This window comes from Pseudochryseolinea flava (assembly GCF_003286915.1).
Lineage (GTDB): Bacteria > Bacteroidota > Bacteroidia > Cytophagales > Cyclobacteriaceae > Ohtaekwangia > Ohtaekwangia flava.
In genome coordinates this window covers 288,358-401,167 of the sequence record NZ_QMFY01000005.1, presented here as the reverse complement: position 1 = coordinate 401,167, position 112,810 = coordinate 288,358, and the positions used below count along the sequence as shown (strand labels likewise).

At 43.3% G+C, this 112,810-nt stretch carries 101 protein-coding genes and 1 other RNA gene (1 of these 102 cut by a window edge); 39 read left to right on the top strand and 63 right to left on the bottom strand.

All coding sequences use genetic code 11. The annotated features are described in order from the left end of the window. Positions 1 to 89: 89 nt before the first annotated feature. The 12 genes from DQQ10_RS12840 to DQQ10_RS12780 all read right to left on the bottom strand — a co-directional run bounded on the left by DQQ10_RS12840 (position 90) and on the right by DQQ10_RS12780 (position 18,279). Positions 90 to 566, bottom strand: a complete 477-nt coding sequence (locus tag DQQ10_RS12840) for a hypothetical protein (RefSeq protein ID WP_112747267.1) — start codon at positions 564 to 566, stop codon at positions 90 to 92. A gap of 1,080 nt (positions 567 to 1,646) precedes the next feature. Next, positions 1,647 to 1,970 carry a hypothetical protein gene (locus tag DQQ10_RS12830; RefSeq protein WP_112747265.1) on the bottom strand — a complete coding sequence of 108 codons (324 nt, stop codon included), beginning with the start codon at positions 1,968 to 1,970 and terminating at the stop codon, positions 1,647 to 1,649. Between the two features lies 1 nt (position 1,971). Further along, on the bottom strand, positions 1,972 to 7,425 hold the full coding sequence (locus DQQ10_RS12825) for an Ig-like domain-containing protein (protein WP_112747264.1): 5,454 nt from the start codon (positions 7,423 to 7,425) through the stop codon (positions 1,972 to 1,974). A gap of 3 nt (positions 7,426 to 7,428) precedes the next feature. After that, positions 7,429 to 7,836: a hypothetical protein gene (locus DQQ10_RS12820; protein WP_133259634.1), complete on the bottom strand. Its 408-nt coding sequence runs from the start codon at positions 7,834 to 7,836 to the stop codon at positions 7,429 to 7,431. A 1-nt stretch (position 7,837) separates the two neighbouring features. Continuing rightward, entirely contained in the window at positions 7,838 to 11,842 is a 4,005-nt protein-coding gene (locus DQQ10_RS12815; RefSeq protein WP_112747262.1) for a hypothetical protein, read from the bottom strand. Between the two features lie 599 nt (positions 11,843 to 12,441). Continuing rightward, entirely contained in the window at positions 12,442 to 13,938 is a 1,497-nt protein-coding gene (locus DQQ10_RS12810) for a hypothetical protein (RefSeq protein WP_133259632.1), read from the bottom strand. Between the two features lie 377 nt (positions 13,939 to 14,315). Further along, positions 14,316 to 14,852: a DUF502 domain-containing protein gene (locus tag DQQ10_RS12805; protein WP_112747260.1), complete on the bottom strand. Its 537-nt coding sequence runs from the start codon at positions 14,850 to 14,852 to the stop codon at positions 14,316 to 14,318. Between the two features lie 12 nt (positions 14,853 to 14,864). After that, positions 14,865 to 15,605 carry a hypothetical protein gene (locus tag DQQ10_RS12800; protein WP_112747259.1) on the bottom strand — a complete coding sequence of 247 codons (741 nt, stop codon included), beginning with the start codon at positions 15,603 to 15,605 and terminating at the stop codon, positions 14,865 to 14,867. Between the two features lie 2 nt (positions 15,606 to 15,607). After that, complete coding sequence (locus tag DQQ10_RS12795) at positions 15,608 to 16,267, bottom strand: glycosyltransferase family 25 protein (protein ID WP_133259631.1); 660 nt, start codon at positions 16,265 to 16,267, stop codon at positions 15,608 to 15,610. Between the two features lie 384 nt (positions 16,268 to 16,651). Next, positions 16,652 to 16,951, bottom strand: coding sequence for a hypothetical protein (locus tag DQQ10_RS12790; RefSeq protein WP_112747257.1), 300 nt, complete (start codon positions 16,949 to 16,951; stop codon positions 16,652 to 16,654). A gap of 49 nt (positions 16,952 to 17,000) precedes the next feature. Further along, complete coding sequence (locus tag DQQ10_RS12785) at positions 17,001 to 17,771, bottom strand: DUF4145 domain-containing protein (RefSeq protein ID WP_112747256.1); 771 nt, start codon at positions 17,769 to 17,771, stop codon at positions 17,001 to 17,003. Between the two features lie 13 nt (positions 17,772 to 17,784). Next, positions 17,785 to 18,279, bottom strand: coding sequence for a hypothetical protein (locus DQQ10_RS12780; RefSeq protein ID WP_112747255.1), 495 nt, complete (start codon positions 18,277 to 18,279; stop codon positions 17,785 to 17,787). A 721-nt stretch (positions 18,280 to 19,000) separates the two neighbouring features. Here DQQ10_RS12780 and DQQ10_RS12775 point away from each other — a divergent pair. The 9 genes from DQQ10_RS12775 (at position 19,001) to DQQ10_RS12735 (ending at position 24,437) form a co-directional block, all read left to right on the top strand. Continuing rightward, positions 19,001 to 19,306 carry a helix-turn-helix domain-containing protein gene (locus DQQ10_RS12775; protein WP_112747254.1) on the top strand — a complete coding sequence of 102 codons (306 nt, stop codon included), beginning with the start codon at positions 19,001 to 19,003 and terminating at the stop codon, positions 19,304 to 19,306. Continuing rightward, positions 19,297 to 19,617, top strand: coding sequence for a hypothetical protein (locus tag DQQ10_RS12770; protein WP_112747253.1), 321 nt, complete (start codon positions 19,297 to 19,299; stop codon positions 19,615 to 19,617). The genes DQQ10_RS12775 and DQQ10_RS12770 overlap by 10 nt, the downstream gene beginning before the upstream one ends. Then, entirely contained in the window at positions 19,614 to 20,537 is a 924-nt protein-coding gene (locus DQQ10_RS12765) for a toprim domain-containing protein (RefSeq protein WP_112747252.1), read from the top strand. The genes DQQ10_RS12770 and DQQ10_RS12765 overlap by 4 nt, the downstream gene beginning before the upstream one ends. A 28-nt stretch (positions 20,538 to 20,565) precedes the next feature. Beyond that, positions 20,566 to 21,252 carry a P-loop NTPase family protein gene (locus tag DQQ10_RS12760; protein WP_112747251.1) on the top strand — a complete coding sequence of 229 codons (687 nt, stop codon included), beginning with the start codon at positions 20,566 to 20,568 and terminating at the stop codon, positions 21,250 to 21,252. Between the two features lie 2 nt (positions 21,253 to 21,254). Beyond that, the gene (locus DQQ10_RS12755) at positions 21,255 to 21,794 is read left to right on the top strand and encodes a hypothetical protein (RefSeq protein WP_112747250.1); all 540 of its coding nucleotides are present in this window, start codon (positions 21,255 to 21,257) and stop codon (positions 21,792 to 21,794) included. A gap of 4 nt (positions 21,795 to 21,798) precedes the next feature. Next, positions 21,799 to 22,098, top strand: coding sequence for a hypothetical protein (locus DQQ10_RS12750; protein WP_112747249.1), 300 nt, complete (start codon positions 21,799 to 21,801; stop codon positions 22,096 to 22,098). 224 nt (positions 22,099 to 22,322) lie between these two features. Further along, complete coding sequence (locus DQQ10_RS12745) at positions 22,323 to 22,673, top strand: plasmid mobilization protein (protein ID WP_112747248.1); 351 nt, start codon at positions 22,323 to 22,325, stop codon at positions 22,671 to 22,673. Continuing rightward, positions 22,654 to 23,655 (top strand): relaxase/mobilization nuclease domain-containing protein, encoded by a 1,002-nt coding sequence (locus DQQ10_RS12740; RefSeq protein WP_112747247.1) that lies wholly within the window; start codon positions 22,654 to 22,656, stop codon positions 23,653 to 23,655. Before DQQ10_RS12745 ends, DQQ10_RS12740 begins: the two co-directional genes overlap by 20 nt. Positions 23,656 to 23,966: 311 nt before the next feature. Continuing rightward, positions 23,967 to 24,437, top strand: a complete 471-nt coding sequence (locus tag DQQ10_RS12735) for a JAB domain-containing protein (RefSeq protein ID WP_112747246.1) — start codon at positions 23,967 to 23,969, stop codon at positions 24,435 to 24,437. 4 nt (positions 24,438 to 24,441) lie between these two features. Here DQQ10_RS12735 and DQQ10_RS12730 read toward each other — a convergent pair whose 3' ends face one another. Then, positions 24,442 to 24,792: a hypothetical protein gene (locus tag DQQ10_RS12730; protein ID WP_112747245.1), complete on the bottom strand. Its 351-nt coding sequence runs from the start codon at positions 24,790 to 24,792 to the stop codon at positions 24,442 to 24,444. 91 nt (positions 24,793 to 24,883) lie between these two features. Here DQQ10_RS12730 and DQQ10_RS12725 point away from each other — a divergent pair, with 91 nt between their 5' ends. The 4 genes from DQQ10_RS12725 (at position 24,884) to DQQ10_RS12710 (ending at position 27,719) form a co-directional block, all read left to right on the top strand. After that, the gene (locus tag DQQ10_RS12725; protein ID WP_165823915.1) at positions 24,884 to 25,120 is read left to right on the top strand and encodes a helix-turn-helix domain-containing protein; all 237 of its coding nucleotides are present in this window, start codon (positions 24,884 to 24,886) and stop codon (positions 25,118 to 25,120) included. A gap of 128 nt (positions 25,121 to 25,248) precedes the next feature. After that, positions 25,249 to 26,124, top strand: coding sequence for a DUF4747 family protein (locus DQQ10_RS12720; RefSeq protein ID WP_112747243.1), 876 nt, complete (start codon positions 25,249 to 25,251; stop codon positions 26,122 to 26,124). Further along, on the top strand, positions 26,105 to 26,770 hold the full coding sequence (locus DQQ10_RS12715) for a hypothetical protein (protein ID WP_112747242.1): 666 nt from the start codon (positions 26,105 to 26,107) through the stop codon (positions 26,768 to 26,770). Before DQQ10_RS12720 ends, DQQ10_RS12715 begins: the two co-directional genes overlap by 20 nt. Positions 26,771 to 26,864: 94 nt before the next feature. Continuing rightward, the gene (locus DQQ10_RS12710) at positions 26,865 to 27,719 is read left to right on the top strand and encodes a hypothetical protein (protein WP_112747241.1); all 855 of its coding nucleotides are present in this window, start codon (positions 26,865 to 26,867) and stop codon (positions 27,717 to 27,719) included. An 18-nt stretch (positions 27,720 to 27,737) separates the two neighbouring features. Here DQQ10_RS12710 and DQQ10_RS12705 read toward each other — a convergent pair whose 3' ends face one another. From DQQ10_RS12705 to ssrA, 7 genes are all read right to left on the bottom strand, one after another. Beyond that, positions 27,738 to 28,169 carry an ASCH domain-containing protein gene (locus tag DQQ10_RS12705; RefSeq protein WP_112747240.1) on the bottom strand — a complete coding sequence of 144 codons (432 nt, stop codon included), beginning with the start codon at positions 28,167 to 28,169 and terminating at the stop codon, positions 27,738 to 27,740. Next, complete coding sequence (locus DQQ10_RS12700) at positions 28,162 to 30,225, bottom strand: GNAT family N-acetyltransferase (RefSeq protein WP_112747239.1); 2,064 nt, start codon at positions 30,223 to 30,225, stop codon at positions 28,162 to 28,164. The genes DQQ10_RS12705 and DQQ10_RS12700 overlap by 8 nt, the downstream gene beginning before the upstream one ends. 69 nt (positions 30,226 to 30,294) lie before the next feature. Next, positions 30,295 to 30,534 carry a tyrosine-type recombinase/integrase gene (locus DQQ10_RS28415; RefSeq protein WP_221409720.1) on the bottom strand — a complete coding sequence of 80 codons (240 nt, stop codon included), beginning with the start codon at positions 30,532 to 30,534 and terminating at the stop codon, positions 30,295 to 30,297. A gap of 34 nt (positions 30,535 to 30,568) precedes the next feature. Next, complete coding sequence (locus DQQ10_RS28110; RefSeq protein WP_112747237.1) at positions 30,569 to 31,321, bottom strand: site-specific integrase; 753 nt, start codon at positions 31,319 to 31,321, stop codon at positions 30,569 to 30,571. After that, positions 31,318 to 31,515 carry an Arm DNA-binding domain-containing protein gene (locus tag DQQ10_RS28105; protein WP_112747236.1) on the bottom strand — a complete coding sequence of 66 codons (198 nt, stop codon included), beginning with the start codon at positions 31,513 to 31,515 and terminating at the stop codon, positions 31,318 to 31,320. The genes DQQ10_RS28110 and DQQ10_RS28105 overlap by 4 nt, the downstream gene beginning before the upstream one ends. A gap of 242 nt (positions 31,516 to 31,757) precedes the next feature. Then, positions 31,758 to 32,993 (bottom strand): site-specific integrase, encoded by a 1,236-nt coding sequence (locus DQQ10_RS12680; RefSeq protein ID WP_112747235.1) that lies wholly within the window; start codon positions 32,991 to 32,993, stop codon positions 31,758 to 31,760. Positions 32,994 to 33,252: 259 nt separating this feature from the next. Next, positions 33,253 to 33,645: a transfer-messenger RNA gene (gene ssrA / locus DQQ10_RS12675) on the bottom strand. A gap of 371 nt (positions 33,646 to 34,016) precedes the next feature. Here ssrA and DQQ10_RS12670 point away from each other — a divergent pair. After that, positions 34,017 to 34,886 carry a ChaN family lipoprotein gene (locus tag DQQ10_RS12670; RefSeq protein ID WP_245970394.1) on the top strand — a complete coding sequence of 290 codons (870 nt, stop codon included), beginning with the start codon at positions 34,017 to 34,019 and terminating at the stop codon, positions 34,884 to 34,886. Positions 34,887 to 35,121: 235 nt separating this feature from the next. After that, on the top strand, positions 35,122 to 36,351 hold the full coding sequence (locus tag DQQ10_RS12665) for a PQQ-dependent sugar dehydrogenase (RefSeq protein WP_112747233.1): 1,230 nt from the start codon (positions 35,122 to 35,124) through the stop codon (positions 36,349 to 36,351). A 144-nt stretch (positions 36,352 to 36,495) separates the two neighbouring features. Here DQQ10_RS12665 and DQQ10_RS12660 read toward each other — a convergent pair whose 3' ends face one another. The 3 genes from DQQ10_RS12660 to DQQ10_RS12650 form a co-directional block, all read right to left on the bottom strand. Further along, positions 36,496 to 38,109 carry a beta-N-acetylhexosaminidase gene (locus DQQ10_RS12660; RefSeq protein WP_112747232.1) on the bottom strand — a complete coding sequence of 538 codons (1,614 nt, stop codon included), beginning with the start codon at positions 38,107 to 38,109 and terminating at the stop codon, positions 36,496 to 36,498. A 218-nt stretch (positions 38,110 to 38,327) separates the two neighbouring features. Continuing rightward, positions 38,328 to 40,913 carry a TonB-dependent receptor gene (locus DQQ10_RS12655; protein WP_112747231.1) on the bottom strand — a complete coding sequence of 862 codons (2,586 nt, stop codon included), beginning with the start codon at positions 40,911 to 40,913 and terminating at the stop codon, positions 38,328 to 38,330. A 238-nt stretch (positions 40,914 to 41,151) separates the two neighbouring features. After that, on the bottom strand, positions 41,152 to 42,123 hold the full coding sequence (locus tag DQQ10_RS12650) for a substrate-binding domain-containing protein (protein WP_112747230.1): 972 nt from the start codon (positions 42,121 to 42,123) through the stop codon (positions 41,152 to 41,154). 355 nt (positions 42,124 to 42,478) lie between these two features. Here DQQ10_RS12650 and DQQ10_RS12645 point away from each other — a divergent pair, with 355 nt between their 5' ends. The 3 genes from DQQ10_RS12645 (at position 42,479) to DQQ10_RS27940 (ending at position 46,034) form a co-directional block, all read left to right on the top strand. After that, a complete protein-coding gene (locus DQQ10_RS12645) occupies positions 42,479 to 44,137 on the top strand; it encodes a carboxypeptidase-like regulatory domain-containing protein (protein ID WP_165823914.1) in 1,659 nt (552 codons plus the stop codon). A gap of 137 nt (positions 44,138 to 44,274) precedes the next feature. Continuing rightward, entirely contained in the window at positions 44,275 to 45,393 is a 1,119-nt protein-coding gene (gene dnaX / locus DQQ10_RS12640) for a DNA polymerase III subunit gamma/tau (protein ID WP_112747228.1), read from the top strand. Between the two features lie 155 nt (positions 45,394 to 45,548). Continuing rightward, positions 45,549 to 46,034 (top strand): hypothetical protein, encoded by a 486-nt coding sequence (locus DQQ10_RS27940; protein WP_112747227.1) that lies wholly within the window; start codon positions 45,549 to 45,551, stop codon positions 46,032 to 46,034. 16 nt (positions 46,035 to 46,050) lie between these two features. Here the strand turns inward: DQQ10_RS27940 and DQQ10_RS12630 are convergent, their stop codons facing one another. The 8 genes from DQQ10_RS12630 to DQQ10_RS12595 all read right to left on the bottom strand — a co-directional run bounded on the left by DQQ10_RS12630 (position 46,051) and on the right by DQQ10_RS12595 (position 55,433). Then, on the bottom strand, positions 46,051 to 47,304 hold the full coding sequence (locus DQQ10_RS12630; RefSeq protein WP_112747226.1) for a 7TM-DISM domain-containing protein: 1,254 nt from the start codon (positions 47,302 to 47,304) through the stop codon (positions 46,051 to 46,053). 283 nt (positions 47,305 to 47,587) lie between these two features. Further along, positions 47,588 to 48,046: a hypothetical protein gene (locus DQQ10_RS12625; protein ID WP_112747225.1), complete on the bottom strand. Its 459-nt coding sequence runs from the start codon at positions 48,044 to 48,046 to the stop codon at positions 47,588 to 47,590. Positions 48,047 to 48,145: 99 nt separating this feature from the next. Further along, positions 48,146 to 49,705, bottom strand: coding sequence for a helicase HerA-like domain-containing protein (locus tag DQQ10_RS12620; RefSeq protein WP_112747224.1), 1,560 nt, complete (start codon positions 49,703 to 49,705; stop codon positions 48,146 to 48,148). 110 nt (positions 49,706 to 49,815) lie between these two features. Next, positions 49,816 to 50,733 carry a DUF3078 domain-containing protein gene (locus tag DQQ10_RS12615; protein ID WP_112747223.1) on the bottom strand — a complete coding sequence of 306 codons (918 nt, stop codon included), beginning with the start codon at positions 50,731 to 50,733 and terminating at the stop codon, positions 49,816 to 49,818. 52 nt (positions 50,734 to 50,785) lie between these two features. After that, positions 50,786 to 51,199, bottom strand: coding sequence for a response regulator (locus tag DQQ10_RS12610; protein WP_245970392.1), 414 nt, complete (start codon positions 51,197 to 51,199; stop codon positions 50,786 to 50,788). A gap of 138 nt (positions 51,200 to 51,337) precedes the next feature. Beyond that, complete coding sequence (locus DQQ10_RS12605; protein ID WP_112747222.1) at positions 51,338 to 53,257, bottom strand: LysM peptidoglycan-binding domain-containing protein; 1,920 nt, start codon at positions 53,255 to 53,257, stop codon at positions 51,338 to 51,340. 231 nt (positions 53,258 to 53,488) lie between these two features. Then, positions 53,489 to 54,130, bottom strand: coding sequence for an O-methyltransferase (locus tag DQQ10_RS12600; RefSeq protein ID WP_112747221.1), 642 nt, complete (start codon positions 54,128 to 54,130; stop codon positions 53,489 to 53,491). A 40-nt stretch (positions 54,131 to 54,170) separates the two neighbouring features. Then, a complete protein-coding gene (locus DQQ10_RS12595; RefSeq protein WP_112747220.1) occupies positions 54,171 to 55,433 on the bottom strand; it encodes a M16 family metallopeptidase in 1,263 nt (420 codons plus the stop codon). A 332-nt stretch (positions 55,434 to 55,765) separates the two neighbouring features. On the opposite strand from DQQ10_RS12595, the gene DQQ10_RS12590 reads away from it, so the two are divergent. Then, positions 55,766 to 56,020, top strand: coding sequence for a hypothetical protein (locus tag DQQ10_RS12590; protein WP_112747219.1), 255 nt, complete (start codon positions 55,766 to 55,768; stop codon positions 56,018 to 56,020). Between the two features lie 39 nt (positions 56,021 to 56,059). Here DQQ10_RS12590 and DQQ10_RS12585 read toward each other — a convergent pair whose 3' ends face one another. From DQQ10_RS12585 to DQQ10_RS12555, 7 genes are all read right to left on the bottom strand, one after another. After that, on the bottom strand, positions 56,060 to 56,923 hold the full coding sequence (locus DQQ10_RS12585; protein WP_112747218.1) for a nucleoside phosphorylase: 864 nt from the start codon (positions 56,921 to 56,923) through the stop codon (positions 56,060 to 56,062). A gap of 18 nt (positions 56,924 to 56,941) precedes the next feature. Further along, a complete protein-coding gene (locus DQQ10_RS12580; RefSeq protein WP_112747217.1) occupies positions 56,942 to 57,580 on the bottom strand; it encodes an acetyltransferase in 639 nt (212 codons plus the stop codon). 29 nt (positions 57,581 to 57,609) lie between these two features. Beyond that, positions 57,610 to 58,911, bottom strand: coding sequence for a hypothetical protein (locus DQQ10_RS12575; protein WP_112747216.1), 1,302 nt, complete (start codon positions 58,909 to 58,911; stop codon positions 57,610 to 57,612). Then, positions 58,908 to 60,188, bottom strand: a complete 1,281-nt coding sequence (locus DQQ10_RS12570; RefSeq protein WP_112747215.1) for a DUF2851 family protein — start codon at positions 60,186 to 60,188, stop codon at positions 58,908 to 58,910. Before DQQ10_RS12570 ends, DQQ10_RS12575 begins: the two co-directional genes overlap by 4 nt. Before the next feature lie 67 nt (positions 60,189 to 60,255). Continuing rightward, positions 60,256 to 61,074 (bottom strand): orotidine-5'-phosphate decarboxylase, encoded by an 819-nt coding sequence (pyrF, locus tag DQQ10_RS12565; RefSeq protein ID WP_112747287.1) that lies wholly within the window; start codon positions 61,072 to 61,074, stop codon positions 60,256 to 60,258. 121 nt (positions 61,075 to 61,195) lie between these two features. Continuing rightward, positions 61,196 to 61,837, bottom strand: a complete 642-nt coding sequence (locus tag DQQ10_RS12560) for a LolA family protein (protein WP_112747214.1) — start codon at positions 61,835 to 61,837, stop codon at positions 61,196 to 61,198. Between the two features lie 29 nt (positions 61,838 to 61,866). Further along, positions 61,867 to 64,344: an FtsK/SpoIIIE family DNA translocase gene (locus DQQ10_RS12555; protein WP_112747213.1), complete on the bottom strand. Its 2,478-nt coding sequence runs from the start codon at positions 64,342 to 64,344 to the stop codon at positions 61,867 to 61,869. A 328-nt stretch (positions 64,345 to 64,672) separates the two neighbouring features. Here DQQ10_RS12555 and DQQ10_RS12550 point away from each other — a divergent pair, with 328 nt between their 5' ends. Further along, a complete protein-coding gene (locus tag DQQ10_RS12550; RefSeq protein WP_133259630.1) occupies positions 64,673 to 65,743 on the top strand; it encodes a Kelch repeat-containing protein in 1,071 nt (356 codons plus the stop codon). A gap of 81 nt (positions 65,744 to 65,824) precedes the next feature. On the opposite strand, the gene DQQ10_RS12545 is transcribed toward DQQ10_RS12550, so the two are convergent. From DQQ10_RS12545 to DQQ10_RS12535, 3 genes are all read right to left on the bottom strand, one after another. Further along, complete coding sequence (locus DQQ10_RS12545) at positions 65,825 to 66,412, bottom strand: hypothetical protein (protein ID WP_112747211.1); 588 nt, start codon at positions 66,410 to 66,412, stop codon at positions 65,825 to 65,827. Positions 66,413 to 66,525: 113 nt separating this feature from the next. Further along, the gene (locus DQQ10_RS12540; protein WP_112747210.1) at positions 66,526 to 67,374 is read right to left on the bottom strand and encodes a hypothetical protein; all 849 of its coding nucleotides are present in this window, start codon (positions 67,372 to 67,374) and stop codon (positions 66,526 to 66,528) included. A gap of 53 nt (positions 67,375 to 67,427) precedes the next feature. Further along, positions 67,428 to 67,961: a DUF4269 domain-containing protein gene (locus DQQ10_RS12535; protein ID WP_221409719.1), complete on the bottom strand. Its 534-nt coding sequence runs from the start codon at positions 67,959 to 67,961 to the stop codon at positions 67,428 to 67,430. 157 nt (positions 67,962 to 68,118) lie between these two features. Here DQQ10_RS12535 and DQQ10_RS12530 point away from each other — a divergent pair, with 157 nt between their 5' ends. The 3 genes from DQQ10_RS12530 to DQQ10_RS12520 all read left to right on the top strand — a co-directional run bounded on the left by DQQ10_RS12530 (position 68,119) and on the right by DQQ10_RS12520 (position 72,988). After that, complete coding sequence (locus DQQ10_RS12530) at positions 68,119 to 69,771, top strand: N-acyl-D-amino-acid deacylase family protein (protein WP_112747209.1); 1,653 nt, start codon at positions 68,119 to 68,121, stop codon at positions 69,769 to 69,771. A gap of 153 nt (positions 69,772 to 69,924) precedes the next feature. After that, entirely contained in the window at positions 69,925 to 72,063 is a 2,139-nt protein-coding gene (locus DQQ10_RS12525) for an OmpA family protein (RefSeq protein ID WP_112747208.1), read from the top strand. Between the two features lie 127 nt (positions 72,064 to 72,190). Further along, complete coding sequence (locus tag DQQ10_RS12520; RefSeq protein WP_112747207.1) at positions 72,191 to 72,988, top strand: glutaminyl-peptide cyclotransferase; 798 nt, start codon at positions 72,191 to 72,193, stop codon at positions 72,986 to 72,988. Between the two features lie 15 nt (positions 72,989 to 73,003). On the opposite strand, the gene DQQ10_RS28065 is transcribed toward DQQ10_RS12520, so the two are convergent. The 8 genes from DQQ10_RS28065 to DQQ10_RS12480 all read right to left on the bottom strand — a co-directional run bounded on the left by DQQ10_RS28065 (position 73,004) and on the right by DQQ10_RS12480 (position 80,265). Next, entirely contained in the window at positions 73,004 to 73,498 is a 495-nt protein-coding gene (locus DQQ10_RS28065; protein WP_185147033.1) for a hypothetical protein, read from the bottom strand. 82 nt (positions 73,499 to 73,580) lie between these two features. Continuing rightward, positions 73,581 to 74,150 carry a DedA family protein gene (locus DQQ10_RS12510; protein ID WP_112747206.1) on the bottom strand — a complete coding sequence of 190 codons (570 nt, stop codon included), beginning with the start codon at positions 74,148 to 74,150 and terminating at the stop codon, positions 73,581 to 73,583. 2 nt (positions 74,151 to 74,152) lie between these two features. Continuing rightward, positions 74,153 to 75,127, bottom strand: a complete 975-nt coding sequence (locus DQQ10_RS12505; RefSeq protein ID WP_112747205.1) for a succinylglutamate desuccinylase/aspartoacylase family protein — start codon at positions 75,125 to 75,127, stop codon at positions 74,153 to 74,155. A 360-nt stretch (positions 75,128 to 75,487) separates the two neighbouring features. Beyond that, positions 75,488 to 76,399, bottom strand: coding sequence for a 30S ribosomal protein S6--L-glutamate ligase (gene rimK / locus DQQ10_RS12500; protein ID WP_112747204.1), 912 nt, complete (start codon positions 76,397 to 76,399; stop codon positions 75,488 to 75,490). A gap of 10 nt (positions 76,400 to 76,409) precedes the next feature. Next, positions 76,410 to 76,862, bottom strand: a complete 453-nt coding sequence (locus DQQ10_RS12495; protein WP_112747203.1) for an ATP-dependent zinc protease family protein — start codon at positions 76,860 to 76,862, stop codon at positions 76,410 to 76,412. A gap of 82 nt (positions 76,863 to 76,944) precedes the next feature. Next, positions 76,945 to 77,445: a DUF2911 domain-containing protein gene (locus tag DQQ10_RS12490; protein ID WP_112747202.1), complete on the bottom strand. Its 501-nt coding sequence runs from the start codon at positions 77,443 to 77,445 to the stop codon at positions 76,945 to 76,947. A gap of 173 nt (positions 77,446 to 77,618) precedes the next feature. Beyond that, positions 77,619 to 78,950: a signal recognition particle protein gene (ffh, locus tag DQQ10_RS12485; protein ID WP_112747201.1), complete on the bottom strand. Its 1,332-nt coding sequence runs from the start codon at positions 78,948 to 78,950 to the stop codon at positions 77,619 to 77,621. A 124-nt stretch (positions 78,951 to 79,074) separates the two neighbouring features. Beyond that, positions 79,075 to 80,265 (bottom strand): molybdopterin molybdotransferase MoeA, encoded by a 1,191-nt coding sequence (locus tag DQQ10_RS12480; protein WP_112747200.1) that lies wholly within the window; start codon positions 80,263 to 80,265, stop codon positions 79,075 to 79,077. Positions 80,266 to 80,304: 39 nt separating this feature from the next. Between DQQ10_RS12480 and moaC the strand changes: the two genes are divergently transcribed. Genes moaC through mobA form a run of 3 tightly spaced genes read left to right on the top strand, consistent with a single transcriptional unit; the run spans position 80,305 to position 82,184 of the window. Continuing rightward, positions 80,305 to 80,784 carry a cyclic pyranopterin monophosphate synthase MoaC gene (gene moaC / locus DQQ10_RS12475; RefSeq protein WP_112747199.1) on the top strand — a complete coding sequence of 160 codons (480 nt, stop codon included), beginning with the start codon at positions 80,305 to 80,307 and terminating at the stop codon, positions 80,782 to 80,784. 6 nt (positions 80,785 to 80,790) lie between these two features. Beyond that, on the top strand, positions 80,791 to 81,600 hold the full coding sequence (locus DQQ10_RS12470; protein WP_112747198.1) for an ion transporter: 810 nt from the start codon (positions 80,791 to 80,793) through the stop codon (positions 81,598 to 81,600). Next, complete coding sequence (mobA, locus tag DQQ10_RS12465) at positions 81,600 to 82,184, top strand: molybdenum cofactor guanylyltransferase (protein ID WP_165823913.1); 585 nt, start codon at positions 81,600 to 81,602, stop codon at positions 82,182 to 82,184. Before DQQ10_RS12470 ends, mobA begins: the two co-directional genes overlap by 1 nt. A 696-nt stretch (positions 82,185 to 82,880) precedes the next feature. On the opposite strand, the gene DQQ10_RS12460 is transcribed toward mobA, so the two are convergent. After that, the gene (locus tag DQQ10_RS12460) at positions 82,881 to 83,306 is read right to left on the bottom strand and encodes a molybdenum cofactor biosynthesis protein MoaE (RefSeq protein ID WP_112747196.1); all 426 of its coding nucleotides are present in this window, start codon (positions 83,304 to 83,306) and stop codon (positions 82,881 to 82,883) included. A gap of 157 nt (positions 83,307 to 83,463) precedes the next feature. Next, positions 83,464 to 83,703, bottom strand: a complete 240-nt coding sequence (locus tag DQQ10_RS12455; protein WP_112747195.1) for a MoaD/ThiS family protein — start codon at positions 83,701 to 83,703, stop codon at positions 83,464 to 83,466. 66 nt (positions 83,704 to 83,769) lie between these two features. On the opposite strand from DQQ10_RS12455, the gene moaA reads away from it, so the two are divergent. Both moaA and DQQ10_RS12445 read left to right on the top strand, forming a co-directional pair. Next, complete coding sequence (gene moaA, locus DQQ10_RS12450) at positions 83,770 to 84,759, top strand: GTP 3',8-cyclase MoaA (RefSeq protein ID WP_112747284.1); 990 nt, start codon at positions 83,770 to 83,772, stop codon at positions 84,757 to 84,759. Between the two features lie 448 nt (positions 84,760 to 85,207). Beyond that, the gene (locus DQQ10_RS12445) at positions 85,208 to 87,637 is read left to right on the top strand and encodes a YfhO family protein (RefSeq protein WP_112747194.1); all 2,430 of its coding nucleotides are present in this window, start codon (positions 85,208 to 85,210) and stop codon (positions 87,635 to 87,637) included. 485 nt (positions 87,638 to 88,122) lie between these two features. On the opposite strand, the gene mdh is transcribed toward DQQ10_RS12445, so the two are convergent. Then, positions 88,123 to 89,052 carry a malate dehydrogenase gene (gene mdh / locus DQQ10_RS12440; protein ID WP_112747193.1) on the bottom strand — a complete coding sequence of 310 codons (930 nt, stop codon included), beginning with the start codon at positions 89,050 to 89,052 and terminating at the stop codon, positions 88,123 to 88,125. Positions 89,053 to 89,190: 138 nt separating this feature from the next. Further along, positions 89,191 to 90,513 (bottom strand): tRNA lysidine(34) synthetase TilS, encoded by a 1,323-nt coding sequence (gene tilS, locus DQQ10_RS12435; RefSeq protein ID WP_112747192.1) that lies wholly within the window; start codon positions 90,511 to 90,513, stop codon positions 89,191 to 89,193. 61 nt (positions 90,514 to 90,574) lie between these two features. On the opposite strand from tilS, the gene DQQ10_RS12430 reads away from it, so the two are divergent. The 9 genes from DQQ10_RS12430 (at position 90,575) to DQQ10_RS12390 (ending at position 99,093) form a co-directional block, all read left to right on the top strand. Next, on the top strand, positions 90,575 to 92,197 hold the full coding sequence (locus DQQ10_RS12430; protein WP_112747191.1) for an OstA-like protein: 1,623 nt from the start codon (positions 90,575 to 90,577) through the stop codon (positions 92,195 to 92,197). A gap of 82 nt (positions 92,198 to 92,279) precedes the next feature. After that, positions 92,280 to 92,984: a T9SS type A sorting domain-containing protein gene (locus DQQ10_RS12425; protein WP_112747190.1), complete on the top strand. Its 705-nt coding sequence runs from the start codon at positions 92,280 to 92,282 to the stop codon at positions 92,982 to 92,984. Between the two features lie 91 nt (positions 92,985 to 93,075). Further along, positions 93,076 to 93,888 carry an outer membrane protein assembly factor BamD gene (locus tag DQQ10_RS12420; protein ID WP_112747189.1) on the top strand — a complete coding sequence of 271 codons (813 nt, stop codon included), beginning with the start codon at positions 93,076 to 93,078 and terminating at the stop codon, positions 93,886 to 93,888. Positions 93,889 to 93,892: 4 nt separating this feature from the next. Continuing rightward, positions 93,893 to 94,216 carry a DNA-directed RNA polymerase subunit omega gene (locus DQQ10_RS12415; protein ID WP_112747188.1) on the top strand — a complete coding sequence of 108 codons (324 nt, stop codon included), beginning with the start codon at positions 93,893 to 93,895 and terminating at the stop codon, positions 94,214 to 94,216. 11 nt (positions 94,217 to 94,227) lie between these two features. Beyond that, positions 94,228 to 95,430: a bifunctional phosphopantothenoylcysteine decarboxylase/phosphopantothenate--cysteine ligase CoaBC gene (gene coaBC / locus DQQ10_RS12410; protein WP_112747187.1), complete on the top strand. Its 1,203-nt coding sequence runs from the start codon at positions 94,228 to 94,230 to the stop codon at positions 95,428 to 95,430. Then, the gene (gene porD / locus DQQ10_RS12405) at positions 95,423 to 96,319 is read left to right on the top strand and encodes a type IX secretion system protein PorD (protein ID WP_112747186.1); all 897 of its coding nucleotides are present in this window, start codon (positions 95,423 to 95,425) and stop codon (positions 96,317 to 96,319) included. Before coaBC ends, porD begins: the two co-directional genes overlap by 8 nt. Before the next feature lie 66 nt (positions 96,320 to 96,385). Continuing rightward, the gene (locus DQQ10_RS12400; RefSeq protein ID WP_112747185.1) at positions 96,386 to 96,610 is read left to right on the top strand and encodes a hypothetical protein; all 225 of its coding nucleotides are present in this window, start codon (positions 96,386 to 96,388) and stop codon (positions 96,608 to 96,610) included. After that, positions 96,610 to 98,262, top strand: a complete 1,653-nt coding sequence (gene recN, locus DQQ10_RS12395) for a DNA repair protein RecN (protein ID WP_112747184.1) — start codon at positions 96,610 to 96,612, stop codon at positions 98,260 to 98,262. Before DQQ10_RS12400 ends, recN begins: the two co-directional genes overlap by 1 nt. 108 nt (positions 98,263 to 98,370) lie before the next feature. Continuing rightward, positions 98,371 to 99,093, top strand: a complete 723-nt coding sequence (locus DQQ10_RS12390; RefSeq protein ID WP_112747183.1) for a DUF2490 domain-containing protein — start codon at positions 98,371 to 98,373, stop codon at positions 99,091 to 99,093. Between the two features lie 6 nt (positions 99,094 to 99,099). On the opposite strand, the gene DQQ10_RS12385 is transcribed toward DQQ10_RS12390, so the two are convergent. The 5 genes from DQQ10_RS12385 to DQQ10_RS12365 all read right to left on the bottom strand — a co-directional run bounded on the left by DQQ10_RS12385 (position 99,100) and on the right by DQQ10_RS12365 (position 105,955). Beyond that, a complete protein-coding gene (locus tag DQQ10_RS12385; protein ID WP_112747182.1) occupies positions 99,100 to 101,010 on the bottom strand; it encodes a RecQ family ATP-dependent DNA helicase in 1,911 nt (636 codons plus the stop codon). 156 nt (positions 101,011 to 101,166) lie between these two features. Next, the gene (locus DQQ10_RS12380) at positions 101,167 to 102,018 is read right to left on the bottom strand and encodes a substrate-binding periplasmic protein (protein ID WP_112747181.1); all 852 of its coding nucleotides are present in this window, start codon (positions 102,016 to 102,018) and stop codon (positions 101,167 to 101,169) included. A gap of 116 nt (positions 102,019 to 102,134) precedes the next feature. After that, positions 102,135 to 102,905, bottom strand: a complete 771-nt coding sequence (locus DQQ10_RS12375) for an enoyl-CoA hydratase/isomerase family protein (protein WP_112747180.1) — start codon at positions 102,903 to 102,905, stop codon at positions 102,135 to 102,137. Then, on the bottom strand, positions 102,902 to 104,980 hold the full coding sequence (locus DQQ10_RS12370; protein WP_112747179.1) for a ComEC/Rec2 family competence protein: 2,079 nt from the start codon (positions 104,978 to 104,980) through the stop codon (positions 102,902 to 102,904). The genes DQQ10_RS12375 and DQQ10_RS12370 overlap by 4 nt, the downstream gene beginning before the upstream one ends. Before the next feature lie 12 nt (positions 104,981 to 104,992). Then, a complete protein-coding gene (locus DQQ10_RS12365; protein ID WP_112747178.1) occupies positions 104,993 to 105,955 on the bottom strand; it encodes a PhoH family protein in 963 nt (320 codons plus the stop codon). Positions 105,956 to 106,107: 152 nt separating this feature from the next. Here DQQ10_RS12365 and DQQ10_RS12360 point away from each other — a divergent pair, with 152 nt between their 5' ends. Together DQQ10_RS12360 and DQQ10_RS12355 are read left to right on the top strand one after the other, a co-directional pair. Beyond that, positions 106,108 to 106,884: an SAM hydrolase/SAM-dependent halogenase family protein gene (locus tag DQQ10_RS12360; RefSeq protein WP_112747177.1), complete on the top strand. Its 777-nt coding sequence runs from the start codon at positions 106,108 to 106,110 to the stop codon at positions 106,882 to 106,884. Positions 106,885 to 106,927: 43 nt separating this feature from the next. Continuing rightward, the gene (locus tag DQQ10_RS12355) at positions 106,928 to 107,224 is read left to right on the top strand and encodes a putative quinol monooxygenase (protein ID WP_112747176.1); all 297 of its coding nucleotides are present in this window, start codon (positions 106,928 to 106,930) and stop codon (positions 107,222 to 107,224) included. An 11-nt stretch (positions 107,225 to 107,235) separates the two neighbouring features. On the opposite strand, the gene DQQ10_RS12350 is transcribed toward DQQ10_RS12355, so the two are convergent. The 5 genes in view from DQQ10_RS12350 to cheB are tightly spaced (at most 11 nt apart) and all read right to left on the bottom strand, a layout consistent with a single transcriptional unit that may run on beyond the window. Next, positions 107,236 to 108,060 carry a CheR family methyltransferase gene (locus DQQ10_RS12350; RefSeq protein ID WP_112747175.1) on the bottom strand — a complete coding sequence of 275 codons (825 nt, stop codon included), beginning with the start codon at positions 108,058 to 108,060 and terminating at the stop codon, positions 107,236 to 107,238. Continuing rightward, positions 108,060 to 109,832, bottom strand: coding sequence for a PAS domain S-box protein (locus DQQ10_RS12345; protein WP_112747174.1), 1,773 nt, complete (start codon positions 109,830 to 109,832; stop codon positions 108,060 to 108,062). Before DQQ10_RS12345 ends, DQQ10_RS12350 begins: the two co-directional genes overlap by 1 nt. An 11-nt stretch (positions 109,833 to 109,843) precedes the next feature. Further along, positions 109,844 to 110,446, bottom strand: coding sequence for a chemotaxis protein CheC (locus tag DQQ10_RS12340; protein WP_112747173.1), 603 nt, complete (start codon positions 110,444 to 110,446; stop codon positions 109,844 to 109,846). Positions 110,447 to 110,454: 8 nt separating this feature from the next. Continuing rightward, on the bottom strand, positions 110,455 to 112,230 hold the full coding sequence (locus DQQ10_RS12335) for a chemotaxis protein CheA (RefSeq protein WP_112747172.1): 1,776 nt from the start codon (positions 112,228 to 112,230) through the stop codon (positions 110,455 to 110,457). Beyond that, positions 112,227 to 112,810: the 3' portion of a chemotaxis-specific protein-glutamate methyltransferase CheB gene (cheB, locus tag DQQ10_RS12330; RefSeq protein ID WP_112747171.1), read on the bottom strand. 448 nt of this gene lie beyond the right edge of the window; only the last 584 of its 1,032 coding nucleotides appear in the window; the start codon falls outside the window, past its right edge; its stop codon occupies positions 112,227 to 112,229. The genes DQQ10_RS12335 and cheB overlap by 4 nt, the downstream gene beginning before the upstream one ends.

The following is a 112,810-nucleotide window of genomic DNA, read 5'->3' as shown; positions in this document are numbered from 1 at the left end:
TCGTTAAGAAAAAAATCATTAAAAAACTCTTCCGAAAAACACTAGCTTAGAACCATCAAATCCACGCAGCTAAAAGGTGGGTCAGATCATTACCGAAATAGGTGGGTCACACTTAGCGAAATAGTCAACTCAGGCGCATTGCGTTTTGACAATAGAGCTTTAAAGTTCGAAGCCGTATATCCAACGTTATTAACTAACAACTTGTCCATTGTCACCCATTCTGAAATTGCAATTAGGTCACCCGGTGCTGGATGTGTCTCATAAAGAATAGTAGCCTTGCTATTTGATCCGTAAAAATGAGAGTCTCCTTGTCTACTTGCTCGATTTATAGCTGCAAATTCAGCAGGTGGAAAAGAAACATAAGATGCGAGTTTTGGCTTGTCTTTATATATGATTCCACGAAATATTAAAGTCCCTTCTGGGATTATCGGTGTTGTTAATGTGTAGCCAGTAAACAACAAGGTTAACAAATTTTTGATGTCATCAATGCTGGCAGTATTAAGATCCAACATCTCAATTTCAGCAATGCGTTTCTCTATTTCTTCCTTGGGGGCAAGCTTAATCATAAATGCCGCGGATTATCGACCAATATACGTATTCAAAAGTACTCTTAAAGCCCAAACTGATAGTAGCAGGGCTACTTGAGAGATGTAGTGTCACTAAGATCAATGGACGTTGAAGTTTGTCTGTGACCATCAATAAACTGGATTTAAGAAGTGCATTCCAACCTTTTTGATGTTATCAATCATGTTCACAGCGCTACAAATCATGTTAACATTCATCTATCCCTTTTGAGATTTTCAGAATTTAAACACCCTTTGTACTTCTCATTGTACGTGACTTCCCATAAAGCAAAAAAACAGGCCGTAAAACCTGTTTTTTATTTGGATCGTGGAGCCGGAGAGAATCGAACTCTTCCTTGAATAAATTGATATATAAGGAATTGAATTCCATGTTATAGTACTACTCACCGAATAGCGATCTGAAGATACCAATTTTGTGAGATGTAAACTAGAGAGTTCTCCATGAACGGTGCTTTACCAACCCACCACTTGGCGAAGCTTTGATCGTAGCTGACAGTCGATAGGATTGATCGCTTGTCCGAAATTTGGAAATCGGCGAAGAGGAACTGAAAAGTGACGCTTCGCTTAACTTGAACTTCGATCCAGTATTAGAGCAAAGCAATTGGCAGTCATCAAATGGCCAGAGGAAGACTTGCATTAGCGAGGGCGCAAACACCAAAGGCATCAGAACAAAAGGAAGCCAGCTCACGGATCATTGCGATGTAAATATCAACTCACTTTGACCAGTCACCCTTAGTAACAAACAACGAATCAGCATTCCGCTCGCTTATTCTTACCGAATACCCACAGGGAATTCGTTCACTTCGTATATCGACCATCGCTTCAAAAGACGCTTTTCATTACGACAAGTTGAGTACCACCAAACTGGTGCATGAGAAAAATATAGGCTACCCTCACTAAGGTGTACGTTGTGATTCTCTAGGAATCTATCAATGTTTTTTAATCACACCAATAGAATCGGAGATAGATGAAATTTGCTCGACGCCCGAGTACAGGAACACATCAATGCTATCAGCAGCCCAGATCAGAACACCTGTGAAGTTAAGAGTTGAATGGATTACCCTACCTAACTAATTCCCATCGCGGATCGAGTATAAAGCGTACGCTGTCTCCGACGATTGACTGGACAGCAACGCCATCCTTGCGCGCAGGAAAATTTCTAAGAAGCAGTTTTCCCTCAACGCGAATTCTTCTTCCCAGTACGTTGTCCTCCCAATAATCAATTCCATCCACGTAATACAGAGAACTATCGGGAACAGTTAGTACCCCGGCGCCTGCCTTACAATCGATGGCGACGCCGGTTACCAGAATTTTTTCAGAATTTTGACAACAAAACATAGTCATCATCAAACAAATTAAATTAACAATCAACGAATTATTAATCATATCATTTCAATTTAACAGTTGTTATAGCAACTACAAACACTTGTCTGTTAAAGTCGGCTAGCTTTCTTGAAAAGTGACTTAATGTACTTTCATAGACTTTCATTCCGGGTTCGCTATGATTGGCATGCCACCATTTTCCCGTCGACGAATCGTATAACCCAAAGTCAAAGCTTACGTAACCAGGTAATCCAGCTGTCGACGCGTCAAAGCCACCCATATCTACTCTTCCATTTTTGTCAGGTTGAAATCCATCTACATATCTAGCCCAAAATCTGACGCTATATATAATTACACGAGAATTTTCATTAAACGTTCCCGGAGCACTATCGTCGATAGCTTTTTCGATTGATGCTGCCACAGCCAGCGCTTTTTCAAAAGAAGAATAAGCTAGTTCATTTCGAGGTGCACCTGATACAGGATCACGATTTCTACCAAGTTCTAGACTTGTTATCCCAATGCATCCGGAAGCTAGTATTTTTTTTTCTTCGGGGGTCATTGGCCTTCCATGCTTTATCTCCCAATGCTCGATGAATTGACCAACGGAATATGTCTTGGATTTTGGTTGGTTTTGCTGAAGACTTTCCTTCCAAAAATAACCCAAAAAATCTTCACCTAAGAACGTCCCATCAGAGGAAGTCCATCTACGCCACCTTGACCACAACTCCATCTTAGCACCAACTAAATTACCATATTCAAACTTCTGCGAGGCGCTCATGTTGCTAAGGCGGCTCTCTGCCATCATTTTCGCCGCCATCCCTGTTGGATTGCGTCCGTAGAGATCTTCATGCGAGTACCCAAAAACGTCCGTGTTCACAGCATACATCCCACCCCCGCCAGCACCACTGCCATACTCGGACGGCGTCATACTAATCGCCCAGCCATTACCTTCCAGCATACTCGACCTTGCGTCTATCATCTCCCTACCAAAATTGTTGCTCATGTACGCATAACCGCCTGAGGGATCGTTACCCATCACGGGGCTATTTAACGCATAGTTGTATGGCGTTGAAGACGCGAAACTTGTGGCATAAGGATCTACCTGTAACATTCTGCCCAACGCAGGATCGTAGCCGCGGTAGAACATCTCATACCAGCCTGAAGTTTTGTTCAACTCATTGCCGGCATTGTAAAGAAAGCTGTTGCTATTGTTCTCGCGTGTCCAACTGGTTGCGGCTTCTAGTCCAAAGGGATAATAATCGTTGTATTGGATAACATTACTCTTGGTGAGCGTGATGTTCAGGTCATCGAAGTAGACAAAGTTAGCGGACTCAATATTGTCGTAGCTCAAGAAGACGAACATGTATCCGGCTTCTTTAATCTTGATATCGGAAATATAATTTCTGTTCTTTTGCCAGGTAGTTGCGTCGACAAGCTTAAAACCGAGGTCGAGCATATTGTAGTTTTTGTCGAACAGAAAATAATTCAGATACGCTGCCGGCTGATCATCGCCTTCGTTGCCGCCAAGCGGTATGGCGTTAAGTCCGGTGTTCACGCCGTTGTAGATCATACCGCTTTCGCCGGGTGCGCCATTCACACCGCCGAATGCGGTCGCGATTGCCGTGATCAAATTTGGTGTCGATGCCGACAGTGTTCCAAAACCACTATTCCCTTCGTGATAGGAATAGACTTCGAGGTCTACCTCGTCGCCGGGGTATACCTTCAAACTTTTCGTCATCGCCAGCTGCAGGTCCTTATTCATGCGAATGGCTCTGCTCCCACCGGCGGTATGGTTTGCCGCGGCAGATGGGCTAATGGTCGGCAGATTTCCGAAGCGTGACGTGCTGTCGCTACCGGCGCCTTCGAACGTTGCCGTTAAGGTGTGCTGCGCCGGGGTTGCCGACGTGAACAATACCCTCGTATTTCCTTGGTGATCGGCAATAGCATACTGGTGCTCGTAGGTATTTCCCTTTTTCACAACGCGTCCTCCTGGGGCCGCAAAGAAGCTCAGCGTTTCATTCTCATACACAAACCCACCTACATAGTCGGTAGTACTTTTCAACGTAGTTCCCTCATACAGTTTCATCGAGAGCTTTGAACCGCCTGCATCATAAACGTATTCAAGTTTACGGCCATCGGTATACGTGATCTGTGTAGGCTTGCCGAAGAAATTGTAGGTGATGTTGCTCGTAATACCCTTATTATTGTCGGTCAGTAAATTTCCGTTTACGTCGTAAGAAAAGTCACTGTTCGCAGCACTCCCACCGTTATCAAAGCCTTCTTTCTTCGTTGTAGCGTCAGTAACTTTAAGCAATTGATCGGCGACGGTCGTGCTATACTCGTACGTGAGGTCGTCGATGCTCTCTGAGATGTACGTTCCTTTACTACCAAGGGCTAAGAAGCCTTTGCGTTGGTTGCGTTTCAGCGATTTTAGATTTCCGTTATGATCGTAGGTGGTGCTTTCGTTGAGCGCGTTACTTTCCTTTGTCCAGCCTGCTGCGTCGCTTACTTTATAGGTGGCATCCTTCAACTTACCGGATTTGTCATAGCTGTAAGAATAGCTCCGTTGTTCGTCACTTCCTTTTTTTGCCCCGATGCCTTTCCATTTGATCGCGCTCACATTGCCATTGTATCGCGCCGTATTGTTCATGCCCGAGGCAACAGTTTGGTATAGGAACTCCATCCCGAAGTAATCGTCAACATCGTCATTGTTCGAGGCGACATCCAATCCTGCATTGTTGATGGAAGCGATCGCTCCCTGAATGGTATAACGATAGTCAACCGACTGCAAGAAATTAGATCCGCCGGTGTTGTGTAATTTCTGATCAACCATCTGCCCGAGCGCGTTGTATGTGTAGGCCACGAGCAGCTTACTTCCCAAGCCATCGTTGTTATTCTGGCTTACACCGACGAGCCTTCCTTGCGGGTCGTAGCTGTAGCTATTCTCGATCGTCGCTACTCTTCCCGAGCCAGCATTGTGGTATGTTTTAGATTTGATCAGTTTGGTGTAATCATAAAGATTCGTCGTGATGTTATCGATGGTGGGCGACAAGTGATTGTTGCTGTGCACCTGGATCACGCGGCTATACTTGTCGTAGAAAACATAGTTATACAACCAATTACTCGTGCCGAGGATAATTCGCTTGCTCCCTGTTGGAAGTCCACGCGCACGGAAAGGTTGCCCCTCACCTGCCCATCCTTGTGCTTGATAGTTTCTGTCAGCTGTGCCGTTGAAATCAAAGTCGTAATGATCATAATAATTAACACTGAGAATCTCAAGTGCTGAATTGTCGCTGTTAATTTTTGGGAAGCTTACGTTGGTGTAACCATGAAGTGTTGTGCCTCGATTCTCAGCCCTTGCCGTTTCAGGATAGCTCGCATTGCCAATGATGTATAAGCCATCAACCATGGCTTGTATCGCTGTGCGTGTTGTCTGCGTAGCATTGTAATAAAGTCCTTGCATCACGGGACGTCCTGAAAAATCATATTTGATGAACATCCATTTTTTCGGCGTGCGTAGCATTCCATCCTGTGTAAGTACAAGACGATTTTGTTTGTCATACACATAGTACATCCAATCTTGTCCAGGTACTTTCTTCTCGACAATCCTGCCGCGGTTGTCGTAAACGAATTGATGCGCATATCTATTCAGTAATGTTGCATTGAGTGCAGGCCATCCGTTGGTACGCAAGTAGTCTACGCCTTTTGGTGTGATGATGTAACGGATACGATCGAAGTCGTCGTATATGTAGTAGGTTTGCAGGTAGTTCACCATGACAGAGTTGATCGTTTCGCCGAGCTCCTGCTTTTTCACCAACACGCGTCCTGCTTTATCAGTAAACACGATTTGTTTGCTGCCGTCACCGTCCGTCGATTCAGCGCGTAACAATAGATTTGCACCATAATAACCGGCGCTGCTGCCATCCGATTTCAGCAAACGCACCTCTTCCGCCTCGCTGTTGGTTGCGCCTGTGTTGAAGGTAACGTTTAGTTTCTGCGTGTGTCCTTGTCCTGGTTGAAACCCATTTCCAATACCGCCTTGTTCTTTCAATCGCCCTGAGGGTGAGCGTTCAAACTTTGCGACCGCATAGGGATAAGGGTCATCAGCAACCTCGTCGAGCGTGTCTGCATAAAAGCTGAGTTGATCGCTGACATACGTCGTTTTGAAACTCCCGTCATTGGTAGACGCTACGTAGGGAAGGTATGTTTTCGGAGTTCTGCCAAAAGCATCGAATTCTACAGGCTGTACAATGTCGTTGCCGCTTGTGCTTGCTGCCACTGCTACTTGCTGCTTCGGCCTGCTGAGACCGTCTAAGTAAGTGATGCTTGTGACCTTCTGCGTATTGTTCAACGCTGTAAGTTGGCTTTCTGTTTTAATATTTTCGACGCGTACGATCTCTTGTTTAAGACTGCTTGGAATAATAAAAGGGATAACTGTGACGACGATCGGTGTACGGACCATGCTCTCACAATTCAGCGATGAGTTATAGGACACCGCATAGTAAGTTTTAGAAGCGGTGAGCGTAGGGGTTGTAAACGTGCTCCCCTGATAAAGCATCGTTCCGCCTGTCGGTACATCATACCAGCGTACATTGTTTCCACCTGGCCCTGCGGCCAACGTTATAGTAAGTGACCCTGCGCCGTAGATGACGTCATCGGGGCCGCCTTCAACAAAGTAAGGTGTCGCCGCTACTATGTTGGCTTGTACTGCAATTCGCGCAGAAGAACATGTACCCGCTGCATTGTAAGTTGCCGCATAATACGTTGCACTCGCCATGAGTGGCGGCGTTGTAAATGTAGTTCCTGTAAACAACAGATTGCCATTGGTTGGCGCGTCGAACCATTTGATCTGCGTCCCATTGGTGCCAGGCGTTGCACTTAATGTTGCTGACGAGCCGACACATGTTGATCCCCCTGTGACCGCCGGCACACCAGGTATCGGATTGGTGGTGACTGTGATCTGAACGCGAGGACTGCTGCTGCAAGTACTCGTGGTGTTGTAGGTCGCGATGTAATATGAAGTTGTTGAACTGATTGTCGGTGTCGTATAGGCCGATGCTTGTGCGAGTTGTGTTCCGCCCGTCTGTGCTGTAAACCATCGTACTGTATTTCCTGTGCCACCACTTGCTGTCAAGGTTAATGCACCATTTCCGCAGACATAGGGTGATGCCGGTGAATATGTTGGTGTAGGCAATGTCGAACAGTTGATGGTGATGTTTTTGGTTTGAAGCACTACGCCATCGCGAAGCTGCAATGTGCCGGTGCCTTGTACATCCCAACGTACGGTTGCAAATGCCGTAGTACCATCACTCGAAAGGCTAGAGGAAAGTAATGTTCCTTTCGTTACGGTCCATTGTGCACTAGTGAATGCTCCGCTGTTGTAGCAATAAGAATAATTTTTCGTTTCTCCCGTAAGCGCTGTTGTCAATCCTTGAATGGTGCCGCACTGCGCTTTCGCCCATATCGGAAGAAGAATCGCCGCACAGAAGGTGATGATGACTGAAATAAAGAGTCTCATGCGCTATTCCGTTATTATCTGGTCAACAATAATTTTTCGCTTCACACCGGAAGGATTGCTCGTCATATCGATCACGATTTCCATGCCGTCAGCATCACGCTCAAAAGAAACTGTGCCTGATGTATCGCCAAACGTTACCTCGAATGTAATGCTGCCTACTTGTGAAATATCGTTCCATGTACTTAAGTAGCGCAAGATGGTAAACTCACCGATCCTGCCGTTTTGATCGAGGATGATCTTGTTTTCCAATGGACGCGTTTTTACCTCACAAGTGTGATTGAGCGGCATCCCCGATGTCATGATGATACTTTGTGATGAATGCCAGCGAATATTATCAGAAAGTATATCGCCCGTTTGAGCCATGGCGCAAGTGTTGATCAGTAAAAAGAGAATGATGAATATATTTTTCATATTAGTCGCAGCCCGTGATGATGATGTGCATGATCGGAGAATATGCTTTACGCCCTGTGTTACTTGTTAGCTCACACATGATCTCCTGTGTATTGTTCAGTTCAAATACTTTGCTGAACTGGAATTCTTGAGTGGTGGCAATATTGGTCCATGTTGTAGTATTGAGGTTTCTCTTTTTCCATTGATAGGTTTCCACTACCTCACCGGCAGGAAGATTAGGGGTACCGATCACTTTAAAAAGTGTGGTGGTTGTGTTCGGTAACGCAGTGGTGATGCTGCTACAAGTATAGCTTTGTAGCGTAGTACCAGAACACGTACTGTACTCTTGTACGCCCTTCGCGCAAATCACGGCATCGAAATTACCGGTTGTGATGTTTATGTTCTGTGAAAATGTCGCTGTAGGATAGTCAGGATGTGAAACGGTAAGCAACACCGACTTTGTTCCGGAAGTCGGATAGTTCCTCACGACAACTTGGCCGGCAACCGGAGCGCCGCCATCAAAACTCCAACTGAACGTTTCGCCAGTCACGCAAGCATTCGGGTCAACCGCTGTAAATGTGATATCCGTGTTGTCTTGCAGCGGCGACGACGTTGTGAATGAAGCCGTTAAGCTCATCGGAGGCAAAGCAGAATAGTTGTAAGTATTTTTTTGGATGATATTCCAATCCTGGTCAAAGATGTATGCCGCTCTTCCCAAGTTGTCGTATTGTGTGAACGCCGAAATGCCTCGTGTATCGGTTACTGCATTTGCTCCGAAAGGAATCGAATAGCTGAACATCGATACTGTTGCATTGTCGGGATAAAAAACAACATCGTCGATTAGTGGGAGAAGACCTGGCGCTGACACAGGATTGATACCGGTGAATTGTCCTTGTAGTTCGATGATGAAAGAAGCGGGAAATGAAGCTACATTGATGGAGCGTTCGTAGTATTCATACGCCGTGGTATTGTTTGTTACCGTGAATGGCACCGTAGCCAATATGGTCTGCCCCGCATTTTTAATGGTCAGCACAAAATCCACGGCAGCGCTTTGCTTCTTTAACCAGAATGAGAGGATGTAATTTAGCGCATTGCCTTTTTCAACCGTCCGGGTTAATTTAACGATAGGGTGTGACCCATTTGCGCCCGTGCGTCCAGTGCCAACAATCGTGGCGCTGGTTTGAAATTCAAAACCTGTCCCTGAGAGTGTATCGCCGTACATGGTCTCAAAATTTGAATATGCTACTTGTGACGCCGTCGCGTTTGCGATCGAGAGCACAGGCAATGTATTGCGATGGGCCCAGTGAGACCCTGATGCTTGTTTCGACTGACCCATGGCAGCAACTGGATTTTGCTTGCGATCGTATGCGAGAACCGTTTGCGTCGGTTCATATCGCCAATCTGACTTGAGTTTGTAAGTGCCCGATTCAAGCGTCATAGTCGACGGTTTAAAATTCGAAATTCCGTTGCTAACGCTAAGGGAAAGTCCTTGTTCCAAGAGTACTTTCGAAGTTCCAAAATCATTCAATTTCACTAACGACGCACCGACTGTTCGGAGGGAGTCTCCCGTTTTTTGAATAGTAGACCACTGTTCGATAACCATACCATTACGAAAATCATGCTGAAGCTTTTTGATCATCGCCAAAGGTTTATCAACGTTTGCAGGAAGCACTCCGTAGTCTAGTGGATACTTCATATTCGATTTAAATACAGTGCCGTCACTGTTTGCTGTAGTCACTGTTGTCAGTAGCTTATGGTAGGAACTCCCATACGTATAAGACACAATGGATTTTAAATGCCGTGTAGTCGTAGTCGAGTCGTAGGTTATTGTCGTATCGGCGAGAACAACGCGGTCCATGTCGGTTAGGTGATAGTACTTACCAAAAAAATATGCAGCATCCGTGCTGTTGGCATATTTGTCGTAGCCTACACCGTAAACTTTTGCCGGGGCGGTAGCCGAACCTTTATATAGATCTGCATAGCTGGTGATCGTTTCCATTACTTTATTGCCAGCTTCGTTAAACTCTGTCCTCCTCACTACCGATCCTTGCACATGATCAAGATTTGAATTGGTTGCATATGGAAAGGAGAACGCACCACCTGTATTAACGATGCCCATCGTAGGGCAGCTGCTGCTACGAACAAACTTATCTTGCGTAGCATTCCAATCGTTGGTTGCCGTTGCATCGCCATAAGCGCCGGCAACATTAAATTCATAAATCGCCTTTCCCGACAGCGGCCTTGTAACCGTTACTTTGCGATACCCAACATTGCTGCCATGGGTTGTTGTGCCTGGTGAGAGATCTCCTTCCGTTCTCACCGTTAGATGTTCCCACAGATCTTGCGCAGCACCGGCGGCTAGCGTAGCATACGACTTCACTGCACCCGAAGATGGATCGCGGTACTCAAATGAAGGAATACAGAAAGAAGGTCTCGAAAAGATCCTCCCTGACGACACGCCTGGTGATTCCTCGTAGTTGAAGAACTTGGTAATCTTAGCCGCATAGTTTACGCCATCATAGTAAACAGCGGAACTAACCCTTACTCCCCCGCCATCGAAGCTTGCATTTGCAGCCGCATCGAAGTATTGATTAGATTGATAAAATATCGTCGTACTTCCTCCAGTTGGGTAAACGATCCCTTGCAAAGTACCTACGGCAGCAGCTACACTACTGGGTACTCTGTTCGCGCCGGCTAGGGTATACATCGTACCTGCATATCCCGGAATTTGCCTGATACGATATCGCTCTGCTGGTGGTAAAGAAGGATACACATAAATGGTCGGATACAATGTTGTATTCTGCAGGCCATTGTAATACCCCCAAAAATCCTTTGACTTTGAATACGGTGATGGCAACCTGCAAAATCCCTTTTCATAATCTACGCCATAATAGGTAAATACATACGGTGGAAGTTTTTCACAACCTGCCGATTCTTGAATTTGATAAAGGAAGGATCGATCGTAATCCCCCATGGGCGTTAAGATTTTCTTATACGTCAACGTAATAGACTTAAATTGTGAAGGTCCTGATCGGCGCGCGTCGCTAACGCTGATGCTGGAGAGAAATCCATCGCTAGTATAATTAAAAGACACAGCGCTACCCGATGATCCCGTAATTGACTGAATATTTCTTGTATATGTGTTGAGATTATTCAAATAAAGGTCCTTCGAAACAATCGACGAAGTACCTGCCGCACGTATCCCAACGCGCACCGTATCGGTCGCATTCGAACTATTCGAGCCGTACGAGTACTGAATCTTTGCGCCAGAAACCGAACGCATTTCCGTGAGTTTCCATTCACTCGTATACGTTACTTTGACATTGTATCGGCTCAGATCATAGAGCTCAAAATCACGCTTTAAGAATTCTACTGCCGTAATACCTAAAGCTTTTTCTGTCCAGCGCGTAGCATCAACTTTTTGACTAAACAAGTAAACCGTTCCATCGTTTGTGGTTATCGTAAAAGAAGCAATACGCTTATCCGTTTCCGACATTGGCGTAACTACGATTTTCACATCGCGAAAAGGGATTAGCCTGATCGTTGCCGGATCACCGTTATCGTAAACAAATTTGCCAGAAATTCCGCCAACACTATAATTGAACACATCAGGCTCAGGGTCGACATTATAAAGCCAACCATGGATTCTTGTATAATCGTTTTGTTCATCTGAACAAACTGTCGTAAGATCTGACGTATTGGGTAACGAATTCACCTCCGCACCAATCGCAACGTTCGATGCAGTTCTGTACAACCATCCCCTTCTGAGATCGCTACCTATCCCGGTAAAATCATCAGGCAGACCCTTAACAATTCTTGACACGGAAGCTGATGCTGACAAACTCCAACCAAGTCCAAAATTACCACTAGGCTCATCCAATCGCACACCGCCAGCCGAGTAAATGAGTGAAACAGGTTGACCTAGATCACGATCAATCACCGCAGATATTGGAAATTGAATAGTAGGAGTTCCTGTATACATATCGACCGGAAGTTCTCCTTGACCATAGCTTTGATTACACGCCATTGTCAAGAAAAATGACAATAGAAAAAATAGAGTTGAGCGCATGGGCGATTATAGCGTAATAGTGAGTCGAGAAAATTGATCTTGGGAATAGATCTTGGAGAACAGATCTCTATTGTGGAAAACCGATGAAGGTTTTTTCATGATAAATTAGGGTTAAGAAAAGTATGTAGCTACAATGCGATGAGAGAAGGATCCTCACAAGTGGCTAAGTGCACCCGATAATTCAGGTGCGCAAAGATTAGAAAGTGATTCGTAAAATAAAAATCGGATTGTAAGATTTACTTAAACAACACAGCGAGATGACAAAGCTTCCCCAAGCAAGTAACAATTGTCGATTTTACTTGAGAGCCAGAATGTCATAAGATGGATAGAATCAACCTGACGTAGTACAATTGTACTATGACGATACACCCAGTGATGGCGCGGATTTTCGTAACCGTATGCAAGTTTTCCTGCTGCTGAATGTGAATGGATGAGCGGTTCAAGTGTACATCACTCTGAAAACTGAAAACACCTAGTTTTTCAAGAACGCTTTTTTTGACTGCAGCGGATTTCGAAACGCAGCCGATGATCAGCCATCGCGAAGTCACAGGCAGGATTCAACCTTGTATTCCGCTTCTCGCTTTCTGCTTTTTGCTTTCAGCTTTCTTCCGCATGGGAAACTCGAATCCCGTTCGCACATTCACCACATCGCTATAAGGACTTTTATGTTCGTAGTGAAATAATCGCAGCATCACCATCGACGTACCGCGAACACGTCCGAAGAATTTGTAATCTTTTTTGATCCCGACAAACGCACCTGGCACCCACTGACGATTGGAATAATCACCGCTCATTCTCTGTATCATTGGCGGTACGGGGGCATTCATCATTTCGAATTCTACACGCGGAGAAAATCCCTTGCCAATTTTGTACTCCGCAAAACTACGAATACCATACACGCGCGGCAATGCAGAAAATCCGTCGCGTTTTTTATTGTATGCAACACGATGATTCCAGCCTAGTCCTGCAGTGAGTTTTCCATTGAAGCGATAACCCGCAGCGACGTTAAAGTCCACGAGAACGTACTCACCTCTCCCATGTATTTGGAGTGTTAATGAAGGAATGATTCTTTCGATAAGTGGCTTACCGCGCATTTCATTAGGACGCCGTTTCGGAATATCACTCAAGCTATTCAAGCTCGAATATTTCTTTTTCAACTTCGCCATCTTCTCCAACGCTTCTTGTAGCACTTGCTCTTTACCAGCAAAGTGATTGACAGCTTGCTGAACCTGCTGCGTGGCTATTTCCTTTGCTTCGGTTCCATTTGTAGGCATCTGCGGCACATCACCCATCAATGATTTCACATCCGGTGTAGCTGGCAATCCTGCTGCCTCTGCCGCTTTGCCTTCAAGCGTACCTGGCAAATTGTTAACATCACCCACTGCCCCTGTAACTTCTTTTATATCGCCTACCCCTTCAGTTACTTTTCCGAGCTCTCCTACGTTACCGAGCTCACCACCTAATTCACCTGCCTTACCCAAACCATTTAAATCAGGAACGTTACCAATCTCTCTCAGCGGCGACGACGCTGTTGTATTGAATCCATCAAGATTTTTTAGTGGATTATCTGGCAACGACAATTCAGGAATATTCAAGTCCTTTACTGGCAGCTGAAACGTCTCCATCTTTTGCGTGACAACTGCCCCCTTAGACTGCAATTCATTTGGCAACCCGAGATCGGCAACACCTTTCGGGGCCTTCTCTTTTAATGCTGTCATTTTTTTGTCGAGCGCTGCTACTGCTGCTTTGCGCTTTGTATCGATACTATCGAGTTCATGCGTGACTTCGTCGGTGTTCAGATTAAGTGACCGTAAGCTATCCAGCTTGCTTGTAATTTTTGTACGGGATGCGTCGAGCGAGTCCATCTTAGTTTTGTAGCTCGCTTTTAAATGATCAGCTTGACCATAGAAAGATTCTCGTATGGAATCGAGTTGTTGAGATTTTGGATTAACGAGCGAATCCAGTGATGGTGTTGAAATCCGCAATGAATCAGGCACCTCAGCAGACACACTCAGCACGACGAATACCATGGGGATTAAAAGCCAACAACGCATGGTACAAAGGTAGACAAAGTTTTGTCACGAGTGCCATGGTTCGATTGCAGGTGAGAATCGAACTCATGTTTTAATTTGCTCACATTCAAGACCTACATTATTTAAACGAATTAGTACTCACCGAATCACGATCTCGAATAGGCGTATTCACACTGTTCAACGGTTGCACGGAATCAGTAAAATTTAATTGAGTGAAGAAGTCATAGTGTTCAATCCGCTGGGCTCAAAGGATTTTTATGACTGACTTAAAGCGCTAACGCTTAATTTTTTCGCAGGTTTTAATTACTGCCGCTCCGGAATTGCTCGCCTATTGCATTGAGTCAAATAACATCAAAGGGATGTAAAAGGTAAGGAATTGCCATAAGATAATTGGTGAATCATTTAATTGAATCAATAGGGAAAGCGCCAGAGGTAACGACAAATTTCAATAGTTGTTCAATTGTTATGTCAGTTTTCCTAACGCTGCTAGGGCTGACTATAATGTTTATACCAGATGTAAGTCGTCGGGATGTTGGAATAAAAACAATATGATTGCCATCGCTTGTAACGTTCGTAACAAAACCCAGCATGGAAATTTTCTCCGAAACGGCAATTTGCACAATTGTCTCGAAGGGCTTATTCCTGTTACCCGTCGCAAAGTATTTAGCTCCTTGTTTGAAAAATTCTTCGTAGAAAATTGAAAAGAAATTCAATGTTAGCTTTGCAACAAACTTAACCGGAGAAACATAAAACCGGCTTATTGAAATTCCGATTATCAATGCTAAAGCTAAGATAATGATAATTTCACTCCACCCTATTTGCGAGCTGATAAGCTTTTGAGCCTGTATTAATTGATAGACGACAATGGTAGTTAGTGTGATTACAACCAGCCCAATTAGTATCGAGCGAATTAGGCTATGCAATAGATTCTTCATATGAGATATCGTTTACTTTATAAATTTGAATCTCTTAACGGTCGCAATTGGCCAAACTTCAGATGCTTTCAATTCTGAGTCGAAAAAGAAAATGTAATTTTTAGAATGTCCGACGTAATAGTACGTGTCGTCTGAAGTGATAATTTCGTCTTCAAGCTCCACTTCTGTTCCATGGTAATGTTTGTAGTGTTTTACTTTGTAAGCTTCATTGAATGCAGACATAATGGAGTACAATGCGAGTGATATTGCCATAGTGATAATATAATGGTTACTCATTCCAGAATTGCTTATATCTGTTGAAATTTGAAATTCAAAAAGTATGATCGGCAATAGCCAAAATGCAATCCATGACAAAATGATATTGAGCAATGTCTCGAACCACTGAATCTTCTTTCTTAGGTAACCAAATAATAAAATAGCTGCATTTAAAGCAATTGTGATAAACAGAGCTGGAATGTTTTCACCAAAATATTCCACTAATCTGCTGATCAGGCTCAGATGCGAAATTGAGGGCAATAAAACTTCAGAATTTGCAATGAATGAAATGAGGAAAAATGCTGATGAAATTAGTATCAGCAAATAGTATAGTAGGTTGTCAGCAAATGAAATGATAATCTCATCAATCGATAGAAATGAAAAAATTCTTATTCCAAACATTTTGTAGTATAGATAATCCTTGATCATGCCGGCGGAAATAATCATGAGCGAAACAACTGAGACTAAATCGAGAGCAATTTCAATTTGTGATGACATAGCTAAAATTCGTTTTGGTGTAGATGTTTATCAGGAACTGAAGGATTATAAATATTACTCGTAAAAGTCATGTCTGTAGTGCAAAGGTCGGGATGGACGTGGTATGCGTTTAATGCATCCCGCCGCACTAGATTACCAATGACCGTATCAATTCCACCAAAAAGAATGTTTATTGGAAAAACTAATCTTATAAGTTTGCCGATACCGGTCCTGCTCAAAATATATCCGTAAAGACCACGCCTTGGAAAATGAGGAACATATATGTTATTAGATACCTTGGCTAACATGTCATTTTTAATTGACATTCCACTTCCGAGATAAATAATGTCAAAGTTAGCAGGAATGTCGGCCCATATATTCTCAAGATTTTTCTTGAAATCAGAAGTCAAAATGATGTCATCTTCAAATACGTAAAAAGAATCTTCCTGCGTGGATAACAATTCGTTCCATGCTGCATAATGACTTAAAATTGCTCCGATACTTCCGTTAGATAGACTTCTTTGTGATTGCGCTGAAACAATTTCAGTAGGTATCGAATTTACTTCAATAGATTTTCCGTGGATTGCATCCAGAAATTTCCAATCGAATTGTTGCATTTCCTTGCAGTTCAGTAATCCTGCCCTACGATCTTCACGAAATGGGAGCGAGACAACCAAAGCCATGCGGGGAGGTTTGTTAAAGTATTTTTGAGTGGCCTTGCGACTTATCTTTAAATAATAGGGAATTCCGGCCCGGACGAGTAGAAGTTGTATGATGCGTAATGGAGTATATCTAAGAGCGAATCCGTTATGGATTCTTTTCTTTAGTTTCTCTATATGAAGAAATATGTCCAAATTCTAGAAGGATAATTTTAACATCGTTTTCTTACGGCAATTAGATCTTAACTTTTATGTGTCCAAATAAGTTTTTAAGAAAATATTCGCTATCCTGAAATTTTCCTGCTGTTGATCGAGTTCCATGAAATTCTTTCCACCGTGAAAGAGGTTATTACGAAATCGATAGACAATAATACCCATTGCGAGAAGTTTTTCTTGATCGGTAGAGGGTTACTTCTTAAGACAGTATTGACCAAAGGTTCGGTCATTTGGACGAAAGTTTAAAAAGGCGTAATGCTGTGATGGAAAACCATTGACAATGTATCGTTGTTGGAAATAATCAAGAACTTCAGCAAAGTGTTGGACTTGAAAATTTCCTGCGCTAATTGCGATCTCCATTTTGGATATGGTGAAAGAGCATTGGAAACGGGTGTTTTCGAAAATATTCCATAGTAAAGTAAAATCTTTAATCGGTGCAAGATCTTCTTCCTGAAGATGTGTTCCATATTTGTTATTAATCCACTCTATCATATTTTGGAATTCACTATTCTTATGTTGTGGCGATCACCGGATTTCTTTTTTAAAATTCTTTCTTTCGTTTTCGTTTTGCTACAATTCCTCTCTTCTTATTTACGTCACTGGCTACTTTGGTAAGCCTTTTCTCCCGATCACCATAAAGGTTTTCAAGCACATACTCAAGTAAATCGAAGGCGGTCAATATATCATTTTGGGTCAATGTTTTGCCTACATGGCTACCGTCATTGCCTATCCATTTTATAGCTAACAATTTGCTCCGCGTCTTAGAAAAGCTCTTATCATCCTTTTTGAACATCTCTATTCGTGCATGAAGTTTTATTGACTCTCGTTTGCGTTTAATATTGACAACCGTCTTTTGTACTCCTTGATCGGTCAATATAAACTCAAGCGCAACACGAATCCTATTCGCGCAAGCTGAAGTGTCACCGAAATAGTAGCCAAACGCTTTTATGATTTCATTTCTGATTTCCTTCGGACATGCTTTTGGAATTTCAAATAAATGCAGCGCTGGAATGAAATGTCGCGGACTGTAAGAAATGTATTCAATGGTTTCGTATTCGTTGTCTCCAATTTTGTTTGTATAATCCCCATCACTTGCCACCCCGGTAATTGCAATTACTTCTTTGCAACTAAAGCATTGAATAATGCCAGCGTAGGCCGGAGAATATTTATGTTTAGTAGCTTTTGATTCCGTAGTCTCTTCACGTTGAAGTTTTGAAGCTTCTAGTATTAAGCCACCATTGCAGCTCGGACATCTCCAATGTTTTGGAGGTTGAGAAGTGAAATCATTAAATACCCAATCCTTGGCTTTCATATTCCTAAAAGATCTACACGAGAGTATATGGCTGACATTTATTAAGAATCTCTTCAAGTGCCTTTAACACTTCACCTAAATCCAGAGATTCGTTGCGAAAAATTAAGGTATTATCAAATGAATTATAACCTCGGTGCCCACCATTGCCCACTCCTGAAAGAGATGGATTCATTGCCAAATCAATGTATACGCCGCCATGTCGACTTTGAAACCAGTCGTCAACTTGCTCATCATAATGTTCGAAATAGTTACGAAATTTGCGACTAGAAAGAATGTTATTTTTTTCGACGCCAAGCTCTTGCCGCAATCTTTCTCCACGCCCCTTATATTTGGTAGTGGGCCAAAATATTTTGGACACATTCGCGGTGGCTACGAGAATAGATTGAATTAAACTCCAAGTCTCCACCCTATCATTGCCAGGAGATTGTAAACGTTGTGCGGCTCTCCTTGCAATTTTCGATTGTAGCACGATTTGGTCTATTAAAACCATGTCTTGAAAGAGGATCATTTTTACTGTCAGAAATGTTATTAAGCAAATAAACTAAACGCCTGCGCAACCTATCTGCGCACTACTTGACGAATTCTTGGCTAGAGACTATTTGTTTAAAATTTTGTTTTGCCCGACCCTGCACCCGTCAGAACCAATAAGCGTTTTTACTCACTGATAACGGCTTCCTTTGTCTCTTTTCATTGAGAGAGACAAAATCTGTCTTGGAGGGCTTCGGGTCAGGAATTTCCACAGGCATTAACGTATTGGAGTAAGATCGTTTTTTTTTGTGAAAATTCAAATGCTCCGCATACTCCCCTTACCCAGCTGATTCGTAGTTAACATTGTCTTGCCAATCTTAAAATCTGACCCGCTTCGTAGCTATGTCCAAAGATCCAGCGATGAAAATTTGAGAGCTCGATCACGTCACGCAATTCTGTTGCAAATGCGGTGTTGAGTTCGCTGTATCTATAACTTCCTAGCTACAGTTTAAGAATGTAAGCCAGATGATGTGTAACACTATTATCTATGTTCCGTCGCATAAAGCATCTTTTACATTTTGTGACATGTGAAAGATGTTTCTATCACATTAGCGATTATCGCACATAAACATCAAGAGCTGCACTAATTGCAGTAAATCAATCACAACATCGCCCAACGTTGTGAAAAAATTCTAAACGTCCATTATAGGTTGCCTCTTCGCGGGACAGTAATCGAAGGAATCTTTAAATGGACAACATCTATGTTGGAACAAAATAATAACGAAAAGCAACGTATACGCCGCGATGAACTCGTGACCATTGGCGACCTGGAGTTGTTCAAGCAAGAGTTGGTTTCTGCTCTTAAACAACTATTAAACAATGGTCAAGGAACGCAAATTAAACCCTGGCTTAGATCATCTGAAGTCCGGAAGATGCTAAGCATTTCTCATGGTACGTTGCAAACCTTGCGTATCAACGGCACAATACCATTTACTAAGATCGGTGGTATTGTTTTCTATCGCTATGACGACATTGTCGAATTGCTAAACAGTCAACGATGCAAATAAGTATTGTTGATCGCGACAAAAAGCTTCTCGGCTTTCTTCAAAGAATCGTTGGCGATTCGCGGCTAAGTCCGCATCACCTTGCGCTAGCTACAGCCTTATGTCAGAGATGGATCGTAAATGAATTTCATTATTCCTACAATGTATCTCGCAATATGCTCATGAAAGCATCCAGAATTAGATCTCAAGTAACCTATCACAAAGTGATGAAAGACCTCGAGCGATACGGCTATCTCAGGTACAATCCTTCGTATCATCCCAAGGCCGGAAGTGTTATCATCTTATTGTTTGACTTTGAAACAGTCACCTCATGACTCACGCTAAGTTAACTTTCAAGGAAGCGAAACAAATTCCAATAACTGATTACCTGAGTGGATGCGGACTAAACACTGTGAAAATCCATGGGCACGATCACTGGTACCACTCACCTTTTCGTGATGAGCGAACACCATCATTCAAAGTGAATACAAAATTGAACCTGTGGTATGATCATGGCTCCGGTGAAGGAGGGACAATCATTGATTTAGTAACAAAACTCAGTCGATGCTCACTTGCAGAATCTCTTGCAATACTTTCCTCTGGCAATCATGCTTTTTCTTTTCACCAGGAAAAAAAACAGCAAAGCCTTGTCACAGATTCTGATTTGAAAGTAAATGCTGTCGTGGCTATAGCAAGCGATGATCTAATCAACTATTTGAAATCACGTGAAATTTCACTTGCCATCGCAAACAAGTACTGCAAAGAGATTGTTTTCGAGATTCGGAAAAAAGCGTACCATGCCATTGGATTTCAAAATCGAAGCGGCGGATGGGAGTTAAGAAACAATTGGTTCAAAGGCTCATGTTCCCCTAAAGACATTTCAATAATAAGCGAGGGACATGGAAAGCTATCAGTTATCGAAGGGTTCATGGACTTTCTTTCACTACTCCAAATGCAACATCCGGAAATTCGCTCGGTAGCTGTAAACTCAGATTTCCTAGTTCTAAACTCCCTTAGTCAGATCAATAAAAGCATTCCATCACTTCAAGCCTATAAAGAGATCAACTTGTTTCTCGATAATGATAGTCCAGCTGAGAAGGCAAAACAAAAACTTACTGAGCTCGGAATAACTTTTATCGACAGGTCGCATCTGTACGCGCAGCATAAAGACTTGAACGACGCGCTTGTTGCTGCACTTGAGAAGGACATGAACGTGAATCAACCGCCGAGACGTTCACGATCGCGAAGACTATAATGCTACACTTTCACACAACACACTTAACATGAAAAAGAAAATTCACTTCATCACACAAGCAAAGGGCGGATCGGGAAAGTCCGTTCTTGCCTTTATGCTGGCCCAGAAATACGAGCATGCGATTATCCTTGACCTAGACGACGCAACAACGACGACGATGAAGCAACTCGCGTACCGTAATCCAGTAAAAGTTTCCTTCCTCGATCCCTTAACAAAACGTATCGACCGCGGCGCATTCAATGGCCTCTTTGAAAGTATCATCGAGACCGAGAAAGATCTATTCATTGCAGATCTCGGTGCAAGTGTTGCAGAACAATTGCCAAAATACTTTGCGATGAACGGCGTCAGCAATATCAGTGAAATACTTTCATCAAACGAAATGCAGTTACAGATCATTTGTGTCGTCGGTGGAGGGAACATCTTCAAAGCAACCATGGAGTATTTAGTCGAACTCGTCGATGCTACGTGCTGGAAGCTTGACATCATCGTTGCTCACAATGGCTTCTACCCTTGTTCTGATGAGCAAGAGCTCGCGCTCGTGGATTATGTAAATCAGAACAGTCTACGGCTGATAAACTTTGATCTGATACGCGACAAAGGCGAGACAGCGCTGAGAACGGTAGAGAGTGTATTGAAGCGAGGCAATGGAATCGCGGGTCTAAGTCCATTCAGCTCAATCTACTTTAAGAAGCCGATTGAAGACTTAAATCTTTAGCCATGTCGATGACGCCTCAAGAACAACAAGACTTGCGCAATTACTGCGCATCGCTGCTCAAAGACTATGGGTTTCATTTTTCACCGGAAGACCCTGTAATCCCGGCGCTTTATGTTATTCACAAAGAGACTGAGTCCAACTTAAAAGCTCAACGAATGCTTACTACAGAGTTCCGTGATGCACTAGATAAAGTCAAGCCGCAGTTTCATTTTCACGACGGTGAATCTGCGTGGAAGTTTCAGCTATCAGGTCTAATCAAATGGGCAATTTCGGTTGTCGCTGTTTTAGTCGCGATGGGGACTGGTGTCTGGCAATGGTCGAGAGTGCACGACGTTGATGCAGCAAGACAGATTCTAGATTACTCACCGCGTGTAAACGCGCTCCTCAAATGTGTGAAGCGCACCGACGCAGGTCTGCTATTCCTGGACTTCACCGTGCAGCAGGGAGATTCTATAGCACCGTTCCTGGAATATGAAAGAATTAATAAAAAAACAGTTCGCGTGTACCTGGGAATGGATTCGACGGAAATGATCAAAAGATAATCAGATGGAGAAGATGCATATCGTCAACTTTTTAAGAGAACGGAAGAAAGGTGCTTATGCTGTGCTTGTTGAAGCCTATGCTGACATAATCACCTCAACACCAATCACGCTAGCGCTAAAGATCGTTAGAGACGACCTGGAGCGTGAATGCCATGAAGTAATCGAACTTAAGTATTTCAGCTTTGCTAAAGCTGTTGCAAGATTTAAAAAGCGTAGTGCTCGTGTTTCGTCTACCAAACCTGCATTCAAAGATGCAATTGAAGAAAATAATAACCGATCAGTACCAGGAAGATTTAAGATATGAGAAAGATGTCCAACATAATCCAATATAATTCACGACAGCACAAGGATGTCCAAGAGCATCCAATGCTGTCCAATATTTTCCAACATGATCCAAGATCGTCAAGTGCTGGACAATGGCGACAAAATACTAAGCTTGTTGGAGCAAGCCATGTTTTCGCTACACGAAAACGGCTTGTTGCAGCGTCGCTGCCAAAACCTTATCACTTCGTTCGGTTTTGAATACCCATGGCGCGTCCTAAGATCAACGATATTGATAAGCGAACCATTCAGGTGAACATCCGCTTGACTGAAGCGGAGAACACCAAGATATCACTGTGTGCAGAGAGCAGCGGCCTCACTCCAGCAAACTGGATTCGTAAGACAGTGATTACTGGAAAGTTTCCAAGTGTAAAGCTTTCACCAATCGATGCGGAGCTTTATCGAGAACTTAGGAAGATCGGTGTGAACCTTAATCAGATCACACACAAGATTAATATCGGTGAGCTTCCCAAGGAGTTAGAAGGCTGTCTCTGTCAATTAAAGGTTTTATTGAACGACATCTTGCATGCACTAGCAAATGACCGCCAACCAGATTAAAGGCAAAGGTTTCAAGGGCGCATTGCGTTACAATCTTGAAAAGGTCGGCCGAGGCGTCGCAGAAATTCTTGATCACTCATTTTCTGCCATCAACGAAAAGACGATCCTTAAAGAAATCCAGATGGTGAAAATGCTCAAGCCCAATCTCAAAAAATTCTTCTACCATACCTCCATTAATTTTCCACCGCACGAAAATATTTCAAATGAGTTCATGAAGCAGATAGCAAACGACTACCTGAAAGGAAATGGTTTTGATCAGCATCAATACATTATGTTTCGGCATCATGACTCTAGTCATCCACATCTTCACCTCCTTGTTAATCGCATCGGCTATGATGGACGGGTGCTCAGTGACAGCAATGACTTCGCAAGAAGCGAGAAGGTACTTCGCGCCCTAGAAACGAAATACAACTTGACACCGGTGGTTTCTAGCAAGCAGGCTTTGAAACGCGCTGCAACCAAGAGTGAGATGGAAATGATGAAGCGAACTGGTACGCCTTCGCATAAGATACAAGTGCAGAAGCTAATCGAACGGGCTTTGGCGTCTAAGAAAAATATAACGTGTTCACAATTTATCCTAGCGTTGTTGCGTCTTGGGGTGATTCCAAAATTCAATATTGCCAAGACTGGCCATGTTAGCGGAATATCCTACGCATTTAACGGAATGGTCTTCACCGGTTCTAAACTTGGATCAGAATTTAAATGGACGACAATTCGTGAGCGAATTGACTACGATAAGGTCAGGGACAACCAAGTAATTAATAAAGTCAACAGTGAAAAGGCCGGTATAACAAACGTAGCTATCTCAATAAATAGTAAAGGCACGGGCACAACCAGAAATGAAGACAATTTTATTTTCCTTAAGAATCCCTTTGATGATTTGTTTTCAAGATCGCAGGGATCGTTCGTTCCACCACTTGCGGAAGGTCAAAGTGATTTGCCGATAAAACGAAAAAGAAAACGTAGGCGTCCGAAACGATGATACATTATTAAATTCGCATGTCCAATGTATCTTCAGATTGATTCCAGACAACAACTTTAACCTTGCATAAGCTCAAGCACCTATTGCATTTTGTCTCTTCCGATTGGTCTTATCAACACTATCTCCATAATCACTAGTGTTAATTCTGGTGCAAAATACTCCGGGCATCAATGCGGGTGTATTGTCAAAAGACTACGGCATAAAATTCAATGTGCCTTCGGCCTCGTGTGTCTGTTCAAATTTATTCCGTTTCCTTTTGACAATACAGATACCCTCCGTTCTCAACAGCGCCATAATTAACACTTACAATTATGGAAAACATTAAAGACCAATCCAAGAAACTCGAAGTAGCGGAAATTCAGCTTTCCTACAAATCAAATGTCAAGGCATCGGATCGTCCAAAAATTTCCGGGTCGCGAGATGCGAAGAATGTGCTTATGAACTCCTGGGACTTATCGCGAATCGAACTGTTAGAGCAATTCAAGGTTCTTTTTACTAATCGTGCCAATCAGGTTCTCGGCATACTTGAGCTTTCCACCGGAGGTATGTACGCGACTGTCGTTGATCCAAAACTGGTTTTCGTCGCGGCATTGAAAGCGGGTGCCTCAGGTATCATACTTTCTCACAACCATCCGTCGGGCAACGTTATGCCTAGTCAAGCAGACATCGATCTAACAAAGAAGATTAAAGATGGCGCGAAGCTGCTTGAGATCCAGCTACTCGATCACATCATTATTACAAATGAGAAGTACTATTCATTTGGAGATGAAGGGCTAATTTAGCTCTTCATCTTATTCTGACATTTTGAGATTTCAACTTAGACTTTAATGTCATTAACTCATGATAGGCTTTCAATGCCTGCTTCATTATGGAGTCGTTGTCCGCTTCAATCTTTCTGCTACGGCGGTCGAGGATATCCGTGTACGACTCGAACGTTTTGTCTGACCCATCATCTAAGCCAATACTTCCCATGATCAGCGAATCAAGGTGCGGCTGGAAATAGCAATCGTCTATTCCTATATCATACAAAGCATGAAAAATCTTTCGGCTCTTTAGTTCTTCCTTGATCAAAAAAAGAGTGATTTGAGTCTCATCTGGCATTCTTACCAAAGGATAACGGGTTAGTTTAAGTTTCATGACGGTATAGGGAATAACCTATACAATTATAACAATAATAACCATAGGTAATAACCTATACCACAAAAATATTTTAGCTGTTTATTTGATAGTGGCAAAACAGCAAATACGAGTACGCTATCAAAAGCATCTTATTAAACTAGGCAAGCATATTCGCACCATCAGGGAAAGTCATGGCATTAGCCAAGAACAACTCGCTGCCGATGCAGAAATACCATACAGTAGTGTGAATGAAATAGAAGCAGGGAAGACAAATCCTACTGTTGCTTCTCTAATGGCTATTGCCGAAGCTCTGGAAATAAGTCTGAGTGAACTGGTTGATCATTAGGTCACAAATCGCAAAATTCGTCAACATATATTAATTTAGCATTTGTTGCATTTTTTCATCATTACGAATATCTTAGTTTAAACCATACCGAATCCCTAGTCACAAAAGCGTAGGTTTTAAGAATAATCATGCCGGCAGATCTAGTACCGTTGTCATTCTACGTGCTCAATATTAAGCTTCAAACAAATAAATCCAAGATCGACCGCGATCGGGAGTACTATTTGCTGTTTAAGAAATTAGCGGAACAACGCATCCATGAAAGAGTAAGTGCAGATCGACATATGATGATCTTTGATGCAAATGAAGGATCAAACTCAAAGGGCTTAAACTATTTGCGGGGGACTATTGGTAAAGGCATATACTTTGACAAACCTGGGACACGTGTTCATCTTTTAAGCAACACCACGGAATCGCAGTTCAGAGATAACGAGAATATACTACAATGGACAGCAACACACTATGTATTTATACCAGACGCACATCGCCTTTGCATTCTGAAAAAGAGTAAGATTACTATAAAGGATGTCAAAGTATTTTTACAACGAGCATTGGCAAGAATCATAGATGAAGACGATAAAATTATTGTTGAGATAGAAAATAGTGAAGACATTCTCAACGAAATTTACAGCGCGGATAAAATTAAAAGGCTTTCTTACCGCGTTACGTACACTAATGAAGACTTCTTAAAAAGCATGGGAGAGGAGCTGGATGAAACACTCCGTAACGCCGGTATTGGTGAAATCGCTGTTGATGCAAAAGCCGACCACAATGGCGAACTAAAAATAGAGAATGAGAAAATCCTTCAAGGAGGAATAGAATTAGCCAAAGATAATGGCATTGTGTCCGCGCGAATCGTGAAGAATGGAAAAATTAAATGGGTAACAACAAAGAAGACACCACTATTGGTAGAATACAAAACTAATGCAGACTCAATATATTCTAGCATTGTAAATTATATTATAGAAAAGTTCAGGCCCTCCCGCGATGACGAAGCAACCATTTGATGTTAATAAATTTCGTGCTGTACATATTGGCGGCTGGTCATTGCTTTGGTCAATCTACCAAGACAACAAACCTTTTCATAAAAGCAAAATTTTCTGGTGCTCCATAGCGGGTACAACCGTGGCTTTTGTGACGATTATTATCACTGAAAAAGAAATTTTTGGAGTTATCGAATATCTGTCTGCCAAAATAGTCGAAATAATGCCAGACATTCTCGGATTCAATCTTGGGGCTTATGTTTTATTGATAGGACTTAATTCTCAGTCCATATTAGATAAGATAACAATTGCCCAAAAAAATAGCGACTTTTCTCTATTTCAAAAGATGAGTAGTGTGTTTGCCGTTAGCATCTTAATCCAAGCTATTGCATTAATATATGGATATGGTGCTCAAACAGTAATTGAAATTGGATCGGACGTTAAAGTGACATTTCTCTTTGCTAAATGGGTCAACATCGTGTCATTCATCGGTCTGGCCTTTTTTTCATTTTTTTCTGTCGTTACAATACCGCAAATCATTTTTAATATTTTTCAATTTGGACAAATGTTACATTATAATATCGCCATTGAAAGAATGGTACGAGAGAATGCAATCGTAAAATCGGAACGACCAAAAAAAAACAAATCGAGCAGAAAATTAAAGCGATAGGCGGGAAGCCAATTCATGAAGAATTCTCTTGTGACTATACTGTGCCATTTGTCAGTCCCACTTCCGAAAGGTATGCTACTGACCAGTTAACGATATGGAGTCGACCTTTAAAATCTATACCCCGGACGATATAATTGGTGATAATGCGCTGGAAGTCGGGCGACGTATCATCGCATACACACCTGTCCTTTACGCAGAAATTAAAAAAAACATGCTACGACCAGTATCGAGCGCGATGTTATTCGTATACAATGGTCATTATTTTCTCGTTACAGCTGCTCATACAATGAGATTATTTCAACAATTAAGATTGGGTGTGGTTTTCGATCAAACGTTTCTAACAGTTGGTGGGCAGTCCGCGGTGACTGGAAAAGGGAATGTCGATCAAGATAAATTTGACATCGGTTTCTACCTTCTCGATGAAGAATTCGTTGCCCGGGTTAATGGCAGATTCTCTTTTTATGACTTGGCTAGCTTTAGCATTGATCACGAAGACGCTGAGCAAGAGCAATATTTGATCGCTGGACATCCTTCGTCGAGGATCTCGTTCAACGCTGACAAGAAAAAAATACAAATGTATCCTTTTATTTTCTTGACGAATCTTAATACCAACAAGTCACTATTTGATCAATATGGCTTCAAAAGAAAAAGTCATCAAATATTAGCATATCGGCCGAGACGAATCCATAATTACTTAACGAAAACTGCCACACAAGGACCTAAGCCTAACGGATTAAGTGGGTGTGGAATTTGGAGAACAACTAATTTGATTGACCACAATATCAACAACATTTCGTATTATCCTACTGCGCTCGTGATCGAGCACATCAGAGAGCATTCTGCAATAGTTGCAACACGAATAAATATCATAATCGAATTCATCAGATATTATTTCCCTTCAATTGGACTCCCAGAGTCAAAAAGTATTAAGGTAAATTGGATTATATAACATTCTATAATTGAATTCTCAGTCTTGTTGAAGCATTAAGCCGACGCTTGCTATTTGGGACCGATCCAAATATCTAAACGTTTGAGGAGGCGAAAATTTTGGAATCGATTTACGTACGAGATCAAGCGAAACTTTTTCGTCTAATTTTTCAATTGATGTCAGAACGATTCCGACTGCAAAACTGGAGTGTTTGAAATATTCGAAATATCGTTTTCTATCTATGCCCATCTTTCTTGAGTGACTTCGCCAAAATTGCTGTGGCGACTTTTTCATTATCCCTTGGACTACACAAGTGCCTACAATAGCTTTTTCAGGCAGGGTACTATAGATAATAACTAAATCCCCAATACTAACATTAGGCGAGGATTTTCTAAGTTCGATTGTTTTCGTTCCATTCAGTATCTTCTCAGCAAACTCTGGTCGCACAGAGATCAGCAAAACCTTACTCATTTTTTCCGGTCACGTAAATTTCCTTAAATATAGCAATTGAAACTTCAACTGGTGAGGCAAACGTATTTGTTCGTCTGTTATTCTTGATCATTATTTCATTAATTTTATCCAAGGTAACGACGTTTCTAAAAACTTCAGTATCGCTAAATTTCAATGCTTTAATCTCGGACAGAACCGCTCCGTCAGCCAGTTGGTAGATGTCTTTCCATTCATAAACTCCGAATCGCTTATATTTACGAAAAATATCTTTAGCTCGGTCGACATAAACTTCGTCGAGGTAAGATGTCGCTACAATACCTCGCGATCTGCCAATCACCTTTTCTTCCGAGCTTACGTACCAAAGAATTCTCGCAGGAGCTTTCTCTGACACGGGGTTCACACTTCTATAATAAATATTTTCCCGACTCCACGCTAAACTTGGTGTAGCGCCAAAGAGGCTCACATTAGCAATATAGAAATCGAACAATTGAGCCGCCCAAAGCGGTCGAATTGGAATGATATAAACTGGTAGATCGAGATCTTCGATTTTTAGCGGCCATAGTTTCCGCTCTAAATCAGCCACTAAATTTGTTTTGACCGTACCATCACTGAGCACAAACAAACTCGCTGGGATATTCAGTCCATTTTTGACGACTATATGTGACAATACGTCGCTCAACGGCATGAATCCTGTTAAGCATATCTTTCTCCATGCGGCGGCACAAAGGTCAAAACCCAACGCCTGCAGCATCAGCTTTTCATCATCTAGTAACTGTATTTCTTTTACTACGATGGTGTTACATGCCTTCCTAATGCCCAGTAAAATAATGTCACGAATTAGCTGCTGAAATAGCACACTTGAAATGTTGGTTCTTTTTATTCTTATGAATCTCACGATCAAATTGGATTCGTGAAGTACAATTCCATAAGAGGCAATCGCTTCTGCTGTTTTATCTCGAACAACACGGACGAGCCCCTTAGTAACGTCGTTCGCGCATTCCGAAATCATTGTTCGCAACTCCTGTCGTGTTTCATTTGGGACACACCCTGAAAAACTTCGAACTAAAGGTTCAATATCCTCACCCCGAATTCTCGAAGTATCGTAGTCTGCACCAGCGAGTCGAAATGATCGATAGTCCAATGAGTTTGAGACTTCATCAACTAACAATACAAATTCTACAGGGCGCAAAATTTCGATGGAATACTTTTGATACAAACTTTCGTTGAGATCGAGGAGTTCTTGGTCCAATGTCACAAAATACATTACTCCAGCAGCCATTGCCTCAGCTATTTGTTTACGATCTGATTCCGCGTTATCCGTCTTGCCCTTAATAAGAAGCTTTAGTTCTTCTGCGAGTCGGTCACGCAAATCAGGCCTAAAATTTATAACTTCAAATTTTCGCAGAAAATCGCGTGTCTTTTGCGCCCGTAACAAATTCTCATCGCGATTTATTTCGTTGAAAACCTCCTGCGTACAAACAAACTCAACTTCATCCTCTAGCCAGTCAGCCTCTAGTGAGTGGACTTCTGCACTTTCCCTTGTGGAAGACTCCGAGAGCTTGATCAAGACGCTAGAATCTAATACCGCTCGAATTTTCTGACCTTCTGACGGCAAATCTGAGAACAAGTTCGGATTACCAAAATCATATATCCATTTCACCAGATAAAATTCTTTCTTTGCTCGGCTGCGTTTTTTTGTCCGCGCCTTGAATCCGAATTTTTCCCATAACCTGGATGCATGAGAATAGTCAGCGCGACATGACAGCATCATTCCGCTAAAGACATCTTTGTACTTACCCTTTAGTTCCATTAGTAGAGAGGTTGAAATACCCCGTCCTTGATACTCAGGAGAAACACATAGATGGGTGATGCTAACGAACCGTTTTTTCTGAGAGATTCGGTATAACAAATACCCAGCAAGTTTGCCGTCATCAATCGCAGCAAGTATGGTTTTCCTTCGTGCATGTTGGTGAAACGCTCCTTCCGGCAACATTCCTAATGTTTGTTTGTTCTTGTCACCTAATGTGATGACTTTGTGCAACATTTCATCTCTGTGGCTAACTGAAGTAATAATCATTGGGGGTCGGGTTAAACTCCGGAATCAAATCGTGTTAATGATCTTTATTAAATATACTAAAACAGTATTTCATCCTAGATTTAATCTCCTTTTTAAAGCCTTCATATCCTCACTCACCTTCTGATCCAGAATCTTTGCATACTGCTGCGTTGTCCTCAGTGTCTTATGTCCAAGCATTTTACTCACCGTTTCAATCGGTACCCCGTTCGTTAGAGTAACTGTGGTCGCAAAAGTATGCCGTGCCGTATGAAACGTCATCTTCTTATTGATTTCACATCGGTCTGCAATCTCTTTTAAGTACTCGTTCATTTTCTGATTACTGGAGACCGGCAAGAGTTTCCCTTCATTCACACACTGCGGATGCTCTTTGTAAGTATCCATGTTTCTTCAGTGCTTGCGGTAAAAGCGGAACACGTGTTGCAGTTTCTGTTTTCACGCGTTCAGTATGAATCCACTTCTCACCATCGTGGCCAATCACAATATCAACTCTTCGTAATTTTTGTACATCCGCGTAAGCGAGACCGGTGTAACAACAGAAAACGAAAATGTCACGCACGGTAGCGAGGCGTTCTGCAGAAAATTTCAAAGCGATAATCTTATCCAGTTCATCTTGAAGTAAATACGGCCTATTCGTTTCGCGGATCTTTACTTTGAAACTCATGAACGGGTCTTTGTCAATCCATTCGTTGGCAACACAAATGCGAACGATCTTCTTTAATTTTTTGATTGTACCCATCGCGGTATTGTGATCCATGTTGCGAACGGATTTTAAAAAGAATTCATAGCTGGTAATGAACTGATGATTGAGCTTATCCAAAGGGATGTCGACTACTCTCTTGTGCTTCAAGTAATCTTCCAAAGAATTAAGCGCGGACTTGTATCGTTTCAATGTTCCTTTCGCATACTCTTTGCCAACGAGTGCTTTTATTTCTTCAACGTGTTCTTTGTAAACTTCCAGGAGCGTTTTGCAATCCTTGATGTCTTTACCTTGAAGAAAATTTTTGACTTTGTTGGCGGTGATTTCAATTCCTTTCAACATCATCTCGCGTTGTGCTTCAAAAACTCTTCCCTGAAGCATGTCGAGATAGTAATTCAATTCGCGTGTAGATTCTTTTTAGAATATACCATTCTGCAAGCTTTGTTATCCCACTTCTCAGGATCAACTTCTCGCTGCGTTGCCATTTCGAAACGGTCGCCTCCAACAGTTACTCTCATGTAGATCGGTGCCGGTCCACTCACATAGCTCGTTCTAGTTCTTAAAAAGAAGAGCACTTTCAATGATTTGTTCATCAAACAGAAATTTTAATGGTTAATAAATTTCCTTTGATGTCTTTGCTGAATCAAGATGTTCATTTGCTGAACTACTTGATAATGACCCTCTTCGGTGAGTTCTGGTGAGCAAAAATTTTCTGAGAGCTGCTGCTCCCGATCTGCTCACCAGACGATTGAGAATCGGTGACTTTTTCGAACTACGTTTAAAACAAAAAAGCCCACAAAAATCAATTTTGTGAGCTTTCGAGTGTTTTGGTTTGTCAACCTGTGATCCCGCTGGCATCTGATAGTTTACGCTGTAATTCCTTCATTTCTGCACTAATTTTCTCCTGAACTACCTTCGCATATATCTGGGTCGTCTTAAAATTTTTGTGTCCGAGCATTGAGCTAACAGTCTCAAGTGAAATTCCATTTGACAGAGTAACGGTTGTAGCGAAAGTATGCCGTGCTACATGGAAAGTTAGTTTTTTATCGATTCCACAGAGCGTTGCGACTTCTTTCAAATATCCATTCATGCGCTGATTTGTAATAACAGGAAATGATTTGTTCCGACTCACAGCCATCGGATTTGCTTTATACTTCTCAATTAATTGCAAAGCTTTTGGGAGTAGTGGGATGTTTGAAGGATTTCCAGTCTTTGTACGGTCTATGTTAATCCAGCATTGTCCGTCATTAGACAGCACAATTTGCTTCGGAGAAAGTTTTGTAACGTCAACGTGTGCTAATCCTGTATAACAGCAGAATACAAACACATCTCGTACCTGAGTTAGCCGCTCATTTCCGAGTACCTTTTGTTCAATAGCTTGCAACTCTTCTTTAGTGAGAAAAGTCCTCTTGGTGTCTTTTAGTTTTACTTTGTACGCTTTAAAGGGATCAGTGTGGAGCCAATCACGACGAACTGCATCATTGATGATTTTGCGGAAATTGCGAATGTATTTCAAAGTACTGTTGTGATTGCATTTTCTTACCACTTTTAAATAATGCTCAAAATCTGTAATGAAGGAATAGCTAAGTTTATCAAATAACACGTCCTCGACTTTATAGAAATATTTTAAGAAGTTAGAAACATGATCTTTTGTGGTTTCATACCGAGTGAACGTCGACTTTGAAAAGTCAATTCCAATTCTACTTCGTATGATTTCGTTGTGCGTAACAAATGCCTGGAGTAAACTTTTCTTATTTTCATTTATACCTAGTAAAATGTTTTTTATCATTTCGCCGTTCACAATATGATCCTTTTGAATTAAATCTTTATAGGCCTTGTGGATTTTGAAAATCCAAGTGTCAATAAGCGAATTGATCTCCCGTGCGTCTTCTTTCGTTCCTTTAACCCTACCTGCATTTGAATCCCATCTCTCTCTCTCTATCTTCCTTTTAATAGATATTTCCGTGCGCTTTCCATTAATGGTGATTCGTATGTAGATGATTGCTCCTCGCTCAAACATTCGTTTCTCATGCTTGATTGTTGCGATAACTGAATATGTTTCTGTTTTCATAAATCATTTATTTGCGGACAAGAATCCGATAACTTTATTTTGAAGATTCTGAATGGATTTTTTTCACAACGTGTGATGGTGTTGTGATTAGATTTTCAGGTAGTTATGAAGAAATCGGATCGTGTTTTGCGGTTGAGCTATCACGATCCGAATCGCGATCCTGAAATATGATTTTAGATGAATGTTTTAGGGGGGTATAAAAACAAAAACCCTTGAAATCATAAAGATTACAAGGGTTTGATTAGATTTAATAAGGCAATAGTGGAGCCGGAGAGAATCGAACTCTCGTCCAGAGAAGATAAGGAGGTACTTTCTACATGCTTAGTTGGATTTTCATTGTCGGAAGAAGCAAGGACACCAACATCCTAAACTTCGACTTATCTATTGATCTTAGCCGCGCTTAATAGCATCACACGGAGCAGTTCTGCATTACGACATCGCTTAACCAGCACCGGCAGATCAGAGGCACTGAGCGACGATGGCTTTCCCGATCTTATCGGGACGAGGCTAATCTATCCTTAGGACAGATTAAGCAGCCATGGCGTAGTTAGACTCGCCAAGTATGATTCGGAACTATCTTTCAAGGCTCTCATCCCACGAGCCTGCATGCTTACATACATCATTACGCATCCTGTCAAAACCGGTCGGCCCCGGTGTGTCTTCAATGAACATCTCTAATCAATTTCCTGCCGTTTGAATTAGAAGGTTACAAATATAACGAAAGTTATCGGTATAAGTTATCGGTTATCAGTTATTCGTTGTCGGTTGTCGTTATCAGATTTCAAAGATTTTAAAATTCGTTATTCGCACGCGGCGCGCTTAGTCATCAGGACAAAAGCCTCCCCTGTTCAGGGTATGAGCCTCCACTCCATAGGGTATTTGCGCTAAATTCTTTATGCATTATTCTCTTATGTTATCCGCCTTCCACATCTTTGTCGCGTTGAGATTCTCTCAACTAGGTTTGGGTATAAGGGCTCATCTGGGGAGATGAGCCCCTTTGGGTTATAATGAACGATGATGTCGATGAATAAGATTGCTCTACTATTAATCTCACTAGTTTTTATCGGTGCAGTTCAAGCGCAAGAAGTATCGCAGCATTTCAAAATATACAATACAAAAACAAAGTCGATTGCTACGTTAGAAAATATTGTAGAACACGCAGGCGACTTCGATATTATATTCTTCGGCGAAGAACATAACGACAGCATTGGACATGTCATGCAAGACACCTTGTACAAAGCACTACTTGCCGCACACAAAGATGTTACGTTGAGCATGGAGATGTTCGAGCGCGATTGTCAGATCGTAGTCGACGAATACGTTGCCGGTATAATTACCGAGCAGCAACTCATTAAAGAAGGACGTGCATGGAAAAATTATCGCGACTATGCCGGTCCTGTAAACACGGCACGCGCACTTCATCAAAAAGTTATCGCCGCCAATGCGCCGCGGAGGTATGTTAATCTCGTGAGTCGAAAAGGTTTAGCGTCGCTCGATGCGTTAGAAAAAGATGCTAAACAATATTTCGCTTCGTTGCCTATCGACACTGTAAACGCACGCTACGCGGAACGATTTAAAACAATCATGGGTGGTCATGTTCCTAATCGCAATATGTATTACGCGCAATCTCTATGGGATGCGACCATGGCGGAGAGCATTTATGAAGCCTGGAAAGTGAATAAGAAAACAAAAGTGTTTCACCTCAATGGCAAGTTTCATACTGACGAACGCTTAGGAACAGTGACACAGCTTGAACGAATAAACAAACGCGTGAGGATAACCACGATCAGTTGTTTCCGCGCCGATGATTTCAATAGCCCGGACTGGACAAAATATCAGCACCTCGCAGATTTTATTATTCTAACCGATCCGGCAATAAAAGCAACTTTCTAAATGTTGCTGCTAACACGCTGCATCTCCTAGCACTCACCTTATTTTTACCGAGACATTTTTCCACATTCACATGGGAGAAATTTTTCTTCAACGTGGCACATGTGATGTTCATTGCTTAACGTCTGACATTAAAGGCGTTTTAGCGAACGAACTGTAAACGCTTCGTGTGACATTTGGATACAAACTGTTCAGGCTTCAAGTTTGAACATCGTTTTTATCTAAATACAATTTTTATATGCAAGCAAAAAGATATCTAATCGCGATGGTCGCATGCCTGTCACTCGTTGTAGGTTGTTCGGATGATGACGATGATGATGACAACGACAATCCTCAAACCGGCGCGCCCGTTGAGACATTACCTGCTAATACAACTTACAAACCTGCGTTTACAGGGCAGACACGTATTGGTAGTGTTCAAACCACGACGCCTATCAAGGCAACTATTATCACATCAGAACTTGAAAAACCTTGGGGTGTTACAAGTCTTCCTGATGGACGTCTTCTCATCACCGAGAAGGCCGGCAAACTTCGTATCGTAACAACCACAGGAGAAATCAGTGATGCGCTGCTTGGCGTACCTTCAGTAAACGCAGAGGGCCAAGGTGGATTACTCGGACTTTGTATCGATCCGCAGTTTAACACTAACAGAATGGTATACTGGGCATTTTCTGAGTCGAGTGAAGGCGGTACGCACACGGCGGTAGCAAAAGGTAGATTATCGAATGATGAGAAGAGCATTGAAAACGCTACGGTGATTTACCGTGCAGCACCAAGTTACAACGGCGATCTGCATTATGGCGGTCGCGTAATCTTTGACGGCAGTGGAAATCTTTTCGTGAGCACGGGTGAGCGATCAGATCTCGCAACACGACCACTGGCACAAGCTACTAACGCTGCACTTGGAAAAATTATACGCATCACAACAGACGGTGAACCCGCTGCCGGAAATCCCGACTTCCCAGGGGATGCACTTCCGGAACTATACAGTATTGGTCATCGAAATCCGCAGGGCATTGCACGTCATCCTGAGACGGGAGATCTCTGGCAAAGCGAGCATGGACCGCGCGGTGGCGATGAAATCAATCGCGTTGTTGCCGGTACGAATTACGGATGGCCAACCATCACTTATGGTATTGAGTATACTGGTGCAACCATCGGCGACGGTATCCAGCAGAAAGATGGCTTGGCGCAACCTGTTTACTATTGGGATCCTGTGATCTCACCAAGTGGAATTACTTTCTATGATGGTGATCGTGTTCCCGAGTGGGAAGATAACTTATTCATTGGCGCGCTGAGTGGAAAACATATCGCACGATTGGTGATCAACGACGACAACAAAGTAGTTGGCGAGGAAAGATTACTAGCCGATCAAAATCAACGCTTTAGAGATATTACGCAAGGTCCGGATGATGCGCTCTATGCCGTTACCGATGAAGGTCGATTGTATAAAATCGATCGCGAATAAATGCTGCTGCTGAATTATTTTTAGATCAGTCGAACAAAAAAGAAGCCTTTGAAATTGCCATGTGAATTTCAAAGGCTTTCGTTTTTACTAAATGTCCGCGCAGCGTTGATGCTATCTGTAGATATTAACATCTCTACCTTAGCGCTACTTCGTTCTCGTGCTATCGGCCCAACTTACTTTTGGTGATCTATAAAAATCGATTTCCATTTTTCTCCAAAGAACGGCGTGGTTTGCAAGTCGTACTTTATAGTCCTCCCAATTTCTCACGGCGGAGGATGTCCAACCAATCTCGGCTATTCCTGGCAAGCGTGGAAAAACGAGATATTCAATGTCGTCCATCGTGACAACGGTCTCAGTCCAAAGTGGTGCTTCAACGCCCATAATTTGCTTACGTTCAATCTCACTGACGAGCGTTGTTGGGTCCCACATGTATGAAGAATCAACTTCAATGTAGGCAGCCCAATGCAAACCGATGCGTGATGTCGAATCATACTGCATATCGAGATAAGCTTTGGTGGAAGGAGAAAAAATAATTTTCGCACCTTTCTCCGCCGCAGTATTGGCGTGATCCTGAGAATGCCAAAACTGCGCAATGGATGTCGAATCAAGATCTGCCTGTGCGATCTCTTCCCATCCAATCATGATCTTTCCATTGGCATTTACGATTTCTTTGAAGCGATTGATGAACGTGATGTAATCAGCTTTTTTAGTTACTGCAGCTTCATCTCCGCCTACGTGGAAATAAGGTCCCGGCGTGATGGAAGCAATCTCACGGATCACATCCTCTACGAATTTAAATGTCAATTCTTTCTTGATACTAAGTGTACTAAATCCCACTTCCGTTCCGATGTGTGGCCGACCCGCTACTGGGCGTGGTTTCGTAGCTTCAAGAACAATCGATGGACCCGGTAGAAGTTCACCAGGATACGAGACCAATGCGGCGTTGATGTGACCAGGAAGATCGATCTCAGGGACGATCGTGATAAATCGACTCTGTGCATAAGCCACGATCTCCTTGTATTGTTCTTGCGTATAAAATCCGCCTTTTCCTCCACCGACTTGACTTTGTCCGCCAATAGCCGTGAGGTTGGGCCATGATTTGATTTCGATTCGCCACCCTTGATCGTCACTGAGATGCAAATGAAGAATGTTGATTTTATAGAAGCTAAGTAAGTCGATGTAACGCTTAACATCTGCTACGGAAAAAAAGTGACGAGCTACATCGAGCATTGAACCACGCCAAGGATATTCCGGATGATCCGTGATGGTACCTGTCGCTACTTCCCATTCGTCGCGGCTGCTCTTATCATTTTTATCGGCAATGATCTGACGAACGGTTTGAATTCCATAAAAGATACCGGCAGGCTTGTTAGCAACGATTTTAAGTTGATCTTCGTCAATCTGCAACGTATATCCTTCACTTCCCAAATCAGCAGAACCACCTTCGAGGGATAAGACGATCGCACCTTTCGTTACGTTTGTCGTCAGCGTTGGAGAAATGCCGGTTATATGCTGAAGATTTTGTGCGAGATATTTCGCGACGTCTTGCAACTCGGACGCGGCAACAATGGTCGTACTTTCTGTGATGAGAAAAGTTTTTCCCGTGGATGTTGTTGCATTCGGTTTTGGAATCACCCGTTCGAAAGCAACTTTCGCTTCTGGTGACGTCACCCTGGGAGAGTCACAACTTGTAACCAATAAAATGGAAGCAGTAAATGTAGAGAGCGCACAAAAGTACGACAGACGTGAAAAGGACATAGATTTTTATTTTTACAAACTCGAATGTAAAAAAATTATTAGCCCTCTATCCTCCGTTCACAAAAAATAGCGCGCACACTTTTCGCACACTAAAAAAAGTGTTGCTTCCATCAAAGGCACATCACACACCGCATTACGGCTAAAAATCGTTATCGGTCGTTCATAAAAAAAGCGCACGGCAACAATACCATGCGCTTTATCTTGTAGTCAAACTAAAATTAGAACGAATGTCTCAATGTCACACCGTAGGTTCTCTGATCACCAAGAACACCAGCATAATGACCAGCATTTCCGCCCGCTACGAGTAATTGCTCGTAGTAGTTTTTGTCAGTGAGGTTGCGTGACCACACAAAGACCGAAGTACCCGCAGAGATCCGGAAACCTGCGCGTGCGTTGAGAAGTAGATAGCCATCAACGTTCAGGAATTTCGATGGGGTCGGGCTCGATGAAAATTCTGAGCGATAGTATGAATCCAATCCAATAAAGAATGTCGATTCCTGGCGCAAGAATTTCGCCGGTGTTGAAAACTCTCCTCCTACAGACGTAGACCATTTGGAAATACCTGGCAGGTCTTCACCTGAAATATCTTTCAAGTAAACGGGTTTCCCCTCACCATCCGTAAGTCCTGTTTCTTCAAGTGGCAGCGGTGCATTTGTAAACTTCTCATAAGTGCCTTCGGTATAAGCTACCGACGCATAGAAAGAGAAATGCGTGTTCGCTCTAATGTTCGCATCAAGTTCGGCACCACGAACGTTTACTTCTTCTGCGTTAGCGATGTAACCTCGGTTAACGCCCGGCTCAGGAGACTGCACATTTGCTTGATAATTTTTAATGTCCGTATTGTGAACAACAAAGTTTAATGTGAAATTATCAAACGGTGTAGTCTTCACACCGACTTCAAGATGTTTCACGTCTTCGGGTTTAATGACCGCGAGGTCCGTCGCTGCGGCTCCACTAATGGTTGGAAGACCCGCGACATTCACACCTACTGGCTTAAAGCTTGTTGAATATGTTGCGAATGCATTTACGTTTTTGTTAGCCTGATAAGCAACAGTGAGTTGATAGGTCAAATTATTTTCATCTGCATCGGCCTTATAGTTCTGGCTTGTATACACGCCGTTTTTTGAATTTTGCAAAAACGTCTTGTCTGCTTTAGAACCTGCATAGGTCGCAGTATCCAATCCACCATATGCTCTTCTGTCGTAAGACACATCTTTCTTATCGTAGTTGAAACGGATACCAGGGAGGATATGTAATTTATCAGTGACTTTCCAATCTATGTTAGCAAACGCCGCAGCACTCTGCGATTTGATAGAGGCTTCTGTGCGGATACCAAAACCTTCAAATAGCCCTGGTGTTTGCCAAAGTGGATTCGTTGAACTTTGTGCAAAGCGCCACTGATCGCGCCCCGATTCTTCTGTCCCATGAATCTGTACTTCCTGATCGATGTAGAACAGCCCTACTACACCACTAAGTTTTTCTGATATCTCACCAGCATAACGTATTTCTTGAGACCAGTTTTTATGCTCGGCAGGATTTTGTGATTTCGCAAGCGCCTGAAGTCCGGTGAAATCTCTGTCGTTAGACGGATCCCAGTTCCAGTAGCGATACGCTGTTGTAGCGGTAAGCGTACCTGGCCCAATTTTCGAATCAATATTAAGTGACACGCCACCAAGATCGTTACCCGATCTCCAAGGCGTATCATGATCTATCTTGCGATCAAATGCATTGCTGCTGGGCAACGAATAATTGAGATCGCTGATGATGGTACTAAACTGTCGAAGTGGTGCACGTTTAGTTTCTACTACGCCGGCAACAACTTGTGCATATCCATCTGGCCGTTGCTCAGTAATATCCCCCGACAGTGTGATGGTTGTTTTCTCTGACGCTTTATACAAAAGCTGTAAGCGACCACCGATGTTATTGATATCGTTCGTGTACTTTCCCGTGTTTACATTTTCAATTAAGCCGTCACGTTGTGTTCCAGAAAACGAAAGGCGCGCTGCAAACTTCTTACTTAACGGTCCTGTAACAGAAGCCTTCGCCTGAATGTATCCATAATTTCCGTAGCTTACTTCAAAGCTTGCTCCGGGTGTGAAGCTCGCTTTACGTGTTGTGATGTTGAACGCGCCTGAAGTAGTATTCTTTCCGAACAACGTTCCTTGAGGGCCGCGTAAAACTTCGATTTGCTCTACATCGATGAAGTCGAGTGTTGCCGCCGCAGGACGTGCGTAGTAAACACCATCTACATAGAAACCGACGCCTGGATCAAGACCATCGTTGGTTAATCCAAATGGAGATCCGAGCCCGCGAATGTTAATCCCTGTGTTACGTGGGTTTGAAGAATAAAGCTGAACAGAAGGAATTAGCTCTTTCACGCGGTTTACATTGAACGCACCAGTTTGTTCAATGGCCTGACCTCCAACAATAGAAATTGGAATGGGAACATCCTGCGCTGTTTCATTACGTCTTCTTGCTGTCACCACAACTTCGCTAAGAAGATTATCAGCATTGAGTGTTACTTCAAGCGCTTCATCGCTCAATTCATAAATCTGAATTTCTTTTGTTTGAAAAGAAGCAAAGCTCACACGAATTGTAAACGGAACTTCTTTTGGTGGTGTGAGTTTGAACTCCCCATTGGCGTCTGTTACAGCGTAAAGACTATTTTGTCCTTTCACCAATACAGTGGCTCCAACTACGGGAGAACCGTCGGTATCTTTCACTATTCCAACTACTGCATCTTGTGCCCATGCCGTTGTAGCAAAAAGCATCCATGCGAAAACGATTTGTAATTTTCGAATCATACTAAATAAACTTGTTAAATGAGATACTTGAGAGGTCTGGCATTTTGCGATAAACCATACCTTGGGTTGTCAAACGCTTACATGCAATGACAATGAATACAACACATCGCTATTGGTGTTGCATTGGCAGTAGACCACTACCTACAACAGCGGTTTGTATACATTTTCATGGCTGAATCGGGGTTAAAGTTTTCCATTGTATTCGAAGGTATGTCGCTCGATAAAATCTTTACATTCATTAGCGACTGCGTTTTGAAGCGAATTCAATAAATTTTTCCTTCTCAAAATGCTTTGCCTCGGGAAGCAAATAACCAAACTCATGCAGATATGATTGGCCATGTTCATTCACCCACTTCAGAAAATTTATTGCCTCTTGGTTGACGATTTGTTTGTCGACAGACAAGTGAAGATATTCAATGGGAACATTCTTGATATCGCTTAGGTCTTTCTTTTCTAACGTTTCAATCACCACGTTCAAGTCACCATAAAATTTTTCTTCGTCATTAATTTTTCCATTGCCATTCAAATCGACCGGTATGACCGTAAGACCTTCAACAGGCTTGCGTGTTTGTTGATCGTAGATGAGTGCCAGCGGTAAATACGTTACACCGTTTGGATCGCGTAGGGTCGCTTTCAGCAGATGTTCATCAGCACCGGCGATAGTTGTTCCTTGAAGATCTTTCTGCTGAAAATCGAAATACTTGGCAAAAACAAATGGCACACCGGCTTTCTGTTGTCTTGTGTAAACCGTGTACGGCACGTCAATATTTTGTCGCTGATCCTTCTCTGCAAAAATGTCGTTGAAGTAAATCTGTTTTAAAAGTTCTTTGGTTAGTCCCTTCTCTGAAAAGTGTTTCGCGAATGCGGAGCTGCTCGTGGCTACAGGAAGCACGGCATATCTACCAACATTTAAATACTCTCTGTTCTTTTTGATTTCGTCATTTGGTTGGTAAACCTCTGCAAGGACATCATACTTGGTCGGATCCGCTGAACCTCTCGATTCAATCACAATTTGCACGTCAGGAACAATCTTGTTGTAGTCGTCGATCCATTTCTGAACAAGCTTATACGAAAACCTATTTCCGGTGACGACAACAATTTTTTGAGTCGGCGATGAATTCGCGCTGTTGGAATCAACTTGTGCCCAAGTCGGCAAGGCCACAACGATGGCAAGAATAATTGCGAGCACATAAATTCTACTTAAAACCATGTTTATCTATCGATTTGGTGGATATTTTGCCAAAGGTAATTTTAAATACTACTAATCCAATAGACTATTGGGGGTTTGACGCAGGTTAGTTTGATATAAAGAATAAAAAACCGCGAAAACAGCTCAAAAACCACATTTTTACCGGTGTAAAAAAATCAAAAAAAAATACGTCAGGAAGATTCGAGTGGTTGAAATCTCACGACATGTCGCCAGCGACGGATTGTTTTCATGGAAGATTTTTGCGCATACGTGAGTAGAAACAGCACACGCGATACATTATTAACTGGCAACAAAAAGCAAAGATCTAATGCCCGTCAACTTTAACACCCGTGAACAACATCATCCCAGGCAAAAGATGAGATATTTAGTATTGATACTCGCAACGCTTTTTATTAAAGCTGCCTATGGACAATCCTTTTACGTGGTTGACGGAAAGGTAATCGACGAGACAACGAATGCTGGTATTCCTTTCGCCTCAATCGGTATCGAAAAGCAACCGTATGGTACGAGCACCAACGCAGACGGCGCATTTACACTTCGTATTCCTGAATCAATCCATGACTCCGTTATCATCACGATATCGTGCACCGGCTATGAACCAAAAAAAATTCAAAATCCATCGCAGCAAATAACGATTGCCTTGCGCCCATCGGTGATCCAACTAAAAGACGTGTTGGTGATGAGCGAAGATCTTCGTCCGGAGAAAATCGTGCAGCGCGCATTCAACGCGATGAAGAAGAATTATAACACCAAACCTTTTTTATACAAATCGTTCTATCGTCACTACTGCAAAGATGGCGGTATGTACGGGCGCATCATTGAAGCTGCGATCGATGTTTACAAAGCGAAAGGTTATAGAATTCAGCAGCACACACCGGGACAGCGAGAAGAAGTTCGCGTAACACAGCTTCGCAGAAGTTATGATAACACCAAAATCAACAGTACCCATCATCCGATCGCGCTTTATAGCGTCATGGCGGCGGATCCTGTTGGCTATCAAATCAAAACTTCACAGGGAAAATTTGATTTTGTTAATGAGTATCAAGTAAGCATGCTCCGACGAAGGTTGAAAGACTTCTCCTTCACATATGAAGGGATTACCGCGTATGATGAGCAAGACGTCTATATCATTCACTACGAACATCATCAAGATACGCTTAACAATGCGACGTTCAGCGCGCGACAGTCGGGAACACTTTACATTAACACGAAAGACTACGCAATCATCAAATCGGCGTGGACACGCTATACTTCTCACGACACAATCGAAGCCGTATCTACCTATAAAAAATTCAACGGCAAATACTATTTACAGTACGCTTCGAAAGAAGGACGTGCCTATAACAAACGCGAGCGCTATCAACATCATTACCATCTTGAGTTGATGACAAGTGAAATTGTACTTCAAAGCTTCGAAAAGTTTAAAGGTAAAGAACCCAACCGCGAGGGACTCTTGAAAGTGAATTATGATTCGACATTCTGGAATTCCTACAACATTTTAAAAGCCACGCCACTCGAAGAATCCATCGCTGCCGACCTTGAGCAGCACCAGCCATTGAAAACACAATACGGTGAATTTCTTGCTGCTGAACGCGACCGCGTTTTGGGCGGGAAGGAAGATGAAGAAAACTTCAATGCGCATTTGAAAAAGATCAGCGGAATTCGTCCGGTTTACATTGTTCTATGGGCCAGTTCGTGTGGACCATGCATTCGCGAGATGTACGCCGCAAAGTCGCTTTACGACGAATACAAGACGAGAATTTCTTTTGTCTATGTGTCGCTTGATCACGACATCGACGCGTGGCGTAAAATGATTAAAAAACTCGCGTTGGAATCATCCACCATAAAACATTATCGTGTCGGCCCACAGGGTGATGTCGTTACAACGTTTGATATTACTTCCATTCCACGGTACATTCTGGTCGATCGCCAGGGGAATTTTGTCAATATGAATGCGCCAGCGCCCAATGATCCTTCGCTCATGAAAGCTTTTGAAAGCGTGCTTGGACAGTAAAATCAAGACACGGTAATCCTTCAATTTACGAATCACATCTCATTGGCACGCGGAAAAAACGGACGCCAAAAAAACTAATTAAAAACTGCGCGGTACAGCTTTTAGCTTTCTGCTTTCTGCTTATCTTGCGCCCTCGCATGGAGAATTTTGTTGTATCAGCACGAAAGTATCGCCCCTCGGGTTTTGACGAAGTGGTTGGCCAAGAGCACATTACCACTACGCTCAAAAATGCTATCGACAACAGCAAGCTTGCACAAGCACTTCTTTTCTGCGGTCCACGTGGTGTGGGTAAAACAACTTGTGCCCGTATCGTTGCCCGTCTTATCAATGGGTTTGAAGAAAAGGCTGAAACGAATTCGCTGAACATATTTGAACTCGACGCTGCGTCTAACAATTCTGTGGAGGACATCCGAAATCTGATTGATCAGGTTCGTTACCCGCCGCAGTTTGGAAAGTTCAAAGTGTATATCATCGACGAGGTTCACATGCTTTCAAACGCTGCCTTCAACGCCTTTCTGAAGACGCTTGAAGAGCCGCCATCATATGCCATCTTCATATTGGCAACGACAGAGAAGCACAAGGTGATCCCGACGATACTTTCACGATGCCAGATCTTTGATTTTAATAGAATTCAGATCAGCGACATCGCGAATCACCTTAAGAAAATTGCACAGCACGAAGGAATCCCTGCTGAAGATGAGGCCTTGCACCTGATCTCACAAAAAGCAGATGGTGCCCTTCGCGATGCCTTGTCCATTTTCGATTTGATGGTGACATACGCCGCAGGCAAAGGTGTTACTTTCAAATCTACCCTTAGCAATCTTCATATCCTGGATTATGATTATTACTTCCAGGTAATTGATTCCCTACTTTCGCAGCAACACACGCAACCGCTGTTATTGTTCGATGAAATTCTGCGCAAGGGTTTCGACGGACACAACTTCATTGTTGGACTAAGCGAACATTTGCGTAACCTCCTTGTATCTCAAGATGCACGCACGGTGCAATTGATGGAAGTTCCTGACAGTGTGAAAAAGAAATATGTTAGTCAAGCGCAGACGGCAAATCCATCGCTCTTGCTCACATGGCTCAACATTGCTAATCAGTGCGACATCAACTACAAGAGCAGCAAGAACCAGCGTCTTTCTGTAGAACTTGCGTTGATGAAAATGGCGCACGTAGGATCTATCATCCGTCCAGATCAACTGGCAGCACTGTCTTCTCCGGAAGCAGCATTAAAAAAAAAATTAGTGTAAGCGACGAAGGGTCGGCCGTCGAAGAGACCTCAGCACCGTCAGCTGAGGACACAACGCCATCGTCTTCCGTTACAACAACGCCCACAAAACCAGTAGCCGAGAAAGAAAAAACTGCCGCAACATCAACCGAGAGTAGCGGCGTTCCAACGTTGAATATGAAACCTGATTACGCAGAGAAATCACGTTTCAAAGACGCACCTAAAACCACCGTGAAACTTTCTGGGCTTCTCAAAGTAGAGAAGAAGGATCCAAATGCTGTTGCAGAAAACAAGATTGCACCAGACGAACCCTTTACGCCAGAACAACTGCAGAAGGTGTGGAATGAGTTTGCCGAGGGACGTAAAAAATTTCAAGCAGAGCATCACTTGTTATCACAGCCCTACGAACTCGACGGCACTACCATTACGTTGCACATCCATAATCCAGTACAAGATCTCATGTTGAATAACGTGCGCTTGGAACTATCGGCTTTTCTACGCGAACGTTTAAAGAACAGCAGCATCTTACTATCGGGTAAACTGGTAGAACAGGATGCACGAAAAGTGATCTACACACCACGCGAGAAGTTCGAATACTTGCTCGAAAGAAATCCGATGCTGCGTGAGTTGAAAGATCGCTTAGGATTGGATACCGATTTCTAATTCAATTCAACACAATTTATCTTTTCATCATCTCGTCGTACGTTAGCATTTCTGCTGAACTGCTACTACTCTTCAGTACATTCATTTGAAAAAGTAATCCTAGTGCGGTCAGCGAGAACATCGCGATGTAACCACAACTTAGTACCGTAAAGTTTGGCGCGAGTGATGTTTGGTACGCGATGATGTCATACCCGAATGTGATAATACCAATGAGGATACTCGCCATTAAAAACCACGCACCTGGATAGCCGTAGAATAGTGCGCGAACTACAAGAATGGCCCCATAGATCACCGTGATCGCAGAAATCGAAACGAACAGCGAAACAGATTTTGTAAACACGGCTGGTGAAGTAACCATTGTAAAAATGGCGAACACCACATTCACACCAACAAGAACATAAGTCATCAACGGTTTCGCTCCCATTTTTTTAAATAAGTGATGGAGGAAAGCGGTTGCTGTTATCATAGCAACATAGAGCGTCATGTATTCTGTTCTAACCAGGAATGTCCACGGAAGATCTGGGAACCAATCCATAACTACATAAAGATTTGAAAAGAGAGCACGCAGCGACCAATTCACACCAAACAATCCGAAGTATAACGACACGGGTTGTCCGCGAACAAAATAAATCACAATGAAAATAATCCCGAATAGTAAAAGCAGCCCCGATTCAAAAGTGCTGATAAGTTTAGACACTGTGAAAGTGGCCTGAGTATTTTCAGGCACGCCTAAGAAAAGCTGTTCTTTAATTCCGCCCTTTGCGTGATGAAAGTTTGCGATCTGTAGCAGAATATGAAGCGTATCGTTTTTTGCTGCCTGAAATTTTAGAAGCTGATGGTTCCATGATGGAATGGTTTCCTCTTTGTTTCTTCCCACGGTGCCAACACGAGCAACTACATTGTTATTGATGATTAGCGTGTAAGCATTATATAGCTGTGGTACTTCCAATGTAAACTCTCCTATACCTTTGGGCACGATCACCGAGAGCCCGTAGGTTCCAAATCCTTTTCCGCTTCCATCCTCACGCGTGCTATTCCACAATGCCGGTACGATCAAATCGCGTTTGGATGCTGAATCAGTGTTGTGTACATCGACAAGTTGATTTGGATAAAACAACCAATACCCCGCGAGTGGAAGTCGGGCCTTTTTAAAATCCCACGTCCGCGCATCAAGAACACCAGATTCCGCTTGAAAGCGAACTTGCGATTTCACCACCAAAGCCATCGTAACTAGTCCGCAAAGGAGTAGCCACTTACAATGAATTTTCATTATAAAATATTAAACGCCCAGAAAATAACGGGTGGGAGGAAAATCTGCCTTTTTTGTCAATCGCAGCGAAGAAGGGGGTTGAGCTGCTCAAGACGCGAAAGGCGCTTTGTTGGTTTTAATCGAAATCAAAAATACTCGAAACGAGCGACACTTGGTAAGGCGGCAATGAAAAAATTGTTTGAAACCATATTAATCCGGTATAAAATAGGGTCTTCTCCATTGCGGAGCCTCGCTTTTAACTGATTCAGCGAATATTCAAAAATTAAATACGAGGATTTAAAATCTACTCTTCAACAAACAATCCCCAGCCATCTCCTTCTTTCGGTGATTGATGGAACGTTTTAATCCAAGCGAGGAATAGCGATCGAAAACTGTCGATCTCTTTTCGCAGCAAGTGCAAATATTCTGCTGGCATCACACCTTGTAGCAGCAATGACGCAGTTTTTGTTTGCAAGCTGCGTGCGTGAATTTTGATGAGCACAGCGTTCTCCATTTTGATAATGAAATCATCGACTGCTTCAGCACCAACAATTTTCACGGTTATCATCATGGCATCTTCCAGCATAAAATTTCCATGAATCAATTTCACATCATCTTTCTCTATTGAATCGACAATGCGCTGTGTTAGTTCACTGATTTCTTCAGCCTTCTGAAAAATTGGCAATGCTTCGACGCGTCTTCGCTCCTTCTCTGGATCAAAGTCGTCATCTACGCCGTCATTTTCATCTTCTTCATTCCACATAACTGTTGATTAAAGATGTTGTTTATGAAAGATAGTGACGTGGGTAACATATTTCATGTATACCCGGTTTCGATTTTCCTGTTAAGTTTTGTTCGTCCGCTAAAACAGCCCGCCGCTTTTTCGTCTCGTACTTCTGCGGCGTGGTGTCGTTGTACCGAATAACATCCCAAATACACCTCGCACAATTTCTTTGCCTACCTGTTTTGCTACAGGCGATGAGATCACCGACTCGAAAGTAGACTTTTCTTGTTTGCGTGACGTCGCTCGCGGCGCTTTCTCTTCACGTTCTTCTTCTTGCTGTTCCGCCTCGGCTTTCATGCGCTCACTGAGAATTTCAAAAGCACTTTGCGGATCCACAGCATCTTTATACTTCTTGTAACCTTCTGACTCTTCTAATGTCTCTTGATATTCCGCTGCCGTTAACGGTCCCATCAACGAGGCTGGTGGTGCTAAATGTGTTACCACCGTTTCCGTCGGAATGCCTTTCTCATTTAAAACAGTGATGAAGGCTTGTCCCGTGCCGAGCTGCGTAAACTGCTGCTCCATTTCATAGAATTCCGATTTCGGAAATGTCTTGATCGTCTCCTTCAACGCTTTCACATCGTTGGGCGTGAAAGCTCTGATCACGTGATGAACACGATTACCAAGCTGCGACAACACACTTGCTGGCACGTCTTGCGTGAGCTGAGTACAGAAAAATATACCAACACCTTTTGAACGTATCAACCGAATGATCTGCTCAATCTGATCCATAAATGCTTTCGGTGCATCTTTGAAGAGTAGATGTGCTTCATCTAAAAAGAAAATTAGCTTCGGCTTGTCGAGATCACCGGCCTCTGGAAGTCGCTGATAAATTTCGGCCAGCAACGCAAGCAAGAACGTAGAGAACAATGCAGGTTGCGTCTGAACATCCGACACATTGAGCAAGCTTATCACCCCGCGACCATCTACTTTTTGAAAGAGATCGTCTACATCGAAAGAGGTTTCGCCAAAAATTTGATCGACGCCCTGTTGCTCAAGTGATACTATTTTTCGCAGGATGGTTCCTGACGATGCGCTTGAAATTTTCCCATAGTCATTTTTTATTTCCGCAGCACCTGCCCCTTCTGTAAGGTGATTAAGTACTTTCTTTAAATCATTAAAATCGACAATCGGAAGATTTTTATCATCAGCGTATTTGAAGACTACATTCAGTACACCTGTTTGTGTATCGTTCAATTCAAGAATTTTACTCAAGAGCACAGGGCCAAATTCTGTCACCGTAGCACGCATCTGCGCACCTATCTTCCCGCTAAGCGAGTAGAGTTCGACAGGAAAAGCTGAGGGTTGATATTGCACACCGAGTGCGTTAGCGCGTTCGGTGATTTTTTCATTCGTGGCGCCTTCTTTCGCAAAGCCAGAAAGATCGCCTTTGATGTCTGGCATAAAAACAGGGACACCCGCTGCCGACAATTGTTCAGCGATCAACTGGAGTGTTCTTGTTTTGCCGGACCCCGTTGCTCCTGTTACGAGTCCGTGTCGGTTCATCATGCGCAGCGCAAGGTTCACTTTGGCTTCACCAACGATACCACCTTCAAATATGCCTGCGCCGAGGTAGATTGACGGAAGTGATGTTGTGTACGACTTATTTACAGCTTCGATAAACTTTTCCTTAGACATCTTTCAATGATATTTAATTCTGACGAATGTACTTCACGCTAATAAAATAAAAAAGCCCTGCTTTTTTTGCAAGGCTTTTCGATTGACACTTACCTGTTTCCAACGAGCCGTTACTTCGGATCTTCAAAATTCTGGAAGCTATAAGCAAAGCCAATGGTGAGCGCTTGACTTAATTGAACTTCATCATCTTGATCGAAATCGTAAACTAGAATTCCACCCAAGCCAACAGTGATGAAGCGATTGACTTTCGCCGTGAGATTTACATCAAGACGATGATCGATCTTTTTTACTGCGAAGTCTTCATAGTTTGCATACATCATATAACGCCACTTTAAATTCACGTTTTGCATGATGTCTTTGTTGAATTCAGCTAGGAGTTGAAATGCAAACCATTCAAATCGCGTCGTCTCGGCTGAATCAAGTCCATAAGGATTTGGACCGAGTGTCGGATAAAAACGTTCCGGATCATTTACGATTGTTAGACGTGGAGCGAAAGGAGATATTCTCACTTTAAAATAATCCTTCGGATGATATTCGAAACCAATGGCACCGGTTACAAATGCAGGCGCGAGAAAATCTGAAATGAGAAATTCTTGTTCTACTCCAGCGGCATCGTCTTCATACTTATAGCCAGGAGAAAACTGCGAAAGGAAGTTAATGGAGGAGAATAGATCCCATTTGTCGCTTAATTGATAACCGTATTTTGTATCGAGATAAATACGGTCGGTTGTTTTTCTGAAGCCTTGTCCAGCGTTGTTCACAAAGCCATACAGAAGGTCGATTTCATTATCCCAGCTATCGCGATTTTTTTTGTAATTGAGTTTGTAGTTAACAAGGCTTGCAAAGCCCAATGAGTTGATCCCCCCGGCACTCCAGTTCGAAGAGAACGAAGCTTGGTTGACATTGAAGTTGAAAACAAATTTCCGTTTCCAACTTGTGGTAGTATCGGGTTTAACAATCTGTGCTTGAACAGAAGCAAACGAGCCGATGCACAATAAAAAAATGATGAAATAGGAAGTCTTCTTCATGCTAAAAAGGTTTTAAAACGAAATTATAATTTTAAAACCTAAACATCTATACCTAGATGTTGTTCAGCTTGATTTCATCGAGGGCCACTTCGGTAAGTGGCTTGGTGATGAACTTAATAACGTGATTATTATTGACGATCTTATCGATATCGCGTTTGTTGTCAGAGCTCGACAGGATGATCACCTTACATTTATTGCGAACAAGTTCGTTGAATTTTTCGAACTCATAGAGGAATACAAAACCATCAACGATGGGCATGTTAATATCCAAGAAGATAAGACTTGGTAAATTTTCCTGAGTGTTTTGATTCTCGCGCAAATAATCCAACGCCGCTTTTCCAGAACCTTTTACTTCTACCCTTTTGGCAAACTTGGTGATTTCGATAATTCGCTTACTGATAAAGTTATCAGTATCGTTATCGTCCACTAACATAACCAAGTCAATAGCTTTTGTATCAGTTTGCATTAATAATCAATAAAATAAGGCTGTCTTTAAACACACGATTCACACAAAAATATCCTTTTTTGGAACATTTGGGAGCGTGTGTCGAAAAATACCCTCCGCTAGGTAATAAATCATGGAAAATGCAGAAAAAAATGAACTCTATTTAGGTTTTACGGTCAATTTCTCGCCCACGGTAAGGGTAAAGTTCTTCTTGTTATTCCATTCCATGAGCTCCTGGATCGTCACATTATATTTCCGTGCAATGCTGTAGAGTGTATCAGTTGCCTTCACCTCGTGTTCTACGGATATGGCTTTCGTAACCGGCGTCGAAACATCATTTGCAACAGGTTGAGGGTCAGAAAGCTTTAAAACCTGTCCTGGTTTAATGCCCTCTTGAAGGTTTAGGTTGTTCCACTTCACCAAGTCCATTACACCTACATTGTGCTGCTTGGCAATTCCGTAAAGTGTTTCTTTCGGTTGAACGACATGCTCCGTTTTTTTCTCCGGAACCACAACTTCAATTAACGGCGCGGCGGTGGAGTCTGGCTTAGAAATATTTTCTACTGGAGCTTGTAAGTTTTTTGTTGAATCTGCTGCCTCCGGAATAGGTGTGTTTGAAACCACCGGCGAAACGGTTTCAACTTTCGCAGAATCGCTTGGAACAGTGACGGCAGTTGGTTTCTCAACTTCTTTGGTTGACACCGTGTCTAACGCAGCTGCCTTGGCCTGTTGCTGAGTATTCACAACCGGTTCTGCTGGTGCGTCCGTCGTCCATGCAAAAGTTTCATTTTTATTTATCTCAAGGACATTTGTAGGCGCGACAGTTTTCTCCGCATTTTTGGGCTTGTTTGCATTCAACCATAACGTCATCCCTGGTTTAAGATCTGCATCGCCGCTTATCTTGTTAAACTTGCGTAAACGCTTCACTTGCACGCCATATTGTTGACTGATACTCCAAAGCGTTTCACCTGCGGATACACGGTGATAAGCCACCTCCGCGCGATTGCGTTTTTTTCCAAGGAGATAATGCTGCCCCGATGGTGTTCGGTCACTAATTGAAATGTCATTCCACTTCAAGAAGAGTGATAGATCAACGCCAGCGCGGTTAGCAATCTTCGTCGGGTTATCCCCTTCCTCCGCATGAACGATCAAAATGCCGTTAACTTTTTTCTTCTCTAATTTTTTCGCAGCGGATGCGGATGGTTTGGTATCGCCAGTCTTTGCATCCGTAGAGGGTACCCGGTTCGAAGCCAATACCTCTTGTGGAACATTCGGCGGTTGCTCACCATTCACTGGAATCAAAACAGAATATTTACGATCGTCGGGAATCAGACCGGACTTCGCCCACTTGTTATACGACTTCAGCGATGCTTCATCGACGGTAACTTCTTTCGCGAGATCCGTTAGTGTCTTTTGGTTTTTGTTTTCGTAAGTAATCACCTGAATTTGACCGACACCTTTTACAGCATCTTCAAAGGCGACTTTATGCGCGAGATATTTTTTTACGTACCAATATGTATGGCTATTGATTTCCATATGCTGTGCGCCGCTTTTGCTATCCTTTACACTGCGCATCACGCCACCTGCGCCCATCTGATAGGCTTGCAAAGCGTAAATCCAATTGTTGAAATGCGTATTATTCTTTTTGATGTACCGGGCCGCAGCGCGCGACGACGACACAATGTTCAATCGCTCGTCGATTTCTTTATCTACACGGAGGCCCATTTCCATGGCGGTAAAATCCTTGAACTGCCAAAAACCAACGGCATTGGAAACTGATACCGCATCGGCGATCAATGCGCTTTCCTGGAGTACAAGAAATTTAAAATCGTCGGGAAGGCCTTCTTCACGAAATACTTTTTCGATAAGGGGGAAATAGGTCTTCGCGCGTTCCACCTTGATGTTAAAATGTTTCGGCGAGGCGGTAAGCGCATCCACATCTTTTTGGATTTCACGGCGAGCATCATCACGGATCGTAAGTGTCAAATCCGCGAACTGCATCTTATGTGGAACTTGTGGACTCTGTGCTGCTGCCTTAAAACATACGGCAACAAAAAATAAGCAACCGAGTATTCTCATTCTTAAAAAGTTGAAAGTTCAAAGTTGAAAGTTTAAAGTTTGTCTATGCAGACAGGTTGAAAGCCTGCTTAAGCCATTAACCCTTTACTTTAAATCATTTAAGTTAAAAAAATTCCAAAGTTAAAAATTTCTACTCCCGCAGCAGTCGATAAAGTTAAAGTGAGCCTCACATCATTGTAGCTTTGAATAAGGAATTAACCTTAAACTTTTGACTTTAAACTTTTAACTTTTTCACAAAGATACTTTTCTAATCAACATAATGCCATCACGGATAGGTAGAAGTACATTTTCTACCCGTGGATCGTTCTGCACTTTGCGATTAAACGCCATAATCGCCCGTGTATCTTTATCGGGTTTTGCATCCAACACCTTGCCACTCCATAGCACATTGTCTGCCAAAATAAATCCGCCAACTTTTAGTTTGTCGAAAATCAAATCAAAATAAGTGCTGTAGTTTTCTTTATCGGCATCTATAAATACAAGATCGAATGTGTCCGTCAGACTTGGAATGAGCTTTACAGCGTTTCCAATGCGATAATCAATGGCCGACTCTTTCCCCGATTCCTTGAAATGACGTCTGACACGATCTTCCAATTCTTCATTAATATCCAACGTCACAATCTTTCCTCCCGTAGCAAGTCCTTCTGCCAAGCAAAGCGTGGCGTAGCCGGTGTACGTCCCTATCTCAAGTATTGCTTGAGGTCTGATCATATGACTGATCATCGACAGCACGCGTCCCTGAAGTTGTCCAGATAACATCCGTGGCATCAACACATGGGCGTGGGTATCGCGATTTACTTTTTGAAGCAAAGCATCTTCGGCCGTGCTGTGATCTTCTGAATATTGTTGAAGTCCTGGGTGAATAACGTCCATGCAAATCAGATGTTAGAATTAAGATCGTGGTGTAATTAAATTATACTGTACGAAGTCGTTGTTGTTTCTCCTCTGATGGAATCATCGTGAGATAGGTAAGCTGTTTTTCATCGAAGATTTCTCCGGCAATACGTTGAATCTTAGGTGATGTTGTTTGATCGATCAATTCAAAAATTTCTTCAAGCATCGGCACGCGATTATAAAGCAGCACGCTTCTTCCCATCATCAACATTAAACTCAAATTATTTTCTTCTGACATCGCCAGCTGGCCTTTAATTTGCTCCTTCGCCGCCGACAGTTGTCTCGGGGTAAGTTGTTTATCGATGAACCTATCCAATTCTTTACGAACAAGTTTCATGCATTTATCAAGCTGCTTCGGTTCTGTACCAAAGAAGACGGCAAACATTCCTGTATCGCTATAGGGAACGTAATGTGCATCTACGGAATACACAAATCCATACTTTTCTCGAAGGGAAAGATTGAGGCGAGAATTCATACCTGGCCCACCCAGTATATTCACAAGGAGGTATAGTGGAATACGATTTTCATTAAACACAGGATACGCATCACGGCCAATTGCACATTTCGCTTGTTTTACCGGACGACGAAGAACTTCTTCTCTGGGTTTGTAAGAAGCAAATTTTTTACGCTTGCCATTCGCATGTTGAGCACGAAAAGGTTCTAGATATTTCTTTGCCAAACGTTCCACGACTTCAAGCGAAATATTTCCGACACAAGAAAACACGATGCGCTTCGTATCGACATGATTCTTGAAAAATGAAGTGAAGTCCTTTTTCTTAAACGACTTTACCGTTTCTTCTTTCCCAAGGATGTTCATCCCCATCGGATGGTTTTTGTACACAACAGCTTCAAATTCGTCTTGCAATGCTTCATCTGGGCTATCGTAATACATGGCCATTTCTTCGAGGATCACGCCACGCTCTTTCTCTAACTCCTTCTCCGGAAATGTCGAATAAAATGTAATGTCACTTAGCAGGTCGATTGCACGTTCAAAGTATTCAGTCCTGGCAGACGCATAAAAAGCAATCTTTTCTTTGTCTGTGTAGGCATTGAGCTCACCCCCAACGGCATCGAGGCTGCTGATGATATCGAGTGTTTTGCGTTTTTTCGTGCCTTTAAAGGCCATGTGCTCCCAGAAATGGGCTATTCCTTGGTTGTCAAAATGCTCATCGCGACTTCCGACATCAAGCACAATTCCGCAATGCACAATGGCTGTGGTAAGCACGCGTTGGTGTACAACTCTTATCCCATTGGACAATGTGAATATGGTACAATCTCTCATAAGAGGGCTAAATTAATGGTTATCTGTTGTAGGATAATCGTACGTTATGTTTTTAAAGTATGGCAATCCCTAGTATAACCGTTGTTTGTTCATTTAAATGCTCTGATAACTGAATTCGTGGGCTAAGAATTCATTCTTCATAAAACTTAAAGCCTTTTGCCGCTCGCTAGGGCAGTTTGGGAACCCCACCGATGACACCATCCATCACCCAAATAGCGATCCCAGCCGCGGACACAATCGGTCGGTTGCGGGACGAGGATAGAAAATCAACGGGGTTTTTTGATAGATTATCGGACATTTTCATGGCATGACGATTGCCAAAATTTAATTCTATGGAAACTCAAAAAGTTAAGACTTGCTTCACGATCACGTTTACCGATGATCAATATCAACGCGCAAAGTATTATGTGGAGGACATGAAACGTCATCCAGAGCGTGTCTTCTGGCGTGGGAAAGAGGGTAAAACCGACGAAGAACTCATCATCGAACAAATCGCTCACCGAATACTTTCTGGATTTTACAATAACGACGCATTCAACGCTGGCAAGCACATCATGAGGATGGACAGTAGCGCCAATCTCACATAGCGCGCTTGCGTTTGTTTATGCTTCTACTGATGGAGGTGCTCAAATTCTTTCGAGCACTTTCTTGATGAGTGCATCAATCACTTTTTGTGGCTGTTTCGAAAACTTCCCCTTGATGCGATTAGCGATGATTGCATTTACGCTCAACACTTCGTGCCCCAGCAGTCGCGCCATCGCGTAATAGCCTGCTGTTTCCATTTCAAAATTGGTGAGCCAAAAGTCGCTGCTCTTGTTGTGATAATAGTTTAAGTCTTCAAGCAAACGCGGGAAGCGAATCGGTATGCGCATTGTGCGACCTTGCGGGGCGTAGAACCCGGGTGTTGTCACGGTATTCCCGCGTACCATGTCGGAGGCAAATTGTTCCAGCAATACATCCGAGGCCTTCACGACGTAGGGTGTAAATGGAATGTTTGTCTTTGCTTGAATGTCTAGTCCCATCTCCCGCTCGAAGTCATCTTGCGGGAGGTCGTAAAAGCTCATCAAGTTATCGAAGCCAACAGCGTACTCAGACGCCAAGTGTGAGCCAAGGGGAATATCTTCTTGAAGCGCTCCAGAAGTTCCTATGCGAACAATTTTTAATTTCTTTCTTCTCGACTTCGGCTCGCGTGATTTCAAGTCGATATTCACGAGTGCATCAAGTTCTGAAAAAAAAATTTCAATGTTGTCGGTGCCAATGCCTGTGCTAATCACCGTGATTCTTTTCCCTTTGTAAGTCCCCACGTGTGTAATAAACTCCCGTTGATTCATCTCAAACTCGATGTCATCGAAGTATTGACTGACACGGTATACGCGCGTTGGATCGCCCACCGTAATTACCGTATCGGAAATATGTTTCGGCAATAGGTTGAGATGGTATACACTACCATCGTCGTTGAGAATGAGATCTGTTTCGGAAATTTTTGGCATCGTACGTGGAACGCGGGGTTAACTATTTACCTTTTGTGCAGGGTTTCCAAAAACTGTTTCACCAGCTTTGACCGGTGTGATAACGACAGAGCCTGCTCCTACGCGTGCGCCCTTTCCGATCGTAATTCCGGACACGATCGTAACACCAGAGCCGATAAACGCATCGTCTTCAATTTCCACGCCTGGGTTGATCACACTTCCTGCGCCGATTTGGACAAAATCCCCAAGCTTTACATCGTGGCCTACGATGCATCCGGTATGAAGCATGCCGTGATTACCCAGTGTCGCGCCACTACCTACTTTTACACCCAGGTCGATAAAATTTCCATGGCCCATGGTTGCAGTCTGTGCGATGATTGCTGATTTATGGACACCGTTTGTCGGTTGCATTTTGCGAACCTCTTGAATTGTTTTCACTAAGTTCCTACGAAGCTTAACTTCATCGATGGCGATAAAGGCTTCGCATTTTTTTCCGATGAGTTTCAAAAATCCATCGTCGTCGGTACTTCCAAGTACTACGGCGTTGTCAATTTCTGTTTGGTGTAATTTCTTATTGTCGTCAAGGAAACCGTAGACAACGTTTCCATTAGCTTCGAATATTTCTTTTGCTGCGCGTCCCAAATATCCAGCGCCAAAAATGATTACAGGATTCTCCATGTATAAACTTTAAGGATGTAAAGGTAAAATTAGCGCGTCAGCCTTCCAAGGAAGGGAAATGTTCTTTCCATGAAAGCGAGCGTGCGCGATATGATCGGGTTATTGACTGAAATAATCATAACGAAAAAGGGAAGAAAGCCCACACGATATCGTATCAACGTACCAAAATTCGGAGCTGACAAAGCCAAGAATATCGCAAGGGTAACCACATAGATGATCACGGAAACCAGCAAGACACGGTGTTGACTACTAACGACCTGCTTCCAATTTGTGATCGCTCCGATCGTCAACAGCAGCAACATCACATTTTCCGCTGCAGCCAGAACCTTAAAAATACCATCGACTTCCCAAGGCCAAGGACGATACAGCGCTGCTGTCAACGCTTTCGGTGCATGGATTAATAAGCTTGTTACCGTTGGCTCCAATCCATCAAAATGTGCTACGTCTGACGGCGACGACAATTCTAAAAAATCGTAGTAATTATCAACGACAACGGTTAAAAATCTTTCCGGATAAAAATTCGGATGGATCAAACTGGCTACATAAAGTGGAACGAGAAAAATAACAATCCATAATACAATCCGTACCAATAGGCCTTTCAGTTTGAGATATGGGAACACAAATAAATTAAACATCAATGCCGTGGCTAGTACGGGTAAGAGAATGGCCATGTAGTAATATTTCAAATTCCAAAGCAGCCAACATGCAACAGGCAAGACGATCCATTGCGCAATCTTAACACGTTCGCCAAGCCATATTTTCAAAAAGATGATGCTTATAAAATATAACGAAGCCATGGCAATTGTTTCCTTCATAATCCCGGACGTCCAAAACACAATAGAAGGAAAGAGTAGTAGCGCAACAATTGCTGGTATTTTTAAGGATTCATCCAGACGAATTAAAATTTTCATTAGATACCATGCTGCGAGAAAACTGAAGAACGAGTAATACGCGCTAATCACCCAATAGTTATCGGAGGTAAGTAAACAGAATACACTCGTAATTTTGGAAAGAAAAAGTGCCCTGGGTGTTTTAAAGTTAAGTCTGTGCCAAAAGGAATATTGTTCTCCTGCTTCATTAAAAAATCTTAAGTAGCTGGCAAAGTCAGTGCGTGCAAGATTGGAAAGTTTAGTACCATCTTCATGATACGCAAGTGTATCGGCAATCGTGTAATAGTAGGTGTACACAACACCTAATGCAATACCGGCGCCTACCTTAAACAACAACGTTGGCCAATACAGATTTTTAAGCGACGACTGCTTGCGCCAAATCATCCACGCCATAAACCCCAAGAAAATCAAGTTCGCAACTGCAACGATATGTTGAATCATGGTTTCAAGATGTAAGCGCCAATGGAACAATCCAGGCACCGATGTTTGACACAAAAATGATCATGCATTTCAATGAGTCCCTGCGAATCAAATCCTGTCACCGCCGACATACCGAATTTTCGCCACTGCCTGATGATGGTATTCGACTCTACAGGCATTTCTTGCAACATCATGAATGCACGGTCTATCATTTCCTGATCATCGCGCTGTTTTCCGTAAGCAACCATTAAAGGTACAACAGTGTTGATGATAATCATATAAATACTTTCCAGTCCCATCGACGGCATCTCACCCTTTCCTTTCTTCATGAAGTGATAATGTTCTTTCCAGTAGGGTGATTGTTGTAGAGAGAATAATTCGACGAGCTGATTGGCCGACGTCGCCGTAATTAACTTACTAAACAGCTGTCGGTGGGTGTGAATCAACACACAGAATTGCGCTAACCTTATGGTAGGAAAATTTGCAGGGCGAAGTCGTAAGAATCGCCATTGCGCTTTGCTCAAACGTGCTCGGCTCACTTTGTATTTATTAAAAAGAAGCTCATACTCGCGAATGAGTCTGTTAACATAATCATCGTTTCCCTTCATATCGTCCAAGAATCCTGCATGGCCAAAAAGAAATGCTTCTATTTGCAACAATTTATCGGCATGTTTTAATAATATCTTCAATGGAACGGTTCGCGCTAGCATCAGGAAGGGTTCTGCATTCACGCGGAATCCAAAATTACGTGCAAGCAATTGATAGCAAGTTTCCTCCCAATCATGGTTATTAGATTTTAACATCTCCAAGATTGTTTGAGTCTTCCGTTCTAATCTTATCGATGTCGCTTTCTCAATCATATCAACCTTGATGATTGGTGGCACTTGTACGAATTGTTCAACGCAGGGAATGAGCCAGGGACTATTCACCAGTATTTTGTAATTGGCAATCAGCGTTTCATCTATTCGACCATAAAGTTCAAGCGTCGGCATGACGGAGCCATCGCTGCGCAGCACGGGGCGATCGTTTTTCCACACCACATGTAGCACAACATTGTCGTAAGCCGGATCAGTATCATGGCGATGATCCACCCATTGAGAAGCAAGGATATGTATCTCGACACTGCCCACCCATTCCATCGTATCAATTTGAAGACGCGCCTGCGGAAAGTCAGGACCAGCATGCGTGTTTCTTACACCAGGATGAAAGATTGTAAGCGCATCGCCGTTTGTAGTGCGTAGATCAGTTCGGGCAAAGTATTGACATTGCCAGATGTAATGCAGAAATGATTCAGACATCGGGTTAAATAAAATGACAGACAACGGTTATAAAAACAACGGCCTCACCGGAGTGAAGCAAATAAAATTACAACAATGAATTTAAGAGATTTTCCATCTCATTCCTAACCTTGGTAGCTTCTGACTTTGCCGCTGTTGCAAAATCTTTGTCGCTCGAAGCATAAATGATATTTCGCGCAGAGTTCACAAGAAGGCCGCATTGTTTATTCATGCCAAACTTCGACACCTGAGCAAGGTCTCCACCCTGTGCACCAATGCCTGGTACGAGGAAAAAATGATCGGGCGCAAGTACGCGAATGCCGCCAATTTTTTCTGCTTGTGTTGCGCCTACTACATACATTAACTTATCTGGAGTAGCCCATTGTTGTGATTTCAGAATCACTTCCTCATACAATTTTTTACCCGATCCAGTGGATTGCAGCAATTGAAAATCATCGGCACCAGGATTGGAAGTATGTGCCAGTAATATGACCCACTTATTTTTAAACTTTAAAAAAGGCTTCACTGAATCTTCGCCCATGTAAGGCGCGACCGTAATGGAGTCAAAAGACATGTGTTCAAAAAAAGCTTTCGCATACAAGGCGGAGGTATTACCAATGTCGCCGCGCTTGGCATCGGCAATGGTAAATACATCTTTGGGAATGTATTCTAAAGTTTTTTGCAGACTCTCCCACCCCTTTGGGCCAAGTGCTTCATAGAACGCAATATTCGGTTTATAAGCAACACAGAGATCGATTGTAGCATCGATGATTTGTTTATTGAATTCAAATACCGGATCCGCTGCAGAACGGAGATGCGTCGGAATTTTATCAACATCCGTATCTAATCCTACACAGAGGTAAGAACTCTTCTTCTTGATTTGCTCAAACAGTTGCGTTCGGTTCATAGTCTTTCTGAAAAACTCAGTAAAGGTAGAAAGTTTAAAATTGAAAGACATCAACTTGCCGGGATCAAAACAAAAAAAGCAACCTTGTTCAGATTGCTTTTCTAAATATGTTTCTAAACTGTTAGCGCAGATCTACCGGTTCAACGCCAGGATATTTTGATACGTCGAAATTGAAGAAACTATCTTCTACTTTAACGTTCGGGTTAAACTTGCTTATGGTGTACTTGTATTTGTTACCGCTCTTGTCGAACATGGTCCAGCTTTGAATGCTCTTGTCTTTCTTATTGATGAACATTTTAATCTTGAAAAACTGTGCATCCTTCTTCTCTGGAACCAAGTCAATCTCTTCGCACAACACACCGCCTTCGGTCTTATCTTGTAGGTAGAGATATTTAAATCCTTTCTTATAGATGTTGTAGATCTTGGTTGGATTTACATCGTCTGAGTTTGGATCATAGTTATCGATATTAACTTCTTTTGCTTCTGGAATATAAGTCCACACCGTAGAGCCGTTGTTGATGACTTCCTGTTCTGGCAGTACGAGCTTAAACTTGTCGCCTTTTACGGTAATCTTGCCTTTAAATTCTTCATTGATTTTTTCAACGTCGTTGGTCAAGGTTTGGGATATATTGGCTTCAAAAGCAGGGATCGCTTTGTATTTTTTGCTCATGGCATCCAGTATGACCAGGGCCTTCGGATCGTATTGGCCAAAAGCGGTAACTACTAAAAACAGCGTAAAAATTGATAAAATCAGCTTTTTCATTCTTTTCACTTAAAAATTAAGGTACAAATTTAAGATTGACTATGTCTTTCCTTCAAGCTGGTCAATAATTGTTCCAAACTAAGTTCATCTTTAATCAAAACTTCGCGGGCTTTACTGCCTTCGAACGCACCAACGATACCGGCCGCTTCCAATTGATCGATTAGTCGCCCCGCCCGATTATAGCCCAATTTCAGTTTCCTTTGAATGAGCGACGTACTTCCTTGCTGATGCATAACGATCAGACGTGCAGCATCTTCGAAGAGTGCGTCACGGTCAGACAAGTCAATGTCAGCAACACCACCTTCATCATCCCCCTCGTATTCTGGCAGCATATAAGCAGAGTCGTAGCCACGCTGAGAACCAATAAAATCACAAACTCTTTCAATTTCAGGTGTGTCGACGAATGGACATTGAAGACGGACGACCTCCGAGCCGGATGCCAACAGCATGTCTCCTTGACCGACCAACTGATCGGCACCACCAGCATCCAAGATGGTTCTTGAATCCACTTTCGATGTTACGCGGAACGACAGACGTGCAGGGAAGTTTGCTTTAATCACACCGGTGATAACGTTCACCGAAGGACGCTGCGTTGCAACCACCAGGTGAATGCCGATAGCACGCGCTAACTGTGCAAGACGTGCGATCGGCGTTTCTACTTCCTTACCCGCCGTCATCATCAAGTCGGCAAGCTCATCGATTACCAAAACGATGTAAGGCAAGAAGCGGTGACCTTCTTTAGGATTAAGCTTTCTGGCTATAAACTTCGCATTGTACTCTTTCAGATTTCGAACGCCGGCATCTTTCAAGATCTCATAACGATTTTCCATCTCGATACAAAGCGAGTTCAACGTGTGTACTACCTTCTTGGTATCGGTAATGATCGACTCTTCACTGTTCGGAAGTTTAGCGAGATAATGTCTTTCAATTTTGCTGAACAACGACATCTCCACTTTCTTTGGATCGACCAACACCAATTTCAATTGAGATGGGTGACGTTTATATAATAGAGACGCGAGAATAACATTCAAGCCTACCGATTTTCCTTGACCTGTTGCACCCGCTACGAGTAAGTGAGGCATCTTCGCCAAGTCAATCACCAACACTTCGTTAGAGATAGTCTTACCCAATGCAACGGGAAGTTCTTTGTCGGTTTTTGCGAAAGCTGGAATGGCAAAGACAGAGCGGATGCTAACCATCTCTCGATTTTTATTAGGCACCTCGATACCAATTGTACCTTTTCCAGGAATTGGTGCGATGATACGAATGCCGAGTGCCGACAAGCTCAACGCGATATCATCCTCGAGATTTTTGATGCGCGAAATTTTGATCCCCGCATCTGGAACGATTTCATACAGCGTAACAGTCGGTCCGATGGTGGCTTTAATACTTTGAATTCCAATCTTAAAATTGACCAACGTTGCCACGATACGGTCCTTATTTTCATTAAGCTCTTCCTGCGTTACACCCGATTTTCCACCATCATACTCATTCAAGAGCTCTAGTGTTGGAAACTTATAGTTACTCAAATCGAGGGTAGGATCGTATTCCCCTTGCTGTTCAACAAGCTGTTCTGCGAGCTGATCAGTCTCAAGCGTTTCCTCCACGATAAACACAGGTTCTTTTGAATCCTTCTTAATCGCCTCTACAGGTCGCTGAACATCCAACTTGATTTCATTCGATGGTTTGATCGGCTCAGCCACTACAGGCGGTGTTTTCACCATAACGGGTTCAGGAAGCTCATCTTTCTTCTGCTCTGGCCAATTATCTTTTTCATCCGTATAGTTCGGTGCGAGCACAGTGTTTTCTTCATCAGGGAGAATGGCATCTACACCCATCGGCTTAGGATCCTTCGGTTGGAATAAAGGAATGGCCGTGACATTAAAGTAAAAGATGATGAACACGAGAAGGGTGAACATGAGAATCAGGAACGTACCCCATCCGAACATACCTTGACTGTAGACGGCAAGCTTATAGCCTAGTCCACCCGCAAGGTAACTCCACTCACTTCCGCCATCGTTGATTTCAACCATGTAACCGAAGAACAGGCAAAGCCATATTGTGGAAAAAATCGCGAAGATGCTGTACGAAAAAATGCGCATCAACTCGCGATTGAATACGATCTTAAATCCTATTAAAAATAAAAGTGGCGGAACGAAGAACGCGGCAATACCAAACCAGCGTGTAATGAAAACGTGAGAGATAATAGCGCCAAACAATCGCAGCCAGTTTTTAGCTTCTTGGCCCGACTCAACAATACCGCTGCTGTCGTTAGGAGAAAACCAGGCTTGCACGACACTCTGATCTGCCTGCCATGTGAATAGAAAAGAGAACAACGCCAAGAACAGCGATATCGCAGTGCCCATCAGAAAAAAACCGACCGCCAGTTTGAAGCGCGGGTCTCTGATGAACTGGAGATTGAACTTGAAATTGCTTTTCGATGACTTGCCCTTCTTCTCCTTCTCGGGCTTCTTGAAAGTATTTGATTTATAAGTGTTTTGTGCCATGTTGATCCCCGCAAAACTAAGTAAAACGTTCGTACACTCCTAAGTTTAAAGCTGAAAGCGAAAAGTCTAAAACGAAATCTCTCCGCTCCGATTTTATTGACGCATGCAGTAAAAGTTAAAAAATATGGCGCTAGCTTCTCACGACGCTCACGATACCACCGTCGCTTCTTTAACCGGATTTTCCCTCATTTCGTTACGCTACTTTTCCCCATTCTTAAACCCACTCGTTGATTCACCCAAATGCAAGTCGATCTTTGAACGCACCCGCCGATGATGTGTAGCATGAAAGTGATTATTGAAGATAGCCGTTATGTAAAACCCTCTTTTTATGAATAGAATATTATTACTGATCCTCACTTCGATGATGATGTCATCATGCGTCGATAACCTTGATATCGCACTACGCGATAGTGAATCCTTGAAAACAGAAAGTGATGTTAACGCATCACCCGCGCCCGATAATTTAAACACGCCCATAATTTTACCACCGTATAGCTGGAACCGCCTTACGCCACCGGTGATAACGACATACCCATTTAATTTTGCGAGTAATAACAACTCGATATACGAAATAGGAGGAGAAATTTACTGCGCGATCGGCGGGATGCAGGAAGTATTCTACAAGCTCAATCAAACGACGATGCAATGGGAGCTATTCAACGATCAATACAATGTCGCCACTACCCTTGCGATTAACACATATCTCTTTTCGTACCAAGGGAAAGTGTATTACGCATCTTACCAAAGCGATTCAATGAATGAGTGCACGGCGATCGATCCAGTAACAGGACAAACGCGAAACGTTCAAAAATTCCCAGGCATTGTAGCAAGAGATATGATCACCTTCAACATCGGCATAAAGGGCTATGTAATGGGTGGATCTCATCAAGGAAAAGCATTGAACCAATTTTGGGAGTACGATTTCTTCTTGAATCAATGGAAGAATAAAGGCGCGTTACCCGGTGGCCCTCGTGCGGGAGCTACTGCGAAAGTGATTGGCAATACCGTCTATTATGGTTTGGGATATCACCTTGATTTCGTCAATGGACTAGTCGTAAAACGTTTTCATAACGATTGGATCTCGCTAGTTCCTTCGACAAATGTCGCTACTACCAAAGCGCCTTTCCCTGACTACGCTCGTTACTATGCCAAGGGATTTGTAATCAACAGCAAAGTTTACCTGGGATGGGGTGTAGCGTTTTATGTCAGTGGCGTCATGGATTTTTGGGAATACAATCCTGCGACGAATGTTTGGACGAAAAAAGGCAACTATGGTCCTGTGCTAAACGAGAATGATCACAACATCGGAGCATTCGCCCTTGGTAATAATGGATATATCGTGAAAGGAAACTTAAATGAGTTCTGGCGGTACAGTCGATTTTTAAAACTTCCCCAATGATTCAAATCGAAGCCGCTGTCCTACAAAATAAAAAAGGCTGTCTCGTATCTTGAGACAGCCTCCATAAAGTATTTCACTTCGTTATTTCGTTTGCGCGATAATCAACTTCCCTATTTCTTTTCCACTTTTCGCGTAAGCCTCTTGAATTCTGTAACCCGTATCAAAATCGTAACCCATGGCGTCGCGACCAGGTGCATTCGTCACTGTGATTTTCGCAATGACGTTGAGCGGGTTTGCTGTTTCGATCACCCATGCTTCACCATCGATACGCGCTGCGGCACGTGCCACACCAACGTTCCATCCTGGTTCGGTACGCGTAGTTTTAAAAATAATGGTATACTTCGATTGTCCTTTTGTTGCAACCTTAGCATGCTTTTCAAATAACTCGTTGAACTGTGGCTCAAAGCGTTCTTTTCTGTCAGCAAACCATGCTTTCTCCCACTTGTCACCGCGACCAACTTCTTTAGCATCATAATCTTTTTTCTTTCGCGCGATGTAGTCTTCTTCTGTGAGACCATCCTTTCCGATCTTCATATCGTCATACGTAAATTCGGTAGTAATCACCGTCTCACCTTTCAGTGCCTTCAGACTACCTTCTACCAATTTTACCTTCTGTGAAAACCCAGTGGTTGCAACAGCAAGGCAGAAAATCAAAAGTATTTTCCTCATAGTTGTTTAAGATGTTAATTGAGTTCTTTTTTTTCGAATATACATTTTCTTCCGCAACGTGAATATCTTGTTAATGTTTCTCCGCTACAAATTGACAACATCAACATGGGGGATTATTTCTTAGCAGATACTGCCTTGGATATGATGTCGCCCTTCATCGTCAAGTTCATGCCTTCCATTTTAAAAACCATGTCCATATCAAGCTTCACATCATAGTTTGTTAAATGGTCCATCGCAATATTGTACACCGCGACACCTTTACCATCGCCTTCCATTTTCACATCAGCCTTTTTCTCTTGAGATGTCATACTCATCTCCATTGTTTGTTTAACATCAAGCTTAACCTCTGTATCGGTCACGGCGACAACTTTAAAACGTGACACCAATACAACCGCCGCATCAAATCCTTTTACCGGAATGTTCATCGGCATTTTATCTTCAAATTTATCGCCCAGGCCAATTGGATAATCTGGAAATTTCACATAGGCTTTCATCACCATGTTCTTCATCGATTCAATAACTTCGTTTGTGAGTTTATCGCCCGCCATTGAGTCAATTTGCGCTTGCTCATCCTTATTCACCGTATAGAAAATTTTAGCTAAACCAAACGGAGGCATATCTAGCTTTTTGTCTCCAACTGAAGAGGCTACCTCATTTTTTGTAAATTGGACTTCTACCTTTCGATTTCCTTGCGCATCAGCTTCACTTACCAACGTGTTCATTTCCATCCGTTGCTCGGTTTTCATGGCCATCGGCATGGACATTCCCGCGGAGGCCAATGACTTTTTAACATCGTCCGACGCGTCAATATCCATCGTTATATTGGTTAGGTTATCGACCTGCGTTACATAATTAGTATTGGGAGCGAGTCGCGATTTAATGAGCACCTTTTTACTTTGAGCACTCGCGATAGTGGACAGGAGCATGATCAACATGATCATTAGCTGATAGTGTTTTTTCATATTTGGGGTTCTGTAAGTCGCAAAGATAAGAGAATCGCGTAACTTCATTAACCTTACAGCGCCAATAAAGCAGCATAGGGATCGCCATCCAATCCAAGTATTTTAGCAAACGCGGATTCGGTTTTCATCCCCAACCCCTTTAACTGGATGACTTCCTTTCGAAAATCGTCGCCGTATTTCTTCAACAATTTATATTCAACCATCATGTGACGATAACCGAACTGTGCGCTCACGGGAAGATCTTGCCCAAATATTTCGATTGGAAATCCGTCGACGTCAATATTCGCGATCACGGTTTGATGTTGATGCAGCACAATTTCCCGCAAAGAAAAATTCGGCATCATAGAGAACGACTTCTGTAAAACGGAAATAAACAAATTCTTATTTTCCCAATAACAGAGCACATCAAGATCACTTCCGTCAACGTCAATTTCAATTGGAATGGTGCCCGCGAGAAAGGGATCGAATTCACGAAGAAGTTCAAATACACAATACTTCTGCAATACCTTATAAGCTTGTCTTTGGCGTGGATTTCCTGCCCGGAGATAATCAAGATTATGAAAATGTAGAATTTCCGCGTCACGCATATCTTCGCCAAAAATATAAAAATCCCAAGACGCTCTCGTTTTCTGTTACATAAGCACTAACAAGCTCACCGAATATTACATTCTCCACATAAATCAATTTCTGTGCTTTTCCGTGTCAGCTTTACTCGCTATCATCGTGGACTTTTTCCAATTGCACATGCGACATTTTTTTATGATGACAGCCGGGGTCTTAATTATCCTCGCTTGTACGTCGACTTCTCCGCAAAAAAATCAATATGATCTTATTATCCGGCATGGCACCATCTATGACGGCACCGGTAGCACGCCGTTCACAGGCGATGTTGCCATAAATGCTGATACGATCGTTGCCATCGGTGATCTTTCTAACGACGCAGGCAAAAAAGAAATTGACGCAACAGGGCTGGTCGTTGCGCCGGGATTCATCAACATGCTGAGTTGGGCAGACCGAAGTTTACTCATGGATGGACGTTCTGTGAGCGACATTAAGCAAGGCGTTACACTCGAAGTTTTCGGCGAAGGCTGGAGTCCTGGTCCTGTGAAAAGAAAAGCAACAGCCAAACCTGTCGACAGTCTTTGGACAACCCTCGGCGGTTACTTCAGATGGCTTATGAAAAAAGGTTCTACACCGAACGTCGCGAGTTTTGTTGGTGCTACTTCGATACGTCTTCATGAATTGGGACATGAGAATCGCGCGCCCTCACCTCCCGAACTTGAGCGTATGAAAAATCTTGTCAAGCAAGCTATGGAAGAGGGCGCTATGGGTTTGGGATCATCACTCATCTATGCGCCTGCTGATTATGCCTCTACCGAAGAACTGATTGCACTCTCGAAAGTTGCCGCGCAGTACGGCGGCATTTACACAACGCACATGCGTAGTGAGGGCGATTTTATTTTGAAAGGACTTAACGAAACATTCCGTATCGCAAAAGAGGCGAACATCCCCGCGGAGATTTATCATTTAAAAATTAACATTGCGCGCAACTGGCCAAAAATTGATACGGTACTTTTTAAAATAGACAGCGCAAGAAAAGCTGGATTAAAAATCACTGCGAATAACTATCCCTACATTGCAAGTGCTACAGGACTCACTGCGCGTTTGCCGAATTGGGTGCAAGAAGGTGGTGCGCAAGCTATGCGTAAACGACTGCGTGATCCACAAACGCGAAAGAAAGTTTTATATGAGATGGGAAAAGGAATTCCATACAAAAACTCTGATCCGAAAGATGTGCAGATGTTAGGGTTCCGATTGGATTCACTCAACAAGTTGTATCGCGGAAAGAGACTTGATGAAGTAGCCAAAATGCATGGCAAAAATGCTGACGAAACGGTTATTGATTTGGTGATGCGAGACAAGTCGACCATTGCCGCTGTGTACTACCAACAATCGGAAGACAACATTCGAAGAATCATTCAACAACCTTACGTGAGTTTCGGGTCTGATGGAGCGTCGATGTCGGATCTAAAGATTTTCGCAGATTGGGGAACACACCCAAGGGCGTACGGCACATTCGCACGTTTTGTGGGGAAATATGTCCGCGACGAGAAACTTGTATCGCTTGAAGAAGCGATCAGAAGGTTAACATCGCTTCCTGCGTCAAATCTGTCAATCAAAAAAAGAGGTGCGCTTAAAAAAGGATTTTACGCCGATATCGCCATTTTCAACTACAATGCCGTGCAGGATAAAGCAACTTTCGACAACCCCAAGGCGTATGCAACGGGGATGGTACACGTTCTGGTGAACGGTGTCGTCGTATTGAAAAATGGGGAACACACCGGAGCCAAACCAGGACGCGTCGTGCGTGGTCCGGGATGGAACGGAAAAAATTAGTTTAGCAGCGTGAAAAGTGACGTCGTAATTCATCCAAATAACGGCTGCTTGACGCAATTGGCGAATCGTAACAATTAACCGGCCCCGCAGCTTGAATTGCAGTGAGAATAAGAGTAATTTTCGAATTGACCGAACCCCGTAATATCCATTTGTATGGATAAACGACTCCTAATAACACTCATCATCATCACCTGTAGTCTTTCGGGCTACAGCCAAGATTTGAAATCTCTGCTAGAGAAGGGCGATCGCCTTTACTCGAGAAAGGATTTTATTGACGCTTTGGACGTATTCACACAAGCTGTGAACATGAGTCCCGCCGACGCTGAAGCCAACTTCAAGCTCGGAATGACTTACTTGTATACCGAAAATAAAAGCAAAGCGCTTCCCTTTCTCCAAAAGGCATATAACACACAACCTGATATTGACCCCGACTTCGATTATCATATCGGACTGGCCTATCAGTACAGCCACCAGTACGGACAAGCAAAAAAACATTTCGAGGAATTTCAGAAGAAGAACAAGAAGCTAGCCTCCATGGCAAATCACAAAATCACCGAATGTGCAATTGGTGATTCACTTGTTCAACATCCAACGTATTTGAAAATTGAAAATGCTGGCCCGAATATCAACACACCGTTCCATGAATATTCGCCCATCATTTCTGCCGACGGATCAACGATGATCTTTACTACAAACCGCTCTACTGACGACTACAAAATAAAAAGCGGTACGAACTTCGAAGACATCTACATTTCCCGTCAATCGGGTGGGTCATGGGGTGTACCTCAAAAGATCAGCCCGAACATCAACATCAAATTCCATGATGCTGCAGCGTCAATGTCATCTGATGGGAAGACTCTTTTCTTGTACTACGAAGAAGGCTCTGGCGATATTTTCACATCGACACTCGAAGGTGATTGGACAAAACCTGTTCCTTTAAACAAGAATATCAACACACCGCTTTTCTGGGAAACGTCAGCGTCAATTTCTGCCGACGGAAAAAGATTGTTTTTCACCAGCAACAGACCAGGCGGAAAAGGTGAACTCGACATCTACGTGAGCGAGAAAGATGATAAGGGCAATTGGGGAAAAGCTTCAAACCTTGGAAGCACCATCAACACACCGGGCAACGAAGACTCTCCATTCATTCATCCCGATGGCGTGACCCTCTATTTCTCTTCTGATGGTCACCCGACAATGGGAAGTAATGACATTTTCCGCAGTGAGTTTAAAGATGGCAAATGGACCAGACCTGTAAACCTTGGGTATCCACTCAACTCTATCGAGTACGACGGATTCTTCAGCGTGTCGGCCGATAAAAAAGTTGGATACTACTCTACCATCCGCGAAGACGGAATGGGTGATGCCGACATTTATCGCGTGCAGTTTTTAGATCCGCCTGCCAAACCAAAGCAAGAGGAACCGAAACACGAAGAACCTCCTGTGCTCATTGCGAGTAACGAACCTGTTAACGAACCTGCACCAAAGCAAGAAGAACCTGCCGTTGTAGAGCAACCTGCCGTGACAGCGCCGCCAGTTGAAGTTGTTGCCGCCGTAGTGCCTCCTGTGTTGGATAAACCAAAAGAAGAACCTAAACATGAGCGTGTTGAAGAATATGTCGATCCAATCGTTCAAGTTCATAAAGACATGAAAGTTGTGACGATGTTAAAGGGAAAGGTGTTAGATGAAATGACCGGAACGCCATTGGGCGCAGTCGTAACACTGGTAGACAACAACTCACGAAAAGTGATTACAAAAATTAACACCAACGCCGAAAATGGTGACTTCGAATTGATCGTACCCCACGGTGGTAACTATGGTGTGACGACGGAGCGGATTGGCTACCTCTTTAACTCGATCAACTTCAATGTACCACAGTTTGCAGAATTCCAGGAGATCGACATGAGTATCATCATGGTGAAAGCACAAGTGGGATCGAAAGTGATTTTGAAAAATATTTTCTTCGATGTTGGTAAGGCTGATCTAAAATCTGAATCGGTAGCGGAGCTTGAAAACATCAGAGCGTTGTTAAATGCTAACACACACCTCAAAGTCCAGATCAACGGCCATACCGATAACTCGGGTAACGCCGCCACTAACAAGGTACTTTCTTTAAAACGCGCTGAGTCGGTAGTACACTATCTTACTGGACAAGGCATCGATCCTTCAAAGCTTTCTGCTAAAGGATTCGGATCAGAAAGACCACTCGTTTCGAATGACGATGAAACAGAAGGTCGCGAGATCAACCGTAGAACCGAAATTGAAATCATCGAGGTAAAAACGGAAGGCTGATGCGGCAATGATCGCTTTTTAGTGAACGACATCTTCTCATCATACATTCAAATCGGCGAATTAAAGGCTTCACGTTCTATTGGCGATTCCAAATAATTTTGATTTTCTTGTGACCACATTTTAGACTATGAGATATATACTCCCTTGCTTGGCAATTATCGCGATCGCATCAATATTAGAATCTTGTGGTGGAAAACCTTCTGAAGACAACGCGAAGGATAGCCTTCTCATAGACTACACCGTTGTGAACACGTTGCCACACAACACTGAATCCTACATTCAGGGTTTGGTCATTCATGACAACAAAATTTTAGAAAGTACAGGCCAGCCAGGACAAGAAGGTCAGTCCTGGATTGCTGAAGTGAACCCGGCAACAGGTGCTCACGATAAAAAAGTTCTGCTCGACGAAGCCTATTTCGGTGAAGGGATTACGATACTCAATAACAAAATCTACCAACTCACGTGGACAACCAAGAAAGGGTTTATCTACGACGCCAAAACTTACAAACAGCTGCGAACTTTTGAATATCCAATGGAGGGATGGGGTTTAACACACAACAATGCAGAACTCATTATGAGTGATGGAACCGAAAAAATTCACTTTAAAGATACCGCTACGCTTGCGGACATTCGCACCATCAACGTTACAGAAAACGGGAAGCCTGTAAAGCATCTTAACGAATTGGAATTTATCGATGGTTTCATTTTCGCCAACGTATGGCAGACCAACCTGATCCTGAAGATCGATCCTTCCAATGGGAATGTTGTGGGCAAGCTTGACTGCACGCAACTTACGGAACGCGCACGCGGCATGTATCCAAATGCCGAAGTTTTGAATGGCATTGCTTACGACAAAAACTCAAAGGCATTACTCATCACAGGAAAACTATGGCCACAAGCGTTCCTGATCAAATTGAAAAAGTAATCATTATTTTCAGGATCACTTTTTCTTTCCTTTCGCTGCAGGTTTAGCCTTCGATTTAGTCGCGGGCGATTTCTTCGCAGGTGAAGCTTTCTTTGCTGGAGCAGCTTTCTTAGCTGCCACTTTCTTTGACGCTTCTTTTTTTGCAGGCGCTGATGCTTTCGGTTGAGGTGCTGGCGCAGTAGCTGCCGGTCTTTGAGATTCTCCCGACACTGGTCTTGCCGTAGCGTTTCCTTCAGATTGCTCGATTACAAAAATGTGCGTCTGCGCATGACGATCAAACTTACTTTTGGCAACACCCTTCTCGCGCACAAAAAACGTAACGATATCATTCGACAACTCTCTCCGACACTTGAAGAACGTCGCTACTTTATCGATACCATGTGAAGACAGTAAACCCGACAACGTTGGTTTATCGCACGCACCAATCTCCGACGTTGGCGTTACAGCTTTGTTTATCTCTGCAATCACTGCATTGATTTCGGTGATCTGTTGTGGAGTGAGTTTTGCCATAGTTGCGTTTGTTTGGTCTGATCTAAACAAATATAATCAGATATCGTCATCAAAAACAGCGTGCCAGCAACCCCCGCATCGTCTAAGATTGCGGTACATGCATCTTTTTCACCGCCAATCTTCGCACGAAATAGCCAATGAGTAGACCCAATGAAGCAAAACCTAACACAATAAAAAGTATGTTCTCTTCAATCACCGTGGTTTGTAAATTCAGCGTTTTCCCTATGAAATAACCAATGATGCTTACCGCACTGGCCCAGGTCAATCCACTCACGATACTATAAAAGAGAAACTGCGTTGCACGAATACTACTCATCCCAATTATCACCGGAATGATGATCCGGAATCCGTACAAAAAACGGTATGATAATAGAATTTGTATCTGATGCGTTTCAAAGAATTGCTGAACTGGTCGCATCCACGCACGTAATTTAGGTCGATGCGCAATGAAGTATTTCCCATTTAATCGACCGATGAAAAAATAAATCCAGTCGCTGGTGAACGATCCCATGAAAGCGAATAAAACGGTATAAGGTCCATCGAAAATTCCTTTGTGGATCAGGGAGGACGCTAGCAATATCGACGACTCACCTTCCAGGAAAGAGCCAATCAACAACGCGATGTATCCATACTGCTCAAGAAATTTTTCCACCTTTAATCGGGCGACATATTATCCAGCTTGCAAAGATTATCCATTCCCAAATGCATCAGCGCATCTCCCGCATTGATCACCGGAATGTTATTTAAACCTACTACATATCCTGTTTCCGTTGCCACTACTTGCTCCTTGAATTCTCCAAACGGATCTGTAATAGTACCTACCCACTCTCCTTTGTGTACCAACTGTCCACACTTCACGTTCGACTGAAATAGTCCCGCATTCTTTGCGCGTATCCATGAACTACTCCAAATTACCTTATTCTCTTGTGTCGGTTCCGGAGCCCAGTCGATCATATCCAGATACTTCATGAGGCGCAACGTACCGGCTATGCCTTCTTCGATCGCATGTTGATCAAATCGAAGCGACTCACCGCCTTCATATACGATGATGTTCTTTCCCTTTCGATACGCTTCCTTTCTTAAGGAGTTCGGGCGAAAGGGTGAATCAATCGTAAAGGGTGCATTAAAAGCATTTGCCAACGCCATGTTCTTCTCGTCGCGCAGTACCGCACGCACTTGCGGATAGTTTGCCCGCATCGCGCCACCGGTATGAAAATCAATACCATAGTCAATAAAGGGTACCACTTCCTGCATGAGATTATAGGCTACGCGGCTCGCTAACGATCCATTCTTAGTTCCAGGAAAAGAACGGTTAATATCTTTCCCATCGGGTACATCGCGCGAGTAGTTCAAGAACCCGTAAACATTTACGATCGGCATACAAACGGTGACACCCCGCTTCGGCTGATGTAGCCCACTATCCAGTAAGCGTCGTACGATCTCCATCCCGTTGATCTCATCGCCGTGCATGCCCGCTGTAAGTGCGAGTACCGGCCCATCTTCGAAACCTCTTGAAACATAAATCGGTGTGTCGATTACCGTATGCGATGGAAGACGCGCAATATTGATGTCGATTTCCTTGAACTCACCGGGCTGTATAAGTTGCCCCGCGATCTTAACTTCTTTCATTAAAGCAAAATAGTGAAAAAAGTGTTGACGTGTTGATGTGTTGACGTAGTGTTAAAGTGTTGAGGTCAATGTCATTGACTTAAGTACGGAGGACATAAAAAATGCCACCCCACCCCTTTCGTTCCCTAAAGGGTCAGCCCGCGAATCGAGTTCCCCTTCAGGGGCCAGGGGTGAAGACGAATCCATACCGAAGGAAGTGCTTAAGTCAACGACATTGGTGTTCACGTGTTGACGTTGTTTCGAGTGCCTGCACTCTAGAAACGAAGTAGCGTTCAGTACCTCTGCGAAACGCTGCTCCTCAGCAACTCGGCGGTAAAAAATGGATTCACCGTTAACCGATAACAGATAACCGATAACTAACTAAGCATTAATCACATCCTTCTGAATTTTTTTCTTCATCGCATTTTTTTCCAGGTAGCGAATTACTTTTCCGGCAATGTCAACTTTCGTAGCACCTTCAATGCCCTCTAGACCTGGTGATGAATTTACTTCTACGATGAGTGGTCCTCGCTTTGATGGGAGCATATCTACCCCCGCTACGCCGAGGCCCATTTTCTTGGCTGCTGTGATCGCTGCCGACTTTTCTGCTTTCGACAATTTAACGACAGTAGCAACACCACCACGATGAAGATTCGAACGAAACTCTCCTTCCTTCATCGCTTGTCTGCGCATGGCACCAACAACTTCGCCATCAACAATAAATGCGCGGATGTCAACACCTTTTGCTTCTTTGATAAACTCTTGAACGATGATTCGCGCATGAAGATTATGGAATGCCTCGATAACAGATTGCGCTGCTTTTTTATTCTCGGCCAATACGACGCCTAAGCCTTGCGTGCCTTCTAACAATTTAATTACTACTGGTGCACCACCAACCGCTTCTACTATACCTTCCGCATCACGAGAGTAGTCCATGAAGATTGTTTTTGGTAAACCAAGACCTGCGCGTGACAAAATCTGTAAACTTCTCAGCTTGTCGCGAGAACGAATGAGCGCTTGGGATTCTACGGCGGTAAATACTTTCATCATTTCGAATTGACGAACAACAGCAGCGCCATAGAACGTTACTGATGCACCAATACGCGGAATGATTGCATCGAAGTAATCTAACTTCCTTCCTTGGTAAAGTACCACGGGGTTTTTCTTCTCGATGAACAACACACATTTCATGTGATCAATGATCTCAACCTTATGCCCACGTGCTTCACCTGCCTGCTTGAGGCGTTGTGTTGAATACAACTTTGGATTGCGTGAAAGTATTGCAATATTCATGAAAAAGTGATTATCCGTTTTGACGTTTTACTTTACGAAGGTGCTTCCGTTTTTCACGGTATGAGACGTTTTTCTTCTTGACATCGATGAGATAACGATCGCGGAGAATTTTCCGGCCAATCAATATCGGAAATTTAAGTGAACCCCGGTTACTGAGCGAGAATTCCGTTACAATTTCTTCTTCGAATATTTTTAAGGTGGTGGTGATGACAAATCGACGCTCTACTTCACCAAAAGAATTTTTGATATCGCGAACTTCGAACTGCGTGAAAACAAATTTCATCCCGGTGAATTCAGGATGTTCTTCATCTAGCAAAACAAATTCTAGTTTACCATCAACGATCTGCGCTCTTCTACAATGCAAACTACTTGTATACGCACCGGTATCAATTTTCGCGTGAATGTCAGACAAACCCAACTCGGGCAAATCGACACGATCATAACGACCCAGAATTTTTTGCATAACACCTTACTAATAACGACCTAAAAATAAGAGAAGCCATCACACTTAAGCGATGGCTTCTGATTATTATTTTCTTATCAATTTAGCCTTTCACCTTAAACGAAACGGCCGTGTTTTCCCATTCTAATTTTACGTTGCTACCGTCCAGGCTTATCGTAAATGTTTCAACAAAATTTGCAGTCTTCGTTGGCTTCACCGTAACGCGCAAAACGTCTTCTTCCTGTTTGTACTGGTAAGCGCCCCAGGCAAGCGTTTTGTTAAAAATGATTACCCACTCGTTCTCGTTCGGAATTGTAAAAAGCGCATATTTCCCTTTTGGCAAATCCTTTCCTTCAATCTTTACCGGACCACTGAATTCAACCGAAGTTGAGTTATTCGCGCCAGTTCTCCATACTTCGCCGTAAGGTACAAGTCCGCCCATAATCTGACGGCCTCTTGCGGAGGGCTGGTAGTAGTCGATCTTAATCGTCACATTGTCAACCTTGCCTTCAACTTTGGCTGGAGGGCTAAGCTTTTTCTCTTGCGCGAGAGCACCCACGACGACAAACAGTAACATCACAGGTAGAAAAAGTATTTTTTTCATTCTTTGTTGGTTTATTAGAACCCTATATAAAGAAAAATGCCCCGAGTAGTCGAGGCATTTTATACTAATTTTTAAATATAACCTGTAAAACTATTGTTACAACGCCACTTTGCGTGGTTTGGTTTTGATGAACGGTGTTTTATTTCACCATTCACAAAAAATTAATGTTGCGGTTATCGACCGAATGGATTCAACGCTGAAAGGGCACGTTTTCCGCCACCCATCTTATTCATCGTCTTCATCATTTTTCGCATCTCACCGAATTGCTTCAACAATTGATTTACCTGCGGAACAGAAGTACCACTTCCTACGGCAATTCTATTCTTCCGGCTCGCATTAATCATATCTGGATTTTCGCGCTCCTGATTCGTCATCGAGCGAATAATTGCCTCAATTGGCTTGAATGAATTATCGTCGATATCAATCTCCTTCATGGCTTTACCCATTCCCGGAATCATACCCAATAAATCTTTCATATTACCCATCTTCTTCACCTGCTCAAGCTGCGATAAGAAGTCATTGAAATCAAATTGATTTTTGCGGATTTTTTTGCTCAACCGCTTCGCTTCTTCTTCGTCGAAAGCTTGTTGTGCTTTTTCAACGAGGGTAACCACGTCACCCATGCCGAGAATACGGCTCGCCATACGATCAGGATAGAACCTGTCGATCGCCTCCATCTTCTCACCCGTACTGACGAATTTGATAGGCTTGTCGACAACACGTCTGATCGAAAGCGCTGCACCACCGCGTGTATCACCATCGAGCTTGGTCAATACAACGCCGTTGAAATTCAATCGATCATTGAAAGCCTTCGCTGTATTAACGGCATCTTGCCCCGTCATAGAGTCAACCACAAACAGCGTCTCTGCAGGCTTCAACGCGTCTTTCAAACGCGCGATCTCATTCATCATCTCCTCATCAACAGCCAAACGCCCTGCCGTATCGACAATTACGACGCGATGGTTATTCTTCTTGGCATACTCAATAGCCGCACTTGCGATTTTTACCGCATCCTTATTTTCCGGCTCCGCATAAACATCTACCCCTACTTGCTCACCGAGTACCTTTAATTGATCGATCGCCGCAGGACGATAGATATCACATGCCGTAAGCAACACTGATCGACCTTGCTTTTTCAGATAGCTTGCGAGTTTACCCGAAAACGTAGTCTTACCAGAACCCTGCAAACCGGCGATCAAAATAATAGACGGGTTACCCTCGATCACGATGTCTTCACTCTTTCCTCCCATCAGGGCTGTGAGCTCATCATTTGTGATCTTGATCAAAAGCTGACCTGGTGAAATCGCAGTCAATACATCTTCACCGAGTGCCTTCTCTTTGATCTCGTCCGTAACTTCCTTGGCTACTTTATAGTTAACGTCGGCATCGATCAACGCCTTGCGGATCTCCTTGATGGTGGTCGCAACGTTAATTTCGGTAATTCTACCCTGTCCCTTCAGGTTCTGAAAGGCCTTATCCAGCTTTAAACTTAAATTATCAAACATGGGAATGAATACTAATGGTTAACCGCATTTGCGGGGGGACAAAGTTAATCGAAACTGACGAATAATTACAGGCCAATCGACACTGCTTCCGCACATGATTTATTGTCAAATCGTTGAGATACAGCTATCGGAAGCTCCAATAAGGAAATGGCTCACCTTTATTAAATGTTTTTCTTCCTTTCGGCAATTCCAGAAACCCATCCACACGCTTGAGATTCGCAAAATCGCCAGAACCACCACCTACTTCGGGCGTCGCCACTAACAATCCATTTTCGTTGCACACGCTCACCTGCACGAAGTACGTCAAGTCTGGTTCAAACGAAAATGCATCTCCCAACACCGCCCACTGCGCTTTCTGCTGTACACCTAAACTTTTATAAAGCCAAGGCATCACATACCGGTAGAAACACATGTAGGTCGACACCGGATTACCGGGCAACGCAAACACTGTCTTACCACTTTTCGAAACACCAAACCAAAAGGGCTTACCCGGACGCTGCGAAACTTGATGCACCAACTTCTTCACACCAATTGCCTCGAGGGCTTCCGGAATGAAATCAAATCTACCTTTTGAAACACCGCCTGAAATAATCAGCACATCGTGCGCGGCTTCAATTACTTTTAGCGAGTCTATCACAAAATCCTTTTGATCGTGGAGGTGATATTGTGTTCCATTCCACCCGATATTTTTCATGGCTGCTTGAATCGCATAAGTATTCGATCGCCGTATCTGGTGCAACTCAGGAATTTCATTCACTTCTACCAGCTCGTCGCCACTGGAAATAATGGCAGCTTTTGGAAAAGAAAAAACGGGAACATCGCTGCGACCCACCGATGCTAAGAGCGCAATCTCCGCGGGCGATAAGATCATACCTGGTGTGAGCAGGATGTCGTCCTGTTTGGCATCTGATCCTTGTCTGTGAATGTGATGTCCCTCCTTCACAGCGTCGGACATGATGGTCGCTACATTTTTTTGAATGACGATATCCTCATATCGAATCACCGTATTGGTCCCCTCTGGAAGTACAGCGCCAGTCATGACCTCAATGGCATTCTTGACATCCGACAGATTTACGGGTGGCTGACCTGCACGTTGAATTCCCTCGATCGTGAATTCCTTTCTTCCATTTTTCAGTTCACTAAACCAAAGCGCAATGCCATCCATTGCTACACGATTGAAAGGCGGGAAGTCTCGGTCGGCAGAGATCGGCGCACCAAGCACGGCACCGTATGCATCATTAAGATCTACCACATGCACGGGTGGCTTAAATAGATTGGACAGCACCACACCGGTTGCTTCTTCGACACTTACCATGATTAATAAATTATTAACTTTGTTTCCGTCCGAAGATACATGAGTAAAAAGAAATTTACACACGTTTCGCCCAGTGGACTTCCACAGATGGTGAACGTCTCTACGAAAACTACAACGCTTAGAACCGCGCGTGCACAAGCGGTCATCAATCCAGGAAAGGAAATTCTGAGTTTAATCAAGGACGACGAAATCATTACCAAAAAAGGCCCCGTGTTTCAGACCGCCATTATCGCCGGCGTGATGGGCGCCAAAAATACCGCGACGTTAATTCCATTCTGCCACCCTATCGGTCTTGAAGATTGCCAGGTAGAAATAAAAGTTGTCAAACAAAAGATTGTGATCCAAACAATGGCGGTGATCACCGCTAAAACCGGCGTTGAAATGGAAGCCCTTACGGCGGCTAGTGTTGCAGCGCTCACGATTTACGATATGTGTAAAGCGCTTTCGCACGATATCATTATTGAAGAAATTAAATTGATGGAAAAGACCGGCGGCAAAAAAGATTTTAAAAGGAAGTAATCTACCATGACCCTACGCAGACGACTTTACCTTACCCTTGAACCCACAGAAAAGGGTGGTCTCCCTGAACGCATCTTTGAAGCATTCCTCATCATCATTATCATCCTCAACATTGGTGCTATTGTTTTGGATTCCGTCCAAGAAATGCACCGCGACTATCAAACATTTTTCTATATCCTGGAAACTGTTTCAATCGTTCTGTTCTCGTGCGAATATGTACTGCGTATCTACTCCATCGTAGAAAATCCAAAATATGCAGACCCCGTAAAAGGGCGACTGCGCTTTATGATTCGACCGATGGCCATCATCGACTTGTTATCATTTCTTCCCTTCTACTTAGCTTTTCTTCCGCTGGACTTACGCGTATTGCGAATCTTCAGACTGATGGTTGTATTTCGGCTTTTTAAGATTGCACGTTATTTGCATGCCTTAAAAATATTCCGACGTGTAATCGCAGATCGAAAAGAACAACTGGTCCTGAGTTTCATCTTCATCCTCTTCATACTCGTGTTGATATCATTCGCCATGTTTTATGTCGAAAAAGATAATCCTGATCCTAAAAATCCTTTCACGAGTATTCCAGCAACGATGTGGTGGGGCATCGCTACACTGACTACAGTTGGTTACGGCGATATGGTTCCTGCAACGCCGTTGGGAAAAACGTTAGGCGGACTTTTCGCTATCGCTGGCGTGGGACTTCTCGCCCTCCCTGCCGGTATTCTCTCTTCTGGATTTTATGAGCTGCTTCACAAAGAGATTAAACCAGAGCCAAAAAAATGTCCGCACTGCGGAAAAGACATTCACGACCACAACTAGTGAACACGTTACACACAGAAATTTTCGGTTTGATCCTCTCCGGTGGAAGAAGCTTGCGCATGGGTCAAGACAAAGGACTCATTCCTTACTATGGAAAGCCACAGCGCGAATATTTACATGATCTCCTCTCAACAATATGCCATACGGTTCACCTGTCTTGCAAGTCAACAAACGACATTCCGAACTGGTTAAACCCACTCACCGACGCGTATGAATTGAACAGTCCGCTCAATGGAATCTTTACTGCCCTGGCGCATAACCCATCCGTTGCATGGCTCACCGTTCCAGTAGATATGCCGCTCATTGACGAGGAGGCAATTCGATTTCTGATAGATCATCGTGATCCAAAAAAATTAGCGACATGTTATGTCGATTCAGATGGCGAAAAGCCTGAACCATTGTTCACACTATGGGAACCTGCTGCTTTGCCGCACCTTCAAAAGTTTTATCTCGCTGGCGAATTCAGTCCGCGAAAATTCTTGATCGAGCATCCTGTAAATCTCTTGATACCAACGTCGAAAAAATTTTATCGCAACGTAAATAGTCCGGAAGATCTTAGTGCATTCCTCGGAGATGATGTTTAGCACGTTCAAATTTTTGAGCGGAGAACAAAATTGATCGCTAAACATACCGCGATAGCTTAGACCTTACGTTTTGTTTTGCGTGCGTAAAAATGAGGTCAAAAACACCAACATCGATGAAATGCGTGCAAAAGCGATGGAATTGCCACGTGCGAAAAATCGACGACAACGTTATCATCATGAACAGATTAAAGTGCTCTCGATGAAGTGAAGATTTTTCAGATAAACACTTCTATACAACGGTGTCAAGACATTTTGAAAAACTTTACCGAATGAAATCAAATCGCTTAGAATTGAATGTTTTCATTTGAAGCGCGTCAAAAAATAAAAAATAAGTATCATCAATCTTACACGCAGACAAGCGTCTATACTTTCCCAATCTTTTCAACGGGCGGCCATTGTATCTTCGATCCACCTTAACACAGTCGGCGTATGAAATCTGGGAAAGTGAACATCAATCCAATTTATCGGGATCTATTGGTTATTTTGGTAATAAGCTTGGGCATTGCTGTCGCGATCGTATCTGCAGTCATTGTCATCTTTGCGTAACATCACATAAAGGTTATTACACAACAAAATAGTTTGTTGGCATTGTTGGTTAAAGGGCTTTGCTCATTGCATTTTTCCCTGTTTACGACTTAAAAATAAAAAAGCCCACAGCGGACATGCTACGGGCTCTGAGATTAAAGTCAACCAATATTAATTGACGGCCATGGCAGGACGTGCGGATACCCATTCCTCACCATCTTCGAAAACTTCTTTTTTCCAAATCGGTGCATTTGCTTTCAATGTATCGATGATATACTGACAAGCTTCAAATGATTCGCGGCGATGCGGCGATGCAACGGCTACCACAACGGATACCTCGCCCGGTTTTAATGTACCGATGCGATGGCTAACAGCCCAACCTAACAGCGGCCAACGATGAGATGCATCATCAATAATTTTTCTGATCTCATTTACCGCCATGGTTTCATAGGCTTCATACTCCAACCATACTACATTCTTTCCATTCGCATTATTGCGAACAGTACCGATAAAAACATTAACAGCTCCGGCACCCAAGCTCGAAGCTGTATCGATGACTTTCTGTACGTCAATTGGCTTTTCGGTGATTTTGATCATGATTCGAAAGGGTTGGTGAAAAAATCTTTTTTCGAAGGGGTTATGAAGTTAAAGACTTTGTGAGCGAATTGCAAGATAAAACTGAGGTTAAGCATTCGCTGTGATGCAAAGAAAATTTTATTCTGAGCAATAAGTTGAATTCAATTCAGGTTTCAATTTACCCGCCACTTACCGGTGGTATCAAAGCAATTTCGTCACTTTCGCTGATCACTTGATTGTCTTCTGCGTACGTATTATTCACCGCAATCAAAAGTGAACGAAGGCCCTGCAACGCCGGATGCTTTTGAAATAATTGATTTCGCAGCGCTGCAACCGTTTGTCCTTCGAGCTCAACGACAGCCTCCTTCCCACCAAGAATATCTTTCGTCACACCGAAGGCTTTAACCTTGTACTTCATAAGCCGTTTTTATTTGAAGCGCTAAATAAGTATTTCCTATCTTTAACCGCAAAGTATCTCAACTTGATTCTTTACGACAACCATAACCGTCCTATTACCTACGTAAGGCTTGCTGTAACCGACCGGTGTAACCTCCGCTGCTTTTATTGCATGCCAGAAGAAGGAATCAAGTATCTCCCGAAACAAGCGCTACTCACCTACGAAGAAATCGAGCGGTTAATCAAGCTGCTTGCGTCGATGGGCGTATCTAAGGTTAGGCTTACTGGCGGAGAACCTTTCGTCCGTAACGACCTCATGGAACTCATGAGCCGCATCGTTGAAACCCCAGGCATCAAAGACGTTCATCTCACCACCAATGGCGTACTCACGGCACCGCATATTCCTGCCATGAAAAAGATGGGCATCGCTTCCGTGAATTTAAGTTTGGATACACTCGACAAAGGTCGATTCCATACCATTACCCGGCGCGATGAATTTGATGCCGTAATGAACACCTATCACCAACTTATCGCCCATGGTATTCCAACGAAAATCAATACCGTGGTGATGGAAGGAAAAAATATTGAAGACATCATTCCACTGGTTGAACTCACCAAAAACCATCCGGTTGATGTTCGCTTTATCGAAGAGATGCCCTTCAATGGTGAGGGCACGCACTACCCCGTCTTAACTTGGACACACAAGAAAATTCTCGAGTACATTCAGTGGCACTATCCAACGTTAGATAAGTTGAAAGATGCTGCTCACTCAACGTCTTACAACTACGCGGTGCCTGGACATAAAGGAACTGTCGGTATAATTGCCGCCTTCAGCAGAACTTTTTGCGGAACCTGTAACCGCATTCGCGTAACAGCGCAAGGCACTTTAAAAACTTGCCTTTACGACGACGGCGTACTCGACATTCGAAAAATGATGCGCGACGGCTGTACCGACGACGAACTTCGCTCTGCACTTTCCCGAGCATTCAACCAACGTCCTGCCGATGGATTTGAAGCGGAATCAAATCGAAAAAATCACCGCCCAGCACACGAGTCGATGTCGACCATTGGAGGGTAGAGTAGCTACGCGTTACGAGCTTCGAGCTGCGAGAGATAGGTTGCTCTCGGTTAACCATAAATTCCCTATAAAGATCATCTCATGACGCTCCGAAGAAGCTACGGTCGGCTATACTACAAAGCAGATTTACAGTCCGTTACATGGATGCGGTGCTTGCAAAGGGTAGCAACCATGATTCCCGAGTCACGAGCCGGTGAGAAAAGCTGAAAATGGCGAATGGCTTCTAGCCACTGGTCTTTAGCAGGTAAATATGAGTCGCGTTATTGGTCTTTCAAATCCTGACGCTGCCATACTTCGCGCCTTTGCGGTAAAAGCTACTCGTGGCTTGCCATCATCACCGAAAGACTTTAGAGCTTATCGTTGTACAGGCCCTCCCCCGTCCACTTTCTGCTTTCCGCTTTCTGCTTTTAGCTTTTAAATTCTATTTTGCACCTCCGAAATCAGGACCATGAAAAAAATCAATTTTACCGAACAGGTTTTACCGCACATTATTGCTGTCGCTGCCTTCGTGGTGGTAACAGTCTTCTTTTTCAAACCCGTATTCTTCGACAACCAAAAACTTCAGCAAGGCGATATCCAGCAATGGGAAGGATCATCGAAAGCCTTGCGCGACTATCGCGAACAAACTGGTGAAGAAGGCCTCTGGGCAGATATGTTCAGTGGTATGCCAGCCTATCTTATTAACGTACAATGGAGCTACAAACCCGTCACATACATTAAGAAGGTTTTATCGCTCGGGTTGCCGCACCCTATCGCGAATATCTACTTTGCTTTTGTTTGTTATTATATCCTCCTACTTGCCTTTGGCGTTCGACCATACTTGTCGATTGCCGGTGCTATCGCTTTCGGACTATCCACCTACATGATCATCGGACTCAGTGCCGGTCATAGTGGAAGAATTGGCGCGATTGCCTTTATGCCACTGGTCGTTGCGGGACTTCACCTGGTGTTCACCAATAGAAGAATACTCGGTGCAGGAGTCACAGCAGCAGCCATGGCGTTGCAGTTGATTGAAAATCACTTGCAGATTACGTACTATCTACTCATCATCGTGGGTGTATACATGCTGGTACAATTCATCTATTCATTGCGTGCTAAGCAGATCTCCGAGTTTTTCAAAAATGTAGCAGTCGTTGTGCCCGCAGCCGTGTTGGGTGTTTGCACTTTTGTTGGACCACTCTGGGCGATTTCAGAATATACACCTTACTCTATCCGTGGAAAATCAGAACTCGTTGGCGCTAAAGTAGAAGTTGCGGGCAGCGGTCTTAACAAGACTTACGCTTTTGATCACAGCAATGGCATTCTTGAACCGATGTCGCTGATGATCCCCGATTTTTATGGCGGAAGTAAAATTCAGTTTCTTGTTGAAGATCAATCCTCAGATGTATTCAAAGCGCTCACGAGTGGCCAGGTAAAAGATCAGGAAACTGCAAATCAACTTGCACGAAGAAGTTTTTCTTATTGGGGACCACAAAGTCTTACGATGGATTATTACGCCGGCGCGATCATGTTCTTCTTGTTCGCGTTGGGAATATTATTCGCCGAAAGAAAATACATCTGGTGGTTAGTTCCAGTCGGATTGTTCTCGATCATGCTGAGCTGGGGAAGCAACTTCGAGTCGTTCAACTACTTTCTCTTCGAACATCTTCCGGGTTACAGCAAATTCAGAAGCCCAAGTTTTGCTATTGTAATATTTCTTTTCACACTGCCTTTATTGGGCATGATCGGATTAGAAAAATTACTGACGACAGGCATTGATAAAACGACTCGCAAAAAGATACTCATTGCCTTCGCTGCCACTGGCGGACTATGCCTCCTCATCATTCTCTGTTCTGGGTTGTTCAGCTTTATCACCGATGCTGAGACAGATCTTCCAGCGTGGTTCCAACAGGCATTGCGTTCTGACCGCCAGTCACTCATGATTGGTGATGCATTCCGATCATTGATCTTCATCACAATTGTGTTTATCGTAATTTTCATCGATCTGCGTAAGCTTGTTGCGCCGGTTGCGCTTTATGCAGTGATCATTCTCGCGATACTGATCGACCTCGCCGTCGTGAACAAACGCTCCCTCACTGAAAACAATTTTCATCCTGAAACCCAAAGTGTATTTGCGCAAACACAAGGTGATAAACTTATTCTTCAAGATACATCATACTACCGCGTATTTAATGTTGGCAATCCGATGAACGATGCGATGACATCTTACCATCATCATTCTATCGGTGGATACCATGGGGCGAAAATCCGTCGCTATCAAGATCTATTCGATTCTTGCATGGTGCGAGAAATCCAATCTTTATTCTCCGATGCTCAACGTGGCAAACTCAACTTTGCAAAATACGCGGTGATGAACATGCTCAATGTAAAGTACCTGAAAGATGGTGACCGCGCATTATTAAACAACGCGGCGAATGGTGCGGCTTGGTTTGTAATGGGCGTGATCCCAGCAAACAGTCCAACGGATGAACTTCAAAAAGTATGTCAGATAAATTCGAAGTCAACCGCGGTGATCGACGTTTCCAAGTTCACCATCCAAAACTTTACCGCCGACAGTGCCGACGTCATCAATGTGGTAACGCATAAACCAAACTACATGAAGTACGAAAGTGAGTCAAAAGGAAATGGCCTCGCTGTATTCTCTGAGATTTATTATCCCGAAGGATGGATTGCTACGATCGACGGAAAAGAAGTGCCGATCGTAAGAGCCAACTATGTACTCCGTGCACTTGAAATTCCCGCTGGCAAACACGTGATCGAATTCTCATTCAAACCAGACTCATACTACGTCGGCAACAAAATTACAATGGCTTCATCGTGGGCTGTGTTGTTGTTGCTTCTTGGCGCGATTGGGTATTCGTTTAGGAAAGAGGATTAGTTAGTTGTCGGTTATCAGTTATCTGTTATCGGGTTGTCTGTGGTCCGTTATACAGGTATTGGTTGCCAGTTGCTGGTTACCCGTTTCAGGTGACGCGAAGTTTCTAGCTGCGAGATTATAAACTCAAATATTTACTAAAGCTCTGTCGTAGGATGGAGCTTTTTTCATTGGAGGAGCTTGGTCAATGATTGTCAAAAATTTTGCTGTCTGTGAAACTTTTTTTTCGCGAGCCTCTGCCCTTCAACGGTTTCTGCGTTGCTATAAATTAAACTCACGATAGAAAAAAAAGAGGCCGCTCTCGCAAACCTCTTTTTTAATGTGCTGATATGTTGACGTGTTGACGTTTGGAGCGCTGTTGTCAAAGTGTTCGAGTGTTCAAGAAGAAGGACACGATAAAACAACCTCAACTAGCAAACCGGACACCGGAAACTGGCAACCGGAGACACCAATATACCGATAACTGATAACCGATAACCGATACCTAACTACCCCAGCTTCTCCAACACATCCATCACTTCCCGAACAGCCTTACGACTTGATTCCATGAGTGCTTTTTCTTCGGCGTTGAGATCGAGTTCGATAATTCTTTCGACACCATTTTTACCAAGGATTACCGGCACGCCTAAGTAGCAATCTTTGATGCCGTATTCTCCTTCGAGTTTAATACATACTGGGAACACGCGACGTTGATCTTTCACGATCGCTTCTACCATTTGTGCGGCAGCAGAACCCGGCGCGTACCAAGCCGATGTGCCCATGAGTTTTACGAGTTCACCACCGCCGACTTTCGTACGTTCTAGAATTGCATTGAGTTTGTCTTTGTCGATGAGTTCGGTTACCGGAATACCCGCCACCGTTGTATAACGAGGCAGTGGTACCATCGTATCGCCATGTCCGCCAAGGAGCATCGCTTGAATATCTTTCGGGGATACATTTAACGCTTCGGCAAGGAAGGCGCGATAGCGTGCGGTATCCAGAATACCAGCCATACCCATGATGCGCGTTCTTGGAAATTTAGAGGTAATGTGCGCTTGGTAAGTCATTACATCCAGGGGATTCGAAACAACGATGATAATTGCATCGGGAGAATGTTTAACAATATTCTCGGTTACTGACTTCACGATACCGGCGTTGGTTCCGATCAAATCATCGCGACTCATGCCCGGCTTGCGTGGAAGCCCCGAGGTTATCACCACCACATTCGATCCTGCTGTTTTTGCATAATCGTTTGTGGCCCCGATCGTACGTGTATCGTATAGATCGATCGGCGCTTTCTGCCAAATATCAAGTGATTTACCTTCGGCTAAACCTTCTTTGATGTCGATGAGAACAATCTCATTACCGACTTCACGATAGGCAAGTACATCAGCACAAGTAGCGCCCACATTACCGGCGCCAACAACAGTTATTTTCATAAGGATATGGATTTTAGTAAAAGCAGTTGACTCAATTCACAAAAATTACAAACTCCTAAAAAGAACGCGATCGTTCATCGTTAAAACGATTACAGAACGTTTGCCAAGTTATAACAATCCCACTAAAGAAAAAGGAGTTTAGCTAAAATGTGGATGAACGGAAAAGGAAATGACCTCGCTTGTTTCTGCTTTAACCTTGAATCGATTATCTAATCGGTAGCCAACAACCCATGCTATTTTGCCATCGCACTCCAATACGGTAACATTATCTTTATCGGCGCGCGACACTTTCATGTCTATCAAAAAATCACTGATCTTCTTTCGATGTTCCATTCCTAACGGATAGAAAAAATCTCCTGCCTTCCATTTCCGCCATGTCATCGGAAAGGTTACTTCACTGGCGTCCATCGTCACCTCATGGGGTGTTTTTGTGGTCGACGCTGATCCTGGCACGCTTACCTCCATGGATAACTTTCCAATCGTCACCTTCGATTGCCCTGCCGCTACTTCAACAGGTTCCCAATTCAATGGCCGCGGGGTCACAATCAACGCATCGCGATCGATCACCAACTGATGACTACCGGTAAAAAAAATCTTGCCCGATTGCCCTTTCATGGCTTGCATAATTTCTGTGCACATATCCAAGTTAAATCCTAAGGGGCGAATACATTTCCAAAGAATCGCATCCGGATGATGGAGTTGCTCAAATCCATGCTTATCGATCACCACGCGCTCTTCCTTGCGCACGAGGTATCGCGATTGCCATTGCGAAAGTCCCATGGACAACAATTCTGTTTCACCCGCTATTTTATGCAGCCCGCGACGAATCGTTTGCTCAAGCGATGGGTTGACCTCCTTGAGTTTGGGTAGTACCTGATGCCTGAGAAAATTTCTGGTGTAGTCATCCGAGAGATTACTTTGATCTTCACGCCACACGATCTTATGCGCTTCACTGTAAGATTCTATCTCTGCACGCGTAGCGAACAGCATGGGTCTTACGATTCGATTTTGTTTTACGGGAATACCGGCGAAAGATTCGAGAGACCCGCCATGAATCCAATTCATGATCACCGTTTCGATTGTATCGTTGAGATGATGTGCCGTCGCTACTTGATGATAATGAAAGTCGTCCATCAACTGATCGAACCACGCATAACGAAGTTCACGCGCCGCCATCTGTATAGACAGTCCATTTTCCCAGGCATAATTTTGGGTATCAAATTCGCGGATATGGAAGGGAATGTTTAGTTGCTCGCAGGTGGTTTTCACCAACATCGCGTCGGCATCCGCCTCGTGGCCACGGAGTTTAAAGTTGCAATGGGCTACACCGATAGGAAGAGAAGCGGCCGTGTACAAATGTAGCATCGTCATCGAGTCCATACCGCCACTTACCGCCAGTAAAGTCTTTCCAGACTCACTGATCTGGAAGTTGGAAAGATGGTTTAGAAATTGCTTAAGCACGGATTAAAATTAGAAATTCAATCGAGCAAGTTCGAATTTTGTAGCTTGCGGCTGCATTATCATGAAAATCACGACAATCCATATCATTCGCGTCACGCCATACAAATTAGCAAAAGTTTTCGCCTTCACCGCGTTACTAGTCGCCCTTGGTTTCTCTGCCGTTGCTCAAAAAAAGCTCGACATTAAACATGCCGACAAGCTTAAGGGTGGTAAAACCCCTGAAGGTGAGAAATTTGGTAAGCTTATCGGGAATGTTGTGCTCGTCCAAAATAAGACCACAATTTACTGCGACTCTGCATACTTCTTCAAGGCAAAAAATTACGTCGAAGCGTTTGGTAAAGTGCGCATTACAGAAGGCGACTCGGTGACGATCACCGGTGGCAAACTGGAGTACGACGGTAACAGCAAAGTAGCACAACTCCGTAACAATGTGGTGTTCACCAAACTCGGAACAGCAACCTTGTACACCGACAACCTCGATTTCGATCGCACGCGAAACATGGCTTACTACCGCAATAACGGACGGCTTGTAGACAGCGTGAACGTATTGACCAGCCGAAAAGGATATTACAACGTAAGCACCAACATGGCTTCCTTCAAACGCGATGTGAAGGTGACGAACCCAGATAACACTATGACCTCCGATAGTCTGCAATACAACTCGCGGTCGAAAATTATTTACTTCAGAACACCCACAACGGTGGTGAATAAAAAAGACAGTAGTACCGTCGTTTATGAGCAAGGCTTTTACGAAACACGATCGAAAAAATCTATTCTCGACTTGGGTACGGCCGAGACACCAGATTATAAATTAGACGCTGAGAAGTTTAATCTTGATGACATCAACAAGCGCTACCTTTTCCGTCGCAATGTGGTGATGACGAACAAGAAAGAAAAGCTCATCATTCGCGGACAATCGCTTGACTACTATCGCGCAGAAGGGATTTCAAAGGTATATGACAATGCCTACATCGCGAAGGTCACAGACAATAACGATACATTGTATATCTCTGCCGACACCCTTGTTTCAATCGAAAGCCCTGATCCAACAAAGAAGCGATTGCTGGCCTATCATAATGTGAAGATATTCCGCAAGGATTTGCAGGGTCTTGCCGATTCACTTGCTTATCAAATTTCCGACTCTACGCTGTATTTCTTCAAAGATCCCGTGCTTTGGTCGGAAGGGAATCAGATGACCGCAGACTCGATCAGTATGTTAATCCAAAACAATACGATCGACAAAATTTTCATGGTGTCAAAAGCTTTTGTGATCTCGCAAGACACGTTGATCAATTTCAATCAAATTAAAGGCAGAAAAATGACCACGCATTTCCGAAACAAGAGCATCGATCGTGTTGTGGTGGAAGGAAACGGTGAAAGTTTGTACTTCGCGTTAGATGAGAAAACCAATGTAGCCATGGGCATGAACAAGATCATTTGCAGCTACATTACAATTCGTTTTAAAGAGGGGCGACTTAACAACCTGAGCTTTTACGTGAAGCCGGAGTCTAATTTTATCCCGCCGCATGAGTTGACGCCAGACGGAATTAAGCTTGATGGTTTTTCCTGGAAAGCGAATTTAAAACCCAAACGCAGCGACGTTGTAAAGCCGCAACTTGCACCACTGAAGCCTCAGAAGGAACTCCAAAACCCACCGGCAACGATACCGCCAGGAAAAAAATAAGGTGCGTAACGAAATATGTTGCCATCTATTATGGACATTCCCCCGAAAAGTTTAAATTTTGTGAAATCTCTCTGTGGGGCGTATGAAGAAACTCTTGTTGATGGCATTCCTTATTTTTCCGGCCGGATTGATATTCGGTCAGGGATTCGAGGTTGTCAGTCTGCAAGACTCATACAAAGGCCTGATCGGCGAAACCGTACGCGTTCCTATTCGCTTCAAAAACACCACCGACAAAACAATCATTCTGATCGTTAGAAAAGTAACTGCACAGCTGGGAAGCACGCAAAAAAGCTTTTTCTGTTTGGGGAACGACTGCTTTGATTCGAAAATTGAAGATTACATCATTAAGGTTGAACCTGGTCAAGTTCAGGCAAATTTACAGGTCGCGTTAGAAGCCGGCCTCGTTCCCGGGGTGAGCACGGTGCGCTACGTTGCGTTTAGTAAATCTAGTCCCAACCAGACGTTAGAATTCGACGTGAATTTTAACGTTGAAGAAAATGCTGAAAAACAGAATATTTTTATTTCAAAAGAAATTACTGTCAAAGACATATACCCTAACCCCGTCATTGAGAACGCATACATCGACTACCATTTGACCAGCGAACGTGTAAAGGCTAAGATCGTGGTTCATAACCTGTTAGGGAATACAGTCGGTGAATACGCCCTTCCTATTGGAGAGAATGTTGTCCGAATCAAGGTCGAGGACGTCAGCGCCGGGATCTACTTCTATACCCTCTATTTGAACAATGAGAGCGTTTTCACGCGAAAAATGATGATCCGCAAATAAATCAACTTTTCAACCGTTTTCTTCATCTATCCATCGGAGCCTAAAAAGCTCTTTTTCAGATGTTATCACTTAATACTATATTTGCGGGCTTATGCGTAAAGGACTAGCATTCATTTCATTTGTACTCCTCATTCTGGTGAGTGTTTCGTGCAGCAAATTCAGGAAATTCGAAAAAAGCCCTGATTGGCGCGTGAAATACGATGCAGCGTTGATGTACTACGGTAAAAAGGATTATTACCGGGCTTCGGTACTATTCGATCAAATTATGCCGATCGTTCGCGGGCTTCCTGAGGGCGAAAAGGTGCAGTTTTACCTTGCGTATTGCCAGTTTTATGAGAAGTATTATTTGCTAGCCTCCGAGCAGTTCAAGACGTTTTATGAGACCTATGGCCGTAGCAACTTTGCAGAAGAAGCGCGCTACATGTTTGCCTATTCGCTTTACGAGGCGTCACCATCGCCACATTTGGATCAAACCAGTAGTATCGATGCAATGGCTGCCATGCAGGAGTTTCTAAATCGTTACCCTAACAGCAAGTTCCGTGAGCAAGCCGTTGAGACGATCTTTGCTTCCCAGGAAAAACTTGAGAAAAAAGGTTTTGACAATGCCTACCAATATTACAAGATGCGCAGTTATAAAGCTGCGATCGTCGCGTTGACAAACTTTAGATATAACTTCCCCGACTCTGAATACATCGAAGAAGCTTCGTATCTCATTGTTGCTGCAGAATATCAACTTGCAAAAATTAGTATTCCTTCGAAGCAGGCAGAACGTTACAAAGCGGTAGTGGAACACTACAAAGAATTTGTCGATAGCTATCCCAAAAGTAATTTCCTCAGAGATGCAGAGAAGTACTATTCAGATAGTCTTTCGAAGTTAAACAGTAAAAAAAACAATAACATCTAATCATATGGCAGTTCAATCGTCAGTTGTTACTCGCGACGTAGAAAAGATCGCATCACCAACCGGAAACGTTTATCAATCGGTAGTCGTAATCGGAAAGCGTGCACGTCAGATCGCCGTGAACATGAAAGAAGAACTCAATAACAAACTTGCCGAGTTTGCTACAACAGTAGACAACCTTGAAGAAGTTTTCGAAAACCGCGAACAGATCGAGATCTCTAAATTCTATGAGCGTATGCCGAAGCCAACAACAACGGCCACCGAAGAATTTCTCGATGGTGCACTCGGTTTCCGCATGCGTGGCGAAACGGATTCAAATCAAGAGAACTAATTCTTTTCCCGATGCTTGCGGGTAAAAAGATTGTCTTGGGTGTGACAGGAAGCATTGCAGCTTATAAGTCTGCTGTGCTTACCAGGTTACTCGTGAAGGCCGGTGCCAACGTTAAAGTTGTGATGACACCCGCTGCGCACGATTTTATCACACCCCTCACGCTTTCAACACTTTCTAAAAGTCCCGCACTCACCGAATTTGTTCGTGATAACTCAGGTCAATGGAATAATCATGTTGACCTGGGGCTTTGGGCCGATGCTATCATCATTGCTCCCGCATCGGCTAATACCATCGCCAAAGTGGCCAATGGTATCTGCGATAATCTCCTTCTCGCAGTCTATCTATCCGCACGTTGTCCTGTATACCTTGCACCTGCAATGGATTTGGACATGCTTCAGCATCCCGCTACACAACATAATCTCCAGCGGCTAACACAATTTGGCAATCGCATCATCGATCCGGGTTATGGTGAGCTCGCCAGTGGATTAATCGGCAATGGGCGTATGGCTGAACCCGAAGACATTATTTCTTTCCTGGAACAGAATCTCACTGACAAAAAAAAGCTAACGGGTAAAAAGGTATTGGTCACCGCTGGCCCGACCTACGAAGCCATCGATCCTGTTCGCTTTATTGGAAATCATTCCAGCGGAAAAATGGGATTCGCAATCGCCGAAGAACTTGCCAACCAAGGCGCCATTGTTAATCTTATTACCGGACCTACCCAACAACATACCAATCACCACGGTGTGAACGTTAAGAAGGTTGTGTCAGCACAAGAAATGTTCGACGCTTGCAACGCATTATTTCCTACATGTGATATTACTGTACTCGCCGCCGCCGTTGCAGACTATCGACCTGCCGAGGTAGCTGCACAGAAAATAAAAAAGAAGGACGAAAATTTGTCGATTGCACTGACCAAAACGCAAGACATCGCCGCTTCGCTGGGTAAACTAAAACACAACGGCCAAGTGATCGTTGGATTTGCCCTTGAAACAGAAAATGAATTGCAGAACGCTATACAAAAACTTGAAAAGAAGAATTTCGACTTGATTGTATTAAATTCATTGAACGATAAAGGCGCAGGCTTCGGACATGACACTAACAAAATCCGAATCATCGATCGATCACAAAACGTATCGATGTTTGATTTGAAGGATAAGAAAGCTGTTGCCCGCGATATTGTTCACGCCATCATCGAAAAAATTCATGACTAGAAGATTCCTCGCCATCATTTTGTTGTTGCTCCCATGCGTTACCATCGCACAAGAGTTACGTTGCACTGTAACGATTAACTCACAACAAATTGAAACTTCAGAACGCGGTGTATTTCGCGACATGAAGAATGGATTCGAGCAATTTTTAAACGGCCGCAAGTGGACTAACGATACTTATAAAAATCATGAGAAGATCGCTTGCAATATTCTGGTAACGATTACCAAAATGCCTTCGATAGGATCATGGAATGCCTCCGTGCAAGTTCAATCAGCACGTCCGGTCTACAACACAAACTATTCAAGCCTACTTTTTAATTTTGCCGATCGCGATTGGGCATTCGATTACATTGAATCAAGGCCTTTAGACTTCAACGATAATTCATTTACCGACAACCTCACGTCGATGCTTGCTTTCTATGCTTATGTAATCATTGGTATGGACTATGATTCTTTCAGTGAGCTAGGTGGAACGCCCTATTTTCAGAAAGCCTTACAGATCGTAAACAATGCACAGCAGTCGTCAGCACCGGGATGGCAAGCGCAAGGAAGTAACCGTAACCGGTATTGGTTAGCGGAGAATCTTGTAAACGGCCAAATGTCGGATTTAAGAAAGGCATTTTATACCTACCACCGCTTAGGACTGGATATATTCGACACAGAACCTGACAAGTCGCGTGAGGTCATTTTGAAAGGACTGAAAGATGTTAAGAAAGTTCGCGACATCAATCCAAACGCCATACTCGTGATCAGCTTCTTTGACGCAAAAGGAAAAGAACTTGGTAATATTTTTTCTAGTGGGAACATCCAAGTACGCCGACAAGCCTATGACATCATCACGACGATCGATCCGTCGAACCGTTCGAGTTACGACAAAATCATCGAGAACTAAATCTTCCGCTAGGTATTGGATTAGTAGGGTGATTTAACCAGATTGAATCCAAATTTCATTTCTTCTATGGGCACTAAACAACTCCGCTTGAGCGACGCTGCGCAAATTAAAACGCGTATTGGCAGCTTTGTCGGAAAACCTGTAAACCTCGTTCTTAGCGACAACACCGCGCAAACAGGATTACTGGAAGCTGTCTCCGAATCGTCGATTGTACTGCGCAACATGCGATTAAAGAAAATGAACTTTACCTTAAATCAGATCACAGAAATCTATATTGATACGAACGCCTAATGCTGAAGCATCTTACGATAAAAAACTATGCACTCATCAAGCACTTGGAGCTTGATCCATCTGCCGCACTCAATGTTGTTACAGGTGAAACAGGCGCCGGAAAATCGATCATGCTCGGCGCGATTGGATTGCTCATGGGCAATCGGGCCGACACGAAAGTGTTGTGGGACGAACAAGAAAAATGCGTGACCGAGGGTGTGTTCTTTATCAAGAATTACAAACTCAAATCTTTCTTCAAAACAGAAGACCTAGACTACGACGAGAACACGGTGATTCGTAGAGAGATTAGCCCGGGCGGAAAATCGAGAGCGTTTATTAACGACACTCCCGTTACACTAGAAGTGATGAAGAAACTCGGTGGACTGTTAATGGATATCCATTCGCAACATGAAACGCTTCAACTCGCCAACCAAACTTTTCAACTGAGGCTTATTGATGCGTATGCGGAAAATCAAACGTTGGTAGAAGCATATGATGTTGAATGGGCGTCATTCTTAAAAGCAAAGCGTGAGTATGAAACGCTCGCCTCCGAAGCAGAACATTTAAGACAAGAATCAGACTTCATTCGCTTCCAACTTGACGAACTCAAGAAAGCAGATTTGACCAATGGTGAGCAAGAGTCTTTGGAGTCGGAGCTAAAAGTTATGGAACACGCGGAAGAGATCAAGTCGCGCTTTCAAGCTATTCTCGAAACACTTACGCGTTCTGAATTTGCAGTTCAAACTGGAATAAAAGATTCGCGACAAAATCTATCAGCTATCGCAAGCTATGCGCCGCAGTATGAAGCACTTCTTCAACGTCTAGACGCGCTTTCCATAGAATTATCCGACATCATTTCAGAAATCGAGAACGAAGAAAATAAAATTGAATTTGATCCGCAGCGTTCAGAAATCGTAAACGATAGACTTAGTACACTCTATCGACTCTTAAAGAAACATAAAGCAGCGGATGTGAACGCGCTTCTTCTACTTCAACAAAGTCTGGACGAAAAGAATAGCATTACATCAAATCTCGACGAAGCATTGGCCGCGAAGAAGAACGCCTTCGATGCAGCCGATCAAAAAGTACGAGAAGCTGGAAAGAAGCTAAGTAGCAGTCGCCAAAAAGCGCTCCAGCCGTTGTGTAAACAGCTGATCAAACTTCTACAGACACTGGGAATTCCTGAAGCGAATTTGCTGATCGATCATCAAACCACGGAACCAACCAACACTGGCATTGACAAGATCGACATTCTCTTCAGCGCGAACAAAGGTATAGCACCACGTGCATTGGCTTCCGTCGCATCAGGCGGTGAGTTTTCTCGCGTGATGTTTTGTATCAAGTATGTAATGGCCGAAAAGACAGCCATGCCGACACTCATCCTCGATGAGATTGACACGGGTATCTCCGGTGAGGTTTCTATTAAGCTGGGCAACATGATGAAAGACATGTCGAAAAAACACCAGTTGATTACCATCACACACCTTCCTCAAATTGCTGCGAAGGGCGACATGCATTATTTTGTTTACAAAGATAACTCGGCATCAAAAACGATTAGTAACATTCGAACGCTAAATACAACGGACCGCGTAGAAGAAATAGCAAAGATGATTGGTGGAGAAAAACCTTCGAAGATCGCGATCCAAAATGCGGAGGAGCTTTTAAGAGCTTAAGATCACTGTCACGATTTCGGTTCAGATAAAATATAAACGTAGAACAAACCGATTTAGTCCACCACCAGCGTTTGGCTTAAATGCTTTTCGCTTCATCATTTAGAAAAATTGAAAAGGCCCACCACCCTATTTCTCTTTTTCTTGGGATGTGTTAGCGCGCATGCTCAAGAAATATTTACGCAGTACAACTATTGGATTGGCTATCGTAATCAATTAATCTTTTCACCCAATTTGTATTGGACCAACGACATCGATAACCGCCGTTTTTTTGATCCCGATGTTGCGCTACAGTTTATAGCACATTCGCGCATACACTACCGGTGGAAACAGCTAGACTTCGGCGGTGGCGTAACATACTCCGTTGCGTTCGCGGCTAAGAACAACGAAGGATACAAACACTCTACAGCGGAGATACGTCCGGTAACGGAAGTCCAACACGACTTACGCTTCGCGAAGTTTAGCATTCAAAACAGGTTCAGGGTCGATTATCGGTTTACGGAAAACAATGTCGAAGAAAATGTATTCGAATCATCAACATACGTCACGCGATACAGATATCGATTACAATTCAGGATCCCGCTTACGAATCCAGAAGATAGAAATGGACTCGCAACGACATTGCGTATTTCTGATGAGATCATGGTGAACAGCAAAAAGAACACGTTCGATCAAAACCGATTTAACGCCACTCTGGACATACCGTTGTCGCAAAGATTCACATTAGAAACTGGCTACATTTTTATTCACCAACAACGCTACGGACGTGACGAATTCTTTGATAGACACGTGGTACGGATTTCACTTGTACATCGAATCACGTTGAGTGATTGACCTTGTCTATCCTTTGACGCGTAGTTGCCAAGTATCGTCATAGACAATCTTTCCTTCATCAACCATGTCGCGAACAACATCGACGAATAATTCGTGATCAGGGGGAGCAATGAGCTCTTCTAATTCTTCTACTGTAATAGGTTGGCGCTTTAAAATTCGAAGTACTTCCGCTTGTAGCCCCGCAACCTCTTGATGACTTTCCTTTTTCTTATTGCTTACACAAACATCGCATACCCCACACGTTGCAAAGGTTTCTTCATTGAAATAATCTTGAATGAGCTGCATGCGACACCGGTGGCTCTGTGTAACATACTCTACCATCGCGTTCATCTTTCCCATGATCAACTTCTTTCGCTCTTCCAACCGTTGCAAATTAAGCGGAAGGCGCGCAGCATCTTGGCGTGGCAAAATAAAAGTTATCTGCGGTTTGTCTTTCACAGGTTCATAGTGCACAACCTTAAGCTCATGGAGATGCTTCAATACAGCAATAGCATCGGGTGTTGAGATGTTTAACGCGCGGGCAATGTAGGTCTCCGATATTTTAACAAACTCCGAAAACATCTCACCGCCATATAAACGCAATAACATCTTGATGACGGGATCAAATTTTGCACTCGCAATTTGAAATTCGTATAGCTTTCCTTTATCAACAGAAAACCGAAGGTGCGATGGATTATAAAAACTCTCGTTGAATTGGATAAGCCCTTCCTCCTCAAGTTTCTTCAACGCAACGTAAACCTCTGCAGGGTGGTCGTTGAACCTATCGGTAAATGCTACTAGATCAAAATCAAAACTTTCGCCTTCAGCACTTCCCATGGCTAACTGAAAATAATTTGCCAACGATTGATAGATGCGTTTTAAAACTTCTGGCGACGGTTGCGACTGCTCTGTTTTGAACTGCAAATTGATAACGTCTGCATCTTGGTAGAGAATCGCCGCGTATGCTTTCTCGCCATCACGACCTGCTCTACCCGCTTCCTGGTAGTAGCTCTCCATGTTTTCGGGCAGATCGAGATGAATCACCGTTCGTACATCAGGTTTGTCTATGCCCATTCCAAAAGCATTGGTCGAGACGATTACGCGTGTTTTATTTTTAATCCAATCTTCTTGTCGTTTTGAGCGCTCTTCGAATGAAAGCCCTGCATGATAATACGAAGCAGAGATACCACGCTGCTGCAATCGTTGAGCGATATCTTGTGTTCCTTTTCTTGAACGCACGTAGACGATCGCAGTCCCTTTCACTTTCTGCAAGATTTCTAACATCTTACGCTCTTTATTTTCCGTTTTCCTGACGACGAAGGAAAGATTGTCGCGCGCAAAAGACTTCTGAAAAGTTTTGAAGGGCTCTTTGAATTGCAGTCGTGCAATGATGTCTTGCTTTACTTGCTCGGTAGCAGAGGCGGTGAGCGCAATAAAGGGCACGTCAGGCTTGATATTTCTAAGCGCCGCAATTTTCATGTAGGGCGGCCGAAAATCATAACCCCATTGAGATATACAATGTGCTTCATCGATGGCGATAAGCGCTACCTTCATTCGCTTGAAACGTTCGATAAAGATCTCGGTGAGCAATCGTTCCGGCGATACATACAGAAACTTTATCTCGCCATACACGCAATTATCAAGGAGCACATCGATCTCGTGCCGGCTGAGTCCCGAGTGAATAGCAACGGCAAGAATGCCTTTACTTTTTAATTGTTCCACCTGGTCTTTCATCAGCGCGATAAGCGGAGAGATCACCACGCAAACGCCTTCACGCAGTAGTGCTGGCACCTGAAAACACACCGACTTACCACCACCGGTTGGTAGCAGCGCCAGGGTATCAATACCTTGCCATGCAGCCGTGACAATATCTTCCTGTAATGGGCGAAATTGATTATGCTTCCAATAGGCCTTGAGTATGTCGATGGGTGTACTCACAAGAAACGAAGATAAGCTTTTCCTAGCTTTTGGCTATGGTAGTAAAAATGTTTGCCTATCGGTTTCGATGGTTAAGCGGGCATGTAGGATGATCTGCCCAAGGGGTTTTGAGCAAACCTCCGTTCCAATCGACTGGACTGAAACGGAGGTTGACAATTATTTCGCGGCCTGCATCAACTTCATGCCTGTTTCACCCAGGTGCTTTCGCAGAATGGATTTATACTGCACGGAGTTTACGTAGCCACCGTCTGCGGAAAAGAACTCGTCGATCACGATGTTCCAATCAGAATTGGATGGCATGATCAGTCCAAATTGTTCTGCGGATTTATCACCCACCGGATGGCGCTTAACGTTTTTCTTTTGTTCAACAGCTTCGAGATAGAAAGCCAAGTCGAGGTAAGCGAAGCCATTAGGATCAGCGACCACTTTCTCTAAAACTTCTTGGCTTGTAGTAGTCGTTACAATCTTCATTGCAGGAAAGAACTTCTCCTTTAATTCTAAGATTCGCTTCTCGTTCGTAGTACCCTTCGCCGCGTACGCAGTAAGATTAGCAAACGTAATTTTAATATCTTCTAATTTTGTAAGCGTTGGAATTGCGCTGTTGGTAATGAGAATTGCAAAGTTGGTAATGAACGGCGGACTAAACTTTACTTCTTTTTTCCGTTCAGTCGTAATCGTAACATTTCCTAATCCGATTACGCCGCCAGAAGATGCTTTTACTTTATCAAACATGCCGCGAAAGCTGTCGCCATTACCAACGAATTTTGTGGTAACCTTTGCATGTTTATTTTGCTGAAGCCACTTTTCAAAATCGGAAATAATATCAAGGCAGATCCCGGTTAATTTCCCAGAATTGTCTTTGTAGGCGAAGGCTGGCGTTTCGACGTATGCAAGGGAAATGGTGCCGGCGCCTTTCGATTTTACCGACGCCCACATATCGCCAGAATACGTTTGCGCAGCCAGTGACCCTGCCGAAAATAGCAGCGCCACGAGTACTGAAGTTCTCATGAGGATTAGTTAGGGTTAATGAGTTATTTAGAATGTGCCCTTGATTATAATAGATTCCTCAGAGAAAAAGCAACATTTTGTAATATCGATGTCTTATTTAGATGCAGATTTCAGAATTACCACTTAAATTTTTCCTTATTGAGGAAAGACGCGATCCCCTTCTTACAATCATCACTCTCGCGTGCTAATGCATTAGATTTAGCTGCAAACGTTAGCGCTTCATCCAGTGACATCGATTGTACTTCTGCTATCATTTTCTTAGTCGTCATCATCGATTGTGCTGAATTATTTTCAATAAGTGAACTCGCCAATTGATACACCTCGTCTTCAAGTTTCTCCTTCGCCACAACCTTGTTAATCAATCCCATGTTAATTGCATCTTGCGCGGTAATGAGTTCGCCGCCTAATAAAAGTTGCTTTGCTTTTCCTTCGCCAATTTTTCGAAGGAGAAAAACCATTACGATCGCGGGTATAAATCCTATTCTCACTTCTGTATAGCCGAACTTTGCTTCGGGTACTGTAATGGCAAAATCACAGACTGTTGCCAGACCACAACCACCAGCCAGGGCATGTCCCTGTATCTGCGCGATAACAACTTTCTTAAGTGTATAAATCTGCAAGAAAAGTTCTTTCAAGTGATTGGAGTCTTCAAGATTCTCCGCATAAGAATTCTTCTGCAGTGATTGCAAATACCCAAGATCAGCACCCGCACAAAAGGCATCGCCTTCGGCACGCAGCACAACAACCTTCACCGCGTCGTCGCGCTCTGCCTCATGAAAAAGATCTTTCAACTGCTGCACTACTTCGAAGTTAAGCGCATTTCTTTTTTCTGGCCGCGTTAAAGTGATATAACCAATTCTATCCTTGATTGAATACGCTACATTCATAGGTCTATTGTTTCATGATAACTCCCCTGCTGCGAAACCGCTACAAGGTCGACACCTTGCTTCTGTGCTTCGTCGCTGAGTCTTTTTGCAAGATAAAAACTATTACTACTATCTACGATAACACGGCGCGCTGTTACGTTACGAATCGCCTCTAAAGATGACATTGCATTGTTACTCACCAACACGTAATCAACCGATAGCTTCGGAATTTCCTGCTGAGGCTTATGATCGAGCCAAAGAAAATACTTATCGCACCAAATAAACAATTTTCCACCGTCCACACGCTTTGTCACCAATGAATCAGACTTGGCTGCATACACACCAAACATCAGCCGCGACGGCGTAATATGAAAGTCTATTTTCTTTGTATCATCACGCAGTACAGAATCTGTCAAAAATAACGATTGACCACGATTGACCAATTCAACTGCAGCATGCTTCGAGACATTGTACACACTTACGCGTTGTTGCGCAATGTTCGTAAAGTGATAAACCCATCGACTCCCGCCTAGGGTGAGCGCAATACAAAACGACAACACAGCATATCCAAATTGCTTGCGTTCAAAAAGACAAAGTAGAGAAACAATAAGTAGTGCCAGCAATATGGCTTGGAAAGTGGTGAAGAAAATATCATCTGTGACACTCCCTGGAATAGACTCGATCAAAAACACAATCGCATTCATAATTTTAATCACCCACATTAACAGACACCCCAGCACCGACGCAACAAAAGAGATCCAACTCAAAGCGAGTACTAAAATTCCAGCGATCAATACAACAAACGAGGCTGGTATCACGAGTAGATTTGAAATAATGAAATAGTTGGGGAATTGATGAAAATAGTATAATCCCAGAGGCAACGTCGCCACTTGCGCAGCGATGGACACAGCCGTTACCTTCCATATCTCGTCGACTACACGGCTTGAAGGTTCAAATCGTTCATACAATTTCGGGTGGAGGTATACGATGCCTAATACTGCTAAATATGAAAGCTGAAAACCTACTGACATGATCATTTGTGGATCGAACAACAACAACAGAAAGGCAGAACATGCCAAAGTGTTGTAAATGTTTATGGTTTGCTTCCAGGGTTTTGCTAGCGCAACAAACGTAAACATGGTAACGGCACGCAATACTGATGGAGAGAGTCCGGTGATAAATGCATATGACCAGAGTATAACAATACTGATTGCGGCCACTGTCCACTTTCCGTTGGTGGATCGATTCAACGGTGTGAGTATCCATGCAATGATCATGTAAATGATGCTGATGTGTAGTCCGGATACAGCAAGCACGTGCAAAGTACCTGTGGCACCGTAAGCGCCAACAAGTTCGCGATCCAATCCGTCAGTCACACCTAGTACTAATGCAATGGCAATTCCGCGTTCGCGCGTTCCATCCACGTACCGCGCAAGATTAGTCTCTGCCCAATGCCGCGCCTTGATAGCTTGATCGATAAAGAAACTTGGCGGCGCATGTGCGATGACCACCAACTTTCCGCGTATAAAATGTTGATGGTAAATCCCCTGGTACGACAAAAATTTCTTGTAGTCAAATTCTCCAAGGTTCGCTGGTGGAGGTACACTTGCCGGTGTTCCCTCAATGAATAACACATCACCATATTCGGGAGGCTTCGCGAAATTTGTATGCGGCAAATAAAGTAACAGCTTACCTTCTGACTTCTTCCATCCTAATGAAGTTCTAATCTTGTTTAGCGAGACTTCCACTTTCCAAGTTTTGTCTTTGCGTTGTGGAGCGGCACGCACCGTAGCGACATAGGCTTCAACGGAATCGCGCTCATGGCTAAGATGCGAATGCCATATCCGAGGGTCACGAAGTTGAACGTTGATAAAGCCGGCAAATAAGATTGCTACCAATCCAAAGACACCAGGATTGATTGTTTTTTCATACCGAAGATGGCGCCAGGTAAATACAAAATAGGCGCCTATCAAAACAAGTAAAGCAAGGATGGCATACAACGGAGGAATACTTACCGGCCAATAAAGTCCAGCAAGTATGCCTGCGATGAAAAATACCACGATGCGCACAAAGGCATAGGGTATCCAAGTAAACATATGGTTGAGAATTTATTTCTCTTCGGGCGAGCCTTTTTTGTAGGCCTCGATAATGTCTCGTACTAAACGATGACGCACAACATCTTTTTCGCTCAATTCAACAAATCCAATTCCTTTAACGTGGCCAAGTACTTTCACGGCCTCCTTCAACCCTGAGCGTTGGTTGCCAGGAAGGTCAATTTGTGAAGCATCGCCGGTAATAATCATTTTAGATTCTGGCCCCATACGGGTCAAAAACATTTTCATCTGCATGGGCGTCGTATTTTGTGCTTCATCCAAGAGAATAAAAGCATTGTTCAACGTACGTCCGCGCATATAGGCTAACGGTGCAATTTCAATAATTTCTCGCTCCATGTAGTAGCGAAGTTTTTCAAATGGGATCATATCATGCAACGCATCATAAATAGGACGCAGATATGGATCTATTTTCTCCTTGAGATCGCCAGGAAGGAAGCCCAGATTTTCTCCCGCTTCAACCGCAGGTCTCGTAATGATAAGCTTCTTTACCTGTTTATTCTTAAGCGCTCTAACAGCCAACGCTACCGAAATATATGTCTTTCCCGTGCCGGCAGGTCCGAGCGCGAAAACCAGGTCGTTGTCTTTTACGCTATCGACAAGTCGTTGCTGGTTAACAGTCTTCGCTTTTATCGGTGCGCCCTTCGTGCCATAGACGATCACATCTTCCGCCGTTGGATAGCCGTTATCCGGCAGCATGATCTCTTGCTCCTTGGAAATATAATTTTGAACGTTCTCCTCGGTCACTTTTCCAAATTTGTGGTAATGATCGATCAATGACCCTAAAATGTCGTTGATTTGAACGATCTCGGCAGTAGATCCTTTAATGACAATCTCGTTTCCACGCGAAACGATTTTGCTTTTTGGAAAGGCAGCCGCCAACGTGTCAATGGTTTTATTTTCGACTCCTAAGAAATCGATTAGAGAAATATTATCGAGTGTTACAGTTTTTTCGATCAATGATATACGTGATTACGGTGAATACAATTTTACCTCGCTAGGCTAAGGTACGGAATTAACCTGTTTTGAACCTACAAAGTTCAATACACGAAATATGCTTTAAAAATGTTTATTTTGGCGGATTAAATTTTAATCCGGGTAGTATCTGACTCATGGCCATTGTTACTCTTCTTACTGATTCAGGCGAAAGCGATCATTATGTAGCGGCTATCAAGGCGAAGATCATCAGCGTAAACCCTGGGATTCGCATCGAAGATATCAGTCACAAGATAGGACCATCGGATATCGGGCATGCTGCATTCGTGCTTCGATCGGTTTTTCGCGACTTCCCAAAGGGCACTGTTCACCTTGTTGGCGTCGACGCTTGCGGAAACCGCGGCGACGTCCCTATCGCTTTACAGCTTGAAGATCACTTCTTTGTTGGATGCGACAATGGACTATTTGGTCTGATCACCGAGAAATCGCATCAACAACTTGCTGAACTCAATACCATCAGTCCGATTCAGACGACTTTCCCCGAACGCGACATCTTTGCTCCCGCGGCAGCCAAATTAGCCAGTGGCATGTCGATCACAAACCTGGGCAGACCCATGCCGGCATTTAAGAGAATGATCGACCGTCAGGTGAAGGCAACAAAAAAACAGATCGTCGGCACCGTTGTTCGCGTCGATGAAACAGGTAATCTTATCACCAATATTCCGAAAGACGTTTTCGATCTACTCAGCGCTAACAAGGGATATACGATTCAATTTGGTGGCGAGAAGTTCCGGAAGATCCAAACACATTACAATCAATCAGAACAAGGCGAATGTTGCATCGTCTTTAATAGCCTAGGCCTTTTAGAGATCGGCATCTACAAAGGAAATGCATCACAACTGCTGGGCCTCGAGTACGATAGCGTTGTTAATATTACCTTTGACGAACCTTAACGCTTATGTATTTTTAGTCGACGAAAGATTAAACCAATACACCATGCTTATTCGAATCGTAAGAATGCAATTCACGGAAGCTGGCACAGACGAGTTTCTCGAAATCTTTCGGGCGAATATGCTCGCCATTAGAAATTTCGAAGGGTGCACGCACCTGGAATTATTGAAAGATCCTGAAGAACCTCATGTGTTTACGACACTAAGTTATTGGAATGGTCCGCAGTTTCTTGAAAAGTATCGGCAGTCAGAACTTTTCGCGAACGTATGGGGCAGCGTGAAGCCTCTTTTCGCCGCAAGGACGCAAGCATTTTCACTAGAAACGTTTATCGAAGTAGATTAGATCGCCGCACACTACTGCTTCATAAAAATCTTCGCTTCTTCATCAACAATCTTGAATTCATTTTGGTTGATCACTGGAAGCATGGTATCGTAGAAGCCAATAATAAAATACCCGCCTGGCTTCAATGCATTATAGAACTTCTCTAACAATTTCGCCTTCGCTTTATTGTCAAAGTAAATCATTACGTTCCTACACAAGATCATATCATATTGCCCAATGGTGCGATCAGAAATTAAATTATGATATGAGAAGGAAACGTGATCGATCAGTGACGCGTCCATGGTTGCATCTTTTCCCTGAGTTGTGTAGTACTTCGAAAAATCACTATAAGCATTATACTGCCGATAGTTATTTTCGTTCTCAATCATTTTGATCTTATGATATATGCCTTGCTTTGCCGTCGCGATCGCGTCTTGATTGATATCGGTGGCAATAGCCTTTGTCTTTTGATTCAGCTGAGCCTCCTTCAACAAAATTCCCATCGAATAAACCTCTTCACCTGTTGAACATCCCGCATGCCAGATAGACACCGAATCGGAAGCGCTATAATCATGCGTCATTCTTTTCCGTAAGTTCTTCCAAAGTATCGGATCACGAAACATAGACGTCATCCCCACGCTAATTTCATTCATAAAGGAGAAGATGAAATTAGGATCACGCAGCAGGCGAACCCATAACTCGTGGATGGATGTAAAATTAAAAACACTTAACACCCTTACAATTCTACGTCTCAAAGACTTCGGTTCGTAGCAAGTAAAATCAATTCCATATCGGGTGAGGATACTTTGGGTGAGAGAATTCATCTCTTCTTCGCTTACATCAACGGGGGTATACATTATCTCACAGCGCTTAATACTTGTACTCTTTCTTCAACTTCTTTCACCAAGATCATAATCACCCTGGAAATTTTACCATCTAACCCTTGGGCTACTGTAACAGAAACTTCATACTGCACAATCTGCCCATTGATATTCATGGGTAGCAACATTGCGGAAAACTCCTTCGATAAAATCTCGGATTTAATCTTTTCGAAAACACTTTTATAGTAGGTATCTATCAGATCATAAACCGTCTTCGTTTTTACATTCATCCGCGTGAGCCCGAACATCTTCATGAATTTTTCATTGGCTGTTCGACAAATCATTTGCTCGTTAAATTCTACTACCGGCAAGGTCGATTTCAACGCACTCACCATTACGTTCATGTCGTTGAGCTTTTCCTTTTCCTGCGTCGTAAACTGCGCGAACATCATAATTTTCTCCGGGCTACCTGTCCCGATAATGATCGGATTAAATGTACCCGACAGCCACAATTCCTTTCCGTTCTTATCCCTCATTTTAAATTCGCCAGAGAAAAATTTGCCCATGCGCAGATTCTCCCACATCATTTGTGACGACGAATCTTGTCGCATGAACTTATGATACGGTATTCCAGCAAGCTCATTGATATTGTAACCCATAACCTTCATGAAGATATCGTTAGCAGACACAAAATTGCCTTCTAGATCGAACTCCGCCGATGCTATGGTATTGTTGATTGCTGATAGATAACTATCAAGTTCACTTTGCTTGCGAGACATTTGTTCTTGAATTGCAACCAGCTCTTCCATGTTCTGTCGCATTTCTTCTTCGCGATGCTGCAACTCCTGTGTAAGCGTGCGTGAATCATTCAAGAACTGCTCAGTTTGCTGCATCGATTTAATCGAAGATATCTCCGAAGCAATACTCACCGCTACTTGCTTCAAAAATTCCATTTGAAATTCCGTCAACGGATTAAACGATGCTAGTTCCACGACGCCGTAAAAAACTTCGTTCAACATCAGCGGTGCCACCACAATGCAGCGGGGTGTAGCTTCGCCCAAGCCAGAAGTTATCTTCGCATAAGTTTCAGGCACATGCGTCATCACAATAAAATCTTTCTCATACATACATTGCCCGAGAACACCCTGTCCTTCGTACACTCTTGCTTCTTGAAATTTGCGCTTATCGTACGCAAACGAGGAGATCAATTCCATGTAGCGTGTATCCTCTTCATCTTTATATTCAATAAAAATACCGCCTTGGTTAGCACCTAAATACCGAACAAGGTTGCTGATTATTTGGTGACCATATTCGTGGATCTCACCTTTGTTACGGAGTATCTCCCCAAACTTCGCCATGCCCTCAGTGATCCATGCCCGTTGGTTCTCTTCAGCCTTCAGCACGTGCATCTCATTGCGAATCTTCATTAACGCATCGCCGATTTTGTCGTCCTTCAATACACTGTCCATCGTATCCAATTGTTCAGGATGGCTAAGTTTCGAAATGTATTGAACAGCCTTATCAAGTTTCTTCTCGATGCTGGCATGATGATCATTTAAACGTGTAATATTCTCAAATGAAATCTTTCCAACCTCATTGCTCTTGTCGTTTACAATCACTGCCGTTTTTTTAACGATGTCGGAAACAAACTTGAGAAAAGAGAAGATCAGCATCAAGACTACAACAATTGCGACTACCATAAGCCCAGCAACCATTGCACGCGTTACTTGTCCACCGAAGGATAGAACAGCGGCCGTGATAGATATCACTAAAAAGACGATAAACAGTGCAACAATTCTGGCTTTCATGAAAATAATAGTTAACGGTTTTGAACTGCGATTACGTTTGCCGGAATCATCTCCAGCAACACAGGACTAAATTTCCAAATGAATTGCGGGTGAATATTCGGATGCTTGTCGACGGTAAATCCTGTATTAATGACCAGCAAGCCGTGATCACGTGGATCTTTATCGGCGGCGATAAAATCATACAGACTACTTCCTGAAAGTCGTTTCATCATCGGCACATCGCCATATATTTCTGCTTTAAGAACATCCGACAATTCGGAGATAACAGCAGCAGAAACAATATTATCAATCTCCATCAAGAAAGCTTCGCGCAGGCGTTCATCAAGTTCTTTTTCATCCTTTCTTAAAACCTTTGCGATGGCTATGGCTTCTTCGATGTTGAATATTAAATAACTCTTACCATTGAAATCGCCAATCATCTGCGTTACCAATACAAATAACTCTTGATCTTGATCTTTAAGACGCGCAAAATTATTTTCATTGTCAAGATTTAAGATCTGAGACGGACTTGTCTTTACCGTTGCACCGAGCATAATCGAAAATGATCTTGCCGCGCGTGCCATTCCACCATTCATTGCATGCGTCACAAAACTCTCTCTATTTTTATATTCCATAGTGGTGGTTAATTAAGATTTATATTTTTCAATGTGCGCCCTTGTGATGAAAGGTTGAAAATGAACTGTAGTAAGTTTGGAATGTTCAACACAAGACAAACATTACCAGTACCTAGAATCGTTACGCCGCTGATAAATTTAATGCGATCAACAGGCTTCATCAAAGGTTTTTCAATAATCTCTTTCTGCTGAAGCAGCTTATCAACTACAAAACCAACGGTTCTGTTATTGAAATTCACTACAACAATTTCTAATCGTGTTTCAGGATGAATGGAGTCGAAAGAATGCTGCAGCGCGTTGGTTACAGAAAGGCTATCGTTGCTGTACGCAAACACATCGCGTAAAAAAACGACGGCGATGTTCTTACCAAGGTGTGTTGCTACCAATCCGCCCCCTGCACGATGAATATCGGAACGATACAGAGAGATAACAGACTCCGTATACGATAACGGAATGGCATATACCTCTTGCTGGAGCTCAAGCAACAGACACGACTTCACCGCCATAGATGACGGAAGCGTGAGCTGTAACGTTGTTCCTTTACCTTTTACACTAATCACTTTGATGGTACCACCGATAGAGTCGAGTGTTTTCTTTACAACGTCCATTCCAACACCGCGACCAGAAATCGCGGTCACTTGATCCATGGTTGAAAAACCAGGTTCAAAGATCAACATGCTGAGTTCTTGCTCATTCAATTTATCGGCGTCTTCAACCGAAAGCAATCCTTTCGCGATCGCCTTCGATTTAATACGGTCGTAATCTAAACCTTTGCCATCATCACGGATTTCTATGATAACAGCATCGGTATCATTTTTTGCGCTTAGCCAAACGGTTCCATCTTTAGGTTTACCGGCAGCCTCTCGGTCAGCTGGACTTTCGATACCATGTCCCACGGCATTTCTAATCAAATGGATCAGCGAATCGCTAATCACTTGAAGAACGTTACGGTCAATTTCAGTATCAGTTCCTTCTAGCTTAAGTATAACATCTTTCTTTTCTACACTAGCAGCATCACGCACCACACGATGAAACTTGTTGAACAAAAATCCTACTTGCACAAGGCGAACATCCATCACCGAATATTGCAAGTCGGAGCTAATACGACTGAGTCTTGCAAATTCGTTTGTCGAACGACGCATATCGAGCCCCGCTTGTGACGCTAGAATTCTATCTTTCTCAATGATGAGTTCACCGACCAAGTTCAATAGGTTATCAAGTTTTCGGACCGGTACTTGTACCAGATCAGAGAACGAAAGTTTGGTGTCCGCTTCGCCCGGAATTTCCGCTCCATCCGATGACGATATAGCCAGATCATTAACCTGATCCGGGCTGAAGGGACTAAGATCACTTACACCAACATTTTCAGTTTGGGTTTGTGTCGCATTTTCACGTTCTTCTTTTGCTTTTTTGATAAGCACTTCCAACTTCGTCTTGATGCCTTTGAATTTTACTTCCTTCGGCTCTTTCACGGCATCGATCAAGTGCCCAAGCACATCGACCCCTTTAAATATTGTTGAGAAAATTTCTTCTGTAACGGTAATATGACCATCACGCATCTCCCCAAATAAATCTTCCAACACGTGAGCAAGTTCAGCAATATTGCTGTAGCCCATGCCGGAAGCATTTCCTTTCAATGTATGTGTTATGCGAAACAACGCATTGATCGCATTTTTATCCTGTCCGTTTTTTTCCAGCTGCGTTAACAGGCGATTAATCGCCTCAAAATTCTCAAGCGCTTCCGCCAAAAAAATCTCACGATATTCCGCTTCTTTATTTTTCATAGACAACTGATTATAAAGCCAGCAATTTCTTTTAAGCGCACGGTTTGTTTTACAGCGCCATTTTCAACAGCAGCCTTGGGCATACCATACACAATCGATGATTCCTCATCTTGAGCTATCGTATATCCGCCCCGTTGAAATATTTTCTTCAATCCATTCATACCGTCTTTACCCATGCCGGTAAGAATCACACCAATACTTTTGTTCCCGTAAACCTCAGCAACGGATTCAAACAAACAGTTCACTGATGGATAGTTAAACTCCTCGTACTTCTTGGTCGTAAATCCGACTACAGGTACGCCATCTAAATTTCTTTCAATGCGAATATTATGCTCCCCTGGCGCAATGTATATGGTTCCACCCCGTAGCATTTCGCCTTTCTTTGCCAATCGAATAGAAAGTTCACTATGTTCATTCAATCTGTGCGCGAACGTTTCGAGAAATCTTGCTGGCATATGTTGCGCTATTACAACCGGCACCTGCAAATTCTTCGGAAGGTTATTAATAATCATCTCAATTGCACCAGGCCCTCCTGTTGACGCACCAATGGCTACAATTTCGTAATGAAGATTATCAGAAA

What these genes read in the sequence shown, in the direction of transcription:
- DQQ10_RS12840 (WP_112747267.1), bottom strand. Translation starts at nt 566, where the DNA reads ATGATTAAGCTTGCCCCCAAGGAAGAAATAGAGAAACGCATTGCTGAA.
- DQQ10_RS12830 (WP_112747265.1), bottom strand. Translation starts at nt 1,970, where the DNA reads ATGATTAATAATTCGTTGATTGTTAATTTAATTTGTTTGATGATGACT.
- DQQ10_RS12825 (WP_112747264.1), bottom strand. Translation starts at nt 7,425, where the DNA reads ATGAGACTCTTTATTTCAGTCATCATCACCTTCTGTGCGGCGATTCTT.
- DQQ10_RS12820 (WP_133259634.1), bottom strand. Translation starts at nt 7,836, where the DNA reads ATGAAAAATATATTCATCATTCTCTTTTTACTGATCAACACTTGCGCC.
- DQQ10_RS12815 (WP_112747262.1), bottom strand. Translation starts at nt 11,842, where the DNA reads ATGGCGTGTAATCAAAGCTATGGTCAAGGAGAACTTCCGGTCGATATG.
- DQQ10_RS12810 (WP_133259632.1), bottom strand. Translation starts at nt 13,938, where the DNA reads ATGCGTTGTTGGCTTTTAATCCCCATGGTATTCGTCGTGCTGAGTGTG.
- DQQ10_RS12805 (WP_112747260.1), bottom strand. Translation starts at nt 14,852, where the DNA reads ATGAAGAATCTATTGCATAGCCTAATTCGCTCGATACTAATTGGGCTG.
- DQQ10_RS12800 (WP_112747259.1), bottom strand. Translation starts at nt 15,605, where the DNA reads ATGTCATCACAAATTGAAATTGCTCTCGATTTAGTCTCAGTTGTTTCG.
- DQQ10_RS12795 (WP_133259631.1), bottom strand. Translation starts at nt 16,267, where the DNA reads ATGGCTTTGGTTGTCTCGCTCCCATTTCGTGAAGATCGTAGGGCAGGA.
- DQQ10_RS12790 (WP_112747257.1), bottom strand. Translation starts at nt 16,951, where the DNA reads ATGATAGAGTGGATTAATAACAAATATGGAACACATCTTCAGGAAGAA.
- DQQ10_RS12785 (WP_112747256.1), bottom strand. Translation starts at nt 17,771, where the DNA reads ATGAAAGCCAAGGATTGGGTATTTAATGATTTCACTTCTCAACCTCCA.
- DQQ10_RS12780 (WP_112747255.1), bottom strand. Translation starts at nt 18,279, where the DNA reads ATGATCCTCTTTCAAGACATGGTTTTAATAGACCAAATCGTGCTACAA.
- DQQ10_RS12775 (WP_112747254.1), top strand. Translation starts at nt 19,001, where the DNA reads ATGTTGGAACAAAATAATAACGAAAAGCAACGTATACGCCGCGATGAA.
- DQQ10_RS12770 (WP_112747253.1), top strand. Translation starts at nt 19,297, where the DNA reads ATGCAAATAAGTATTGTTGATCGCGACAAAAAGCTTCTCGGCTTTCTT.
- DQQ10_RS12765 (WP_112747252.1), top strand. Translation starts at nt 19,614, where the DNA reads ATGACTCACGCTAAGTTAACTTTCAAGGAAGCGAAACAAATTCCAATA.
- DQQ10_RS12760 (WP_112747251.1), top strand. Translation starts at nt 20,566, where the DNA reads ATGAAAAAGAAAATTCACTTCATCACACAAGCAAAGGGCGGATCGGGA.
- DQQ10_RS12755 (WP_112747250.1), top strand. Translation starts at nt 21,255, where the DNA reads ATGTCGATGACGCCTCAAGAACAACAAGACTTGCGCAATTACTGCGCA.
- DQQ10_RS12750 (WP_112747249.1), top strand. Translation starts at nt 21,799, where the DNA reads ATGGAGAAGATGCATATCGTCAACTTTTTAAGAGAACGGAAGAAAGGT.
- DQQ10_RS12745 (WP_112747248.1), top strand. Translation starts at nt 22,323, where the DNA reads ATGGCGCGTCCTAAGATCAACGATATTGATAAGCGAACCATTCAGGTG.
- DQQ10_RS12740 (WP_112747247.1), top strand. Translation starts at nt 22,654, where the DNA reads ATGACCGCCAACCAGATTAAAGGCAAAGGTTTCAAGGGCGCATTGCGT.
- DQQ10_RS12735 (WP_112747246.1), top strand. Translation starts at nt 23,967, where the DNA reads ATGGAAAACATTAAAGACCAATCCAAGAAACTCGAAGTAGCGGAAATT.
- DQQ10_RS12730 (WP_112747245.1), bottom strand. Translation starts at nt 24,792, where the DNA reads ATGAAACTTAAACTAACCCGTTATCCTTTGGTAAGAATGCCAGATGAG.
- DQQ10_RS12720 (WP_112747243.1), top strand. Translation starts at nt 25,249, where the DNA reads ATGCCGGCAGATCTAGTACCGTTGTCATTCTACGTGCTCAATATTAAG.
- DQQ10_RS12715 (WP_112747242.1), top strand. Translation starts at nt 26,105, where the DNA reads ATGACGAAGCAACCATTTGATGTTAATAAATTTCGTGCTGTACATATT.
- DQQ10_RS12710 (WP_112747241.1), top strand. Translation starts at nt 26,865, where the DNA reads ATGGAGTCGACCTTTAAAATCTATACCCCGGACGATATAATTGGTGAT.
- DQQ10_RS12705 (WP_112747240.1), bottom strand. Translation starts at nt 28,169, where the DNA reads ATGAGTAAGGTTTTGCTGATCTCTGTGCGACCAGAGTTTGCTGAGAAG.
- DQQ10_RS12700 (WP_112747239.1), bottom strand. Translation starts at nt 30,225, where the DNA reads ATGATTATTACTTCAGTTAGCCACAGAGATGAAATGTTGCACAAAGTC.
- DQQ10_RS28415 (WP_221409720.1), bottom strand. Translation starts at nt 30,534, where the DNA reads ATGAACGAGTACTTAAAAGAGATTGCAGACCGATGTGAAATCAATAAG.
- DQQ10_RS28105 (WP_112747236.1), bottom strand. Translation starts at nt 31,515, where the DNA reads ATGAACAAATCATTGAAAGTGCTCTTCTTTTTAAGAACTAGAACGAGC.
- DQQ10_RS12680 (WP_112747235.1), bottom strand. Translation starts at nt 32,993, where the DNA reads ATGAAAACAGAAACATATTCAGTTATCGCAACAATCAAGCATGAGAAA.
- DQQ10_RS12670 (WP_245970394.1), top strand. Translation starts at nt 34,017, where the DNA reads ATGAATAAGATTGCTCTACTATTAATCTCACTAGTTTTTATCGGTGCA.
- DQQ10_RS12665 (WP_112747233.1), top strand. Translation starts at nt 35,122, where the DNA reads ATGCAAGCAAAAAGATATCTAATCGCGATGGTCGCATGCCTGTCACTC.
- DQQ10_RS12660 (WP_112747232.1), bottom strand. Translation starts at nt 38,109, where the DNA reads ATGTCCTTTTCACGTCTGTCGTACTTTTGTGCGCTCTCTACATTTACT.
- DQQ10_RS12655 (WP_112747231.1), bottom strand. Translation starts at nt 40,913, where the DNA reads ATGATTCGAAAATTACAAATCGTTTTCGCATGGATGCTTTTTGCTACA.
- DQQ10_RS12650 (WP_112747230.1), bottom strand. Translation starts at nt 42,123, where the DNA reads ATGGTTTTAAGTAGAATTTATGTGCTCGCAATTATTCTTGCCATCGTT.
- DQQ10_RS12645 (WP_165823914.1), top strand. Translation starts at nt 42,479, where the DNA reads ATGAGATATTTAGTATTGATACTCGCAACGCTTTTTATTAAAGCTGCC.
- dnaX (WP_112747228.1), top strand. Translation starts at nt 44,275, where the DNA reads ATGGAGAATTTTGTTGTATCAGCACGAAAGTATCGCCCCTCGGGTTTT.
- DQQ10_RS27940 (WP_112747227.1), top strand. Translation starts at nt 45,549, where the DNA reads ATGAAACCTGATTACGCAGAGAAATCACGTTTCAAAGACGCACCTAAA.
- DQQ10_RS12630 (WP_112747226.1), bottom strand. Translation starts at nt 47,304, where the DNA reads ATGAAAATTCATTGTAAGTGGCTACTCCTTTGCGGACTAGTTACGATG.
- DQQ10_RS12625 (WP_112747225.1), bottom strand. Translation starts at nt 48,046, where the DNA reads ATGTGGAATGAAGAAGATGAAAATGACGGCGTAGATGACGACTTTGAT.
- DQQ10_RS12620 (WP_112747224.1), bottom strand. Translation starts at nt 49,705, where the DNA reads ATGTCTAAGGAAAAGTTTATCGAAGCTGTAAATAAGTCGTACACAACA.
- DQQ10_RS12615 (WP_112747223.1), bottom strand. Translation starts at nt 50,733, where the DNA reads ATGAAGAAGACTTCCTATTTCATCATTTTTTTATTGTGCATCGGCTCG.
- DQQ10_RS12610 (WP_245970392.1), bottom strand. Translation starts at nt 51,199, where the DNA reads ATGCAAACTGATACAAAAGCTATTGACTTGGTTATGTTAGTGGACGAT.
- DQQ10_RS12605 (WP_112747222.1), bottom strand. Translation starts at nt 53,257, where the DNA reads ATGAGAATACTCGGTTGCTTATTTTTTGTTGCCGTATGTTTTAAGGCA.
- DQQ10_RS12600 (WP_112747221.1), bottom strand. Translation starts at nt 54,130, where the DNA reads ATGGACGTTATTCACCCAGGACTTCAACAATATTCAGAAGATCACAGC.
- DQQ10_RS12595 (WP_112747220.1), bottom strand. Translation starts at nt 55,433, where the DNA reads ATGAGAGATTGTACCATATTCACATTGTCCAATGGGATAAGAGTTGTA.
- DQQ10_RS12590 (WP_112747219.1), top strand. Translation starts at nt 55,766, where the DNA reads ATGGAAACTCAAAAAGTTAAGACTTGCTTCACGATCACGTTTACCGAT.
- DQQ10_RS12585 (WP_112747218.1), bottom strand. Translation starts at nt 56,923, where the DNA reads ATGCCAAAAATTTCCGAAACAGATCTCATTCTCAACGACGATGGTAGT.
- DQQ10_RS12580 (WP_112747217.1), bottom strand. Translation starts at nt 57,580, where the DNA reads ATGGAGAATCCTGTAATCATTTTTGGCGCTGGATATTTGGGACGCGCA.
- DQQ10_RS12575 (WP_112747216.1), bottom strand. Translation starts at nt 58,911, where the DNA reads ATGATTCAACATATCGTTGCAGTTGCGAACTTGATTTTCTTGGGGTTT.
- DQQ10_RS12570 (WP_112747215.1), bottom strand. Translation starts at nt 60,188, where the DNA reads ATGTCTGAATCATTTCTGCATTACATCTGGCAATGTCAATACTTTGCC.
- pyrF (WP_112747287.1), bottom strand. Translation starts at nt 61,074, where the DNA reads ATGAACCGAACGCAACTGTTTGAGCAAATCAAGAAGAAGAGTTCTTAC.
- DQQ10_RS12560 (WP_112747214.1), bottom strand. Translation starts at nt 61,837, where the DNA reads ATGAAAAAGCTGATTTTATCAATTTTTACGCTGTTTTTAGTAGTTACC.
- DQQ10_RS12555 (WP_112747213.1), bottom strand. Translation starts at nt 64,344, where the DNA reads ATGGCACAAAACACTTATAAATCAAATACTTTCAAGAAGCCCGAGAAG.
- DQQ10_RS12550 (WP_133259630.1), top strand. Translation starts at nt 64,673, where the DNA reads ATGAATAGAATATTATTACTGATCCTCACTTCGATGATGATGTCATCA.
- DQQ10_RS12545 (WP_112747211.1), bottom strand. Translation starts at nt 66,412, where the DNA reads ATGAGGAAAATACTTTTGATTTTCTGCCTTGCTGTTGCAACCACTGGG.
- DQQ10_RS12540 (WP_112747210.1), bottom strand. Translation starts at nt 67,374, where the DNA reads ATGAAAAAACACTATCAGCTAATGATCATGTTGATCATGCTCCTGTCC.
- DQQ10_RS12535 (WP_221409719.1), bottom strand. Translation starts at nt 67,961, where the DNA reads ATGCGTGACGCGGAAATTCTACATTTTCATAATCTTGATTATCTCCGG.
- DQQ10_RS12530 (WP_112747209.1), top strand. Translation starts at nt 68,119, where the DNA reads ATGCGACATTTTTTTATGATGACAGCCGGGGTCTTAATTATCCTCGCT.
- DQQ10_RS12525 (WP_112747208.1), top strand. Translation starts at nt 69,925, where the DNA reads ATGGATAAACGACTCCTAATAACACTCATCATCATCACCTGTAGTCTT.
- DQQ10_RS12520 (WP_112747207.1), top strand. Translation starts at nt 72,191, where the DNA reads ATGAGATATATACTCCCTTGCTTGGCAATTATCGCGATCGCATCAATA.
- DQQ10_RS28065 (WP_185147033.1), bottom strand. Translation starts at nt 73,498, where the DNA reads ATGGCAAAACTCACTCCACAACAGATCACCGAAATCAATGCAGTGATT.
- DQQ10_RS12505 (WP_112747205.1), bottom strand. Translation starts at nt 75,127, where the DNA reads ATGAAAGAAGTTAAGATCGCGGGGCAACTTATACAGCCCGGTGAGTTC.
- rimK (WP_112747204.1), bottom strand. Translation starts at nt 76,399, where the DNA reads ATGAATATTGCAATACTTTCACGCAATCCAAAGTTGTATTCAACACAA.
- DQQ10_RS12495 (WP_112747203.1), bottom strand. Translation starts at nt 76,862, where the DNA reads ATGCAAAAAATTCTGGGTCGTTATGATCGTGTCGATTTGCCCGAGTTG.
- DQQ10_RS12490 (WP_112747202.1), bottom strand. Translation starts at nt 77,445, where the DNA reads ATGAAAAAAATACTTTTTCTACCTGTGATGTTACTGTTTGTCGTCGTG.
- ffh (WP_112747201.1), bottom strand. Translation starts at nt 78,950, where the DNA reads ATGTTTGATAATTTAAGTTTAAAGCTGGATAAGGCCTTTCAGAACCTG.
- DQQ10_RS12480 (WP_112747200.1), bottom strand. Translation starts at nt 80,265, where the DNA reads ATGGTAAGTGTCGAAGAAGCAACCGGTGTGGTGCTGTCCAATCTATTT.
- moaC (WP_112747199.1), top strand. Translation starts at nt 80,305, where the DNA reads ATGAGTAAAAAGAAATTTACACACGTTTCGCCCAGTGGACTTCCACAG.
- DQQ10_RS12470 (WP_112747198.1), top strand. Translation starts at nt 80,791, where the DNA reads ATGACCCTACGCAGACGACTTTACCTTACCCTTGAACCCACAGAAAAG.
- DQQ10_RS12460 (WP_112747196.1), bottom strand. Translation starts at nt 83,306, where the DNA reads ATGATCAAAATCACCGAAAAGCCAATTGACGTACAGAAAGTCATCGAT.
- DQQ10_RS12455 (WP_112747195.1), bottom strand. Translation starts at nt 83,703, where the DNA reads ATGAAGTACAAGGTTAAAGCCTTCGGTGTGACGAAAGATATTCTTGGT.
- DQQ10_RS12445 (WP_112747194.1), top strand. Translation starts at nt 85,208, where the DNA reads ATGAAAAAAATCAATTTTACCGAACAGGTTTTACCGCACATTATTGCT.
- mdh (WP_112747193.1), bottom strand. Translation starts at nt 89,052, where the DNA reads ATGAAAATAACTGTTGTTGGCGCCGGTAATGTGGGCGCTACTTGTGCT.
- DQQ10_RS12430 (WP_112747191.1), top strand. Translation starts at nt 90,575, where the DNA reads ATGAAAATCACGACAATCCATATCATTCGCGTCACGCCATACAAATTA.
- DQQ10_RS12425 (WP_112747190.1), top strand. Translation starts at nt 92,280, where the DNA reads ATGAAGAAACTCTTGTTGATGGCATTCCTTATTTTTCCGGCCGGATTG.
- DQQ10_RS12420 (WP_112747189.1), top strand. Translation starts at nt 93,076, where the DNA reads ATGCGTAAAGGACTAGCATTCATTTCATTTGTACTCCTCATTCTGGTG.
- DQQ10_RS12415 (WP_112747188.1), top strand. Translation starts at nt 93,893, where the DNA reads ATGGCAGTTCAATCGTCAGTTGTTACTCGCGACGTAGAAAAGATCGCA.
- coaBC (WP_112747187.1), top strand. Translation starts at nt 94,228, where the DNA reads ATGCTTGCGGGTAAAAAGATTGTCTTGGGTGTGACAGGAAGCATTGCA.
- porD (WP_112747186.1), top strand. Translation starts at nt 95,423, where the DNA reads ATGACTAGAAGATTCCTCGCCATCATTTTGTTGTTGCTCCCATGCGTT.
- DQQ10_RS12400 (WP_112747185.1), top strand. Translation starts at nt 96,386, where the DNA reads ATGGGCACTAAACAACTCCGCTTGAGCGACGCTGCGCAAATTAAAACG.
- recN (WP_112747184.1), top strand. Translation starts at nt 96,610, where the DNA reads ATGCTGAAGCATCTTACGATAAAAAACTATGCACTCATCAAGCACTTG.
- DQQ10_RS12380 (WP_112747181.1), bottom strand. Translation starts at nt 102,018, where the DNA reads ATGAGAACTTCAGTACTCGTGGCGCTGCTATTTTCGGCAGGGTCACTG.
- DQQ10_RS12375 (WP_112747180.1), bottom strand. Translation starts at nt 102,905, where the DNA reads ATGAATGTAGCGTATTCAATCAAGGATAGAATTGGTTATATCACTTTA.
- DQQ10_RS12370 (WP_112747179.1), bottom strand. Translation starts at nt 104,980, where the DNA reads ATGTTTACTTGGATACCCTATGCCTTTGTGCGCATCGTGGTATTTTTC.
- DQQ10_RS12360 (WP_112747177.1), top strand. Translation starts at nt 106,108, where the DNA reads ATGGCCATTGTTACTCTTCTTACTGATTCAGGCGAAAGCGATCATTAT.
- DQQ10_RS12355 (WP_112747176.1), top strand. Translation starts at nt 106,928, where the DNA reads ATGCTTATTCGAATCGTAAGAATGCAATTCACGGAAGCTGGCACAGAC.
- DQQ10_RS12350 (WP_112747175.1), bottom strand. Translation starts at nt 108,060, where the DNA reads ATGTATACCCCCGTTGATGTAAGCGAAGAAGAGATGAATTCTCTCACC.
- DQQ10_RS12345 (WP_112747174.1), bottom strand. Translation starts at nt 109,832, where the DNA reads ATGAAAGCCAGAATTGTTGCACTGTTTATCGTCTTTTTAGTGATATCT.
- DQQ10_RS12340 (WP_112747173.1), bottom strand. Translation starts at nt 110,446, where the DNA reads ATGGAATATAAAAATAGAGAGAGTTTTGTGACGCATGCAATGAATGGT.
- DQQ10_RS12335 (WP_112747172.1), bottom strand. Translation starts at nt 112,230, where the DNA reads ATGAAAAATAAAGAAGCGGAATATCGTGAGATTTTTTTGGCGGAAGCG.